We start from the raw sequence: 115,343 nt of genomic DNA, 5'->3' as shown, positions 1-115,343 counted from the left end.
CGCAGGCCGGGGATGTAGGAACAGCCAGGGAGGGTGTTCGATACTTTATTGTTGACGAAGTCGGCCATTCTTTGGGCGGGGGCTACGAATTTGCCGCCTCCGGCGTTGAAGGACTCTTTTTCTACGTGTTGTTGGTAGTACATGGCGCGGAGTTCACCGTGGTGTTGGAAGGGGGCGAAGTCTTCTTCGTCTACGGTTACGACCATGCCTGAGTTGGCGTATGGGTTGTTTCTTTTTGAGGGGCTCCAGCCATTTACGACTAGTTCGCCAGGGTCGGTGGCGGCGGGGGCGATGATACCGCCGGGACACATACAGAAAGAGAATACGCCGCGGCCGTTTACTTGTTCTACTAGGCTGTAGCTCGCGGGTGGTAAGTAATCGGGGCGGATGAGGCAGTGGAATTGAGCGCTGTCGATCAATGCTTGGGGGTGTTCTATACGAACGCCTAGGGCAAAGGGCTTGGCTTCAATTAATATGTTTTGTGCGTGTAATAATTTGAAGATGTCGCGGGCAGAGTGGCCGGTGGCTAATATGACGTGTTTGGCTTCGAATAGATCGCCGGTTGCCGTTTTTACACCTTCGATGGTGTTGTTTCGTATAGCCAGTGCCGTTACTTTCTGTTCGAAGTGCACTTCGCCGCCGCAGGCGATGATATGATCGCGCATGGCGGTGATGATGTGCGGTAACTTGTTGGTACCTATATGTGGATGGGCTTCGAAAAGGATGTTTTCTTCTGCGCCAAAATGTCGGAATAATTGGAGGATGCGGTTAATATCGCCGCGTTTGTTGGAGCGGGTATATAACTTACCGTCGGAATAGGTGCCGGCTCCGCCTTCGCCGAAGCAATAGTTGGAGTCGGGGTTTACTTCGCCGGTTTTGTTGAGGGCGGCGAGGTCGCGCCTGCGGGCGCGTACGTCTTTACCTCTTTCGAGTACAATGGGTTGGATACCTTGTTCAATGAGGCGGAGTGCTGCAAATAGTCCTGCTGGGCCTGCGCCTATCACGATAGCTTTAGGTGCATTCTTTGGTATTACATCAAATTCAAACTGGATGGATTCTCTTTCAACGAAAGGTTCGTTCACGTACACTTTGAGGGTGAGCATGAAGTAGATTTGCTTGGAGCGGGCGTCGATAGATCGTTTAATGATGTGGAAACCAGTGATATCACTGAGTTTGACGCCGAGTTCGGCAGCAGCTTGTTGTTGAATGCTGATTTGAGAAGCGGCCTGTAGGGGCTTAAGTTTGAGCGATATTTGTTGGATCATAATTGTAGCTGTTAGGTATTTATCCTAAAACGGGGTACAAATATACGTTAATCGCTGAAACTGGGGAAGTTAGTAAAAACAAGAAATCCCGGCATGGCCGGGATTTCATCATTTTCTCGTTGTAATATCTTAACTAATATAAAATATTAGAATGGTAAGTCGTCACCAGACTCTTGCTGAGTAGGGTTGTACACTTCTTGTGAACCACCGTAGTTCGGTTGAGCGTCGGCTCCTGGAGCGCCTTGCATCATGGATTCCATTCTCCACGCGTCCAAGTTGGTGATATAATTCACGCGGCCATCTTTTTCCCAACGTGTTCCTTTAATATTAAAATAAACTTTTACTGTCTCTCCCTCGTTAAATCTATCTACAATCGCAGTCCTGTCTTGAACGGCTTGAAATTTAATATAGTTGGTGATGATACGACCGTTGATGTCTTCAGACTTTTCTATAACAAATTCTCTTGTTTTAAAGGTTTCACTACGCTGCATGGTGTTGTACTTCACGATCAGCTTACCAGTAATTTCAAAGCTCATGACAAAAAATTATTTAAAAAATTCAGTTGCGCCAAAGATAAGTTTTCCCAGGAAAGAACCAACAATAACTTTTACACAACTTATTCTCAAAAATCAAATAACCTTTCATACATTTGCGTCCGCTTTCGAAAATGCGGGAAACATATTTTAATATGACATGCATTCATGGGTAGGTGAAAACAATAGGAACCAACCGCTGTATTTGGCATTTAATTTTAACCGGCAATAGTATTTTACCGACATTCTGTTTTTATTTAAATAAACGGGACAACAAGTTTTGAAATCAGTTGTTAATCATGCAACTACAAACAACAAAAAAAACGGTAGAATCTAGGAGGAACAAGGGTTTTAGGCGATCGACTAGAAGGCACAACAAAGGACAGACATATTGTAATTATCTGAAAAAAAACAAGGCCAGATAAATTTTTTTTTTCAACATTTTCTACAGATATTCGTCATCCTGTCTAAAAAATTTTTCAACATTCTTCGTTGAGAAGTTTGAATTCGAGAACACCCTAATTAATAAACGACAAATTATTTTTTCTAAATGAATAAAACTTGCGAACAAGTTTGGGATAGGTGTCTGAATATAATCAGGGATATAGTGGAATGGCAGCCGTTCAAGACATGGTTTGAACCTATTAAACCCATAAAGCTTGAAAACAATGTTTTAACGATTCAAGTCCCCAGTCAATTTTTTTACGAATACCTCGAGGAACATTATGTAGGTTTACTTGGTAAGACTATTAAACGTGAGTTAGGGAAAGAGGCCAGGTTGGAGTACAGGATTGTCGTTGAAAACAGTACCCCGCACCAGCATGCGAAAACCGTAAACATGCCTACGCAGTTTACCAAACCACAGAAAGAGAGCGAAGTAGATTTCCCGCTTACTATTCACAACCCAGTGAAGAACCCGTTTGTAATACCGGGTATTAAGCGTGTGCAAATTGATTCGCAATTAAATCATAATTACACCTTTGACTCGTACATCGAGGGTGATTGTAACCGTGTTGCCCGCAGGGCAGGGAAAACCGTGAGCGATAAGCCGGGCGGTACTTCCTTTAACCCGCTGGTAATTTACGGCGGCGTGGGATTAGGTAAAACGCACCTTGCACAAGCCATTGGCAACGAGGTGAAACGTCAAAACCCTAATAAAGCCGTATTGTACGTGAGTGCCGAGAAATTCATCAACCAATTTATCGATCACTCTAAAAACAATATTATTAACGACTTTATTCACTTCTATCAATTAATAGATGTATTAATCGTTGATGATATCCAATTCTTTGCCCGTGCAGAGAAATCACAAGATGCGTTCTTCGCCATCTTTAACCACTTACACCAATCGGGTAAGCAATTGATCTTAACGTCGGATAAACCGCCGAAAGATTTAGATGGCGTGCAAGAAAGGTTGTTAAGCCGCTTCCGTTGGGGTTTGAGTGCCGATATACAAGTACCCGACTTCGAAACACGTATGGAAATCTTAGAGATGAAGATGCGTAACGACGGGTTGGAGATGCCGAAAGAAGTAGTGAAATACGTAGCGTATAATATCCAAAGTAACGTACGTGAATTGGAAGGCGCTTTGATTTCATTATTAGCACAATCATCCTTAAACCGCAAGGAGATTGATTTAGACTTAGCAAAACGTGTATTGAAATCATTTGTGAAAACATCTTCTAAAGAGATTACGATTGATAGTATCCAGAAGATGGTATGCGAATATTTTGATGTGCCTTACGATAAATTATTACAGAAAACGCGTAAACGCGAGATCGTACAAGCCCGCCAGATAACGATGTACTTGGCGAAATCATTCACAAAGAACTCACTGAAAACAATCGGCGAACACTTTGGTGGTAGAGACCACACAACGGTGATTCACTCTTGCCAAACCGTAAAAGATTTAATGGATACGGATAACACATTTCGAGACAGCGTGATTGAATTACAACAGAAAGTGCAACTAGCAGCGATGTAATTTAATCAAATAAAAATATTGCAAAACGGCCTTGGTACTACATCCTAGGCCGTTTTTATTTTAATAAAGAAAAAATATTTTAAAAAAATCTCAAAAGACTTTTGGAGAATTAAAATCTTTACTTACTTTTGCAACCCCGACCGGGGAATGGTGAGGTGCCTGAGTGGCCGAAAGGAACGGTTTGCTAAACCGTCGTACGGGTTAAACTGTACCGAGGGTTCGAATCCCTCCCTCACCGCAAGAGAAACCGGAAGTATGAAAATGCTTCCGGTTTTTTGTTTGTATATCTTAATTGGACAATCTATTATACACTTCGCTCCAATATTTTTTCCGTTCGTTAAAAGCTGCTTCATACTTCTTCACCAATACAGCATGTTTATCTTTAAAAGATTGATCAATTGTATTGTTTGTAGTATTTGTAATAAATGCGATGACATTATTGATGTTCCCTAGTATCTTTTGAAAATCTTCTTTACTAAGCGTCGTTTTCTCATCAACATAGATCTTCATGGCAATATCATTCGTAGCAAGCCCATTTGGTATATTTTGTGTTCCCATACTATAATTCATAAAGTCGCCCGTCATCACATTCGGGAACCAAGCAGGTATATCTAATGTCCGGGGATTTGCATCATTTACATTGTTGTAAACCTTAAACCCGTTGAATGAATTGAACAAGTACCACTCCGAATCAATAAACGTATACATGGCTTCGGGGCAATTTAAAGCATTCAACCATTGCTTATAAGGTACTGGACCGGTTGACAATAACGAAGGATCAATTACAAGCGTATCGTTTTTATCGCTTATGATGATTGGAGCAACGTGATAAGTCCAGTTAACCGTATCAGTAATCTGTAAGGGATCTTTCACAAAAAGTTGTTTCTTCGATAAGAAAGTATACCGCGCGGGAGCAAAGCACCAAATCTTTTGCGTTTGAATACCCTTCTTTTGCAGTGCAGTTGACATGAAATGCGCACGGTTTTCGCAAGCACCATGAATATAGCGATATTCAAATTTCAAAGTATCTAAAAGATACCTATATGCCCCATCGATTTGAGCAGTAGTATAACGAGCGATAGGAGTATTTGTTGGATTACAACAGTTCAACAAATGATTTTCTTCGATAGGTAGATAGAATTGCCCTGTTACCTTCGACATCATAAGAAGGCAAGAGAAAAGCATCAGTAACTTTTTCATGTTTTTACGTTGTATTTTTTGGGATTATAATGTTGACGTTAAACCGGGGTATCACATCATCTCTTTAAATCTACAATAAATTCTTTCTTATTAATAAAAAACCCCAACATGCTATTACCACATGTTGGGGTTTTGTTTTTCCAGTATGCAATGATCCTATTCGATCACTGCTACTTGTAAGTTCATGTTCACCGCGAGGTGTTGTTGCCAAGGTTGAGGACAATTAATCGTAGTGGTTGGCTCGATTACATACATGACTGCTACCATGCAATTTTCTACACAATAGAAAACGGGTTTGCAGTTTGCATTGGCCCAATTCTGTGCAGCAATGCCAGATGGAGACGTGCGCCAAGCATTCCATTTATTCGTGATATCGGCCCATAATTGGGAATACGTTTTACCGTCGCAAATAATGGGGTCCCATGGTTCTACGGGGCCTACAGGGCCGGTTCCTGTGCCGGGTACGGTTTGATAGAAATCGTTGCCGTTGGCTACGATTTGGGAAGAACGGGCTGTGATAAGTTGGTTGTAACCAACTTCGTTTACAAATACATTGATAGTACGTACTGCTTTTTTAGTAGTAGTTGTTTTAGCAGTTTTAACGGGCGTATGTTTTACAGCATAGCTGCTTAATACTACGCATACTAACAAAGCTGAAAGCCAAGTTGCGATGTGTTTCATAAATGGGAATATTGAGGGTTTGTGAAAAATGTATTGCTCATGCTAAGTGCGCGGGTAATAGGGTTAACCGGGTTACTTGTACAATTGAATCCGGGTTTGAAAATATGTTAGGGAACTAATACGGCTTCTAATGATCCTCTTTTGGCTACCTCTCCATACCATTGCGCGATGTTACATTTCCAGTTAGTGGGTTCGATGGCGTACAAAACTGCTAGGCCACAATTGGCGAAACAAATCATGTAAGGTTGACAAGTTTGGTTAGCCCATTGTTGCGCAGCGGCGCCGGCTGCCGAGTTACGCCAATTGTTGTAGCGCGTTGAAATATCGGCCCATAATTGGGAGTGGGTCATACCATCACAAATAATAGGATCCCATGGTTCTACAGGACCAACAGGGCCGGTACCAGGAATGGTAACAAAGTAATTCTTGCTCACTTCTTGCACGGCAGATAGTTTGGCGCTTTTTAATTGTTCAATGCCAATAGCATCTACTTTAACGGTTACTTTACTTTCTGCGATAGTAAGCGTGGGTTTGTTCGTGTCGGCGCTGCGGAATGCGTAACTACTGAAAATAACGCATGCAAGTAGAGCAGCGCACCAGGTGGCGAAGTGCTTCATAATGGGAATGATTTAGGGTTGTTAAAAAATAAAATCGACATGCTCCCGGGAAAGCAAGACTGTTTAGTGCTCAGATTCAATTAAGTAATTCAAAAGTAGAATAGACACATGCAGTGATGTTGCAGTTGATGCATCGATTGACCTATCAATAAAAAAGACGTTCCACTAATAGTAGAACGTCTTTACAGGTTATATGCTTAATAAAGGTTTTACATATCGCCTTCTTCCAAGGAGAAGATTTCTTCCAAAGGCACTTCGAAAACCTTGGCTAATTTTAATGCGAGCACGGTAGAAGGTACGTACTTATTGGATTCAATGGTATTGATGGTTTGACGTGAAACGCCTACCAACTTAGCTACATCATCCTGCGTGAGATTTTTCTTTGCGCGCTGCACCTTTATCGTGTTTTTCATGCAGATACTCTTTTGTTGTTTCGATAAACGATAAAATTAAAACGGATGATAAAAATTACCAAAACGGTAAACATGTTATAGATCATCACGCTTAAGAAATCGAAGCCGTAAAATACGAATGCACATATGATTAACAAGGCATAATTGATGACGACGGCCCATTGTAAAGATTCTAGCCGAACAAGCGCGATGTACTCATCTTCGTTCTTCTCTTTCGAGAAAGAAATCATCATTAAAGAAACAATTAAACCGAGGAAAACAAATTCATCATCTAAGTACGGGCTGGCGAAATTCTTAAAACCGACATCAAACTTGATGAAGCCGGTATCAAAATGTTCAATATAGAAATAATAGAGTAAGAAAATGGGGAATAGCATTAAGCCAATTTTCTTGTACTTGTTGGGTAAAAGGAGTCGAGATTTCATATGGGATCAATTTTCAACCAAGTTAAGCATATTTTACTATTTGTCAAGTTTATTTTACTTTTAGTATAATATTTTTTACTTATTAAGGTATATTTTATTGATACATAGTGGGAATGTTTTATTCGTATAAAGAATAATTTATTTTTTTCTATATGAACCTTGGTAGGTGAATCCTGTTAAAATATCTTTACAGTGTTTACAAAGATCAAATCGAGCCGCACCTATGAGTCATGCTATTTTTTGTTACAAGTCCCTCGTGGGCAAACCCATCAAGGAAGAAGCGCTGCTATTGATCAAATTGCATTTGGAAACTTTGGGACATTGCGAGAAGAATGTGCCCATGCAGCACCGGATTGTGCGCGCCTTGGAAACGATTAACCCTTCCCTTGAAACTATTCAATTGAACCATGAAGCCATTGCTGTTCAGCAAAGCATTACGTTGGAGGAAGCGGAGTATTTGTACGATCATATCGATTTGAATACCCCACCCCATGAAACACCGGTGAGTTTATCCATTTTACACCATATGGTGAGTATCCGTGTAGGGAATTGGCCGAAGGGGGCTGCTTCGGATAAGCTAATTATCGATTTAGGGCGCTATATTAAGGCGATCCGGGAGGTGGCCGGGTATTTTGTGTACGACCCGCAATTAGACACCGTTTTCGACCCCGCAGAGAATAATTTCCAACGTTTAAAGCTATACATGGCAGAGGAAGACCCGCTAACCCGGTTGATAGATGCACCGAAGGATAAAAAGCCTTGGTATAAATTCTGGTAGCTTTTCTTCATACAGCACTTGCTTAACAACTTATTGGCTAGAAAATTTTGTGGGTTTTACGTGTTAAAACACGGGCAATCAATTGTTCTTGCTATTTCCTTTCGCTACATGCCAATTTGAAGATTCTCTTCTCAATAACATATGTTTAACATCTAGCGACCGCTTTTTTCATTTATTTACTAGACGATTTTCCTGCTTGAAAATCGATCAAGAAGTGATAAAATGGTTTGTAGCATTGCCCCATGTGCGCCCTGGAAAAACCGCGTTATAGTCGACGTATCCCATCAACCAACGTAAATGAAAAGTATGATTTCGTTACAACTGAAGACTAACCAACATAATTCACAACGATGATCTTTCTAATCAAAGGAGCAGGCTCCACTACACCATTCCTAAATGTGACACGTGTACCGGAACACTTCGAGAAACTGCTGATTGTTGGTCGAGCACGCACCGGTTATGTTAAGCACGGCGTAAACGAATGGTTTATGCAAGAATTTGATAAGCCACAATACACGGTGATTGTGACTTACTTTTTCATCAATGAATTTGTTACCCTTTTACCGAAGGTAACAACGCCTGTGCAAGCGCATATCTATGTTGAGGAAGGCCCCATTACATTATCTCAACGTCGTTGCAACAAAGCACTACACCTCGTAGAAAACGAGTACTACGAATTCCTCATCCCATGCAGTGGCACTGATATGCCGCTAGATGTAGGTACGTATTGTACCAAGCACATCGAGATTCCCCGTGGAAGTACGTTCACGCTCACACCACAAGAGGTGAAAAGCATTTTGCGTATTCACACGCCGCACGATTAATTTACAGTTGTGCTGTGATATTCTGCCTTGTTATGCGAATCATGTTCGTGTAACCAAGATGGTATTGTTATGGAAGAAAAAAGGGATTTAGACCGGGCTATTGAGTTGAATGTACAGTTGGCTTCGCTATTGCACATGTTTGCGGAACGGGAAAGGAGGCGGAAGCGATCGTGGTGGAGGAGATTTTGGGGGTAGGTTTCTTAATTGCTATGATTGTACGAATGATGGTTGACATATCAATTAGATGTTCATCACTATTTGCTACCCGCTTTGTGTACAATCCACACACTTGTTATCATTGCGATCGTCATTGTATATCAATGTGGTACTAAAAAATACTTTGGGCCACTGTGGCATGTATCAAAGGTTGTTTTTACAAAAACTTATACATCACCGCTATTACTGTTGTTGTTATGAGTGGCAAGTGTTAACACTGCGCCTTGTTATGATAACCACCATTTTTGTTCTACCTCCCCACTTTCCTGCCCAGCTGCCCGAAGGGGTAGCTGAGGTGGGTATAGTTGAGGTGTTGTTCGATTGTGTATATATGATTTTTCTTTTTTCTTTCAGCTTACCGGGATTATAGTATATGTAGATCAAGCGTTTCCCCGGGATTTTTTCAAGTTTAACCTGTTATATAAATTTCATGAGTAGTAAAAAGTACCCGTCACTCCTTAGCTTTTTCGTGACGGCAAATGAGGCCTAGTAAGGGCAACCACCATTATTTTTTATCTACCGGTATTAACCAGCCGGTTTCTCCGCCATTTCTGCATTCTCACAAATGGTTTTCGAATGGTTCTAATTCACTCATCACTAGGGAGCCGCTGACCGATTGGGTTGGCGGCTGGTGGTGGGGGTTGTGGAGCATCGAAAGGTGATAATCATGTCTATTTTGAAACGCTGAAAATCTGATACAGTGTACTTAGTTAATTTTAAACTAAATCACTTATCATGAGATCACATATTTTACTGTCTATTGTATCAATAATTTCTAGTAGTTTCGCTGTAAACCAAGAAAGTAACTTTGTAGCTGATTGTAGTACCTCACTTATCGTACCTACTGCCGACATCACTCCATATTCCAAAATAACTACACCATTAACACGATTTATCACAACCTACTCAACTGCAAGAATGAACATAGATAAAATTGCTCGCCCCCCAGTAAGTAATACGTTTATTGATCCAATTGGATGTGAAGGAATTGGACAATTTTGTTGTGCACGAGGTTCGCAAGTAAATATTCTCGGTGTCACGTATTTCCGAATTGAACAAGTGTTCCAGGAGCTTTAACCAACCGGTTTGAGTGATTATAAAAGCACGTTACATATTTAGTAATAAAATATTCAATGTTAACAAACAAATGCCGCTCAATTGCAGGGACACTTCTTAGTTTTGATCTGTAACACCAAGAAACATACTATATCGACAATTGAATACGCGGAAAAACCGAATGTTTATTAACTATTAAACCACGGATATATTATGAAGCCGACAAACCTGTTGAGTAAATTAAGTATGCCAATTTTCTTGAAGAAGATCAATTATAAAGAGATCATTATTGAGTTGATTGCTGCGATATTTATTGTATTGTGGTTTTATACTGGGATAACTAAAATAATGGATTTCGACGAAACAAAAGTGCAAATGTCTCGCTCTCCATTTATACATGACTTCTCAACATTTCTAGCATATACAGTACCTCCATTTGAAGTATTAGTGGGGATATTGTTCATCTTCAAAAAGACTAAGCACCTGGCCTTCTTAATTTCATTCATATTGATGTTTGCATTCACAGGTTACATATATCTCATGCTTACTTATGCATATGATTTGCCTTGTAGCTGTGGTGGGATTATCAATAAATTGAATTGGGAGCAACATTTATATTTAAATGCAGTATTGACAGTGCTAGCTACTTTGGGGTATTTTTTGACCGCTAAAAGAAAATCATAACTTCTTTATACGTTTTTTCCTTAATGGCCATAAGGCAGGGTTCTGTATTGATAACAATATAGGACAAACCACTCCCTGTAAGTTAAGTGGTACCACAATTAATTCATAACCTTAAAAAATTTTAAAATGAAACTTTTAAAATCTTTCTTCGCTGCAGCTATCGCAGTTTTAGCTATTTCTGCTACTGTAGCAGCTCATGCTGGTGCTTTTGAAGTTAAACGCGTAGCTGATTGCTATACTTTGTTAAACATTCCTTCTACTCCAGCTCCAACTGGCTACACCAACATTAATCCTAAATTGGAAGGTCAAGTTACAAACTGGACAGCTATCAATGCTCCAGTGGGCAAATTAGCAGTTCCTGTTGTTGATGCAACTCACCCGCTAATTGATTTAGAAGTAGAATGCTTTGGTACTGGTAAATTCTGCTGTGCTAAAGTAGAATTCGTTGCTGCTATTTCTCAATACAGAGTAACTCAAGTAGCTCAAAGATTATAATACAAAGTGCAGGTAGTGTAAACACTACCTGCATTCATTTTTTTAAAATATTAGAATGAAACAAAAAGTTATCACAATAATACTACTTGGGAGCACTTGTTCACTACTTTTAGCAATAATGCTACATTTTAGTAATTTGCCTAATAAAAAAAATAATGGATTTATAAGAATATTTTCTAAGAATGAGTTAAAAATTCAAAGTACTGAAATTATAACTAATGATATAAATAGGATTTGCGGTGTTTCAAAATCACAGTATTATTTTGCGGGAACAGATCCTAGGATTATTCTATCTTGTAACGACTCGCTGAAAAAATGGTCGTATTTGAGTGTCGCAAGAACTATAAGTCCAACATTTTATGCAACTAATTCTATTACTATTGATTCTCCATATATTTATCTATATAGTAATAACGAGAAAATTATATTAATAAATAAAATTGGCAACTCCACAGATAGTATAAATATTCAATCAACCATATTTACGAAATCATTACCACTTGATTCAAACCATTCCATAGTCAGGGCATTTGATCCAACTTATCAGAAACAAACGTTTCAATTAATAAATAATAAAACAGGGATAGTTGAAAAGGAAAATGAAATTATAAATCAGAATAATGATGGAGGTTTTTTAAGTGATGGAAATTTAATCTTTGATAAACAATCAAAATCATTCTTTTACATTACAAGCTACTTTAATAAAGTATATAAGTTTAATGAAAACTTAGAAATTCTAAACAAGTTCAACACAATAGATACAGTAGAAGGCAAAGATCTTGGATTAAGCATTGTAAATAAAAGCAATAGTAATGAACAGAAGATCGCACCAAGCAAAGCACGAATTGAAGTGAATAAACATGCTTCTTATAGTAATAATTTACTGTACGTGTATTCAGGATTAAGAGCAGATAACGAATCCCTTTCAATTTTTAATTCAAGAAACATTATTGATATTTATGAAGCGAATACTGGGAAATATTTGAATAGTATTGTAATTCCGAATTACAAAAATGAACGATTAAAACAATTTCTAGTAAATGAAAATAAACTTATAGCGCTATATAAAAATGCAATAATAGTTTTCACAATGTAAAATTAATTACAATGAAAATACAACTATATTTAATTGCTACCTTAGTTGGTATCACAATTCAAAATCAGAATGATGAAAAAATCCTCGAAGATTGCTATACACTGATACAAATACCAACTATACCACCACCAACTGGCTATTCAAATATCTCACAGACATTAGAATATGACATTACACATTTCCCATATGGGAGCCCAATCAATAAAATAGGGAATTTTACAAGTTCCTCTCAATATCCAATTCTAGATTCAGAATATTGTATTGGACAGGGAGTCTTTTGCTGTGCACAAAAAACATATATCCCAAGCATAAATGCATTTATTGTAACAACAGTATATCAAAAAGTCTATCTCTAAAGGTTGCTCTTTAAGTATCTTTCTATTTCCACAAAAGTAGCATCAGCTAGAATAATTTTGCCATTATTATCCACTAGATATGATGTGGGCAATTTATATATATTGAATAATTTAGCAATAGTACCCCTATTGCCTTGCAAGTCGGAAACATTCAGCCAAGGAAGCTTATCTTTAGTAATAGCATTCACCCAAGAAATATAATGATCATCTTGAGAAATGCCAACCACGTTAAATCCTTTATCTTTATATTTAAAATATAATTCCTTTAGTTCGGGCATAATCTCGCGACAGGGTGCACACCAAGATGCCCAGAAGTCAAGCATGGTAATTTTAGTTTTTCGTATTTCGACTCCTATATCAATGGCTCTTCTATTAACATCAAACGCAACAATTTCTGGCAAATAACCTGCGATAATTAAGCTATTCTTTTTCTTTATTTCAATAGCAGTTAACAATAAATCAAATTGTTCGCTCTCGCGTACTTGACCATTTAACAACCCTAAATAATTATCAATCGAATCAACTTTCATGATTGGAATCATCTTCAATAACAAAAATGCTGAAAAATAAGAACTCGGATTTTCTTTTATATACGATTTCCATGGAAGGAAACGCACATTCTCTAAAGAATCTACTGTTCTCATTGCGTTCAAGGAATTAGAAATTACTCTGGATGTGTCCGAACTTTTTGTGTCTCGCAAATATCGTAGTTCTCCTAGAATTTGATTTAAGTTCAAAATTGCATTTTTCAAAATACTCGCATTAGTATTATCTTTCTCCATAAATGTTGTAAGTTCATTATTCAGCTTATTCTCTTTTATAGTTGCGTTAGGCCAATGTTTAAGAGAAGCTTCAATAGTAAAACTTCCTCTCTCAGCAAAAACTATTAATTCGCGTTTACTAAATGAAGAATCAAGAAAAACATGCAAAAATGTACCATTTTTCTTTAAAAATACCTTTGTTTCAAATTTCCCGTTCTTCGTAACAGTAGTTCCAATTGTATCAACTGAAACTCCATTTTGACAAATATAAATTCTTGTTTCTGAGGGTAAATCTTCAATAATTCCTTTAATAGTTACTATATTTTTCTGTTGAGCAAAAGAATTTAACGATAAAAACAATAATGCTACTATAATGATATAATTTTTCATTTAAAAGTATTTATTTCATTTTTAAAACCACTGCCTTGATATTTCTTTTTTCAAAAAATATTCCTAAACCAAGTTTATTCAACTCCTGATTTAGATCAATATAATTTCCTATAGGATTTAGAAGAATTGAAAATCTTATATTATCGAATCCCGACTCATCTATAACTGAATAATTTGTATGAGTTTTTCTCTGCAATTCGCTAATTATAAAATTAATACAGCCCATATTACAATTGTTCATATAATACTTCCCTTCAGCCGTTTTCTCATAGATTGAAGCTCCGCTAGCATCTTTGATTATCTTTGAATCAATTCTCTTAATTATGAGACATGTATCAAAAAATTCCTCTCTGAAAGATTTTATATTAAAATATATATCCAAATCACTTTGTGCTTTATTGTACATAATTGAATCATAATCATTTGAACTATATTTTGAATAAAGCGAAGGTAATTTCAACTCATAACAATAAGTATTCAAATAATTCCATTTTGTTAAAGAATCTTCATTTTGAGGTGGATAAAATAAACTAGAATCCTTCTCTTCTTTTACAATAACCTTTACCATGTCATATTTAACATGAGACATTATACTACTATATAGACCAACTATTGTTTCATTATAAATAGATATCCCACTGATATTATTGCTTACTGAGTCCCAAATTGCCGCTACAGGAGATTGTGCAGTTAAAATTGATCTGGGTGTTATTATCGAATATGCTGGTAGACTTTTAAGTCTATTAGTGTAGGCTTCTTGTTCTATTAATCGTTTCTTATAGACAGAAAAACTGTTCTCATCAAATCTAAATGGAAAATCAACTATTTTATCCTCCAAATATTTGGCGATATTCCCTTCCGTTGTGCTAGTAGGGTCTGTTCCTGCTAAAAAACGTCCATCCTCATCTAACCAAACATGAAAAGGCACTGCTTTGTACGGAAAAAGTTTAGACAGAATAGTGTCATTAATTATCAATGGTAGTTTATTCTCTTTAATTATTCTTGATTTTTCAAATAAAGATTTTAGATCACTCTTTGAATCCTTTGTTACTAAAAATATTTTAACTCTATCTCCAAACTTTTCTTGAATCTTTTCCATTTTAGGAAATAAAGCAATACAAGAAGCACAATATCTATTCCAAAAATCAAAAATAATTAACTTCCCTTTTAAAGAATCAATGCTAATGTTTGTTTCTTTTCCGTCTTTTAACCTAATATTAAGATTAATATTAGGTACACTCTCTCCAATACTCATTTGCTTTAATTGGGAAAATGAGATATCAAAAAAGCCCAAAATAATACTAATTAAAAGTGCAATGAATTTAATCTTCATAATCAATATATTTACCAACCATTATTTTGTTTAATACCAGATTTACTTATAACATCATCCGGAATTGGAAAAACATACTTAAAAGATTTTGGTTGCAATAAATACTGAGAACCTCCAATATTTCTCAATAAAGTCTTAGCAATTGCTGGATCATTATTGAACCTTTTCAAGTCAAGCCACCTTCTCCCTCTAAGAATAAGTTCTTTTCGTCTTTCTAATAAAATTATTGGAAGCAATTCAGTTGAGCTAAGATTCAAATCGTATGGAATATATTTGTTGAGCTCAAAACGTTGAACTAACAATGAATTTAAAACTTCAACAGCATTCTTAGTCTTATTTAATCGACATAATGCTTCACTTTTAACTAAATAAACTTCATCTAAAGCAATCCCGTAAAATGGTATATTTCTGCTATTTGAATAGGCCCCTTTATAAATTATCCTAGTAATAGTTGAATCAAAATAAACAGACTTTCGTAGGTCCCCTTTCTTATAAGTAGAGTACAAAAATGTGTCAATGTTACAACCTATACTTAATAATGGATAACGCGCACCTGTTGTATGAAGAATGACCTCATCGTTAAATCTGCCCAAATTTTTTATCCCCGCTACCACATCATTAAAATTAATTAGTCTAAACTTGGCATTAAATACTGAATCGCAATAAATACTTGCCTTTTCATATTCACCTATACTTAGATTTATAATTGCTAATAGTGCAAAAGCTGAGACCTTCGAAGCTCTAATTTTATATTCTCCGTATTCGGGGAGCAACTTTGTTGCCGTTTCTAAATCTTTAATTATTTGATCATAAACTTCCGAATTTATCGCTCTTGATGATGATACCGAAATATCAGGATCAAGTCGCAAAGGGACACCCATGTCCAATGAGTTTCTTTGTGATGAAACGTACAAGGGTGCATAAATTTGTGACAATTCAAAATATAGTCTAGCCCTATGAAATAATGCATTTCCAAGTATGCTGTTTTTTCTAATTGCATCAGAAGCATTTCTGAGAATAACTTTCTCAATTCCATCAATCACTACATTACACTTAAGGACACCACTATAAGATGAGTTCCAATCAGCAATTTCAATATTCGGATAATCCTTAGACCATGTATACGCATTTCTTTCTTGATTTGTTATACCTGCTGCCCAAATTGTTTCACTAGTAAAATGATCATCAGAAGCGATCTCACCAATTCCAAGTGGACTTAAATAAGTTCTATTTTCATCTAATAATGCTTCAAAATCTGTTAAGGTGCTAGGTGTAGACATTGAGCCATCTGGCTTTTGATCAAGCCAATCTTTTGAACAACTAGACAATACTAGATATGAAATCATAATCAAGAAAAAGGAAAATATTCTTTTCATATGAAAATTTTTATCAATTAAAAATTAAGGTTTACCCCAAGACTATATGATCTAGAAGGAGGTATGGAAGAAATGTTGGGATACTCTGGATCTAATTTTCTTTTATTTGCTTTCCATAATAGGCCCACATTGTTTACGTTAACAAATAATGATAGTGAGTTAACTTGTAAACGCTGTAATAATTGAGGATTTAGATTATATTGTAATTTTATATCTTGAAGTCTGATATAATCTCCTTTTTCTATTAACACGTTTGATTTTAAGTATGCGTAGTCACGGCTAGGGTCATCAAAATTAGATGGAATACTAGGAATTTTCGTAGTTAATTCATCTCCTTTCTTCTTCCATCGATTTAAATAATCATTATGTCCCCCCCAAGAGAAAAATAATTCATTATAATTGATGGAGCCAGCTCTAAAAAAATAGGAAAACTTATATGTTAAATTTAATGATAGACTAAGTCCGTTTGAGAATTCTATGGTATTCATTAAAGATCCAAAATATTTAGGTATAGTAGCTCCACCATAAACTAAATCACTTTCCTTTGCATTTATATATTTATCATAAGAGTCAATCTTTCCATCAATAAAAATCTGTGGATCTCCACTTTCATTTAAATTGGCGTATTTAAGACTATAAATTCTATCTAAGGGTTTATTTATAACTGGTTGGTTATTATCAATATAATCAAAAACTGTTTTAGGTTGTTGTTCATAGGAAGTAACTTTATTTGAGTTTATACTAAATAAAAGATTAGTATAAAAGTTTACTTTATCTGATTTGATATTAATTGTGTTTAATATAATGTCAAATCCGTGCCCCTTCATTGTTGCATTGTTCCCTAAATATTGCGTCACGCCTACAGTAGGATCTGTAGTAATAAAACTTATTAAATCTTTGGAATTTTTATTGTAGTATTCTAAGGAGCCTGAAATTCTATTCTTAAAAATAGAAAAATCAACCCCTATGTTTAGCATACCAACCTTTTCCCATCTCAATGATGGATTAGGAGGATTATTTAATGTAGCAGAAATTATATTTAAATCTGAGTTAATACCATATTTTATGGTAACCAAAGAGGAAGCAACATTATTTGTATTCCCGCTATACCCATAAGTTGTTCGCAATTTTAATAAATTAAAAAAATCAGACGATTTAATAAGTGGGGAATTTAATAAATCAAAATTTGCTCCGAAAGACCATAATGGTAATTGTTTTTGATTAGTTTTTACACCAAAAAAATTAGACTGATCTAAACGGCCACTTCCTGTTAATGTTAAATAATTATTATAAGTATAATTAAATGCAAAAAAATAGCTTCTAAATCGATTAATATTTTTTATTATGAACTCATCGTAAGTTATTTTACTATAAATATTAAGAGGTCGAACAGGGTAGTCATTTATATAATCAACAGGAAGAGATGTATTAGTTTCAAAATTTACACCGTATTTTTTATCAGTTAGAATATTATTTTTATTTTCCCTTACTTCGTAACCTAAAATAGAGTTAAGAAAGTGTTTTTTAATTTTTTTTGTAAAATTCAATTGGGCTCTAATATTATTTGAAGTTTGGCTTCCTGAGGTACTGTTGATTATTCCTCCCATAGGTATTGGGTAAGAGACATTATTAAACATATCAACATTCATATACTTGTTAATTAGATCTCGAGCATAATAGGAACTCTCATAGTAAACTTGATCCAATTCATTTACTTGATTCTGATACTGATATTTCACATCTATATTAAGCTCTTCTAAAATTTTATATGTTACCCCAATTGCAATTCTTAAATCTTTTTGTGAAACTATGTTTTTACTATTATTAACTTCATCTAATGGAACGTAATGCCAATCCAAAAGCTTGGGATATGTAGCACTATCAATATAGTTTGAGTTGAATTGATAAGGTATTGCAATATTATTCCCATTCTTTTTCAATTGGGTGTATGGTGTTACATTGTGACCAATGGGAATTAAATTAGAATAAGATGCACCTCTAGAATTCTGCTGCGTATTTCCGTAAGAAATGGTCGAAGACACACTAAACTTCTTCAATTCAAATTGATTTTCGATTAATGCTGTATATCGTGTCAAATTATTGCCAATAGCACTAAAGTTATTCTTATCATATCCTAAGGATACATAATATCTATTTAGGTCAGTTGAACCTGCAATATTTATATTATACTGTTGATTTATTCCATTTCTTACCATGTATTTCTTTAAATCAGATATTATACTTCCGTTTTGAAGATCTCCCAACATTTTTTCAGCCTCAACTTTAGATATCTCGCCATTTCTTGCTTTATTCATTATATTTACTCCATCTGAAATTACTGGGTAGCTAAAGGTATTACTCAATATATTATCATAATACCCCATATCAAACATTTGTTTTTCAAAACTAATATAGTCCGATGTTCCTATAGCGTTTATATAGCCAAAATTGGGCTTTTCAGAAAAAGTGCTATTTGCAGTAAAGCTCACTTTGGGTTTCCTCCCACTGATTCCTTTCTTGGTAGTAATTACTATTACGCCATTCCCTGCACGCACTCCCCATATAGAAGCAGCTGCTGCATCTTTCAATACAGTTACAGATTCAATATCATTTGGATTAATACTATTTATAGATCCGTCATATGGAAAGTTGTCAACAACAATTAATGGATCTTTATTTGCATTAATTGTGCTTACACCTCTAACTGAGATAATGTTTCCTGACTTCTCCGGAGTATAATTTAAACTACTAGTTACATATAATAACCTATCAATAATATTAGTTGATGGCGTTCTATTGAGGGTCTTATTATTCACTTTATAGTATGAACCTGAAGCCTGTACTTTATTAATTTTAGTATATCCATCGGAATAAACTTCAACTTCCTTTATTTCTGTTACACTGGGCTCTAGAACAGCAAAAATTATCTTACTATCTTTTGCTAAAAAGTATTGCGGTATATAGCCTATCAAGGACACAACTATATTAGAGTTTTGTGGAACTTTTTCTAAAGCAAACGTACCATCTTGCTTAGAAATTGTACCAATAGCAAATCCTTTTATAGATATAGACACCCCTTCCAATGGTGTCCCTTTGTTATCTTTTATTTGGCCCGTTAATGTGATTAAAGTATCTACGAAAATATTATTAGAACCCCAAGCTGTACCTGCTGCCCTTTCTCTCTCAAATATCAAAATCTGGTCCCCTGCATACTTATACCCCAAACCATGCGGATATAACAAGGTTTGTAATACTTTATCCAATCGTTCGTTCTTAAAATCTACGGTCACTTTCTGGTTGCGATTCACCTGGGTGTGACTGTAAAAGAACGTATACTTCGATTGCTTCTCGATAAGGGATAAGGCGCTTTTAAGCGTTACTTCCGATTTGGGGATATTGATTAATACTTCGCTACGGTTCGCCTGTGCTTGTATGAAAATGACGCTCAGGATGTAAATACTAAAAACCGTGAATAGCTTCAGGGACAGTCTACGCATTCTACATGATTTTGGTGATTACTAATTTGTTGTTGTCATCGCAAGCAGCTAAGTCAATACCTGCTGCTTCATGGGTGCCAAAACTTTGGAGAAATGTGCGCTCCTTCGTAATAGGTCTTAATACTATCTCCTTGTCCATGTAGGACCAAGTGACGCCTTTTTCATGTAGCAATCTCCTCAATACAATATCCAGCTTTTCATTACTACACGAGAACCGTATTATTTCGTCTACGTTCACCAACCGGTTGTTGTAAAAAAACGTCATACCGGTTTGTTGTTCTATGTCATGGAAGAGTGTTTTCAAAGTCACTTTGCATGCGGGGATGTTTACCATGATTTCACCCTGCCTATTATTACTGTTTACTTGGGCAAAAACAGTCGACATCAGCGTAAATGAGATAACAAGAACACTTACGAGTATCAACTTGATAGCTGGATTCATGTTTCGTATACATTGTTTGGGTTGATGAAATGGTTCATTCTCTTGTAGAATGAAAGTTCGTTTTTGGGGCTTCAACATGGCGAAAGTGGAAATTAATTGCTAACAAATAGCCAGTTTAATATTCAGTTACTAGTTAAATATGCTTGCATTCTGAGAATATAATAATCAAGTTGGCCGGGAAGTGTTATTTGTCGTATCAAACGTCCAGCACTCCCGTTTTACACCCTTATTTGTTATTTGTTTGTTAATACAAACTTTTCTATCATATGAGCGTAAATGACAATTACATTCTACACTTCTAACAACATCATGTATGCTGGTGCTGTATTATTTTTTAATAATTTTTGTGTTAACAAAGTGAGAAAATATTGTTTTGAAGAAAGACGTGTATGTATGGTAATTTTTAACCGAAAGGATTGATTTTGCAGAAGATAAGCGTGTGGGAATTGATACGAAAATTTGCAAAATGAAAATGAAAAATTTTTCCTGTTGCTGTAAAAAATTATCATTTTTTTCAAGTCGCAATTTTTATTCTTTTTCAAAATATAAGGGTATTTATACCCTCATTTTAGCAGCATCACAATAGTTGCTGCTTCTCCACTTAAAACCGTAGGCCTATCTTTTACGTTAATATGACTGAAAAAGCTATTTTTTAATAATAAGGATCAGCTATTTTCTAATAACATCAAGGGCTTATCGTTCTACCAGTAAGAATATGCGGTATTTCTAGGCACAACAGTATCCATATTCCGAATAATACCTTGCAACCAAGGTCTAATCAACTATCTGTATGACTGCAAAACATGATAGTTATGAGTGTAATATTGTTTTTGATGAATTAACCTGTTTTATACGCCGCTGTTTGTTAACGCTGGAACATCATACCTCCTGTGATGCCTATCCCTTGTGTATAGATAATAGGTTCGCGTCCTCGTGAATGTATTTATTAAATATGCAATCATACGATCATATCCAACTTTTACAAAGGTTGCACAACGGCGAGTTGGGCGCCTTTGAACAAGTGTACCAGGCATACAGGGCCTGGCTTGTTGTTACCGCCATTACCATCTTGGAAGACGAAGTATTGTCTGAAGAAGTTGTTAACGATTTTTTTGTCAAAGCATGGCAAAAGCAATCATTTACCCAAGTGCCCCGGTTCAGGAACGCGGAAGCCTTGAAAGGCTACCTATATACCTGTGTTAAAAATATTTGCCTGACCAAATTAAAACGGGAGTCGGTCCGTAAACGCCGCTTACAAGAAATCATGGTCCCACCCGGCCATGTAGTTCCCCCCAACATGCTCGAAAACCAGGATCTCGCGATCCACATCTCCCGCGCGCTGGATCACCTGTCGCCGCGCGAGCACCTATCCTTTGTTTTGGCCTACATGCACCACAAATCCCGTAAGGAAATTGCCGCCGAATTATCGATTAGTGAGAACACCGTAAAGGTGCAATTAGGGATCGCGGTAAAAAAAATGAGGGAAATTTTAAAAAAAGTAAAAAATATCTAATACGGCCGAAATAAAATAGTTGTTGTTAGATGTAGTAATGTGATTATGTACAAGAACAAAGACGATATCCACCGTTTAATGACGGAAAAGATCACGCGGCAGATCTCTGCGGCGAACGAGCAATATCTCGATGAGCTTATTGCCGAAGATCCTACCGTACGCGAGAAATGGGAGCACATCCAGGCCTTATTTAGGTCTAGCGATGTGGATGTCCAATTTGAACGATTCAGCGGTAAAAACAACCCGCTGCCATTCGAAGCATTGAAGGTGGAGCACGAATCGAAGGTTAAAGTAATGTGGAAACGGGGCATCGCCATCTCTGCCGTTGCGGCGGCACTCCTGGCGGGCATTGTATATGTCTATAATCCTTTTGGTCCACCATCCTTTGAGCAACAGCTTGCCCAGCAAGAGCCAGTGGTGAAAGAAGAAACCGGTACCCAGTTAACGCTTGCCAACGGCCAAGTGATCAACTTGTCGAGCACAACCGGCAGCATTAACGTAGGTGGTGCGCAAATGAGTAATCTCAATAAAACATTGAATTACGCCAATGCCGACGACCTGCCTAGTGGCATGAATACGCTCACCGTTCCCATCGGGATGAATTATAAACTCAACCTTCCAGACGGTACTGAAATCTGGATGAACTCGCAAACGATCTTGGAATTCCCCTTCGCTTTCACGGGTAAATCCCGTGATATTAGCGTAGATGGTGAAGCCTATATCAAAGTTGCACCCAACCCCAATAAGCCTTTCTTCGTGCACATGGGCGGTAAAACCGTGCAGGTGTTAGGTACAGAGTTCAACGTGAACTCGTACAAACCAAGCGAAGTAAGTGTTGCCCTTGTAAGCGGCTCTGTGAGAATGCAAATAAATGGGCAAACAGAAATAATAAAACCCGGCATGCAAGCCATTGCCATCGACGATGCTTATATCCGCACCGAAGAATTTGATGCGAAAAAAGTACTCGGCTGGCGAGATGGTATTTACTATTTCGACCGTGCCACGTTGAAAGATATTAGCGTTGTATTACCAAGATGGTTCGGCGTTAAAGTAGTAATCGATAGTAGGCACGCCAGTATTGAAGAATTTAGCGGTAAAGTAGATAGGAATAAATCCCTAGAAACATTCTTAGAAAATTTGAAGGCAACTTCTTCAGTTGAATATTATTTTGATAATGATGGCACTGTCCATTTCAAGTAATGATTCATCCTTTGGATCTGAGGCCCCATGTAGTTTTCAAATTAATCTTTTGTTTTTGGTTAGTGGGAGGGAGCTCAACACTCCCTTCTTTTTTAACAGTTCTAATTTCCCGAGCGGCTATACAACACTAGAAGAACCAATCCTCTGAAGAACATTATCAACCATTCCTTATGATCTTGTTTAACCAACAATTACCAAAGGTTGACTTACACAAGCTCTGCAACCGCGTGGCCCAGAACGTAAAAGTGCCAGAAGCCCTCGTATGCTTCCTACTCTTTGAACGCCTCTATGCCATCAAACAGCACGAAGCCATCATCTTCCTCTTCGAAAGCGAACTAGCAAAACTCGTTCACAAACTAAAAGGAAGGTTCGAAATGATCCCAGCGGGCGATCAATTACAGTTAAAATTCAGCGATGGTTCCATCCTTGCGCACAAAAATGCTACTATCACCTGGTTCAAATTATTCGAACTTGCATACATTGATTGTAGCCCCAAACAAATTACCCGCGCAAACGATGAGCTGTCGAACTTATTATACGAAAACCATACACCTGCTGAGCAATCGGCGTGCATCCCGGTTTAGTTAATCCTTACATCATTTCATTAGAACGATTTAGATCTTGGCTAGTAACTCTCGGCCTTATTTAAGGCTGGGACTGATTTTTTCTAACGCAAAGATTTTATTGTTGATTTGTTCACTCATTTATTAAAGCGAATCACGCCCTACCAAAAGCGTATTCGCTTTTTTTGTTCGTCACCGGTTGATCGCTTCCTATCATCCTTGCTACGCTCAGTTCATCTATATAATCTACTAGCAACTCTTGTCTAATTATTGACATATCAACATTCCTTACCAATTTTTTACACCTATATTAATTTCCTTATTCAATAAATAGTCAATATTTTTGCCACCCTTTGTAACCGAAGTGATGCCAACGACATGAACTATAAGAACGGATGTAAATGGCCGATGTTACTTGTTTTATTGACTGCATTTTTTTTTACCGCTTGCGTAAATAAAAATAACCAGTCACAAAAACAAGAACAGGCTCCAACAACAGCAAGTGCTCCACCTGTAGCCCAAACCACAACAAGCAAAAATTCCAATAAAAACGAACTTCTCCTACAAGAGAATTTCGAGGAAGCTTCCAAACCTGCCTATGCCGCAAACACCATCGAAACACCCAGTGGAAAATGGCGCTTCGATGATGCTATGATCGGTACGCTCGATGATGATCATAAATCAGGCACCCGCGCAATTCGACTGCGCAATAATGGCAAAGTAGCCATGACATTCGATGTTACAGTGAAAGGCACTGTTACTATTGCTATGCAACACGCCAAATATGGCAACGATGGCCCCAGTAGTTGGGAATTATGGGTATCGATTAACCAAGGTGCATCCTTTACACAAATCGGTAAAACCATTAAAACCACCAACAAACAACTACAACCCGCCAGCTTCACAGCTAATACCAATAAAACAATCCGTTTCGAAATCCGGAAAGTCGGCAGCGACAACCATCGCCTCAACATCGACAATATCCGCATTTCCCTCGGCGGCGGTACTATTACCCCAACAGAACCTAGCAAGCCTGTTACGGATAATACCAACACCACCGCAAGTAATGATGACGACGATGATGATCATCTTTTACTCGGCAACCCATCCAACGCTAGTACTTCTTTAACCATGCCAGATAACTACCTGATGGATAAAGGCTTTTATAAGCTGTCGTACAGTAGTACAAATAGCACCCCGAACTGGGTGAGCTGGCATATCTCGAAACGCGACTTTGGAAAGTCGCCCCGCGTAAACGATTTCAGACCCGATGAAAGCTTACCACACGACTGGTACCGCGTAACGCATTCCAGCTACTCGAGCAGCGGTTTTGATCGTGGCCATAACTGCCCTTCTGCCGATAGAACATCCAGCAAAGACGCCAATGAATCTACATTCCTTATGACTAACATGATTCCACAAGCACCTAACCACAACCAGCATTTATGGTCGGGCCTCGAGGAATATACCCGTGAATTGGTGAAACAAGGCAACGAAGTATACGTACTTATGGGTAGCTACGGTACCGGCGGTGTTGGCAACCGGGGTAAAATCATGAAAATCGATAAGAAGAATGTAAATGTGCCGGCTAACATCTGGAAAATAATCGTAGTGATCCCTGAAGGCAAGAACGACTTACAACGGATCGATAAAAATACGCGTGTAATTGCCGTAAACACCCCAAATTCGAACGATGTGAACTTCGATTGGCAAACTTACCTTACATCCGTAGAATCCATCGAAAAAGCAACGAAATACAAATTGCTGAGTAACGTCCCGGAAAATGTGCGTAAAGAATTGATTAAGAAAGTAGATAAAGGAAAATAAAAAGAGCTATAAGGCAACGTTTTAATACGTTGCCTTATTTTTTAACAACCGTTAACCATTTGTTTGTTACCAAAATTCCCCTTGGCGCAGTATATTTAAGTCGCAATTATCCATCCTTCCTTATTTCCCATTTTTAAACCTTATCGTAATGTATCGTACTATTTCTAGCCTGCTATGCTGGATATTGCTGTCATTGAATGCAACAGCCCAAACTTTTGTTCAGCACGACCCTATTTCGTTACCCGTGCACAAAGCCCATGTTGGCGAAATCAAATTTCTATCGCAACAACTTGATGCTGCGCAAGTAAAAGAAAGCGATTTCTTACAACAGTTTACCGTGCAAGGCACTATTCCCTTGGAAGCCAAAGTATTTCTGCCCACTTCACTTACGAATGCATTACATGTGTTAGCGCCCAACGACGACACTACAAAGCTGGTGAAGAACGGCTCGTACCAGTTCTCGTTCTATGTAGATGGGAAGCTCGTATACAAAGAAAACCTGAATGCCGGGGCCAGTACACCGGAGATCAAAAACAGGCGTACTATTATCCGCATTCCCCTCATTTCGTACCCATTTGAAGATCATTGGGGTAACTACCTCTGGAACCGCTTTATTGCAAGAGGTGGTGGAGATGCCCTTTATGAAACTGCGCACAAACTCCGCGTAGAAATGCGTCCTTTGATTTACGGTAAAGTAGGTGATATAATTGCCAGTGGCGACCTTACCTTTAGCTGGCCCTACCCAACCGTAAGTGCCGACCAAAAAGCCGTGCAAAAAATTGCCCCTTATAGCGATATTCCCCTTTCTAAGGAGAAGATAGATACGGGTCTTATTATAGAAATGAATAAAAGAATTCAGCAAGGGTTCTATAAAAATATTCGGAGTATAGTCGTTATAAAAAATGGCAAAGTATTATTAGAAGAGTATTTTAACAACACCCACCGCGCTAGCTTACTCGATACCCGGTCTGTAGGTAAAACATTCGCTGCCGCTTTGCTCGGTATAGCCATCGATAAAAAGTACATAAAAAATGAACATGCCCGCATCGGCGACTTCTACTCGATCAGTGATCCTAACAAAGCCAATGTTACCTTAGAAAACCTTATGACCATGACGGCCGGTTTCGCCGGTGACGATAATAACCAGGATTCGCCGGGTAACGAAGAAAACATGTACCCTACAAGCAACTGGGTAAAGTTCACCCTCGATCTCCCCATGGATTCCAGCATGCAAAGAGGAAAAGACTGGCAATATTTCACCGCGGGCGTGCTTTTAACCGGCGATATCATCAACCAAAAAGTGCCGAATGGCCTAGAGAAATTCGCCCAAGAAAACTTATTCAAACCCTTGCATATTCAGCAATCTAAGTGGGTATATACGCCGCAAAAAGTGCCTAGCACCGCGGGTGGTTTAGAATTAAGCGCCTTGGATTTTGCGAAATTCGGGATGCTATACCTGCAAAACGGGCAATGGAAAAACAAACAGGTGATGAGTGCTGAATGGGTGAAGAAAAGTATGCAACACCATGCACAGCTTCCCGGCACGGAAGATGAATTCTATGGTTATTGGTTATGGAATAAAACCTATACTGTAAAAGGAAAACCTTACGAAACATATTACTGTAGCGGGAATGGCGGTAACAAGATATTCATCTTTAAGGAACAAAACATGGTAGTGGTAGTAGCATCGAACGCTTATAACATGCCGTATGCACATCCACAGGTTGATAAAATAATGTCTAATTATCTTTTACCGGCAGTACTCTAGTGATAAAATATTATTAATAAGTAAAATGGTAAATAATTGACATGATAATTATTGTACATTTCGTAACATAATTATCAGCTAGCCAGTGAAGATCATTCTCAAATCGTTCAAGTTTGTTATTGCCTACCTATTTATTTCAGGTGGCACCGTTGTTTTATTAAGCATTATTCTCCAATATGTTCCATTCCGTGACGATGTGGGTATTTTTCTGCAGCATAACAGCTATACAGATTTACCGCTTTGGAAATCGGCCTTTTATATACACGTATTTACGGCCATTTTTGCTGTGTTGGCAGGGTTTACCCAGTTTTCCCAGTATATCATAAATAACCATAGGTTTATACACAAAGTGATGGGCAAGCTATATGCGTATAATATCTTGTTGATTAATGTGCCAGCCGGATTTATTATTGCCATATTTGCCAGTGGCGGTTGGCAAATCCGCGCAGCGTTTATTATACTAGATTTATTGTGGTGCTATTGTACGTATGAAGGTGTGAAGCATATTAAAGATGGAGATATTGCGGGTCATCGGCGGTTTATGATGCGTAGCTACGCTTTAACCTGCTCCGCGATCACTTTCCGTATTTGGAAATACTTGCTAACCACCTTTACTCACTTAGATCCTGTAGTTATACACACTATTGATGCATGGATGGCTTTTGTGCCGAATTTACTTTTTGTAGAGTGGGTGATTTGGCAGAAGAAGCAGCGGAGTTATAGTGAAGTGTAATAATTTTATAAAGAATAAGCATGCCCGTTTTGCAAGGTAGTATTTGCGAAACGGGCATGTACATTTAGCAAGGTATTTGCGTCATCCAATACAAAAACATAACCACCATACTAACTAGTATAGCAATTACACCAGGCACTATAAATGCTTGAAGATACTTGACTTCATACCGGTTTATCCAATAGAACAGAGCACTGCCAAACAAGGTTGTAAACAATATATACAACAACACCCCGGGTAACTCCTTGCAAAGTGTAGTGAATGATTCCCCTATCATCAATAAATATGCTCCCAAACCCATCATTCCCAAGCATAATGCAATCGCAAAACCAATTGTAAAACCTAGTTCTTCATTCCACTTACTACGCTTTAACAATAAAGCTCTGCGAATGGGTAAATGAATAAAATACCCTAGCCATAAAGAGAACAACAAAATTATACTGAGAATTAACACGCATTATTGATTTACTGTAAAAGAAACAAGCGCTTTAAAGATTAATAGACACAGTGGCAGCATCCAAGAAATGGCCACATGCTTACAGGGTGGAAAACTTCTTTGCCCTCGCCTTTTCAATTAACACTATCGTTATCACACCTAATGTATATGCTACTATATCACCCCATTCGAAACTCGTTCCGATAATGATACGTAGTGCACGGTTTTTTATGCCCAATACATCAACAATTCTTACATACTGGAGAAATTCTATACAATAAGCAAATAGTAATACGGCGATGGCTGCCGTTTTTACGGGTAAGTTAACAATACTCTTCAATGCACAATATACTAGCATTACTACTAAGAAATCGCCACCATAGGGGCGAATAATCTCGTCTTTTACATACAATGCTATCAATACTTCTACTAAGAATATTATAATTGCTGCGATACAATACTTGTAATTAAACTTTATCATAAATAGTTAGGTAATACAAACGAAGGTGTATAAAATTTCTCAATTGTACAAGTACCTACTACAGTTACAGCAATATAAAAAGGCACCTAGTGATAGGTGCCTTTCTCGAATCAACAAAAACAATTGTCATTAGAAAACATTGTTTACTATGGCATGTACATTAATAGGGCGGGTAATTTTTCTTACGGTTCCGCCTATCGTTATTTTCTTCGTTGCCATAGAGGTTACGGCGGTTGGGGTCTTTCTCGTGCCATTCACCGTTGGCTCCAAATGCCCTACGGCTTAATTCTGGCGGACCGCCGCCATTGCCTACGTGTATAATATCTTCATCGCGTATAGTACGCCTATTATTACGGTGCTGGTGAACATTATTACCATAACGTTCGTCGCGTGCATGACGATCTTCCGGCCAGCTATTACGCTCGCGGCGTTTTTGATAATCGCCTAAATCGTTTTCATTATAGCGGTTGCCCATGCGGCTCTCTTGGTAATTATCGCGGTTTGAAAAATCGTCTTCTGCAGAACGATTACGCGTACGACGCCGATCGCCATTGCGGTCAGTTACCTCTTCATCGTTCATATAGCCATCCCGTTCATCTAATTCATTATACTGGTCGTGTGATCTTCTTTTTTGATGCATGCGATCGTCGTAATCATCTTCGAACTGGGTGGTCATATGTTCGTTGTACTGGTTGGGTGAATCGTCGATGAACTCATCGTAAAACTGGGAGCTACGGGTGTAGTTGTTGAAATCCCGGTCGCTCCTGCGTGTATCGTTGTAAGTGCTTAACGGGTAATTCCTGTTGTCGTCATATCCCCGTTTCATACTGTTTCTTTTCATAACCATTTATTTTCCGGGTGAAACAATACTATGAAAAGTGAAAATTATATGCCAGCTACCTTTAGAGAAATGTTAAGTTAATAATTAACTATTTATCAATCATTTATATCAAAACAACATACAATAGAATGGTATATATTTTTTTGTTTGAGTATGATTTTCCGCAATGCGGGTATTTAAATTTCCTGCATAAATGGTAACACTTGCATCAGTGCAATGTTAGCACGGGCCGGTTGTTGAAGGGCAAATTCGATTGTTCTAGCAATGTCTTCAGCCATTAGCATCTCACCTTTCTCTTGCTTATTTATCTTTTCCTCGCGAGGCATGTCGTCTTGAAAATCAGAGCCTACATACCCAGGTTCTATCAATGATACACGGATATGTTTATCATTTAACTCCTTCGATAAAGCAATGGAAAATCCCCTAATTGCTTCCTTGGTGGCAACATAGGCGGTTCCTTCAGGATTGCGCGCTGTAGCACTCATACTACCAACGTTGATGATCTGTCCTCCTTTTTGCATACGATCTATTGCGAAACGAGCGAAAGTCATATACCCCAATACGTTTACATTCACGAGGTATTGTAAAGTATCGTAATCACCACTTTCCAATGTTTCGAATTTGATGGCTGCATTGTTAATGAGGATATCCAACTTTCTATCAAAATATTTATCCACTGCTTCGAACACCTCCATCACATTATCCTCTACTCCCACATCGGCATTCATGCCATATATTTTTCCCGTGGGTGCTACTTCTTTCAATGCTTTTAACGCGTCTTGTAAAGCATCTTCTTCTCGCCCGAATATCATCACGTTTGCACCGGCTTTAGCCGCACGAATAGCAAAGGCCCGGCCAATACCCGTTGTGCCGCCCGTAACTAATATATTCTTTTCTTTTAGTGAGATTAACTCTTCCATGTGGTTACTTTTTATTGGATGAAATTTCTTTTTCAACTATATCAATTAACAAGCTGCGCAAATCGGTTGTACTTGGCGTATTCATCACCAACCCATCGAAATTATACCGGGTACCATGGCAACTACAATCCCACGACCGTTCCGCACTATTCCAAGTAAGCTCACATCCAAGGTGCTTACAATTACCTTCCAATGCATGCAACTTCCCTACATCATTCTTATACAGCGCCAACTTTACACCTTCATACATCACTATCTTTGCCTCACCCGGTGCCAATTCCGCCAATTGCTCCAAGTGTTCGGGTGGTAATATTTTAGACAATAAGTTTTTCACAGCATCCACATTGTGCTTCACGAACGTTTTAAAGCCTGCCATAGGTTTTACCCTTGATGGATCGTAAATTGTTGCATATGGAGTGGGTACATTTAAAATCCAATTTGTTAACAATTGTGCAGCCACGTGGCTATAAGTCATACCATTACCACCGAAACCCGTGGCCACGTATATATGCGATTCAAAACCGGGTAATGGACCTATATATGGCAAACCATCGGTTGTTTCATAATATTGCGAGCTCCACATTTGCTCTATACTAGCCACGTCAAAATCTTGCCGCACAAATGCTTCTAATAGTTTAAAAGGATGATCCGTATTTACTTCCTGCCCTGTTTTGTGATCGAACCCGCCGGCAATAAAATGTGGCTCACCATCGATGATTTGCGTGCGGTAATAGTGATAGGGGTCTTTCATATCATAAAAAAGATCGAGGGGATAATGACCATTTTGTAAATGGCAGGATAAAGCATAACTCCTATAAGGCACTAAACGCAGATGCAGCAAATTCACGCCGGGAGGGCTATGTGTTGCATAAACAAGATCCTTGCCCCGGTACATATCTCCGTTGGTTAGTACGGCAACAATATCATCTGTTACATCTACATCTGTTACACGGCAACTATGAACAATTGTACCTCCCAACTCTTCGAATGCTTGGGCTAAAGCAAATACATATGCTGTGGGGTTAAATTTAGCCTGGCCTCCAGCGCGCATAGATTGTATACACGAGATCGGGATATCTAATTGATGTTCTGTAGATACATCCATCCCAACCTGCGCACAAGCTGTTTGAATGGCGTTCAATTCTTCAACTTCTTCACCTGTTTGCGCAAATAGATGGGCGTTTACTTCCTCGAAACCACAATCAATCCCATAATCCGATACATTCTTCTTAATCAAATCGACAGCATTTACACAAGAATGATATACATGTTGCGCTGTTTCTTCATTAAAATCTTTGATAATATCCTTGTAAGAAGTGTCTAACAACGTATTGATATGGGCCGTTGTACCGCCCGTAGTACCAAAGCACAAATGTTGTGCTTCTAAGATAATACAGCGTTTCCCTTTCTGTTGTAATGATAAAGCGGTGGCTACACCTGTAATACCCCCTCCTACAATTATTACATCGTACAGCACGTTGGTATCTGCTTTCCTTTGCGGAAAGAATTGAACGGATTTTGTTTGCCATAAACTGTTCTTGGCACCATCTCTTGCTATCATGATCAACGGGTTTTGTTCTATGCTTGTCACCCGAAATTTAATGCCATAGATATAGATGCTTGAAGAGCGGGGATTAATAATTTGTAAACAATATCCCTATTGGGTATTTGCCTACTCAACAGGAAAAAATTTGCCTAATATGATGATTGTTTTCTACGGGTTAAAAATCTCTCAATTCTAAAAGTCCTTTATAACAAAGGTTTTCAAGCTCTTATAGAAGCTGGCCTATTTTTTGTCACCTTACAATAAACCATATCTTTCATCTATGTCTTAAAAAACGAGATCATGGATTTTAGCACCGGCACACCTACTCGTTATGCACTCGTTACTGGGGCTACTAGCGGTATTGGGTATGAATTAACACAATTACTGGCTAAGGATGGCTACAATTTGATTATTGTGGCTAGAAACGAGAATCGTTTGTACACGCTGGCCGATGATATAAAACTTGCTTACGGTGTAGAAGTAACTCCTTTGGTATTTGATCTATTTTCTCCTGCTGCGCCACAAGCTATTTATGATGCAGTACAAGCGATGGCTGTTCCGATTGATATCTTAGTGAATGATGCTGGACAAGGAGAATGGGGGCCATTCTCCGAATCACCTTTACAACGCGATTTAGATATTATACAGTTGAATATTACTTCGATGATTGCCCTTACCAAGTTATTCCTTCGGAATATGATAGGGCAAAAGAAAGGTAAAATCTTGTTACTAGGTTCAGAAGCAGCTTCTGGCCCCATGCCATTACTAGCTGTGTATGCAGCCACAAAAGCATTTGTTGTATCGTTTGGGATGGCTTTGGCCAATGAGTTAAAGGATACGGAACTTTCTGTTACGGTTCTATTACCCGGCGCTACAGATACTGACTTCTTTCACAAAGCCCACCAAGAAAATACAGTTACTTACCGTGAAACAGCATTAGCTGATCCTGTACAGGTGGCGAAAGATGGGTATGATGCTTTGATGAAAGGAGAATCGAAAGTAGTATCCGGGATGAAAACGAAATGGCATGTTTTCATGAATAATATCATGAGCGATGAAATGTCGGCCGATGCCATGCGTAAACAGAATGAACCCAGTACGAAAGATGAAGGCCGTGCTTCGGCTACACACCCTGCATCGCGCGAAGAAAGAAGAGAGATTGATGCATTGAAGGGTGGTTTTGATGGAGATTTATAAATTGATTCTACATATACTGTCGTTTAAATTGTACATAGCGTTCAAAGTGCCAGTCCACCTCTGTGGACTGGAATTTTTTTATATAACAGGTTGTGGGTTTCTTTGAACAACTTGTAACAATAATTGTAGTATTTGATTCGTAAAATCAATTCTTGCCGACACCGGGTTCCCTGCATCTGTTCTCAATTTCTCGTGTAAGCAAACTTTTCCTTTATAAGCAACTGCACAATACGCAAACAACTCCAATACACCTTCTTCGGGCACCGGCGAAGCATACCCCGTAATAGATACGCCATAATCAGCATTAAACATAGTACTTACCCCTAATGCCATTTGTTCGGCTACTTGTCGTGATACACAATTATCCTTCTCTGCATGAATGGGATCGATACCGAGATGCTTGGTTTTCTGTCCTCCATTATAGGCCGTAATGCCGCCTTGGAAATAATCCATGGCGTTATCGGCGAGTGATAAAGCAACTTGTAAATGTCCGGCTGTAACGCTTTCTGCGCATGCAATTGTTTCGGCATTCCTAATAAGGCTGTCTTTTACGAGGTTAATTGTAGTAATGGCTAATTGGGATTCCATGGCTATGTATTTTATCAATAATGCACATATCAAATATGCAACCAAAATATGCGCTTGTTATTCTCCTTTCAATAATTCAATCATTTCTATTCACAAAAAAGGTGCTTAAATAAGCACCTACAATTGATAGGAAGCGTAAGTAACCTTTAAGTTATTAACGCAAGAAATGCTAGAATGTATAAAGGTATGTTTGTAGAAAGTTTATGCCGGCAAAGGAACCTTGAGCCATACAACTAGCGTATAGCCCAAGGTTGATTGATATTTAATATTAAATCGCACTAACTATGCATGTTTTAGCGTGAACTACGACCTCTTCCTCTCGAAGAACCTCCTCGGCTGGATGTAAAACGTCCTTGATCATCACGACGCGGGGTGTTACTACCACGACCGCGAGAAGAAGAACTGCCATCACGTGAAGAGCCACCGCGAGATGAGTTACTACGTGATGAACCACCGCGAGATGAACCGCCTCGTGAGGATGAAGAGCCTCCACGGCCACCACCATGAGAAGCATGACCTCCCATAGCTGCAATACGTCTTACTTCTTCTGGGTCCATACTAGCGAATCCACGACGGCTGGTACCTGAAGATGAACGTCCACCACGGCTGCTACTGCTGCTACCTCCGCGACTACCACCTCGGTTGCTGCTACTACCGCGACCATTACTGCTACTACCACGGCTATTTCCTCCGCGTCCATCGCCACCACGGCTACTACCACCGCCACGGCCACCACTTGTACTACGGCGACCACCACCGCCACCGCGATCATCTTCTCTTTCATAATCTCTACCACGGCTTCCGTGCGAAGCGCGACCGCCCATACTGGCAATACGCCTTACTTCTTCACGATCCATGCTGGCAAAACCTCTGCCATCACCATCGCTTCGGCGACTTCTACGACCGTCGTACTCATCCTCATCTTCATCATCCTCGTAATCATCGTCTTCGTCGTCATAATCTTCATCGTAATCATCGTCATAATCATCGTCATCATCTTCATACTCATTGTATGCATCATAATTTTCATCTTCATCCTCATCGTCATCATAATCCTCATCATAATCTTCATCGTATTCATCTTCTTCGTAACGGGAACGACCGCCATGTGAATTTCGTCCACCTTTGCTTGCGATACGACGTTGTTGTTCTGGATCCATGGACGCAAAGCCACGGTTTGAAGTACCTCTTCTCATAACAAAATTTTTTTTGGTTAAAAATGGATACGGTAAGAAATGTATAAAAAGATGTGCCATGAAAAAGTGGGCATCGAAGGAGGGAATGGGGGAACACCAGCAAAGTAAATACTATATTCATTTTCCACCGATCTAATATTTCGTAGCAAGCGCGTTTTCGGAAAATAATTCTACGGGTACAAAGCTACTCACTATGTATAAAGCATAATGAATTAACATCTATATAGGGCAAACTGCGGAATTTAATACGCGTAAAATCCTCTTCCAATAAGCGTTACAACGCTTATAAGCATGCATACTTAATAAGGAGTACTACCTTTCTTTCTGGGCTATTGATTAATTGGGGTAGTTGATAATATATCCTTTACTGTTTCGCCTGGTAATAATCGATATACCGGGATATCGATTTTATAACGATCGCATAATTGTATAATTGAACGATCAATTTGTTCGGCGCTATAGCGTGAAGAGAAATGACCGAGAATGAGTTGTTCTATCTTGATCTCTTTTATGGCACGTAATACTTGTTCTAAAGTGCTGTGTTTGTTTTTATGGGTATTCACATTCATATCGCCTGCACTTTCAATAAACGTGGCTTCATGAATAAGTATTTGTGTACCATCCCAATGCTCGAAACTTTCCACCGGGGTATCACCAGAATACCCAATTAGCTTAGTACTCACTTCCATCGTAGTACTCGCTTTGCCTTGCTCCATGATGATGCGCTTAATCTCTTGTGGTGGCAAAGCGGCTATTTTCGGTTTTACTTTTTGTTTCACTTGAAATACTTGGTAGCTCAAGCTCTTTACTACACCGGGTAGAGCCGGTACATGTTCATTTCGAAATACCTCTACGCGGATATCGTCTTTTACTTGAATAATATCTCCGGGCACAACGGGCTGCCACACAGTTTGAGAAACGTGTGCATCAAATTGTTTACTGAACTGTTCGAGGGCGGGGAACGACTGGCTATCGCGGGGATAATACATGACGGGATATCCCGGCCGCGCGTTCAATTGGTTTAATTGCAATAAGCCTGTAAGATGATCCCGGTCGGGATGCGATAGCAACACATGCTGAATCTTCCGGCTCTTTTGCATCAAATTAGGCATTACACCATCTCCTGCATCGAATAAAATACCTAGTTCTTCAATGAAATACCAAGTGGCAAATAGTGCCGTAGAATAGCCTGTGATCGTCAGTTGCATAGCAACAGCAAATTAGCGCTTTTTCTCTTTATGCTGCTCATACGCCACGCTCAATTTATCACACTCGTCTTGCAAGATCCCTTTTATAATCCCGGGAGGCTCGTTCCAACGAGGATGTTCGCGGTCGTGTAATAAGTTGTAATTCGACGTATCGCCGCCTGCAAAAGGTACAGGTTTGCCGTATACAACGGTACCAATGCCATAATGACGAATAGCATAAGCACACATTACACAAGGTTCATGTGTTGAATATAATACGGCACTTTGCAGCTGTTGGGGTGTTAAAAACGATAATCCTTTCCGGATGGCAATAATTTCGGCATGATCGGTTACATCACCTGTTGTTCTCGATGCCTCTGTAGCACTACTAATAATATGATCTTCGTATACTAAAATTGATCCCACCGGCGCATTACCCAATAACATAGCTTCGTATCCAAGGCGGATACACTCTCTCATATATTTCTCGTGCATATACTCAAAGATAATTAATAATTAAGCCCTTAAACCTGGAACTTTATAGTTATAAATAACTAAAATTTCATAGCTGGGCACCACTTTGCTTCTAGTTTGGTTACTGTAACTTACTTGTTTGAATGACTAACAACATGCCAATTTTTTAAATGTTCTGCCTATTAGCGAAGCTCTTGATAAGTTTATGCATTTTTTATGCCATTTGAAGTATAGGGAACGGAATTTATGTGTCCATTACAACTACTTCTACTGCAAAGCAATAGCACATGTACCTGCTACACACTGCTACCTTATGTCTGGCCATCGGCACTAACTTCAAAGTAGTAATCATCCAAAACATCAACGGGAAAAACTGCTATGGAAAACAATAACAATGAAATTGTATTCAACCCCCAGTGGTATAATAACTTGGTGAGTCGCTCTAATGAAAAAACGCTCATCATCAATGCCATTCAAAAATTGGCCGCTATGCACAAAGCATCCAGCTGCTTGGAAATCGGTATGGGAACCGGCAAACAATTCTCCGACGCATTAGCGCCATTATTCGACCACTACACCATTATCGAGAAATACGAACATGCCCTCACCTTTCATCCCAATGTAGCGTTCATCCAAAGCGATTGGGAGAACGTAGCATTAACCCAACAGTACGATATCATCATCGCCTCGCATGTATTCTATTACTTCTCTGATAAAGCAGCGGCTATTCATAAAATGCTCAATGCTTTAACAGGAAAGGGAATACTTGTTCTAGTCTTAAACGGCACCGGCGCAGATTACGGCAAAATCAAACAATTCTTTACCGACCTAACAGGTTACCCGCACACATTCGCACACGACGAATTCTTGGCTATTCCCGGTATCAAAGAACAATGTCTTACGTTCACCTTACCTTCCGTGTTACACTTCAATGAACCGGCCGATTTGTACCAATCTTTGCAACTAAGCTTCGATCACCATGCTGAAGCGTATGCTGCTCATCAAGCCCATATCACGTCGTTTATTGCGGATAACTTCCCCGGTCAATTTCACATTCATCAAAAACTCTGCTTATTATCAAATGCTACCAAGCCTTGGGAATACCTCACCCAGCACCCCGATTACCTCGTACAACTGGGTAATATCACGCTACAAGTAAACGACGGTGTATTCACACCCGACCCACAAATCACGTATTCTACCAGTTGGCTATTAGAAAATATGCCCCCTGTAAAAGGCAAAGATATTCTCGACATTGGCTGCGGCCCCGGTATTATTGCGCTCCATTGTGTTTTACAAGGTGCCAACAAAGTAATTGCGACTGATATAGACGAAATGGCGGTACGTAATGCCATTCACAACATGCGCGCACTCCGTGCCGAAGAACGGATGGAAGTGCTTGAATCGGACCTATTCCAAGCGGTAAAAGGTCGCTACCATTACATTTTTGGCAACTTACCTATTCTCGACGAAGCATGGGATTTGGGCATCTCTGCACAGGATATCCTATCGGAATTCTTAAAAGGGTGTAAAAACTATTTATTACCGGGCGGACAGGTGTTTTTCACGTGGGCTTCGTTCGCCGATATGGCCCCTGTGATTGAAGTGTTGGAAGAACTGGGATACGGTTATCAAATACACTCCACGTTTAAGCATGGCTACGATTGGCATTTTTTTGCTGTACGCTGTGCTTAACGGACTATTTCTCCATCAATATATAAAACGGGATGTAGTTTGGGCTGCATCCCGTTTGCCTTTAGGGGTATCCACTTCATCGGCCTATATACCACCTCGTCGGTTTTTCCTTGCTATACGCACATAAAACTTGTCATTTTGCTATCAATAAAACTTGGTAACACTATGCACACGTTTCATACTGTCAACATCGTCATTCACGTAGTAAGCGGTACTTTATGTTTACTTATCGGCTCTATAGCTATCTTTCTCCGCAATAATAGGCCTGCGCATCGCAACATTGGTTGGCTATACACTTGGTTAATGGTAGTGGTAATTACCACGGCATTACTGGGCGTATTTGTATTTAAAGTGAATTCGCTTTTGCTTGTGGTTACATTACTAGCCGCCTATAATACGTTTTCTGGGTTACGGGCTATTCGCTTAAAAGGTGCACGTCCGAAGGTATTGGATTTTATTGTAGCCTCGCTGGTGCTTAGTTCAGCGGTTTTTTACGTGTATTATATCAAAAGTATTGCTGTGTTTTGGTCGCCATCCGTGGTATTTGCTACCGTGGGGTCTGTAGCAATGAATACTTCGTATGATTTTGGAAAGTATTTTATGTCGGCACGTTGGTTACAAAGAACGTTTTTGTATGAACATGTATACAAGATGGTCAGCTCTTTAAGCGCATCTTTCGCAGCGTTTAGTGGTACCGTGTTTTACATGTACCATCCTTACAGCCAGCTATTACCTTCTATATTGGGCTTCACGGTGATAATGATTATCTTTAAACAAATTGCTCAACAACGTGGAAAACGTACAGCAAAACAACTACAAAAAGTGGGTTAATATGCGGCTTGTAATTACAACATTCTTACAATGTGTATTGATTGGTTTGGCTTTCGGCACCTTTCTATATTTCACGTATGACCCGCGGCCGGTACGTATTTTTATCAACATTGTATCGAGTGTTTGTATTGGTAGCTTGATGTGCTTCGTGGTATACCAAAGGCGCTATTTCACCTTCTTTACGCAACATCTTGTGCTACGCATGATTATCATTATCCTACTACTTGTGGCCTCTGCATTGGTAGGGCAAGAATTAGCTTTTATACTGCGTGCTACGATAGTGGGAGATATGGCATACAAATTTGCGAACGGCGGCAATGTATACGCATTGGATATTTTGATTGCTTTGGTTGTAGGTATTCCCATGTATGTACATGAAGAAGGAAAAAGTTCTCTCAACAACCGCATCACGCAACAGCAATTCCGCCTATTACAACTCGAGCAACAAAAAACGGCCTTCGAGCTTGAGCTACTCCGTGCGAAAATCAATCCACACTTCTTATACAATGTGCATAACACCATTGCAGGACTCATTTCTATCGACCCTGCCAAAGCCGAACAGCTCGTATTATTATTGTCGAAATTCTTCCGCTTTTCATTGAACAACAACAGTAGCACCTTTCACGAAGTAGCAACGGAAATAGATATTATTTCCACCTACCTCGCTATGCAGAAATTCCGGTTCGACAACCGCCTTACCTATCACATTGCAGTAGATCCCAACCTGCAACATCAACAAGTACCCTCGTTTATCTTACAACCGCTTGTAGAGAACGCCATTAAACATGGCATAGAACCCAATGCTGGCCCTGGTACAATAGAAGTGAAGGTACAAGCAGAAAACGGGCAAATAGTGATGATAATAGCCGATAATGGTCCTCATTTCCCGGTTGTACCAAACGGGGGTATGGGATTACACATGGTGATGAATAAATTACAATTATTATATTCGAATAACTTTTCTTTCGAGTTGAGCAATGAACCATTCAAACATGTTCGCATCAGCGTTGCCCAGCAACATCACCACGATTATCGTGGATGACGAACCAGTGGCTATCCACCGGTTGCGGCAAGCATTACAAGTTTATCCACAAGTACACATCATCGGCGAAGCATACGATGGTATTACAGCGGCACAATTAATCAATAAGTTGAAACCGCAGCTTGTTTTCCTGGATATACGCATCCCGGGTAGCCATGGCTTCGAGGTATTGCAGGCATTAACACACCAGCCTGCCATTGTTTTCGTTACCGCCTACGAAGAATACGCTGTTAAAGCCTTCGAGAAAAACTCGCTCGATTACCTGCTTAAGCCCTTCGACGATGCACGCTTGGCGCTTACTATGAAAAGGGTAGAACTACATCGGAACAATCAAAACAACTGGTTCTCTGCTTTACAACAGCTTTTACAAGCACCTGCCGCTCCTGGAGTCATTAGCACCATTCCCGTTAAAACCGGTGAGAAAATCCAGTTAATCCATATTAACGATGTTATCTTCTTCGAAGCAAAAGAGAAGTATGTAGCCTTGCATACCCACGAGGCAGAACGCCTCATAGAATATTCTTTAACCTACTTGGAAGCACGGCTACCCGCCCAATTTGTTCGGGTACACCGTGGCTTTATTATCAATAAACTGAAAATCCAAGAGATGCAGAAATACTTCAAAGGCACATTCATTATCACGATGCAAGACAACCGGCATACGAAAATCAAAACTGCCTATTCTTACGCCGATGCCGTGAAGGCTAAGCTGCTGTTGATTTAAGCATGGGCTGCCGCTTCCAATATGTTAAACTGCGCCATGCCCATTCAAAAGGACCAAATTTGAATTTCCTCAACCACAATACGCTGAATATAATTTGAAACACCCAAATACCCATGGCAACCAAGTAAATATCCGTACGTGGTAAGGCGCCAAACCAACGTAATCCATATCCAAAGAAGATGAAATTCCCAATAATGGCTTGCATTAAGTAATTCGTAAACGCCATCTGCCCCACTGCCGCCAAAGCCGACAATAACCATTTGAACCAACCCAGTTTGTACACAATTTGAATCAAGGCCAAATGTCCACCCGCTAGTAATATGCGTTTCAATTGGTACAGGTTAACAGGCATACGACTAAAGTATTGTGTAAAGTCAAACTTCGTGTCAATATGCATTTTAAGAATGAAGTAGCTAATGGTAAGTCCTATCGCATAACAACCTAGTAACATGGCTACATAAAAGCGCATCGATTTCTCGCCTTGGAGGATCCCGCTTTTGAATAAGATCATTCCTATGAAGAAGCACAAAATAGTATCCCAAAACATATGAACGTACAATACAAATGACTGTATATTCTGGTTCATCCGTACTTGGTTACGCATAATTTTGAAATATCCTTCGCGTGCTTTCTTGATCTCTTTATCTGCCTTCTCTTTAATTTTAGCAGGTTCGTGTGATTCCTTGAAGTTTGTCCAGTCCTTCTTATGTTTTTCCTGTTCTTCGGTTAGTTTCACTTTCTGCTTTTCCAGTAGCAATGCTTTTTCACCATTTACCCGCATTTGCTGCATCTCGTATTGGCGATTTGTTTCCTTGTAAGTAATAATGATAAAAACGCCTGTTGTATACAACAACAAGGTTTTTACAGGCAACTTCCGGAAAGGGAACAAAAACAAGCCTGTAACAGCATAAGCGTACAATACGTCGCCCACCCATATTAATAGGTAAGCATCTATCAACCCAAAAATTAATAACCATATTAACCTACGGTAATAAAAATCTGCCGGGGTTAAGGTAGGCGATAGTTGTTTCTCTAAACGGGAAGTGAGCAATACCATGCCTGCCCCGAATAACATGCCGAACAAGGCACGCATAGAACCTTCAAAGAAGAAATTCACAATGTAATAGATGATTACATCTGTAGAAGACTCCTTTTGCAAGGTGTAATTTTCGATATAATCGTTGGGCATTGCCATAAACGGGATATTCATTAATAGTATCCCCAATAAAGCCACACCCCTAATTGTATCGATCACTGAAATACGTTCATTCTGCTGTAAAGGCACGCCCACAGCAGCATTGGTTGAAAGAGATTGCATAGGTTTAAGATTCTGTAGTTAACAAGTTCTAACGATTCGATATTGGTCAACTGAAAATAAGAAAGGTAAAATTGACGGCCATGATTGTTATGACCAATGGTGACGAACGGGGTTAATGTTCGATTATGAACATGCTGGCTGCTTGTAAATCAATTATTGATATGCAACTTATCTACTGGGCAAAATGTTAAGCGGACAAAAAAAGCCGCCTCTTCAGTGAAAGAGACGGCCCTCTGCATTAGGATATTTATTACCAAAACTCTTCCTACGGAAGAATGATCTTTTTCGTAGAAGTCATTTTACCATCCCTACAAATAACGAAGTACACACCCGCTGCTTGCGCTTGCAGGTTGATATTCGCTGTTTGTTGAATAACGCCTGTATACACACGCACGCCGTTTAAGCTATAAATCTCAACTGATAAACGTTGCTGTTTAGCTGGCCCTGCAATACGAACGATTTTATCGCTCGATGGATTCGGCCATACGCGGATACTATTATCGAAGGCTTGTTGCTCGGCGCTAACGATTGCTTTCTGTTGACTAGCATCATTCGCGGCTTTTGCCATGGCTTCTACATTTGCCAACAAGTTATCGTTGTAAGTAAATGGAAAATCGATACGAGCTTGGTTGAATTGCGCTTCGTATTCGCTTGTCCAACCGAAGGCGGTGGTAGCTTGCGCTTTTAGGTTTACACCGGCTGCACCACTCCAGAAATGTACAAACTCGCCCCAATTCAAGTTACGGGCATACACCTGGTTCTGTTGTGGGAAGTATTGCGATAGTAAGTTGTAGTAGTTGGCAAGTACTGCCCCATGCCCATAGTTATTCCAAATCGGGTAAAACCAATCTCTAAACCAATATGTATTGGCACGCGGGTAACTATCTACTGTAGCCATGCTGGAGTTGTACCAACGGGTAGCTTCTGCCGTCCAACCCAATGCTTGGTATACATCATACTGGTAAATCACGCACCATTTGCTATCGCCCCATAATGGGAAGGCCGGCGATTCTTTTACACCTCTTGAAGCGCCTTCTACGATATGACCAATTTCGTGGATGGTAGCATCCAAATTCCAGCCGGTAGCAGAATTCCAGTTGCCGCTAGAGCCTAGGCAAATAGCATTACGGTAATCGCGGTCGCCTACAAAATAGGTAGCGGGGGAACCACCACCGTATTTATCCTGGTGGAATACAGCATATAACCTTGGATCGCTAAAGCCACCATACAAGCTTTTGGTATAAGCCCATGCTTGCGATACCACGCTATTCATCCATGTAATAGACGTGCTCATATCATTATCGAAATAAATTGCCACATGCTGATCGGAGTATACCTTGTTCACTATTTGATTGTGCTCAAACCAGTGCTCTTGCCATGTTTGAGGGAAATCATTCGCCACAGTAGTTGTATTCACGGTGTTGCTATAGGCCGATGATGCAGTGGCATTCTCTGCACGTACACGGTAGTAGAAAGTATTGCCGCCCGTTAAGCCTGTATCTCTTATTTGGAAGGTATTGGCAGGTGCATTCCGTAACAAGTTCCAAGTAGATCCATTGCTGGAACGCTCTACACGGAATTGAGTTTCCGACGTGGCATTATCTGTCCAAGTAAGGATGTTCTGGTTGCCGGAAACATTTTGTACACTTAAGCTAGTAGGGGCAGCGGGTGCTGGAATTGTACCGGTGCCTACGCCGTAAATTTCCCATTCTGCTAATTGGGTAATGGTGGCACCTGCGTTGGCTGTAATGTTTAAGCGGTAGCGCGTGTAAGAAGTTGTGTTGCTAAACGAAAATTTGCTCTTTTGAAAACGGTTGAGGAACGCATGGTTGGTAACAGTATGCAAGGTTGTCCAGTTGGTTCCGTCGTTCGACCCTTGGAAGGTCCAGTTTTTGGGATCGCGGGTGGGAGCGTCATTAGCCGAAGTAATGGCGTATGAAGTTACAACAGCACTATTAGCGGCTTGGAACTGTACCCAAGTTGTAGCATTAAAGGTGAGGTATTTCGAGAAGATACTATTATCAATCAATTTCGCATTGCCTTCTGCACCTGTTACGTTGTATTGATCCGAGGTAGTACCGCCCGAGTAATCGGTGATATCAACAATGGAGGAAGAGCCGGCGGTGAAAATCTCCCATTCTGCCAGTTGCAAAATGGTACCGCTATTATTGCTCATTTGCAGGCGGTAGTACTGGTACGCCGTGCTATTACTGAAAGTAAATTCCCGGAGCTGTAAACGGGAAGGGAAGTCTTCGTTACTACGTGTGTCGAGTGTGGTCCATGTAGTACCATCATTCGAGCCTGAAAAGGTCCACGATAAGGGATCGCGGGTGTCGGCATCATTGGCAGAAGTAATGGTGTACTTGTTCACCACTACGGCACTCGGTGTTTGGAAGCCAATCCAAGCGGAGCTATGAAACGTAAGGTACTTGGTAGAAGCAAGGTTATCGATCACTTTGCTAATGTCTTCCCCGGTTGGAGAATCATTGTACTGCGCCGTTAGTGTACCACTACTATTGGTGATATCCGTTTGCGCAAGGAGTTGCAGGCTATTGCATAGTGCAATACCCCACAGGGCTAATTTTACAATTGTACGCATGATAAATGGATTTTGGTTATGAAAATGTGGATAGAGATATTGACGTGGATGTTCGTTCCCAGCATTTTCTATTCTGCGCATACATCCCGGGCATGGGAGCTCTTACAAGAGCCCCCGCCGGCATGCAATACTTGTTTGGTAGAGCGAATAAATTACCAACCAGTATTCTGTATCATTTCTTTATCGATGTCGATTTCCGACTGTGGTATCGGGAACAAATAATGTTTCTTGGTGAACACACGGTTTTCAAAGATGGTTCTTTCATAGAAGGCAGCACCATCTGCATTGATGTTTAAGCCATATGCTGCACCATTATCCGTTGTTTCACCAATCTTCCAACGACGTACATCGAAGTAACGCGCGTTTTCAAAGGCTAATTCTACACGGCGCTCCTTACGAATGGCTTCACGCATGGCAGCTTGACCAACCGGTGCAGGCAAGCCAGCAGAGCCATATGTTGGAATACCCGCGCGGTCGCGAATTTCGTTGAGGTATTTAAGAATGTCGGCGTTTGCCGGTTCTGCTTCGTTCAATGCTTCGATGTAATCTAAATACACTTCCGCCAAACGTAACAATACCAAGGTGCGGTTACCTGCGTTTACGTTACCTACAAACACATTCTTCCTAACAATGTACCCGGTTGGTGAATAGTCATTACCACCCACTTTCTTACCCGAGTTGCCAGAATACTCTGTAATCGTTTTTATATTACCGTATTTCGTATACTGCCAAATGCTACCGTTGAAGGTAATACCCACGTAAAAGCGGGGCTCACGGTTTACCCATTGGTTATACGTACCCGCTTCTGCAAATGGCGTAGCTACTGTTGAGAAGCCTGTTTTTACATAGTTCGCTAATGGATCGTCGATACTACGACCATTTGAAGTGAAATAAGCATCTACGATAGCTTGTGTTGCCCCCAAACCACCAGAACCACGGGCCTCACCATTGCTACCGCTATGGTAGGGTGTACGCTCGTATTGTAGCCAGGTTACGTTACCCGGTACACGGGCATAAATCACTTCCGGGTTCCAATCATCTAACATTACATCGCGGCACGATAAGTACGGGCTATAGTTACCCAAGGCATCGTTCTTACGGTATAATTTGAATTTACCGGTGGTAACAAATTCATCTATGAAGGCTTTACCGGCTTCTGCTGAACGTTTCCACTTGTTAACATCCGCAGCTTGACTAATTAATTGTTTACCGTCGCGGTTCTTTAACGCAGCGTAATCAGGATTACCATTGTACAAAGGACTAGCGCCTAATAACAATACTTTTTGTTTGATCGCCAATACAATGCCGCGGTTAATTCTACCTAAATCGTCGGTAGCAGAAGTTGGTGGAAGGTCTGCTGCCGCTTTATCCAATTCAGTCACGACGAAATCAACACATTCATCGAAGGAATTACGTGGCAATTGCACTTGCGGGAAACCTGCATCTGGTGGAATTACTTTATCACCCAATACTACTACCGGACCAAACATGCGCATCAAGTAATAGTAATAAATAGCGCGTAAAGCCCTTGCTTCGCCAGTGTATTGTTTGGTGATATTAGGACCACAATCCGCGCACTGGTTAATGTTATCGAGGAAATACGTGGCAGCGCTAATACCTTGGTAGTAGCTCGACCAGAAGTTTTTCACCCAACCAGAAGTTGGATCATAACCACCAATATTCATCGAGTTTGAGGTAACGAAACCCCATGTGAAATCAGCCTCATCACTCGCACCCGTCCAAGGGCCGGCGTTGTTGTTACCTACATAACGTTGGCTATATTCATCTGGAATTTTAGAATACACATTCGCCAAGTACTTGTCGACGGTGCTTTTGCGAGAAAACGTTTCTTTCAACGTTAACCGGTCATCCGGTACTTGGTCGAGGAAACCCTTTTGACAGGAGGCATTGAGCATCATAGCAAATAATGCCACCGTGCCTATTTTTAAATATTTCATGTTAGTTGTAGTCTTGGATTAGAATTGAATGTTGATACCTGCAGAGAACGTAGTGATGTTTGGATATACCCCGCCGTTAGACGTGCTAAGTTCCACATCCCATAATTTGAATTTGCTGAACGTAAGCAAATTGTAGCCCATCAAGTAGATTCTGCTAGACGCAATACCGGCACGTTTTGTCCAGCGCTTAGGTAAAGTGTAACCCAATTCCGCCGATTTCAAACGTAAGAAGCTCATATCCTTTACCCACCAAGAGCTTGGCAAAGTATTGTTATAGTTCTCGGCCTGTCCGAATGCTAAACGTGGATAGAATACATTTTGGCTTGGGTTTTCCGGTGTCCAACGATCTGTAGCAACCGCGTACACGTTACTTACACCTCCATCACCATTGAATGGCATAATACCACGACCGCTTAACATTACATCTGCATCAGATTGACCTTGGAAGAAGGTACCCAAGTTGAAGTTTTTATAAGAGAGATTAATACCAAAACCGTACACGATCTTCGGTAAGTCGCCACGACCAATTCTTGTTTGATCGAAGGCATCAATTTTACCATCACCATTCAAATCCCTGTACTTAATATCACCCGGTTTCAAGCCTGCACCTTCTGGTTTAGGGCTTTTCGCGATTTCTTCATCAGAAGTAAATAAACCTTCAGCTACGTAACCGTAACGAGATAAGATGTTGGTACCACGACGATCCATCCAAGGATATTTCGGGATCGGTTGATCGTTCTCAATCACTTTATCTTTATTGTAAGTGATGTTACCCATTAAGCCGATATTCACTTCACCGATCTTCGTATTGTACTCGATGCTTGCATCGATACCTTGGTTATCCACAACACCTAGGTTACCCCAAGGGTTGTTCGTTAATCCCACGAAGCTAGGTACCGCTGCACGTTGCATGAAGATACCTGTACGGTGTTCTTTAAAGTAATCGAACGTAATCGCTAACTGGTCGTTGAACATGCGTAAGTCCACACCGAAATCCATTTTGCGGGCAGTCGACCAGGTAACGTCTACTGCGTAATCGCTTACGTTAATACCTGCGAAACCAGTACGACCAGAACCGAAGGTGTAGCCTGTAGCATTGTCATTCAACAAGGTAACATAGGCGAAACGACGAGCATTATCACCAGACCCCAGTAAACCGCTACCTACTTTACCATCGGAGAAACGGAATTTAAGTAAGGACACCACTGGTTTGAAGTTCACGAAGAAGTTTTCATTCGACACAACCCAACCAATACCCCATGCAGGGAATAAACCGTAACGTTTGTTCGGCGCAAAGTTTTCAGAACCGTTATAACCGGCGTTGATTTCCGCGAAATAACGATCTTTCCAAGAGTAGGTAGCACGACCGGCCACACCGCGTGTTCTGTAAGGAATACTACGGGTGAAATCGCCAGCAAATGGGTTTAAATAATCGGTTTGGTTATACAAGATCAAAGCCGTTACGTGGTGCTTCCCGAAGGTAGAATCGTAGTTCAAAGAAGACTCGGTATAGAAACGGCGGTTACCGCTCCTGTTGGCATTGTAGCCCAAGAAGTTATTACCTTGGAAAGTACGCACGAGGTTCAAAGAACCATCGGGTTTGTACGGTGTAACAGGATCTGGTACGTAAGTATCTTCACGTTTTGTACGGGCTAAGGTGTTGGCATTGAACGCATCGAAAGAGAACATCGATGTGAAGCTTAAACCTGGCACGAGCATCTTAAGATCTTGGGTAAGACGTACGTTGGAATATAGTTGGTTTTTGAATTCGTTGGCATAACCACGGCGTGTAACGTCGGCATACGGGTTGCGTTGATCACCGTTCGGGTTACGACCTGGTACGAAGTTACTGGGGTACATAATTGGGTACTCAACCGGCGGAATCCAAAGCGCTTGCTCGAAAATGTAAGTAGAGCTGAGGTTAATGTTACCGTTACCATCGATGTTTACAGCACCACCCGGGTAGTTACCATTGGAAATATACCCTTGGATACCCAAATCCATCGTAGTACTTGGCGTTACTTTCACATTCAAGTTACTCGTAAAGTTGTAACGGCGGTACTTGATCGCTTGGTTGTACTTCGCGAGATCGTCGGTTTTAAACATCCCTTTCTCGTCGTAGAAACCTAACGACACGTAATAGTTAGCCGTGTTACCACCACCTGTTACGTTCATATTTGCACGGCGGTTGTTACCGAAGCTGTTGAAGATCGCATCCATCCAGTCAACATTCGGGTATAGGTATTTATCCGTGTTATTCGCCGTATTGTTAATGTATTCTTGGGAGTATTTTGGTGTATGACCACGTGTTTCTAAAGCTTCGTTGGCGAGCTTCATGTACGTAAGACCATCGGCCATTTTAGGGATTTTGGTGAATTGGGTTAAGCCCTCGTTGTATTCTACGTTGATACGAGGTTTACCTGATCTACCGGTTTTCGTTTTCACAATAATTACACCATTCGCACCGCGAACACCATATACAGCCGTAGCAGAGGCGTCTTTTAAGATGGTGAATGATTCCACATCTTGCGCGTCAATATTGGCAATGCTTCTTTCCACACCATCTACCAATACTAAAGGACGGGTAGGACCGTTGGTGAAAGAAGAGATACCACGTACCCAGAAGTCGCCGTCATCGTGACCAGGTTCGCCGCTACGTTGTACTGCTACGATACCTGCAATTCTACCGGCCAATACGGTGGTTAAATTCGCTACGGGTTGCTTTAACTCGCTTACTTTGATCGTAGATTGTGCCCCTACAAGGCTAATTTTCCTTTGGCGACCGAAACCTACCACTACCACCTCGTTCATATTACCCTCTTCTGCTTCCAGTGTAATATCGAGGAGTACAGAGTTGTTAATAGTAACGATTTGTGTTTTAAAACCGATGTAGGAGATTTCAAGCGAGCCTTTTGGATCGGCTTCTACGGAGAAGGAACCATCGATGCCGGAGGTAGTACCGCGGTTGGTACCTACTACTTTAATGGTGGCACCGGGCACTGGCTTACCCGACTTGTCTTTAATAACACCGGAGATCTTAACATCTTGGCGGTTGGCAGATGTTACAGTAACCCCGGGCGCGCTTGCGTACCGTGGAACAGCGCCATATACATCTTGTCCCATTGCTGCTAGGCACAACGAGGATAGGCATAAGGCTACCGTACGGGCAGTGGGAATACTCCGCCCGCGAGATAATTTCTTACTCATGGAAATTTGTTTAGACTGTAATTGTTTCCCCTTGCGAGGGAGAATTATTTTGGTTGAATAATTAAATGTGTAAAATGTACTCTTTATATTATCTAAATCGATTTAGCAACATATTTTTAAAAAAGCATTAACTTGTTATTTTTATACCGTCAACCGAAATCTTAATAGTTAATGTTTGTGCCGTAGGAAAGGATTGTACTGATTGTATTCGAAAACGTGGCGAGGTTACAGGATACTCGCTAGAATAGTTTATCACTTATTACAAGACCTAATCATTGATATACAATACAATTTTTTCTATGCCTTTGCTAAATCGATTTTTCACTACATCAAAAAAATATCTCGATGCTAAAATAGAGAAGGAATATGAATAATGTTGTCAATAAAAATCAAACAAATCGTAAACAATATTAAAGCAATTGTAAATGAATTGTAAAGTTACAATTGTAACTGGGTAATCCACGAATACACATCCGTCCTTATTTGCCAACCGATTGTTATGCAACGTCAATTTAGAATATATATCAGCGTTACTATCTTCTGTTTCATCGCGTTAATTGCTGTGCAGTTATTCTTATTGTACAATACGTACGAACTGCTCAATGAACGCTTCTACTATGATAAAAAGGATAAGCTCAACCAATTATATGGCAAGGCCATCGCCAACGACGTGGTGTACCCCGGTACGCATGCCATTGTCGACTCTATCCTACACCCCCAATTCGAAAAGTTATCCCATCTATATTACCACAACCCGCAACAATACAGGGTCTTTTCTAACCAACTCATCCGGATAATATTCGAAGAAGTCAACGCACATAATACCGGGCATGCCCTTATTGCCGAACTCCTACAAGAAGCCGGTATACCCGATAGCCTCCGCTTCTCGTTCCTTATTCGCCGTATCGATCTCACGTTCGATGGCAAATCGTACGTGCCTTTTTACAACGCCTCCTTGAAAATCCCAGGTATACCCCAAGCTGTGCAACACGAAAAAGGACTCCTTTTCCATCCCGATAATTTCGAACTCACCAATAGCAACAAAATTTCAGGGGTAGGTATCAGCAGGCCCGCACCTAATTCCTACGCGATGAATTTTCAATTACATGCCCAACCATATAACAAGCGCTTCGCTATTCTTGAACAAATGCGCGGAACGTTTACTTCTACTGTGGTGACATTATTAGCGCTGATCGTGATCTTTATTCTCACCATCCGAAACTGGATGCGACAAATCCGTTTATCGAATATGAAATCCGATTTCATTAATAACGTTACCCACGAACTTAACACACCTATTACTTCCATTATTATGGCATCGTTACATATCCAACATGCCAACAATGAAGAATGTCCTCCTAAAACGGTACGGATGGCACAGATTATAGAAAGGCAGTCGGAACGCCTACGGCACTTGGTGACGCGCGTTTTGGAGTTTACGAATGTGCGGCTATTACCGGTAAAAAAAGAGCAGTTGTTCTTACATACAACAGTGGAAGAGATCATAGAAACCTACCGTTTGCAATTACAAGCATCGCAACAAATCATTTTTCAACCTTCAGCGGAGGTGATTTTAGTTGAAGCCGATCCTTTTCATTTCACCACCTTATTACAGAACTTAATCGATAACGCGTTTAAGTACAACGAGCGCGAACATAAAATAGTCACTATCAGCATAGGTATTTCCACGAACAACATTCAATTAACAGTAACCGATAACGGTATTGGTATGCACAAGCATACCATACAGCATGTATTCGATAAATATTACCGTTATCAAGATCACAAAAGCTCGCCTGTAAAGGGCTTGGGCATAGGCTTATATTTCGTGAAGCAGTGTATACTCGCCCACCACTGGCAGATCGAGGTAAAGAGTGTGCTCGACAAAGGCAGCAGGTTCATCATCACGATTCCTATAAAAGCATAGCAAAACATGTCGTACCACGTATTACTTGTAGAAGATGAAGCCGATTTAGGCAATTTAGTTAAACAGTATTTAGAGCTCCAGCAGTTTAGCGTTTCCTGGGTATCGGACGCTCATAAAGTTACGTCCACCATTGCTGCCAGCGAAACTCCTTTCCACATCGTATTGTTGGATGTTAACTTACCCGGTAAAAGCGGCTTCGATCTCTCGAAAGATATCAGGCAACTTTATCCACAACTACCCTTCTTGTTCCTTACCGCTAGGAATGAAAAAGAAGACCGTTTAGCGGGCCTTCGCCTCGGGGCCGACGATTATATCGTTAAACCCTTCGATGCGGAAGAATTGGTGCTTAGAATGTCGAATATCATTAAACGCAATCAAGCCAGCCAACACAAAAAGCGCGACTCGTTCTTACAGATCGGGCAAATGCGGTACCAACCCGATAGTCTTACGTTTACCGATGCTACCGGCAAGGAAATCATTTTCACCCAGAAGGAAAGCGATTTACTGCTCTATCTTTTCCACAATGCCAACAAGGTATTGAAACGGGAAGAGATACTGTCGCAAGTATGGGGTACCGACGATTACATTGTAGGTCGTAGCCTGGATGTATTCGTTAGCCGCTTCCGTAAATACTTCCGGCAGGATCAGCAGGTGAACATTAGGAATGTATACGGCATTGGGTTTATGTTTTCGGTTCGCTAAGGGTATTTCATGCAGGCGCATACAAAAGGTATGTGCTTGCATGGGATTTAATAGTATTTTTACGCCCTATGAAAAAATTAACATTCGAAACCGGGTTGTTCAGTCGTTCTCTTTTGGTGTACATTGTACTGATGTTAATATGGACATTTGTTAATTACACGGTGCCCAACATGAACGGTATTGTGAACGTAGTGGTGTACATGTTAATTTTTGCAGTTTCCGTATTAATGGCCCAAAAGGAAATTTGGGGCATCTTCAGTTTCCTCTACATCTTTGCGATATCTGCCTTTATTATTTGTGTTGATTTTATTGTGATTATGATGACGGTTAGTATAGAGAACATCATCATCGCGAATGTTATCCACGCCTTATACCTCTCGGCCGCTGTTACGTTTTTCATCAACCGTATTTACGGTATTTACTTCAACAAGGTATTGTTAGTCGTACTTTTCTTTGGACTACTGGCTGCTTTTGAATTCATTACCCAATTTGCACACAATATCCAAACGGTATATAATATTCACCCGTCGGTTACCATGCTAAGTATAATTATAACCACTATTTTTATTCCCGTGCTGGTTGGGATGAAGTTGAAACCCGCGGCTTCGGTGGAATAATGGATGTTCGTTTCTTTCCTTTTGCTTTTCTGTTCCAACAAGGGGGTGGTGGCGTTAGTGCGCCCTTTTCATTCACCCGCATGGCAGCTGCTCGTTGACTTAACAGCATTTGAACAGCCGGTATAATTACAGCCCGTGTTTCCTTCTTTTCCTGTACCGATGGCATAACCGCTTGCTTTTCCGATACTGCAATAATGCTCATGGCATTGCAGTGCTTACCACGGATGTCGTATGCTCGCCCTTGTAACATTTCAATAAATATTACGCCCAGCGATACGAAAATATGCCGGTGTTCCTGTTGCTGGAACTTAGCTGTTAGTGTAATTCCTTCGTTAGTTTGCTTGGCAATTGCCATAGTAGTGGTGGTAGTACTTACACTGTCCATTTCATTTGTATCAAAATTGATGGCGTGTACCGTTAGCATTAGCTTGTAATGGGTAGCGTGTTTGTGTGCTCGCAAGCGATTGGCGGGTGAGAAGGCTGGGATATCTACAGTAGCCGTGCCTTTTGTTCTATCTATAGCTACTTGGTATGGCGTATTGAAGGTGCGTTTGAAATGAACGTCCTTGTTAAACTCGAAGCCCATTAACATATCAATACGACCATCTTCCACGGTGCGTTCGCCCCGTATATGCGTGGTATCGCTTTTAATCACTTTCAATAATTCGGTTGATAGCCTCCTGTACATGGTACTATCAGGAAACAATTCCATTGTTTCTTTGAAACCAAAGCGAATATCGGCCGCTACCTGCGCGGCACGCCCGAACTCTTTGCGATGTGACCGTATTTTCTCGTATTGCTCCGCGTCCCAGTTAGTGGGTTTACGGTAAGGGGTGGTGGTAATGAACCCATTTTTAGTGGGGTAGAATGATACCCGTTCCAGCTGTTTGAACGGCATGTGTACAAGTTTGCCCATTTGGATGAAATTTATGGATGAACGATAGCATATTTCCCTATTACATGAGCAAAAATTAAGCCTAACTATTGCCTCAAACCCCTTGTCAGTAGCCGATTTAGGCACTGATTATCAACTATATAAAAACAAGCTTTTAGTTGTTAATGCCTTAGAATGAAGGCAATAACATTTTGCCTATCTCTCGAAGTAAACACGACAAAATTACGGGTGTACCCCAAGGAAATGACACCCTTACAAAGGCATGAAAATGAGTGATATAGCCATCAATTACATGGACATTACATGGGTGCTACATGTCATTTACTTGGGCATTACTTAGTTATTACATGGGAAATACATGCCAGCTGGCTGGTAGTGTAAGTGTTACAATTGTAACCCGAACTCCATTTTACGATAAACACTGCGGCGGATCATGGCTATTTGTCCACAATGCCACATGGTGTGATGGATATTCCAATCGATGGCTTCTAGCTTGTTATGGGCAATGGGATGGGTGGGCGTAATGGGTTCCAAGGGGGCTGTAAGTGCTTGTTCGGTTAGCTGTGCGATGATGTTGAGGGATGTTTGCTCCATGGTGTGGAGATCAGCGAGGAGTTGTGGTATATCTATTTGGTTCACAGCTTCCTTGGGTGGATTGGCGGTGAAGAGTTGGGCGTACTGCTGTAACGGGATGCTTTGCAGGATATTCATTTGATGGCCTTGGATTGCCCAAATAGCGTGGTAATAATGGCTTACGACCAAATGACCTACTTGCCAAGTAATATTGGATTGCATGTTGTTTGGGATGATGTGCCACTTATCAATGGGTATGTCATCAATTAACTTGTGCGTCCAAGAGTGTGTATGGCGGGTTTGTTGTAGTAAGTGTGAAAGGGCGTCCATTTTTGGTATAAAGGTACGGTGTGGGGCTGCGGGGAGTGGTTGACTTTGGTCAAGAAACACTACCGGCTTGCCAATTTCTTACGGATGCGGCTAAGGGTTTCAGGGGCTACAGCTACATAGGAAGCCAGTAAGTATTGTGGAATACGGTTGGCAAGATCTTGTCTTTCTGCGATTAGTTGTTCGTATCGTTCGGTGGAGGTATGAAGGAGTTGGGATTTGAGGCGATCGTGCATTTTGAGGAATAGGAATTCATTCATCTTCCTATTCATGTCTTCAACAAAGGGCATATCTTCTGCAAGGGCACGTAAGGTCTCGCGATCAATTACATATACAATGGCATCTTCTAGGCACACGATTTCTTTTTCGGAGGGCTGTTGTGTAACAAAGCTATAGTAATCGGCTATGAATTGGTTTTCGTAGGCGAACTCGAATACAACTTCTTCGCCATCTTTGTGGAATACGCATTTCATGAGCCCGCTTTCTATGAGGCCAATGCTATGACATGTTTTACCGGCGGCTTGGAAAACAGTACCGCGTAGTAATTCCACCTTGGAGAACTTCGACAGGAAATGTGTTGCCGACGAAATTGGGATGTTGAATTGTTGCGCGATATGTTGTATGGTATACTGCATGTTCGTATATCTATTCTCCCTAAAATAAACCTAGCACTACATCTTGCGGATAACTTGCATGCAAAGCTGCTTGTAATGCTTGGAACGTGTCGATTGAGAAAGCTGCTTTTCTATCTTCTGCATATACCTCGTTCGTCATTAAATGGGCAATTTTCTTGAGTTGGTAATACAATGTAAGTAAGAACTGTTTTTGCTCGACTTCAAATTGAAAAATAGTAGAAAAGGGTTCTCTAGAACCAGACTCTTTACTTTCTATTATCAACAGCTCAGGCTGATGAGGCTTTCTTTTGATATAAATATGATTCCATTCATCATAATTGCAGAAAGACCATACAAAATCATCTTTGCCCTCTAACAAACTATGCATGGTGCCCATCAGAAGAGGCATTGTATCGTCGATCGATACCAAGCTTCTTATTTCGTAGATATTATCTGCAATATGGAATAATAGCGTAACGGAATCGTTTCGGTTAAGGCGGATAAGGATATCAGTATTGTCGTTTATAGGGTAGTTCATTGTGTTATAAATTTAGTAAAACACTTCAATCTTCAACGTCATTGGGATAAAAAAATCGGTGTGTTATATCTTTGGGGTACCGCTCTTGCAAGGCTATTTGTAGTGCTGGCTGTTACCTCACTAGGTAAGGGCTTCTACCTGGTATAAGTTCCTTTAAAGTAGTCCACCCACCACTTACCAATTGATAGCTTTCATGATGTTTTACCAAAGTAGCGTTCTTCCAACCACCTGTTGCTTGCAATGCTCCATAAGCTTGTAGTTTTAGGGTATCGCTTTTTTCTTCATAATACCCAATTACTTTATAACCCTCTTGTAAATGGTTGTCTTTCCGCTTCTCAAAAACCAAGGCAAAACTACCTGTTGCATTAAGGGCGATTTCTATATCCCAAATGGTGTTATACGATACACTACAGTGTTCTTTGTGGCTATGAAAATATTTAGTAGCATCATATTGTTGATGTGGCAATAGCATCAAAAGGATTACTGGTAGCATAGTTAGGCTATTTATCGTGGTTCAATGTACATCAATTCCCCGCATAAAAAAAGCAAAGCTGTAGAACACAGCTTTGCTTGCTTATTAGAAAATCAATCGCAATTATGAACGTTGTAATAGGCGGTATAATTCGCTACCTGTTAGTAAAAAGGCTCCTACGCCGTATACTTCGGTGCTATTATAATCCACTACGCCGGGTTTCTCGCCAATCTTTTGCACGAAGCCTAGCTTACCATTTGGGTGAACGGCGCTTACCAATGCATACCATGCTTTTTGCACAACGGGGAAGTATTCTTTCTTCGGTAATATACCATGGCGAATACCCCAGGTGAGGGCATAAGCATAGAAACCGGTGCCGCTAGTTTCTTTTGATGGGTAGCTGGCTTGGTCTAGCAGGGCGGTGTGCCAGGTACCGTCTTCGTGTTGGATAGCTGCAATTTTCTTTGCCATCTTTTTAAAGAGGGCTTCGAATGTTGGGCGGTTAGGATAGTTTTTCGGCATGTTTTCCAGCATTCTTACTAAACCTCCCATTACCCAGCCATTACCTCTTGCCCAGAACATTTTCGCGCCGTTGGCTTCTTTTTGAAGGAAGTATTTACTGTCGCGGAAATAGAGGTTCTCGGTGCTGTCGAATAAGTAGGCGGTTGTTTTCCACCATAGTTCGTCGGCAGTTTGGAGGTACTTCGGGTTGCCCGTGGCTGTAGATAGGTATGCTAATGCGGGCGGGCCCATAAACAAGGCATCACACCATGCCCATTCGCGTAATTGGATGCTATTTTTCCATTCTAGCGATTCGGTATGTGGCTTGTTGACAATGCTGTCGGCGAGTGCTTGGAATTTGGCAATCATGACAGGTTGCTTGTATTGCATGTAAAGTTGTGCATACAATTGACCTACGCAATAATCATCGGCGAAGAACCTGCGATGGCCTGTATTCCAATCATTCTTGTTGCCTACTTCTTGTAAGAACTGGTTGTATACCGGCTTTTTGCTGAGCTTGCCTAGTTCTACAATGCCAGTGTACAAGGCGCCATTTGTCCAATCCCACCAAGGCCATTTAATATGATCTTGTCGAAATTCGTTGATCTGCCAATCGCCTACGCGTTCCATGATGGCTAGAATTTTCTTCGGTGCCAGTAAGGAATCTTTTGGTGCAAAGGCAAAGGTTTGTAGGCAGAGCAATGCAATAACAACTGTGCTAATTATTTTCTTCATCTTCATTCATTAATAATCAACTGCATAATCCTTTTGGAAAGGTTTTCCACTCCATGCTTTCCGCTGTGTCCACTCGGCGAAATCGCCGCTCCAGAATTCATGTGAAGCAGGGAGGCCAAGGGCTAAGAACACGAGCGATGTAATATACATGCTGCCGGTATTCGAGTAATAATCGGAAAGATCGGCTTGTTGATCTCCCACTAAACCCAATGTTAGCCAATCGCCTTTGCGGAAGGTTTTCGGTACAAACATATTCTTCATCACGGCAGTTAATGCACTTCTTACTTGTTGCGGGGAAATACCTTTGGGCAATTTATTTTCCAATGCTACTTTTACGAGTGGTTGGAAAGCGCCTACACGGTACGTGGATGAACGGCCGACTACGAGGAAGGTACCTTCCGGTGAAATATATCGTTCTTGGAAGGATGCATACCGTTGCATACGCTTATAGGCTTGATCGTAGGCTGCTTGCGGGCGGCGTCCTTTCTCCACGTTCACTCTTAACACATCTACCAACATAGGGTGAATAACGTACCCGTTGTAATGATCGAAGTGGAAAAGATCGCCATCACTGTACCAACCATCACCCACATACCAACTCGTAATTTGGTCGATGGCATGATCGATTCTTTCTGCATTAAAATCTTCCCCGATACTCAATAAAAACGTTTCTACCATGGCAGCGAATAACAACCAATTGCTGTTAAACGGTTTAATAACGCGCATGGCTTTGAACTCGTTGATATATTGATCCTTTGTTTTTTGAGAAAGCGGTTCCCACAATGCTTTCGGTGCATATAGAAATGCTTGCGCGATATAGGCTGCATCTACAATAGGTTGACGTGTTTTCTCGTCGCCCCAATACAGGTAATCTGCACTGGCCATATTTACAGCATGCGCTAAGCTTTGCTGTGTTTGTAAGAGCAAGCGCTTGCGAATTTTTCCTTCTTCGGAATCATCTACGGGCAGGGCCAAGAATGGAGCAATACCCGCGATGAGTCGACCAAAGGCTTCCATATATCCCACTTCTTTATTCCTACCATCCCAAGTAGGACTATATTCCATGGGCATATTCTCACGCAATTTATCTTGGCTCATATTGCTCAATACCGGCGTGGACATCTTATCTAATAAATGCACCCAATAAGCGCGGTCGTCTCCCTTAGCGGGTGTTTTACTTTGTACATCGATGATGTTAGCGGCGCTTTCTTTCGCAGGCACAAAACCCATGATGCCTAGTAGCGACGACCAGCGTATAAAATTTCTTCTTTGCATATGCGGGAACTATGTTTTTGCTTTTTGCTCTGTTTCAACTTGGCTTTGCTGCTTCGTATCGATCACTATTACGAATGGCGATGTAGGTTTCATGCCCTTTGGTAATTGGATATAGGAAGCATTGTAATCTAACTGCTCGGTACTTAGTACTGTACTAGGTGCTTGTAATAAGCTGGCTTTACCGATGCTTGTGTTCTTTGGCAATTTCACTTTCAAGCTACCGTTGATAGGCACGTTGAATACGACCATATAGATTTTATCATCGTTTTGTTTCTTAGTGAAATAGCCCCAATCTTGTTTTTCACAGTTAGCGTATTCACAATCATAGATCGCCGCGTTGTTTACTTTCATCCAATCGCCCATTTCTTTGGCAACAGTGATTTCTTCTGGGCGGAAAGTACCATCGGCTTTAGGGCCGAAGTTTAAGACGAAGTTGCCACCGAGGGATACACATTGGGTCGTCATTTCTATACATTCGTACGAGGTTTTCCAATGGCCAAGCCATTTTTCTGCATAGCCCCATCCGTTTTCGGGGATGGTCATTACACAATCCCAGTCGTTACCATGTACATCGGCGTATGTTTTCGGGATTTTACGTTCCCAGCCTTGTTCATAGTCGCCCATTAATACCCCGTTGGCATCGTTGTGGCGGTTACCGAATTCATCGGCCCGTAAGCGGGATCCAATGATTAAACCAGGGATGAGGGATTTAAGATGTTGTTCCAACGAATCGCTGAAGGCACCGCTTTTCTTCCAACTTGTATCCCAGGTACCGTCGAACCATAAACCTTTTGTTTGTGGGTACATTTTCAGTAGCTCGGTGAGTTGGTTTTTAGTGAATAGTTTGAAGCGATCGAAAGCTACACTGTCCTCTTTTGTTTTGAGGTCGGTACGCCAATCGGGGTGGCTCCAATCCATTACCGAGAAGTATAAATACACGTCGATACCTTCTTTCGTGTAGGCATCTACCACTTGCTTCACAATGTCTTTTTTGTAAGGCGAGTTAGCAACGGTGTATTGGGTGTATTGACTAGGCCATAGGCAGAAACCGTCGTGGTGTTTTGTTGTAAACGTCACGTATTTCACGCCCATTTGTTTGGCCATCTTTGCCCATTGGGTGGGGTTAAAGTTTTCCGGGTTGAATTGTTTGTATAATGAATCGTATTCGGCGTGTGGCACTTCTTTCCAAGAGCGAATCCATTCGGCGGCGCCGTTATAATATTTGCCATTATACTTTCCTTCGAGTATAGAATATAAGCCCCAGTGAATAAACTGGCCGAGGCCGTAGCTGCGCCACTTGGCCATGTCGGCATCGGTACGTTTACCTACGCGGTGTGCACCGTGTTTGAGGGCTACAGGTTGTTTTGTAGTTTGACTGTTGGCATTTCCAAACATCGTCACACAGAGCAACAGCAGCAAGCCTATCCTTCGCAAGTCATACTTTCTCATAAACATGTTGATTTTGATTGAAATATTAAGGTTGTTCCCAACCTGGGTTTTGGCCTAAATTTTTATTGAGTACAATATCCGCGATAGGAATAGGGAAAAGATACTGTTTATTTTCGTCGAATGTTCTACCTGTAGGTAATGTTTTATAATACGGTAACAGGAATCCTTCGCTACTTAGATACACATCTTTGTTAATCACTACTTTCGGGAATTGTGCTTGTACAAACTTGATACCTTCTACAGGCACTTCTAACAAGCGGCCGGCTTTCCAGCGCATTAAATCGTGCCAGCGTGTATTTTCGAAAGCCATTTCTACGCGGCGTTCGCGGCGAATTTCACGAAGTAAAGGCGCAACTGGGTAGCTAAGATATTGATGGTAGATATTATCTAAACGGGTATCGGCAGGTTCTTGCCCGATGGTTAAACCTGGCATGCCTACCCTTGCACGTAAAGCGTTGATGGTTTTATCGATAATCGTTTGGGTGATGGCACCTTGTTCGTACTTCGCTTCGGCGTATGTTAAGAGTATTTCAGCATAGCGGAAAACGGGCGCGGCTTGCATACCGTTCGTAATACGATCCCAATCAACCGGGTTATTATAGAACCATTTGGCTACGCGGTAACCCGTAGGGCATTTATTACCTGAAAGGCCCGGAATATTGGGTTTGGGTGCATTATCGGCGCCACTGGTTACACCTACAGCGAGGTTGTAGGTACCGAAATTGGCGATTGTTTGTGTAAGGCGTGGATCGCGGTTGGTAAACTCGGCTTGAATAGAGTCTTTGCCTTTGAATAATGGGCTAGTAGAAATGGTTAAACCATCTGTACACAAATATTCATCTACCAAGCTACGCGTTGCACCGAATTGGTGGCGTAGGTTCTGTGCGAAATAGCGACTGAACGCAGCACCATAATTGAGCGTTGCGCTGTATTCTTTTGCGAGAATAATTTCGGTGTTGCCTTTATAGGATTCTGTAGCGAATAGATCGAAGTAAACGCTGCTTGTGGTGCCTTGTTTCAAAGCGTAGCGACCACTATTAATCAACTCTTCCGATGCATCGGCGGCAGCCTTTAAGTAGGCCGTTGGGTCGAGTTTTAAATCGGTATGGTATTTACGGTATGTACCTTCGTGTAAACCTACACGGGCTTTTAAGAACAGGGCCATATCCTTATTCAAACGGCCCGATTTTTCGGCCCCTTTTATTGGCAGCATCGCAATTGCTTTATCCAATAATGCCATTACGGAGTCCATAACTTCTCCGCGTGGTGTGCGGGCTGCGTATAGTTCGGGAGAATTGGTTTGCAAGGAATGTGATAGCCAAGATACATCACCGAATAGTTTTACTTTTTCGAAATAGTCCCATGCTTTGAAGCAATATACTTCACCGAGGTACACATTTTTTTCAGCCGGCGTAATAGGTGCTTTTTCGTAGTTATCGATAAAGTAATTGAGTGCGCGAATATTGGCGTAATTCCATCCACCAGAACCGGCGGCGCCGCTAAGGTGTGCGTTATATTGATTGGCGCTAACACGTGCATAGCTATTAGGCGCAGCGTTATCGCTAATTACATCACCATAAGGTAAAATGGCGGCGTTCACACCATAAGGAGCCACTGTGCCGTCGGCCCAGGCATCGCTGAAACCGATGATATATTTTGGGTAGAAACTGTTGACATAGATTTCTAAATCGTTCCCCGATTTCCAGAAGGTATTATCTGTTATTTTATCGAGCGGGTACCTGTCGAGAAACTCTTTATTACAAGCGGGCAATGCCATCACAGACAGCATCGTTACCAGGCATATATAGAATGATCTTTTCATGGCTGTGCGAATTTGAATTGGTTAAAATGACACTTGGATACCTGCGGCAAGTGATTTCAGGATCGGGTAGTTAGAGCTTAATAATTCTGGATCGAAGGTGCTAGGCAGTTTCGAGATTTGGAATAAGTTGTAGGCAGCAGCGTATACTCTAACGCGGCTTAACTTAATTCTTTCCGTGATGTTTTTGGGAACGGTATAGCCTAACGAAATATTCTTCATTCTTAAGTAAGCACCATTTTCCAAGTAGCGCGTTTGTACTTGCCTGTTGCCGGCCTTGTTTTTATAAGCTGGGTAGTATGCACCTGTTCTATCCGGCGTCCAAGAATTGTTATATACTTCCCAAGTGCCTGTAGAACCAGCGCCCCAGTATAAGCTGTTACCGATCCATACATCACGTTTACCAATACCTTGCAGGAACATGTTAAAGTCGAACCCTTTGTATTGCAAATCGATATTTACGCCGAATTGGAAACGAGGGGTACTGTTACCAATAATTCTACGATCGCCGGGGTTATCTACCGTGTTAGCACCATTGGTAATGGCTGTATCGCCGTTTAGGTTTTTGTAACGAATATCGCCCGGGAACCACAAACCGCTTTGGATAGCACTTTGGATAGGTGCTTCGTCAATTTCTTTTTGTGTTTGGAAGATACCTTCTGTTACATAGCCCCAGATTTCGCCCAGTTTTTGGCCGGCATATAGCGTGGATAATTGCTTATTGGGGTTGCCTTCGAACTTCACTACTTCGCTTTGGTAATCGCCTAGGGTAAAGGCTACATTGTAGTTTAAGCCAAAGGAAGTAGTGTTATGGTACTTGGTGGTTAATTCCCAACCGGTGGTTAATAACTCACCTACGTTTTGCGTGGGTGCAGATGTACCTAGTACGGAAGGGTATGCTGTACCGGGTGTTAAGATATCTTTCGTTCTACGTTTGTAGTAATCGAAATTTACTTCCCAGTTTTTAAACGCTACCATATCAAAACCAAAGTCGATGGTGGTGGCTGTTTCCCATGTAAGGTTTGCATCTACTAAGCCGGGTGGTGTAATACCTGGCGGGCGAATACCGTTCAGCAAGTAACTAATTTGAGAAGTAGTACCGTAGGTAGGAATGTAAATGTAATTCGCTACGTTTTGGTTACCAAGGCTACCATAAGAACCCCTGATTTTGAAATCGTTGATAACGTTTTTAATGCCTTCGGCGAAACCTTCTTCGGTAATTCTCCAACCGGCAGATACGGATGGGAATAGTTTGTATCTACGATCGGAAGGGAAGCGCGAGGTACCATCGTAACGACCGTTAGATTGTACGAAGTACTTGTTTTTGTAGTTGTACATTAAACGGTAGAATATACCGCGTACGGCCCAGTGCGATTCGGAATCGTCGGCATATTGGTTACCGAGGGATTGGTCGATTACCGGGATGCCGGGACTTAATAAATTCTCGCGTTTACCGTAGAGCGATTCATCCGTGTACCATTCTTGGTTGAAACCTACCAAGCCGTAGAGATTGTGGTTTTGGTTGATGGTGCGGGTGTAATCGGTATAAAGGTTGATCGTGTATTGGTTCGAGTGGCTCGTGTAACGATCTACGTAATCGGGATTGGTATGCGCGGTGGTAGGATTCGTCCAGTTATTTTCTATACGTCGCAACTGTGGTACCACGGTTTTGTAGCCGTTGTTATACGATTTATAGGAAAGATCACTTTTAATGTTCCAGCCTTTTACTGGTGTAAGGGTTGGGGAAACAGTGATCAACGTGGTTTCATCCTTGGTTTTATTAGTAGAACCGTAATCCATGAAAGCGAGGATATTATCGGTGTACATAACGCCTACCGGGGAATTAGCCGGGGTTTTAATAGGCATGTTTACATTACGACCGGGTTCTTGCGCCATGGCCGTCCACCATCCGCCTTTGCCTGATGGCGAAACGGGTTCGGTGTAGGTGCTGTTGTTGTAGGAATTGCGGAAGTCGATTTTGAACCAATCATTTACTGCCGTGGTAAGGTTAAGCATTACGTTATAGCGGTTTTGCTTTTCGGTGTTCATCGTGAACAAACCTTCTTGACCTTGGTAACCTAAAGAAGCGTAGAAACTAGTTTTTGCGTTACCACCCGAGAAGGATAAGTTATGCTTCTGCATGGGGGCATAGTCGCGCAGCGCTTCTTTGTAAGGATTGACGTTACCGATCCAAACGATATTGTTGCCGTTCATGAACCATGGGTTCTTATGGAGTGGGTCGGCCATGTATGCTTTAATGGAATCGAGCTTTGCCAACATATCTGTTGAGGGCGAGCGGTTCTCCAGGGTTTCGGCATCTACGAGCGCTTGTTGAATAGTGGCAGCGTCTAGTAAGTTGGGGACGGCAGCGGCGTGACTCCATTGGAAGGAATTGGAGTAATCTACGCGCACGCGGTCGTCGCGCTTACCGGATTTTGTTTTCACCAATAAAACGCCGAAGGCACCACGGGCGCCGTAGATAGCGGCGGCGGATGCATCTTTCAACATCGTGACAGATTCAATGTCTTCGGGATTCAATTGGTTGATATCCATGGGAACGCCATCGACCAAGATTAACGGCGAGCCTGTGGTTACTTCCCACTGGTTATCGCTATTTAAGCCAATAGAAGTACCACCCCGAATATTGTAAGATGGTTTTGTATTTAGCTTACCGTTTCCTACGGTAATGTTTAAGTTGGGCATCACCCCTTGTAAAGCTTGACCAACGTTTGCAATAGGGCGGTTTTGCAAGCGTTCGGCACCAATTTGCGCAACAGCCCCCGTTAAGTCGGCTTTCTTTTGCGTACCGAAACCAACAATCATCACTTCATTTAAAGCGGCCACATCGCTTTCCATTGTAATGGTAAGATTCGTATCGTTGCCTACGGTTACACGCACAACTTTATACCCCATCAAAGAGAACTCGAGTATATCGCCTTTCGTAGCATTGAGTGAGAAATTACCATTGGCATCGGTGATAGTTCCTTTCCCGGTTCCTTTAATAGCAATAGAAACGGCAGGCATTGGATGACCTTCTTTATCCTTTACGGCACCTTTGATCGTTAGCGCGACTTGGTTTTGTTGAACGAAATGGTTGGTATTTTGATTTTTCGAAAACGCGGTTCCCGGTAAATAAATACAACTAGTAGCAAAAGCTAGCAGGAGGATATTTTTATGCTTTGGCAAATCCCGGTATTGCCAAAGCTTCCTCTTTTTGCCTTGAATTTTGGTTGATCTCATAAAGGTAGTTTTAGTAGATAAAGCCGTGTTAAGTGAAATAGTGCTTTAAATTCACAATCTTTTCAATTAGTTTGGGGGCACGATTTTATCTAAAAGGGGGTAAAATCTTATTCGGTAGGACAAACAAGCATCGCAAGTCACATTAATTTGAAAAACAGCCACTTAAGAATACATTAATTCAACCATTTTAGTCGAGAAAGCAGATTTTTTCCTACATTTTACATCTAGTTCCTGGTTACAAAAACGTATTTCCTGTTGTGTTGAAACTGAAATATTGCCACTTAGTATATATACTGTTGTTCCTTTTTTTGGCGGAAGAAAAATTGGGCGCACAAGAAAAAATATTCAACCATCTTACAGTTGAACAATCGTTATCGCAGAACACTGTTTTATGTGTTGCGCAAGATAAACGTGGCTTCATGTGGTTAGGTACCCGTTATGGATTGAACAGGTTTGATGGTTACCAAATCGCTGTGTACAAAACGATTCCCAGCGATTCTACATCTATCTCCAGCAACTACATTAATACTATTTTGTGCGATCGTGATGGTAAATTATGGATAGGCACAACAGAAGGATTGAGTTGGTTTGATGCGGAGCGAAATACTTTTCACCGCGCAAAAATGGATACAGTAGAAAAAGTAAATATTAGTGCTATTGAAGAAGATGAAAAAGGAAGATTGTGGGTAGGTACTGCACGCGGTGTATTTGTAAAACAAGGTAATTCAACATTCATTCCTGCGAAAAAAATATCAAACATAGAAAGCTTCAAAGTGGCCAATATATTGCGTTTGAAAGCAAATGGAAAGGGACAGCTATGGGTAGCAACTAGTCAAAAGTTGTATGTTGTATCTAATAATAAGGGAGAACAATTTTCTGAAACGACATTTATTAACAATCCTACCCAACCTACTACGTTGAGTGATCAATATGTGCAAGCAATATTACATGATCGACAGGGCAATACTTGGGTGGGTACAGTGAATGGATTGAATAAATTCGATCCTGCTACGCAAACATTTCAGCGTTACTATGCATCGCCTGGCCGTTTGTTAAGTAATAATATTCGTGCGCTGATGCAAGACCAAACTGGGAAACTATGGATTGGGTCGCAGGATGGCGTGAACGTGATGGATGTAGAGAATGGTAGCATGACGGCGTATGCGAATGATGTAACGAATGAGAAAAGTTTGAGTGGCAACTCGGTGCATAGTGTATTTGAAGACCGGGATGGCTCGGTATGGGTAGGTACATTTTATGGTGGTGTGAATATTACCCATCGATCTAATACACCGTTTACGATTTGGCAGCACAACCCGCAGAACGGGTTAAGTAGTGGTGTTATTAGTTCTATTGTATCGGATGATCGCTTTATTTGGGTAGGTACAGAAGGAGGTGGGTTGAATAGTTACAATAAAGCCACTGGGAAATTTACGGTCTATAAATACAATGCAAACATACCGGGGAGCTTACGATCTAACTTGGTGAAGAACGTGTATATCGATACTGATCATCACCTGTGGGTAGGTACACATGGCGGAGGATTAAATCTCTTCGATCCTGCCACGCAAACCTTCTCTTACCTCTTTTTTAATGAGAAACACAAGCATGCCGAGATTGTGGCTTTCTTGGAAGATAGTCAAGGCCGGTTTTGGATTGGCGGGCATCCCGGCTTAAAAGTGTATAAACGCACCGGCACGGATTTACAAAGTCTTGGGTACGAGGAAGCCTTGAAAACGTTGGCGTATAAGAATATTAGTTATTTATTGGAAGATACGCAGCATAACATTTGGATAGGTGCGTTGGAGGGCTTGTATAGATTCGATCATGCTACGCAGCAATTGCAAGCAGTACCCGTTAATGGTAGAACGAATGCTAATATTAACTGTGTTTTCCAAGACGAGCAGGGACAAATTTACATAGGATTGTATAATGAGGGTTTGGCTTTGTACCAGCCGAAAGAGGAGAAATTTATTATTTATACAACTAAGCATGGGCTTCCGAATAACAACGTATTGGGGATTTTAGAGGATGAGGCGCATACTTTATGGATCAGCACGAGTAATGGGTTAACACGCTTCACACCGGCAACTGCATCATTTCAAACATATACAAAGAGTGACAGGTTAGCCGGTAATGAATTCAACTACAATGCCTTTTACAAAGCGCCTAATGGCGAAATGTTCTTCGGTGGTACGAAGGGACTAACAAGTTTTTTCCCGGGTAAAATTGAGCGAAATACCAAAGCATCTGCATTGGTATTTACAGGATTGAAGGTATTTAATACCCCCGTAAATGTGGATAACGAGCCTTCTATTCTTAGTAAAGACATTGGCTTTACTGATGCCATGGAACTGAAGGCGAACCAGAATACATTTACTATTGAATTCGCTTTACTCAACTTCATTCACCCCGATAAAAACAAATACGTTTATAAACTGGAGGGTATTCATAAGGATTGGACGGAATTACAGAACCCATCTGTAACGTTCATCAATTTACCGGCAGGCGATTACAAATTGCTGGTGAAAAGTGCTAATAATGATGGCATTTGGAGTAAGCCGGTGACTATGCGCATTACCATTCTGCCACCTTTTTATAAAACCTGGTATGCTTACGTGCTATATGCCTTGCTACTTGCAGCCATCTTATTTTTCGTTACCCGGTTCTTTTACATGCGTGCCTTATTGCAACGCGACAAAGAACTACACGAAGCGAAGTTGAACTTCTTCACCAACATCTCCCACGAAATTAGAACGCATTTAACATTGATTATGGCGCCGATTGAGAAGTTGAAGAAAGAACATCGGCAAAACAACATTTTGCAATATCACTTGGATCATGTGAGTAATAATGTGCACCGCTTATTGAAATTGGTGACGGAGTTGATGGATTTTAGGAAAGTGGAAACGAGTCATTTAAAACTCCAAATAGGCAAGCATGCGCTCATTCGTTTCTTGGAAAACATTTACCAATCGTTCGAAGATCTTTCTTTAGCAAAGCATATCCGTTTATCGTTCACGTACGACCAGGCGACGGATGTATACTTCGATGCAGGCCAGTTGGAAAAAGTGATGTATAATTTACTGAGCAATGCCTTTAAGTTTACGCCTAGCGGGGGAAGTATTGCCTTGCAGGTGGAGCATAAGGAGGATTGTGTTTGTATTCACGTGACGGATAACGGGAAGGGGATTTCGGCGCGTGATTTAGAGAAGTTGTTTACGAATTACTTCCAAGCGGGGGATCAGCCTATGCAGCAGCAGGGTTACGGGCTTGGGTTAGCATTATCCAAGTCGATCGTAGAACAGCACAAAGGTAAGCTAACGGCTGTAAGTACACTTGCCACGGATACACAAGAAGGTTATACAAGATTCACCATTACCTTGCAAAAAGGTACCCAGCACTTAGAAGGAGAGGCTATTCATACAGGGCAGGAGGAACAAGGATTACAGCAGTTGTTTGAAGCCGATATTACCATTGATACGGCACAAGCTGCCAAGTATACCATACTTATTACAGAAGACAATACCGAGGTAAGGGAATTGATTGCCCAAACCTTGTCGCACTACACGCTTATTATTACAACAGATGGGCAAGAAGGCTGGCAAGCTGCTATTGAACAAATCCCTGATCTTATCATCAGCGATGTAATGATGCCAGGCATGGATGGTTTTACGCTCTGTAACCAGCTTAAATCCGACGAGCGGACTAATCATATCCCTGTTGTATTACTAACCGCTAAAAGCTCTCAAAACGATCAAATCGTTGGTTTGAATAAAGGGGCGGATGTTTATTTAACGAAACCTTTTAGTACGGATGTATTGGCGCTTACGGTGAAGAACCAATTAACTACGCGGGAGGTTATGCGGGAGAAGTTTAGTAAAGAATTTGTGGTGGGGCCACAGCATATTGTAATCGATCATTCAGATGAACAGTTTCTCAACAAGTTAATATCGCTTATTGAAGAGCATATGTGCGATGTGGAGTTTGGGGTTGGGCTACTTGCGGAGAAAATGGCGATGAGTCAATCCGTATTGTATAAAAAACTGAAAGCCGTGACGGATATGTCGGTGAATGATTTTGCGAAAACGATACGATTGAAGAAAGCGGCGCAATTGTTGGCATTGAAGACATATTCTGTATTTGAGGTGAGCGTGATGGTGGGATTTAATGATCGGAAATATTTCAGCAAGGAGTTTAAGAAGCAATTTGGATATGCGCCTAGCGGGATGAAGGGGGAATAATGGTGTAGGCCAAGCTTCCTAATAAGAAAAGCGTTCGAATAAGATAGAAAGCTTTTTTGTTATGAGTTGAAAGCTGCTTCTAATAGCTTTTCAAATTCCTCTGCTTGTTCCGGCGTTCTAATTGGCTGCTCCAAAGAAGAACGATCTCTCCATCTAATTCGTCCTTGTTTATGAACGTTCCTAGTACTTTTGCTTTCGCGATTATATCGTCAACTTTTTTCTCAATGTGTTTGTCGTCCATTTTAGTAGCTTTTTAGAAATTCTAATAAATGGTTACAACTATTTTTATTTTAGAATAAAGTAGTTGTAGATATGTTCAAAAATTGCTATTTTCTGTGATTTTTATACAGCTTTTTTACTGCGATAGCTATATTTAAAAGTTGGTTTAAGTTCGCAATATATACGTTGGTAGTTTTTATGAAAGATGCTAAATAGTTGTTAATCAAACAGCGGAGTTCTCAAGTAGAACTTGAGAATGTTAGCATAACTTGGGATTCAATTCATCTAACAGTTCATACATACTGCATAGTTGTTGCAGTCATAGTCTTCACACGTAATTCAATTATAATTTGCGAAGGAAAATGTTTATTTTAATTATCTAAACCCCTATACATATGTCCCCAAAATCCAAACAGGCTTCTACTCATAACGAGCCTCCACGACCCGACCCTAGGGAATACATAAAGTTCATGCTCGATCATTTCAAGTTTGAACGTTTCTTTTATCTCGGAGCAACTGTTATTTCGCTAGGCTTATTAGTTTATTGTGCTGCTATTTTACTTAAAGATGGAAAAGAAGACAAGCCGGCTTTTAAATCTGCTTTAGCATTGTTAGCGCCAACAGGTTTAATAACAGGCGCATGCTTCCGTATATTAAAGATTTGGAATGATTGTTTCAAAGTGATTGCAGGCTATTTAAATCAACATCAAAACCCCCAAGAAGATGATGAAGCAAATGAACAATAAAGAAATGGCTGAGCTGTTGGATAAATCGATTAAAAAAAATGCTGCTAGGAATAGGGTGTTAATTATGCTTACAACGTTCTCTTTACTAGTAGGAGTATATGCATTATTAAGCAGGCAAGATAGTTTAATTGAGAAGAACCAGGTATTGGCGGCACAAAATGATTCACTTGTTGTTAAAACCGATTCTTTAGAAAAAGTAACTGCTTATACGTTCTCAGAAGATTCGTTAAGAATGGTTATTGCAGCGATTTTAAACACGCAAAAATCAGAAGACACCATTAGGAAGTATTATGCGGCCGTTATGGAGCGATATTATCTAGATTCTAACGTTTCAGTAGATCAAACAGTAGCAACATGGAAAAGTATAAAGGGAACAGTTAATACAAGCCACCAAGCCGTTACCTTTAGCCCACAGGATATCGATATCTCGTTTACCGGATTAACCGGCGAAAAACCAACCGCTGTAATTTATGTGAAGGCACAATATTCAAAAGACATCACAAAATTTCCGGCAACAGAATTAAGTTACCAACTTAAAGTTGATACAGATTACAAGGTGATATCTATTCGAAATTTAGTTCCTAAAAAAGAAGTGCAGTAGATGGGAATGTATATAAACGAAAAAAGGAGATCAATTACTTGATCTCCTTTTTCTTAGTCGGGATGGCAAGATTCGAACTTGCGACCTCCTGGTCCCAAACCAGGCGCGATAACCGGACTACGCTACATCCCGAACTGTGGTTATCTCCTTTGTTTTGAATCACTTAAACCGTGTGTGTTTTCGTAATTCGGTTTGCAAAGATAGCAGATTTTATTTCTCAAAAACAAATTTTTCTTCAAGAAAATCGAAAAAAAGTTCAAAAAACAGTGAAAACTATATTCCAAATATTCAACCAAACCCAATACCACAAAGCATTACAGCCGATTAAAAAAAACTTTAAAAAAAATGAACAATTCGATAAAATCGAACAATATCAACGAGTTATAAATACAATTTAGGCACTTTTACTTTCCATTTAATGTTAAATAACTGGGCTGCGATCAACTTGCATATACCCTGCTATAATTTGTAAATGCAGATATTTTTTTTATTCCTGTTACCCGGTTTGTAATTATTCATTAGCAATTTTGTATATTTATTTTACACGTAATGATACACCGGCGCTGAAAAACTAATACGCATGACCCAAACACTCCAAACATCTAACTCGTACGTCAACGTTTCGAATGAAGCGTTGTTCAAAGCCACTGAAAAAGACTGGTACCAGTGGATTGCTTTACTCAACCAGCAAAAAGCACAATCAAAATCGCACAAAGAAATTGTAGAAGTCTTACAACACCTGGGGGTCGACAGTAATTGGTGGCGACAGAAAATCACCCTTGGTTATTTAACGGCCATGGGTATACGAAAAGAAGGACAAGCCGGGCAAGGGTTCCAAATCGGCGTTAGGAAGGTCTTTCCCCTCACAGTTGAAAAAGCATGGGCATTAATTACCTCCGACGCTGGCATGCATATTTGGTTGAATGAAACCGCTACAAACACCGATGAAGTTTACAGCGAATTAAAAGTGTTTAACCCTCACTCTCATTTACGTCTTCGCTGGAAATTACCTGCTTGGCAACAAGTTTCCACTATTCAAATTCGTGTTATTCCAACGGGCGACCGTGCTACTATCAGTATTCTCCACGAACATCTTGATACAGAATCACACCGCGATGAAATGCGTAAGCACTGGAAGAAAGTAATGAGCGAGCTACTTGATCTCGCAACGGCATAAAAAAACCGCCTAGTGAGTCACCAGGCGGCTAAGGGTATTAATTTGTATATGGTTAAACGCGTTTATTGGGTTTGGCGCTCATATAGAACACCAATTTGCCACCATTCACAATCTCTTCGTGGGTAATATAGCGCCTGTTCAACACTTTACCATTCAATTCCACTTTTTGCACATATACGTTCGCATCGCTTTGGTTTTTGGCTTCTACAACGAATTCTTTGCCGTTTTCCAGCTTTAATTTCGCGTCTTTTACCGCTGGGCTACCTAATTGGTATTCTTGCGATCCAGGGCAAATTGGGTAGAATCCAAGGCTGCTGAAGATATACCATGCACTCATTTGTCCACAATCATCATTACCACCTAAACCATCTGGAGTTGGACGGTACATTTTCTTCAAAATCATACGTACGCGAGATTGCGCTTGCCATGGTTCTGTTGTGAAGTTGTACAAGTACACAGTGTGGTGCGATGGTTCGTTACCATGTACATAGTTGCCGATAATACCATCACGCGTAATATCTTCTGTTTCCGCGAAAAATTCATCCGGCAAATGCATAGTGAACAATGAATCTAAATGTTGCGCAAACTGTTTTTTGCCACCCATCATCTCGATCATTTCCGCTGGATAATGTGGTACATACAAGCTGTAGTTCCATGCATTTCCTTCAATAAATCCTTGGCCATCCGTTTTCAATGGGTCGAATTTCTGGCGGAAGGTACCATCGCTTAAGCGGGGACGCATAAAACCGATACTTGCATCCCAAACGTTCTTGTAGTTCTGTGAACGTTTGATGAATTCCTCGTAAATATCGTTTTTACCGAGCTTTTTAGCGACTTGTGCAATACACCAGTCATCGTAAGCATATTCGAGCGTTTTGGATACAGAAGAACCGTTTTTGTCTTCCGGTACATACCCCATATCCATGTAGTAACCGATACCATCGTATGTTCTATGACGGGCAGTGGTTACACATGCTTCTAAAGCTTTTTCCGCGTTAAACGGTGCGTTGCCTTTCATGATAGCATCGGCAATTACCGGTACCGCGTGGTAACCAATCATGCACCAGTTTTCGTTCGCGTAATGCGACCATACCGGCAACATTTTCTGCGCGCTTTGGTCGAAATGTGCTAACATCGATTTTACCATATCCGCGTTGCGTGTAGGTTGAACGAGGTTTAAGAACGGGTGTTGTGCTCGGTAAGTATCCCATAATGAGAAGGTGGTGTAGTTGGTAAAGTCTTTCGCTGTGTGGATATTCATATCCAAACCACGGTACTGTCCATCCACATCCATGTATGTAGTTGGGTTGATGAAGCTGTGGTACATAGCAGTGTAGAAGTTCGTTTTCTCGTCTTCACTCACCATGTTCACATCAATTTTATGCAACTCTTTCGCCCATGATGCACGTGCTTCTTCTTTGATTTGATCGAAATCGAATCCTGGGGCTTCTGCCACCAAGTTTTTCATCGCACCTTCTGTGCTAACAGGGGAAATTGCGAATTTTATTTTGATTTTTTCACCTGCTTTTGCATCGAAATCGAAGTAAGCACGGATGTTATGTCCTGCCATTTCTGGGAAATTTTTCGATTGGTCGAACTTTCTCCAGAAGCCTTGGTACACTTGTCGATCCTGTTTCTCGTGGCCATATTGTTTAAATGGTTTTGAGAACACCATAGCGAAATACACCGTGCGTGTTCTAGCCCAACCATTGGTTTGACGGAAACCGGTTATTAATGTATCGTTTTCTACACGTACGAACGTCCAAGTATTCTTCTCCTTGTAGTTGTAAATGCCACTCATCAAATCCAAGATAATGTGGGCATCGCCGGCATTGTTGAAGGTATATTGGTGTACACCCACGCGATTGGTGGCCGTTAATTCAGCAATAATGTCGTTTTCATCGAGCTTCACTTTATAGTAGCCGGCTTCGGATACTTCATTAGCATGCGAGAATTTACTTCTATAGCCGGTTTCGGGGTTGGCGGCTGTTCCGGGGTTCAGCTGCAATTTGCCTTGCGTTGGCATAATGAGGAAATCACCCAAATCGGAGTGCCCTGTACCGGAAAAATGTGTATGACTGAAACCTACGATTGTTTGATCTTCATATTGGTAGCCCGCGCAGTATTTGTACACGTCGCCATTATAACGACCATTCATTTCGTAAGGGATGGTATCTGTTTCCGGGCTTAATTGCACTGAACCAAAGGGAACAGTAGCACCGGGGTACGTATGGCCCATCCTAGCCGTACCAATTAAAGGTTTCACGTACTTCAACACTTCTTTGCTAGGCGCTTGCGCCATGGCAGAAAGTGTACTGCAACAAAGTACTGAAAAGAGAATTTTCTTCATGTTGTTTGTTTATACAGGTTCAAAATCTTGGTAGATTCGGTCGATAAATTTAAAAAAAATTCATCCCGGTGAGCCGGGATGACACTCATACAGTGAACAATAAATAGCATGTCAACTATTTAGATTCTTGCATTATTTCTCCCTCGAATATGAATACGGGAATGATTTTTCACTCACACCTCTCGTTTTATTCGGTGCTGCACCCATTTCTACTTGCAGCGTACCGCCTTTTTGTAGGTCGAAGTGATTAATATAATTCTTATCGTACGTAGCACCGTTCAATTTCATGCTTTGTACATAGATGTTCTTGTTGGAATTGCTTGGTGCATTGATCACCATTTTCTTACCATTCTCGAACGTAATAGTCGTTTTCTTGAAAAGTGGCGCGCCGAAAACGTATTCCGGCGTACCTGGACATACGGGGTAGAAGCCCATTGCAGAGAATACATACCATGCACTGGTTTGCCCATTATCTTCATCACCACAATACCCATCAGGCGTAGCCTTATACATACGATCCATTACTTGGCGTACCCAATACTGCGATTTCCACGGTTCACCTGCATAGTTATACAAGTAAGTCATATGCTGAATAGGTTGGTTACCATGTGCATATTGCCCCATATTAGCAATTTGCATTTCACGGATCTCGTGGATCACGGTTCTGTAATAGCTTTCGTCGAACACTGGAGGCATAATAAACACAGAGTCCAACATCTTCACAAATTCTTTCTTACCACCCATTAAGCTAGATAAACCTTCGATATCTTGGAACACGCTCCATGTGTAATGCCAACTGTTACCCTCTGTAAAAGCATCACCCCATTTGAAAGGGTTGAAAGGTGCTTGGAAGTTACCATCCTTGTTTTTACCGCGCATCAGTTTGTGCGATGGGTCGAATAAATTCCGGTAATTCTGGCTTCTTTTCGCAAAGCGCGCAATTTCTTCTTGCGGGCGGTTCAAGGCTTGCGCTAATTTATAGATAGTGAAATCGTCGTACGCATATTCCAATGTGCGGGCAGCATTTTCGTTAATATCCACATCATACGGTACATAACCTAGCTCGTTGTAATACTTCACACCTTTTCTTCCTACGGAAGTTAATGGTCCTTCATTTTCACTATTCTTCATCAAAGCTTCCCATAAGGTATTTATATCAAAACCTCGGATACCTTTGATGTACGCGTCGGAAATTAAAGAAGCAGAGTTTGAACCGATCATACAGTTACGATGACCGGGGCTCGCCCATTCTGGCAACCAGCCACTTTCTTTGTAAGTGTTAGCTAAACCTTCCATAATGTGGCTGTCCATTTCTGGGTACATCAATGTGAAGAATGGGAAAACTGCGCGGAAAGTGTCCCAGAAACCGTTATCGGTAAACATGTAACCTGGTAATACTTCGCCATTATACGGGCTATAGTGAACAATTTTGTTGTTAGCATCGTATTCGTAAAACTTACGCGGGAACAACATCGTACGGTATAAGCAAGAGTAGAAAGTACGTACTTGGTCGATCGTACCACCTTCTACCATAATTCTTGACAACTCTTTATTCCAAGCAGCCTTTGCTTTTGCTTGGGTGGTATTAAAATCGTCTTTCCCGATTTCACGTTGCAGGTTTAAATCGGCTTGTGCTGCGCTGATGAAAGAAGAAGCCACCTTTACATTCACCTGTTCGCCGCGGTTTGTAGCGAAGCCCACAATGGCACCTACGTGATCGGCTTGGTATTCGAGCGTATCCTTTGCTAACACGTTACCGTGCCAAGCATTGGCTACTTTAAAAGGCTTATCGAATACTAAAACAAAATAATTTTTGAAGTTCTTCGGTACACCACCGCTGTTGCGGGTTGTATAACCGATAATCTTTTTCTCGGAAGGGATAATCTTAACATAGGAACCTTTCTCGAAAGCATCTACCACCACGAAGGCGCTATCTGTTTTAGGGAAAGTGAAGCGGAATTGGGCCGCTCTTTCGGTAGGGGTAATTTCAGTCGTAACATCGGCATCTGCCACGTACACGCTATAATAATAAGGTTTAGATACCTCTGCTTTGTGAGAGAACCAGCTGGCACGGTCGTCTTGTGTAAACTTCGTAGATCCTGTAACCGGCATTAAAGAGAACTGGCCGTAATCGTTAATCCAAGGCGAAGGTTGATGGGTTTGTTTGAAGCCGCGAATTTTATCGGCGCTGTATTGGTAAGCCCAACCGTGGCCGTTTGTATTCGTTTGTGGCATCCAAAAGTTCATACCCCAAGGCGTGGCAATAGCGGGATAAGTATTCCCATTCGACAAAGTGATTTTGGAATCAGTGCCCATCAGCGGGTTTACCCATTCGACGGGGTCGCTTACTTGGTTGACTTCCTGTGCTTTGGCGAAGGTGACAGTGCACATGGCAGCTGCTAAAAATCCAAAACGTTTCATGTTCATTTATTTGCATTTACAAAATCCAACCCGCGAAAACGACGAGCTGCATCTAAAGTTTTAAAAAAGAGAAAAGCCGGCCCTAAACAAGGCCAGCCGTATTATGCTACTCTTTATGTAAAAAGTTTATAACCAAGGTGTGTGTTGTTTGATGTTCTTATTGTTTTTGATCTCACGTGTTGGGATCGGGAACAATAAGTTCTTCTCTTGTAAAGTTGGTCCGTAAGTGAACTTGTGCCCTACGAAATTGTCGAATGTATTCGTTGTAGGCACGTATACTTTGCGTGTTCTTACCATATCGAACCAAATAACGTTTTCGTAACAAAGTTCGTGGTAACGTTCGCGCCATACAGCTTCGCGGAATTGGGTTTGATTTAACCCGCTTACAGGAGCTAACTTGGCACGCTTACGGATGGCATTTAATGCATCGTAGGCATCTTGTGTGGCGGCGCCCGCTTCATTCGCCGCTTCCGCGTGAATAAGTAATACTTCAGCGTAGCGCATGATTCTCCAGTTTAAATCGCTCTGTGCAGTGGCATTCCCTACACGATCAAACCATTTAAACACATAATTACCACCAAAGTTCACCGTTTTCGATGTATCAGCGAACAATTTGTACTTCGTGAAGAAGAACTGTTGCTCTTGCTTCCTTAAGTCATTCGCATCATACGATGCTACAAATTCATTCGTAGCTGAAATAGAACCGAATTCATCCGCGAACGCCGAAATTCTACGGAAGTTCGGGATGAAATATTGGTGAAGTGCATTCGTAGCAATACCTGTTTTGTATTGTACCATGAAAATCTCTTCTCCCGTGTTATTCTTAGCTTTTGTATGTAAATCCTCGTAAGTAGGGAAGGTATCGTACGCTTTAGAACGAATTACTTCCAAACTTTTCGCAGCTGCTAATTGGTAATATTCAGCACCTTTCTTCATTGGTTCGCCGGCCATTGTGAGATAAACCAACGACAGTAAAGATTTTACGGCACCTTGGGAGGCATAACCTCTTGTATCGGTAGGTGTTAATCCTGCTGCTTCAGCCGCTTTCAAATCCGAGATAATCAATTCGTACACGGCATTTGGATCAGCTTGGGTTGGATACAAATCGGGGGAGGTGAAGGTAATAGGCTCCTTGATTAACGGGATGTTACCGAAAATACGGATAAGGTAGAAGTATTGGAGAGCACGTAAATAGTATGCTTCGCCCAAATATTGCTTTTTCAATGTTTCATCCATCGTAATCCCAGGAATGCGGGCAATTGCGAGGTTCGCGTTGGCAATGCCTTTATAGCATTGGTTCCACCAGCGTTCCAAGTATTGGTTATCAGCATTGTAGGTAAGGTTACGCAAGCTGGTGTTATCCTGGTTCTGACCAACATCTGTATTACATAAGCCGGTTGGGAATTCCAACATCATAAAAGGAGAACCACCGAAAGTACCAAAACCATCGGACATGAAACGTAAACCCGCATAGATAGCGTTTACCGCTGCTCTTGCGTGTTCTGGCTTCGTGTAGTAGTTATCTTGTGTAAAATTCGACGGGTCTTGTTCTTCCAAGAATCCTTTTGTACAACCCGCAAGAAGACCCGCGGAGAGGGCAAGGATGCCGAGTTTTTTAATATATCGATTCATTGTTGTTTTCTTTTAGTTTGAACATGGTTATTAGAATCCTACGTTTACGCCCAACATAAATGTGCGTGGCTTCGGATAATCAAAGAATTGGATACCCTGTGCAAAGTTCTCTGTGTACGTAGATACTTCCGGATCATAGCCCGTGTACTTCGTAATTAAGAAAACGTTCTGTGCAGCAAAGTATACCCTCAAACGGGAAAGCTTGATTTTATTCAATGTTTCCGGTGAGAAAGAATAACCGAGTACAATGTTCTTACCACGAATGAAAGAACCATCTTCTACCCAACGTGTATCAATGTTAGTGGAATAACCCGCTGGAATAGGACGCAATTGCGCGATGTTTGTGTTCTGGTTCGTTGGCGTCCATGCATTTAAAACGGTGGCATAACTGTTCGCTTGACCCGTACGATCTTCCGCAGAGTGGCGCGTCATGTTCAACACATCGTTACCATACATGTATTGCAATTCAATTAAGAAATCAAAATTTTTGAATTTAATCGTGTTCGTGAAAGAACCGTAACCGTCTGGAATACCTTTACCAATGATCTTGCGATCTGCATCTGTATAAGCATGATCACCGTTCACATCCAAATATTTCACATCACCCGGTAAAGCATGACCGGCAGAAGAACCAATTGTAGGATATTTCGCTGCTTCATCACGTTCTGCTTCAGACCATGTGCCAAGGCGAACTAAACCATAGAAAGAACCCACTGATTCACCTACACGCAATACGTTTGTTTGCGTTAAGAAACCTGGTCCAGGGAACACATCGTCGCCGGCAGCGCCAAGGGCTAGGATTTTGTTCTTATTGATCGACAAGTTAAACGTAGTAGACCATGTGAAGTTTTCTTTCTGGATATTCACTGTGTTTAAAGCAAACTCGAAACCACGGTTACGCACGGCACCAATGTTACGTACGATAGTTGTGTAACCGCTAGACCCTGGAACAGGGGCGTTCAACAACATATCGGTTGTTTTCTTATTGTAGTAATCTACTTCGATCATTACACGGTCTTTAAACAAACCTAACTCGAAACCGGCGTCATACTGCGTAGTACGTTCCCAGCTCAATGCAGGATTGGCCAACTGGCTGTTACCGATACCCGTTTCGCGGATACCGCCGAAAATGGAAGTGTAGTTACCTAAGCGGGCAAGGGAGCTGTATGGATTAATTTCAGAGTTACCGATTTGGCCCAAGCTCGTTCTTAACTTCAAGTTGGATAACCAGCTAACATCCTTCAAGAAGTTCTCTTGGTTCACTCTCCAACCCAAAGCTGCTGATGGGAAGAAAGCGAATTTATTGTTGTTACCCATTTTTGAAGTGCCATCTTCCCTACCCGTTAATGTTACCAAGTAACGGTTTTTGTAGGTATAGTTAATACGACCAAAGAATGAGGTAAATGCAAACTTACTTAAACCCGAGGCAGGCGCCTGTGGATTGGAACCTGCGCCCAGGTTATTAAACTTGAAATAATCATCAGAGAAATTCCAAGAAGATGCTGTATTGCTATAGCTATCTGTATGTTGCCAAGCAACACCACCCATAGCCGTTAGTTTATGATCTTTATTGAAAGTTGTATTGTATGTTAAGTAGTTTTCAAACTGCCAGAAGTTATCGCGGCGGTTTACTACTGAAGAAGTACCTTTTTGATCGGCAGAAATCTGGCGTAAATCACGAGAAGCGTATTGATCGTTTCTTTGGTTGAAGATATTTACACCAATAACACTGCGCAATTCCAAACCCTTTGCTAACGTAATATTAGAATAAACGTTACTGAGCAAGGTTTGTGTTTTCAATTGGTAAATCCTGTTTTGCTCGATATTAACTGGGTTTTCACCACCTTCCATACCTGGATAATCCGCGTTGGATCCCCATTTACCACTTGGGTATTTTACAGGAATAATCGGTAACGATTCTACCATCATCCTTGTAACATTCAAGCCTCCGGTACCAATATCAACCAGGTTTTCATCTTGCCAGTTGAAGCTCATAGAACCACCTACTTTCAACCAGTCTTTGATTTGGCTATCGAATACGAAACGACCAGAGTAGCGTTCCATATAAGAGTTACGTAAAATACCATCTTCGTTACGGTAGCCTAAGAATACACCATAATTATCTTGCGCATTACCACCAGTGAATGACACTTGGTGATTTTGAGCGAATGCCGTTTGAGTAGCTTCTTTTTGCCAATCGGTGTCGTACAAAGGATTACCGCTTGCATCGAAGAGTAAAGGGTTGTTACGTTTTAATTTAGGATCGGTGTACTTACCTGCAGCCCAACCTGTTGGGTCGTACTTTTGTGCATTTAAGTAAGCTTGGTCTTCAACAGCCAAGAATTCTTTTGCATTGAGTACTTTTAATTTGCGCGCCATTTGGCTTAAACCGAAATCTGCATCATAGGTAACACGCCCGCCAGCGCTGCTACCTCTTTTTGTAGTAATTAATACTACACCATTTGCACCACGTACACCATAAATAGCAGTGGCAGAAGCATCTTTCAATACTTCAATTGAGGCAATGTCATTTGGGTTGATGTAATCGATCGCTGTAGTACCTTGATCGAAGTTACCGGCTGGTAAGATGACGCCATCTACTACGTAGAGTGGGTTTAAGGTAGTGTTGATAGAAGTATACCCACGGATACGCAAGTTTGTTCTACCACCTGGGCGACCGGAGTTCGTGGAAACGTTTACACCGGTTACGCGGCCACTTAATTCTTGGTTAACAGAAGCAGCAGGGCGTTGATTTAATACATCGCCTTTGATATTACCAACAGACCCTGTTAAATCGGATTTTTTTACAGTACCGTAACCGATCACCACAACATCTTGCAACGCTTTCACAGCAACTTTAAGTTGCACATTCAGCGTGTTCAGATTACCGGGTGCAATTTCTTGTGGGTCGTACCCAACAAACGTGAAAACAAGAATCCCGTTGTTGCCTTCCGGGATGGTGATGGAATACGTTCCATCGGCCGTGGTTTGTGTACCTGTGGATGTGTTCTTAACTTGTACGGTTACCCCGGGCAAAGGCGTATTATCCTTGGCGTCGGTTACCCTACCTTTAATTACTTTACCTTGGGCAAATGCAGCGAATGCAGAAAGCATGCAAATACCGCAAAGCAAAATAACCTGCGTCAGAAACGTGGATCTTTTCTTCATGTGCAGTTTTTTGTTTTGGTTAATAAAAATTTGATCAATACACGGTTAGTGCGTGTAACAAATAGGATATTAACAGCAGGAGAAAGCTGAATTAGGCTGTTAATACATGCTACCATAATTATACGTTTACGTGTTTTTTCTTGATGATTAATTGTTAAATGAAAAATACCGCAATGATTGAGTGGAATAAATTCCACCAAACTCAATGCTAAATCGATTTTGCATATAACACCAAAACTTTTCTCATGCACAATTCCACAATAAATTGTCACCGTGGCGACTAGTCGCTCAATTCATTTTCCAACTTGTAAATAATTTACTGCCTTAGGTCAAACAACAACTTGGCGATCGGTTCACTGCAAACATGTAAAGGCAATAATAGTTCGTGAAAAGCTACCTTCTTTGGTTTTTCAAATAGTTAATGGTGTTCTTAGATCAGTTTCTATGCTTTTTCATAACGCAGTGTAAGCTAATTTCACGGCTTTCTTGCATCCCCATACTGCGTGGTATTTCTCTCGTATGCTTAATTTGTAGAAGTGGAAACATAAAACGTTTTAGCAATATCTCAAAAAAATAAGATTCCCAGAATCTCATGACATGCTACCTGTATTTGTCGTTCACTTCATACAAGCTCATCTTTGTGATTTCCCCCTAAAATACTATTGCTAAATGCAAAATCGTTTTAGCAAAGTGTTCTAAAAAAAAGAAATTGCTTGATCCATTTCTTTCATTCACGGGTTAAACACAATAATGTGCCCGGTAAAAATAAAGTTATTTTTACGAATCAATAAATTTTTTTTAGAAAATAATACTTTTTAAACCGAACCCCGAACTATGAACTTACCGGGCAATGTCACTTGGGATTTCTTCGTTACACCCTTTGTTTGATTTAACTGCTGCATTAACAAGCGAATGGCTGTTTTAGCAATCTCTTCAACAGGTTGTTCTATAACGGTTATACCAGGAGGGTAGAGGCGGAATAAATCATGGTCGTCGAAGCAAATAACGGCCATATCTTGCGGAATACGAATACCCAATTTTGCAAAGGTTTCCAGTCCCCATATTCCCAAATAGTTTGTCGTAAAAAACACCGCGTCCATTTGGGGGTTGCTTTTTACAAAATCGGCTATATGCTGTACGGCCTCTTCACGGGTAATATTATATGGAAGTTTTAATTGGTACTTCTTTTTATTGGCGATGCCATTATCGCGCAACGTATCGGTATAACCTTTATACCTTTCTTTGATTTGTACTAAGTCCATATCCACCGTTACCAACCCAATTTGCTTATACCCCTTGTTAATAAGATGCTGCATGCCCTTCACCATACCATCATAATTATCAATTAACACATAAGGCACTTGCGATAACGTAGGGAAGAAGCTATCCATTAATACTACAGGTCTCTTATAATCAACCAATTGTTGAATATCCTTCTCCATACCCGCTGTAGGTGTAATTAAATAGCCATCTACCTGTTGGCGAGAAAGCATTCGTATTAATTCACCGCCTTTTTGTGCATTGTTTTCCGTACTACAATACACTACACGGTAACCGTATTTTTCAGCTTCCGTTTCAATTATTTTTGCTAAGGATGCGAAAAAACTACCAGAAATGCTCTCAACAATCAATCCCAAGGTCTTAGATTGACCCGTGCGTAAGTTCACTGCTACTTGGTGCGGTGTATAGCCACTCTTCCGAACAACAGCTTCAATTTTAGCCGCTAGCTCGTCGCTAATACGCATTTGCTTTGCCTTTCCATTCAATACAAACGAGACAGTAGAAGGTGCCACACCGGCCAATTTTGCTACATCTTTGAGGGATAATCGCTTCATTTTTAAACATTTCTTGTTTTACCCGCCGAAAGATGGTTGATGCCAATACTACATACAGAAGGTAAATACTATGACCACAAGCTATTTAGCAACAGTGCTTGTAGTAGGTAAATAAATTAGAATGTTGGTTGCTCTAACATCCACGTTCCAGGGTTACACGGCAGGGCAAATTTATAATTATTTTCCCGCCAATATTGTACGAATATTACCCAATCTGCCCCAATATCGACCTGGTAACGTTTTTTAACATAACTTTTATACGCCGCAAATCATTACTACACACACTTCTTTTCATAATCACCCACCTTTCTTCCACAATACGCAACTTTATTGCGCGTTTTATGTTTGTATAGTTTGACGCTTTTCTATGCCAAATCTTTCAACCCACACGCATGAAACAATTCAGTACTATTTCCATCACCGATCCAACGTACACGCCAAATCTTGCACCCACGCGCCTCGATCGCTTCTTGTTGCAATTTATTCGCGACCCTAGAGATCTTCCGTTTGTATATCTTACACTCAAGATATCACTCACTTTACCAGTGTTGGCCATTCTGCTGTATGTGCCATGGATACCCAATTGGGCTTGGGGTACAGCCGCCGCGCTATACTTGGTGCTCAATAATTTCATTTTCAAAGGCCCCTTCGGCCTCATGCTTCATTGCACCAGTCACCGCACATTCTTCAAGAAAGATTTCCAAATACTTAACCACTACCTCCCATGGGTATTAGGCCCACTATTTGGACAAACGCCTGAAACCTACTATAGTCACCATATTGGCATGCATCACCCGGAAAATAATTTACCCGACGACGAAAGCTCTACCATGGGCTATCAACGCGATTCCATTAAAAGCTTCGGGGTATATCTTGGTCTTTTCTTTTTTACAGGTGTGTACAACTTAGCGCGTTACTTCGTGAGAAAAAACCGCAAGAAGCTGTTAATCCGTTCCGTACGCGGAGAATTAATATTCATCTTCATGTGCATAGGACTCAGTTTTGTTAATTTCTGGGCCACCTTCGTAGTATTCATTTTGCCCTTTGTGATATCTAGGATAATTATGATGGTAGGCAATTTTGCACAACATGCCTTTATCGACGCAGAAGACCCTGGGAATGAATACCGTAACAGCATTACTTGTATTAATACAAAGTATAACCATAAATGCTGGAATGATGGGTATCACATCTCACACCACATTAAGCCTAATATGCACTGGACGGAACATCCTACCTACTTCTTGAAAACTATACATGAATACCACTCCAACGATGCTATTATTTTCGCGAATATTCACTTCTTACATGTATTCGCTTACTTAATGACTAAGCGGTACGACCTACTAGCAAAGCATTTCGTTGATACCGGTAATCGTTTTGCGAATGATGAAGAGGTAATTATCTTCCTAAAATCGCGCACACAACGCATCCCGGAAGCGGCAATGCAAGCTGCTGCAGCTTAATTTTATTAGCGTAAATACAAGTTAAAACGTATTTTAGTGCGATTAACTCAACATTACGTTAAACTAATTAACCGTGCCATTTCTTTCATTACACCACATCACTGTTCGTTACCTGGATAAAACCCTGTTCGAAAACCTCAGCTGGAATATTGAAAAAGGTCAACAATGGGCCATCGTTGGACCCAGCGGTGCAGGAAAAACTACTTTGCTGAACACCATCGCAGGGAAATACAACGTGATTAATGGTCATATCGACCATCACTATTACAACGATTATAAACAAACACATACCGTTACCGATCCTTACTTTACGTACCGCGATTTAATCGCCCAAGTAGGCCATCACCACGACTTTAAGAATCGTTCTAATGTAGTTGATTTCTACTATCAACAACGTTTCAATAGTTCCGATTCAGAAGATGCTCTAACGGTATCGGAATACTTGTACGACCAATCACCAGGAGCCGCCGATAACCCAACGTTGCAAGCACTCATCGCACCTTTGAACGTTACGCCTTTGCTAAAAAAGGCAGTGATAAAATTATCGAACGGCGAAACCCGTAGAACTTTAATTGCCAAGGCGCTGTTGAAAAACCCAGCTTTGCTATTACTCGACAATCCCTTCATTGGCCTCGATGTACAAGCTCGTCAACACCTGCATAATATTATCGATCACGTAGTAGCCGCAGGTACGACCGTAATTGTTACCACCACGCCCGGCGAAATTCCCCCAAGCATTACGCACGTACTCACTTTAGAAAATGCAACGGTAAGCGGCGAATATACACGCGATGCTTACATATATGCATTCGCCCATGAAACCGAGCACAAAACACTTACCTTAACAAGTGCAGAAGAAAATGTGCTCCAAAAATTGATTACACAAGCACCTACATATAACTTTCAGCAAATTGTACACATGGAAAACGTGCATGTACAATACGGCTCTAATGTTATTTTAGACGATATTAACTGGACGATCTTACCAAACGAAAAATGGGCGCTACTGGGTCCTAATGGCGCAGGAAAATCCACTTTGCTCAGCTTAATCAATGGCGACAATCCACAAGCCTACGCCAATAACATCGTTTTATTCGATCGCAAACGTGGTACAGGTGAAAGTATTTGGGATATTAAACGCAACATTGGTTTCGTATCGCCAGAATTACACCAGTATTTCAGCGGGCAAGCAAAATGCGCAGCCGTAGTAGCCTCCGGGTTTTATGATACCATTGGTGTAAGGAACAATATCCAACCGGCGCAATTAGATACAGCACTCGACTGGATGCTTTTACTAGGTATTCATACTTACGCCGATCAATTGTTTAAGAATGTACCGGGTAGTATTCAGCGCTTAACCTTATTGGCTCGCGCATTGGTGAAACAACCGCCATTGCTTATTTTCGATGAACCTTGCCAAGGCTTAGATCATCAACAAAAAGAGCATTTTAAGCAAGTGATTGATATGCTATGCGCACATCTTCCTATGACTTTAATATTCGTTACACACTACAGTGAAGAGATTCCCAATGCCGTTGATAAAGTGTTGCAACTCAAACGGAAAGAGTCCTAACTTTTTGTTCATTCGATGATTATCAATAACTTTAAATAATATCGTTACTCCTTAGTATCTAAAATTAGTCCCATGCACCCTAACAAGCGTTACCTTGTATTCGCATTCATGGTATGTTTGGCTATTGCATGCATTACAGCATGTAAGCAAACGAAGAAAGCAATCAACCCGGCCTTTGCAAAGTATATCGAAGCCTATACTACAGGCGTTATCTCTAAGCAAAGCGCCATCCGTGTACAGTTATCGGGCGACGTAAATGTTACCCACACCGTGAACGAACCGGTGACGGATAATGTATTTGACTTCTCGCCTTCCATTAAAGGAAAGGCTTATTGGGTTGATGCCACCACCATCGAGTTCCGCCCCGAAGAAAATCTCCAACCCGGCAAAGCCTACAGTGCTACCTTTAAGCTTGGTAAAGTAATGGAAGTACCGGGCGACATGAAATCATTCGACTTCGACTTCCAAGTTATTAAACCGGCTTTTTCGATGGAAGAATACGGGCTGGAAGCGGCCGGTGGTACTTCTTTGGATAAGATGACGTTGCAAGGTGTGATATACACGGCCGATATTGAAGATCCTACTGCTATTGAAAAAGTTTTAACAGCGGAAGGCAATGGTAAGAAGTTGCCAATTACTTGGCAACACAATGAAGCCAACCGCGAACACAAATACACGATCAATAATATTCCTCGCAGCAGCGTAAAAAGCAACCTCGTTCTCAACTATACCGGCACACCGATCAATAGCAAGAAAGAAGGTTCTCAAACGCTCGAAATCCCAGCTATCGGCGATTTCAAAGTACTCGATATTCGTGCACAATATGAGCCCGATCCTTGCTTGCTTGTGTTATTCAGCGATCCTTTAAGTCCTTCTCAAAACCTAGAAGGTTTAATCGGTATGAGTGGCTTGGGCGATTTACGTTACACCATCGAAGGCAGTAAAGTGCGTGTATTCGCACCATCAAAATTAGATGGCAACTATAGTGTAAGTGTTACAGAAGGTATTTTGAACTTGAACGATAAACGTTTGAATAATAGCTTCGCGGGGAACGTTACTTTCGAGAATCGCTTGCCTAGCGTAAGTATCCCAGGCAAAGGTGTTATTCTACCTCAATCCGAAAAGCTAGTTATGCCTTTCGATGCGGTAAACTTAAACGCAGTAGATGTAACGATTATCAAAATCTACGAAAACAATATCCCGCAATATTTACAACGCAACGACTTAAACGGTAACCAGGAACTACGTCGTGTAGCAGCCCCGGTGATGCGTAAAACCGTGCGTTTAGACCAAGACAAATCTATCAACCTTCACCACAAAAATCGCTTTAACCTCGACTTAGAGAAGTTACTGAAAAGCGAGCCCGGTGCGATCTATAGAGTAACGATCGGTTTCAGAAAAGAATATGCTACGCTGGCTTGTAATACACAAACTTCGAATAACAATGCTGAGGGTGAAGATGATGAAGACGAAAGTTACGATTACGGCTCCTACGGCGATAAAATAGATGAAGATGATGAGTTCTGGAGCGCGTACGATAATTATTATCCATTTGGTTACAACTGGAATCAACGCGAAAACCCTTGTCATAACTCATACTACAATGCCGATAAATGGGCAAGTCGTAATATCATTTCCTCCAACCTTGGTTTAATTGCTAAGCGCGGCAACGATAAAAGCATGGTGGTTGCAGTAACGGATATCCGCGATGCGAAACCGTTATCGGGTGTTGATGTAGAATTACTCGACTATCAAAACCAAGTGGTGCACAAAGGTAAAAGCGATGGCGATGGCTTTGCTACGTTCGAATTAAAACGTACACCGTACTTACTTATTGCCAAAAAAGGCGATGAAAGAGGCTACTTGAAACTAGATGATGGAAGCTCTTTACCCCTCAGTCGTTTCGACTTGAAAGGTGAAGAAATCCAAAGCGGGATGAAAGGTTTCTTATACGGGGAAAGAGGCGTATGGCGCCCTGGCGACTCGTTGTACTTAACCTTCGTACTCGAAGATAAAGACAAGAAGTTACCAGCCAACCATCCTGTAACCATGGAATTGTATAACCCGAAAGGCCAGTTATACAAACGTATTAACCAGCACGTTTCGCTAAATGGGTTCTATAACTTCAACACTTTCACCGATGCCGATGCGCCTACAGGTAGCTGGTTGGCCAAAGTAAAAGTGGGCGGTGCTACATTCACCAAGAACATCCGCATCGAAACCGTGAAACCCAATAGGCTTAAAATCAATTTGGATTTCGGTGGTAAAACATCCCTTTCACGCAGCACCAATAGTGGTACTCTATCTGCGATGTGGTTATTCGGGGCGCCTGCGAAAGATTTAAAAGCTAAAGTAGATGTATCCTTAACGGCTTCTCGAACAGGATTTAAACAATTCCCGAATTACACATTCGACGACCCTACCACGCATTTCGAAACAGAGAATAAAACCATCTTCGAAGGAAGCTTAGGCGAATCGGGTAGCACTGCTTTACGTTCCGATTTGAATGTAGGCGAGAAAGCACCCGGCATTTTGAAGGCTAATTACGAAGTGAAAGTATTCGAACCTGGTGGTGATTTCAGTATCGATTACACAAGTATGCCGTACCATGTGTATAACAGCTACGTGGGTATTCAAATGCCAATGGGTGAACGCTTAACAGGTATGTTGGTAACCGATAAACCACATGCTGTAAGCATCGTTAACGTCGACGATAACGGCAACCTATTAAGTGGCAGCCGCGAAGTGGAAGTGGAAGTATATAAAATTCGTTGGAGTTGGTGGTGGGACCAAAGTGAAAGCGACCTTACCAACTTCACCCAAGATAATTACAACCAGCTCGTAAGCCGCGAACGCATTTACTTACAAGCCGGTAAAGGCACCTATAATTTACGGGTGAACTACCCAGAATGGGGCCGTTACCTCGTACGTGTAAAAGATGCACAAAGTGGCCATGTAAGCGGAGCCACGGCTTATATCGACTGGCCTAATGCCTTCGAAAGGATGCAAAAAGAAAACCCAGCCGAAGCTGCTATGCTAGTTTTCACTGCTAACAAAGAAAAATACACGGTAGGAGAAGAAGCTACACTCACCATCCCAAGTAGCGAAGGTGGCCGTGGTTTAATCAGTATCGAGTCGGGTAGTAAAGTACTTAGCACTAAATGGATCAATACCAAGAAAGGTCAAACGACCTATTCCTTCAAAATTACGAAGGACATGGCGCCGAATATCTACGTAAACGTAAGCCTATTACAGCCTCACGCTCAAACAGCAAACGATTTACCAATTCGCATGTACGGTACCATTCCTGTGTTGGTAGAAGATCCGAATACCATCTTACAACCTGTTGTAAGCCTGCCAGAAAAACTTCGTCCAGAGGATAATGTTACCATCCAAGTAGCAGAAGCGAAAGGCAAGGAAATGACGTATACGGTAGCGATTGTAGATGAAGGCTTGTTGGACTTAACCCGCTTTAAAACGCCAGATATCCACAGCATTTTCTATGCACGCGAAGCATTGGGTGTTAAAACTTGGGACTTGTTCGATTACGTGATTGGTGCATGGGGTAGTGATTTAGAACGCGTATTAAGTATTGGTGGTGATGAAGGTTTGAATAAAAATGCAGGTGCAGCACGTGCCAATAGGTTTAAACCTGTGGTAAAATATATGGGTCCTTTCTACTTGAAAAAAGGCCAGAAAGCGAGCCACCAGTTTAAATTACCACCATACATTGGCTCCGTAAAAGCCATGGTAGTGGCTGGTCAAAATGGGGCTTACGGTTCTGCCGATAAAGTAGCGGCGGTAAAGAAACCATTGATGATTTTAGCCACAGTACCACGCGTACTTGGCCCTGGCGAAACCATCCAATTACCAGTAACTGTATTCGGTTTAGAAAAGAATATCCGTAGCGCCAATGTTACACTCGCACCTAACAACTTGTTCGAAGTAGTAGGCGAACGCACAAAATCTGTTAGCTTCCCGCAACCGGGTGAGCAATTGGTGTACTTCGACGTGAAGGTGAGAGAAAGCGTAGGTATTGGTAAGATTAAAATCACCGCAACAAGTGGTAGCGAACGAGCAGAAGAAAATATAGAGTTAGATGTGCGTAACCCGAACCCAGTTATTACTAATGTAATCGAAGCAACCTTAGATGGTAATAAAGCTTGGAGTTCAGCCTTCACACCGGTAGGTATGAGTGGTACAAACAAAGCTGTATTAGAAGTAAGTACAATTCCTGCATTGAACTTGGGTAAACGTTTGAATTACTTGATTCAATATCCACATGGATGCGTGGAACAAACCACATCAGGCGTATTCCCACAATTGTACCTCGGTACACTTATGAACCTGACCGACAAACAAAAAGCAGATCTCGATTTCAATATCAAAGCAGGTATCAACCGTTTGAAAGGTTTCCAAACAACTGACGGCGGATTATCATACTGGCCAGGTATTGGTCACGGCGACGAATGGGGCACCAACTACGCCGGTCATTTCATGTTAGAAGCCCAAGCAAAAGGCTACACTTTACCAAGTGGCTTCTTAGAACAATGGCGTAAATACCAACGTAATAAAGCTGTAACATGGGCGCCTAGTACCAATAACTTCTACGGTGGCGATCTTACACAAGCTTACCGCTTGTACTTGTTAGCATTAGGTAAAACACCTGAAATGGGTGCGATGAACCGTTTGAAAGAATTCAAATACCTTTCAAACACGGCGAAATGGCAATTGGCAGCGGCTTATAAATTAGCTGGGCAGGCCGAAGTAGCCAATGCACTTGTGAAAGGTTTACCAACAGATGTGAAACCTTATACACAATTGGGTTATACCTATGGTAGCGATTTACGCGATAGGGCCATTATCTTGGAAAGCTTAACGATTTTAGGTCAACGTACTGCTGCCCTTACTTTATTGCGCCAAGTAGCGGCCGAGTTATCGCAAGATACTTGGTACAGTACGCAAACAACGGCTTACTCATTGATAGCGATTGGTCGTTATTGTGGTGATAATAAGAATGGTAGTAAAGTGAATTTCTCTTACAATGCCAACGGCACAAGTGCTACTGTGAATAGCGATGCGTATGTAACGCAAATCCCGGTAACCATCAACGGTGCAAACGGCGGTAATGTGAGTATTCAAAATAAAGGCACCAACGTGTTGTATGTAAGATTGATCTTACAAGGTCAACCTGCTGCAGGTACAAATCCTTATGCAGAGAATAACCCGGATGTATTAAGTATGGATATTCAATACAACGCCCGTAGCGGTCGTGCTGTAGATCCGGCCATGTTACGTCAAGGTGAAGACTTTGTAGCCACTGTAACTATCCGCAACCCGGGCCGCCGCGGTTATTACGAGCAAATGGCTTTAACGCAAGTGTTCCCATCGGGTTGGGAAATTATTAACACCAGGTTAATGGGTAATGATAGTGCTGTACATACATCGCCATATACTTACCGTGACATTCGTGATGATAGGGTGTACACTTACTTCAACTTGGAAGAGAACAAAACGGTTACTTACCAGGTATTGTTAAATGCTGCGTATTTGGGTAAATACTATTTACCGGCAACAGCAGTTGAAGCCATGTACGACAATACCATTCACGCCTATGTGCCTGGTAAATGGGTAGAAGTAGTGAAATAATAAAATCGTTTTTTTAAAGAAATGCGCATGCCATTTCTTATTGCGATAAAGGTGTTAATTTACCTGCAATAAGAAATGGCATGTTGCTATATATAGAAGTATGAAAATTTGGGAACGCTTTAAACATTGGGTAGTAAGAAGAAAGAAATTATTGATTGTAGTAGGCATACTGCTTATTGGATACTATTTCATTCTACCGAAAAAACTATTCAACACGCCAACCTCCTATGTGATTGAAGACAGCAACGGCAACTTATTATCCGCAACCATTGCAAACGACGGACAATGGCGCTTCCCAGCCATTAAGAAAGTACCGGAGAAGTTTGAGGCATGTATTTTAGCGTATGAAGACAAACGTTTTAGGTACCATTGGGGCGTAGACCCGGTAGCTATGTCGCGTGCTTTAAAGCAGAATATTAGTGGGAAGAAAGTAGTGAGTGGTGGCAGTACCATTACCATGCAAGTTATTCGTTTGTACCGCGACCAGCCGCGTACTTTGTGGCAGAAGTGTATTGAAATGGTGATGGCTACCCGTTTAGAATTCCGCTATTCAAAAAACACCATCCTCGCCTTATACGCCAGCAACGCGCCCTTCGGTGGTAACGTGGTAGGCTTAGAAGCAGCAGCTTGGCGCTACTACGGTCGCCGCCCCGAACAACTATCCTGGGGTGAAATGGCTGCCTTAGCTGTATTACCCAATTCCCCGGCACTCGTACATCCTGGTAGGAACAGGCAAACACTTACGAATAAACGAAACCAATTGCTCGATAAACTCCGCGACAACGGTACCCTCGATGCCGCGGCCTGCAACTTGGCGAAGCTAGAACCGATACCCGATCAGCCGTATGCATTGCCCCAATTAGCACCCCACTTATTAGATAAATTCAAGAAAGATTTAGCCAAGCAAAAGATAGCTGTAGAAACCCGTTTGCAAAGTACGCTTGATGGGGATTTACAGTTGAATGTTACCCGCATCTTAGACCGCCATCACGTAGGACTAAAAGCGAACAATATCAACAACGCAGCTGCCCTTGTGCTAGATCTTGAAACGGGGAACACATTAGCTTATGTGGGGAATATTTATCACCCCGAAAATCCAGAACTGCAAAGTCATGTCGATATTATCCAAGCACCCCGCAGCCCGGGTAGTACGTTAAAACCATTATTATACAGCGCCATGTTAACCGATGGTTTGATCTTACCGAATTCATTGATTGCCGATGTGCCTACACAAATTGCAGGTTATACACCGCAAAACTTTGATCTTGGATTTGATGGTGCCGTAGCGGCTTCGCGGGCATTATCGCGGTCGTTGAATATTCCATCGGTGGGCATGTTACGCCAGTATAGAACTGAACGTTTTCATGCATTGCTAAAACGTATGGGGATCACTACTTTGAACAGGCCGTCTGGGCACTATGGTTTATCGATGATTTTGGGCGGTGGAGAAACTACTTTGTGGGAATTAACAGGTATGTATGCCAGCATGGGCCGCTTATTATTGCATTACCAGGATTTGAATGGTAAGTATGATGAAGATGACGTGCATGCACCACAATATATCGCGAACAATCAACTCGCTTCTAAGCACTCTCCTTCTACGAATGGGCCGGTAAATGCGGGCGCTATTTGGTATACATTGCAAGCGATGGAAGAAGTGATGCGCCCCGGTGAAGAATTACTTTGGCAACAGTTTTCCAGCACACAACGCGTAGCTTGGAAAACAGGTACAAGCTTTGGCTTTAGAGATGGTTGGGCCATTGGTATTACACCGAAGTACGTAGTAGGTGTGTGGGTAGGTAATGCCGATGGTGAAGGAAGGCCAGGCTTAGTGGGTGTGCAAACAGCAGCCCCCATTATGTTCGAGATATTTAGGCAATTATCCAACACCGCTTGGTTCAACGAACCGCAAGCGGGCATGTCGAAAATAGCTGTATGCAGGCAAAGTGGCTATAGGGTAGGCGAGCATTGCGTAGATGTTGATACGATGTTATTACCGGTATCTTGTCAACGTGCACCGGTATGCCCTTATCACCAATTAGTACACCTCGATCCCACGGGGCAATACCGTGTAACGGAAAGCTGCGAATCGCCGTATAATATGCAGCACAAATCGTGGTTTGTACTGCCGCCCGCTATGGAGTTTTATTACCGCACCAAACATGTATACGCGCCATTGCCTCCCTACAAACCAGGTTGTGAACCGAATGCAGAACAAGGGCATAGTATGGAGTTAATTTACCCAAGGCAAGGGGCTAAAATCTATATCCCAATAGAAATTGATGGTACACAAGGACAAACAGTTTTCAAAGCCACGCATCGCAATAGCCAAGCAAAAGTATTCTGGCATTTAGACAACGAATACATTGGCACCACGGAAACTTATCACCAGTTAGCTTTCAAACCTAAAGCAGGCAAACATACCTTGACCATCGTGGATGAAGACGGCGAACAAATCCAACAAACTTTCGAAATCCTAGAGAAAGATAACAAGCGTAAACTCTAATACAATCAAGCACCTCAGCTTGATTGTATTGATTTTCAATCACGTACAACCAGGCTGGGTATTGACTAAAAACGCCATTTCCTAAAGGCTATTTTTAGGCGATTTTAGACCTTATTGTTTTATTCCAATCAATTATCACTCTCCAAGAATAATGGCAAAAATGAGCCTTATTACACGCTTAAATCGCAATTTAAAAAAACGGATCTACGTCGTCAAAACGAGCTATCCAAAACGACTGAAATATAGTCGCAATAAGGCACCTATTTTCCGCTGAAACCTTTTATAGCACAGCACTACTTCCAGCAAACCTGCTACCAGTAAATCTCTTAGAAAAAAAGCTAGTGTTTTCGGGCATCTAACATATTTTACCGACTCCAACCCTATGCTGGCGCGGGTCGCACCGATCTCTACACGTATAGATAAGCTTTTTGTCGACAAAAACTTGGTAACTACCATATGTTGGATATATGGAAATAACATCCCAGGTATATGGGAAATATATGGGTAATATATCTCGACATAGCAAAGACGCGGTTTTACCATTGAAATAACATTAGAAGAACATTGGGAGATATTATAAAAGCACCAATTAATACCTCAAGCGGTCTATTTGCGACAATAACTTTTGGCAACTACTGCCAACTACCGGTTAAAGTCTTTCAAAGGCAAGTCAAAGGGTCGTTGACTACAGTCAAAGGGTGGTCAAAGGCTTTTCAAAGGGTTTTTAAAGGCTCGTCAAAGGGAAGTCAAAGGCTTTGGTATATTTAAGCACCTTGTAAGTAGCTTTGCGACATACTAAGGATAAGCACAAAAAAAGGCTGCATTTTCATACAGCCTTTTGTCGAATATTAGTAGTTATATTTTTCTTTCCACATCGCTTTCAAGTAGCGTCTCAATTCATCTTCACGGGCATTCTTACCGGGGTCGTAAAGCTTTGTGTTCTTGATGGCATCGGGTAAGAATTCTTGGTGTACAAAGTTGTTCGTGTAATCGTGGGCGTATTGGTAATTTTTACCATAACCTTGATCTTTCATCAACTTTGTAGGCGCATTGCGAATGTGCAAAGGAACAGGTAAATCGCCGGTTTGTGTAACCAAACTTTGTGCTTTATTGATGGCCATGTACGAGGCGTTACTTTTCGGTGATGAAGCCAAATAGGTAACACATTGCGAGAGGATAATCCGCGATTCGGGATACCCAATCATAGACACGGCTTGAAAGGTATTTGTTGCGAGTAATAGCGCGTTGGGATTGGCATTCCCGATATCTTCCGAGGCTAAGATCACCAATCGGCGTGCAATGAATTTTACATCTTCTCCACCTGCAATCATGCGTGCCAAGTAATATACAGCGGCATTAGGATCGCTTCCCCGGATGGATTTGATAAAGGCGGAAATAATATCGTAGTGTTGCTCACCCGTTTTATCATAAATGGCTACACGCTGTTGGGCAATGTCCATTACTTTTTGATTGGTGATAACGATCGGGTCTTCTTGCAAAGTATCTACCACTAATTCGAATAAGTTCAACAGCTTACGGGCGTCGCCACCGGCAATGTTGTAAAGGGCTTCTGTTTCTTTTAATTCGATGTTCTTCGTAGCTAACCAGGCATCTTTTTGCATGGCTTGCGTAAGCAATTGCAAGAAATCGGGCGGGCCGAGTGGTTTTAATACATATACTTGGGAGCGTGACAGCAATGCTGCGTTTACTTCGAACGATGGGTTTTCCGTGGTGGCGCCTATCAATGTAATAGTACCTTTCTCCACGGCACCGAGCAATGCATCTTGTTGGGATTTATTGAAACGGTGAATCTCGTCGATGAACAATACGGCTTGTTGTTGGTGCTTCGCGATTTCAATTACTTCACGTACTTCTTTCACACCGGCGGCGATAGCGCTTAAGGTGTAAAAAGGTACATTTAAGGTATGTGCTATAATGTTGGCAATCGTTGTTTTTCCCACCCCTGGAGGGCCCCATAGTATCATGGAGGGAATTTTTCCTTGTGCCAAGGCTTTACGTAAAATACTTCCCTCGCCGGTTAAATGCTCCTGCCCTACTAAATCTTCTAGGGTAGCGGGTCTTAACCTTTCTGCCAAGGGAATGGAAGAATGTGTTGTCATTTGCTTTGCTTTTACCGGTGATGGTTTGGGTTAGTGTAGCAAAGGGGCTCGTAATTCGTTTGCCTATTCTTCTATATCGAAGGTAATGTTTTCATCATCGTGGCGACGGTGTTGCCAAACTTTCAAATAGCGTAATGCTAGGCTACAGTTTGTTAGAATTATAGCGCCGTACACGATCATGATACCAGCTAATACACGTAGTGTTTTGATATAAATATCGCGATCTTTCAGTACATCCGGGTTTTGCTTACGCACAGCAGGATCATTTAAAATAACGTCGATAATAGCCTCCGGGTTGAAAAGTAAAGTAGTGAAACTCCATACCATTAATGCGCCAATTACAATGGCAATAATACTCATTACACGCAATCCACCCGGGGTACTTTGCTTAACGGGGTAACCTCCGTGAATTAAGCTACGTTGGATCGCTTGCGAAAGTATTGCTTGTATCAAAGGCGCACCCACCATCATGGCACTTAATAGCGCTTGAATACTTGGTGAAATAATAATACCCAGAACAGCGATCATGCTAAAAAGACCGGAAACGATTAAAATAAAGCCCGTTAAAAACCTGTACAGTGTAAATGAAAATGGCATGCGATTAATTTATTATCCAACGCAAACCTACTAAATAATTCCCAGCCCTGCCACCGCTTGCCGAGTTTTAACATGACCATGTATGGCTGAACTTTAGTTTTTCCCTACCTTTAAACCCTAAAATCTGTTTATAATGAGAGATATAAAATCCACTGCAGGGATGTGGATGCGCGCAAGTGCAGTAGTAGCCGTATTGGCTGCTGGGCAAGTGAACGCTCAAAACAAACCGGTTCCTGCATTCGACAAATCCTCTATCGACAATAGTTTCAAACCTTGCCAGGATTTTGATAACTATGCTAATGGCGGTTGGAAGAAGCATAACCCTATCCCAGGCACTGAAAGTCGCTGGGGAGCCTTCAACGTACTAGATAAAGAAAACAAAGAAGTCCGTTTAAAAGGTATCATCAACACCATCACAACAAAGAAAAACTTGGTAAAAGGCAGCGAAGAACAACAAATCGCCGACTTCTACAAATCTTACCTCGATGTAGCTACGATCGAAAAATTAGGTTTAACCCCTATTCAACCGTACTTACTTCAAATCGACGCCATCAACAACGTACAAGAATGGTGGAAAACTGCTGCTGAATTGTCTAAAATCGGCATCACCAATATCTTCGGTGTATATGTAGATGCCGATGCACTCGATTCTAAAATGAACGCCGTTTATGGTGGTCAAGATGGTTTGAGCTTAGGTGAAAGAAGCTACTACGAACGCCAGGACGAAAGCACCCAAAACGTGCGTAAAGAGTTCGAACAACACGTTAATAAAATGTTCTCGTTGGCCAACTGGAAAGATGCCAACCCAGGTAAAACCGTGCTCGATTTCGAAACGAAATTAGCCTTGTTGCAATTAACGAACGTGGAGCTGCGCGACCCCGTTAAAACATACAACAAAGTAGGTGTAGGTGAATTAAAAACATTAGCACCGGATTTAGACTGGTTGAGCTATTTAAGCATCAACGGTATCAAAACTGATTCTGTTATCTTGCAAGACAAACCTTACCTCGGTAAAGTAAACAACCTCTTAACAAGTTCTGATATCAACACACTCAAAACCTATTTACGTTGGCAAGTATTAACGCACTTCGCGGGTGCATTGCCAGCAAAATTCGATACCGAGAACTTCCATTTCTTCGCAACAGTAATGCGTGGCACAAAAGCGCAAAAACCGCGTTTAGAAAGAGCCATCCGCGCTACTGATGCTAACCTCGGTATGCCATTGGGTAAATTATTCGCAGAGAAATATTTCCCAAGCTCTTCTAAAGCGAAAGTTTCTGAAATGATCGAGAACGTACGTACCGTATACGGCGAACGTATCGACCAATTAACTTGGATGAGCGATGCTACGAAGAAAGAGGCGCATAAAAAATTAGCCGCGTTTACGTACAAAATTGGTTACCCTGATAAATGGAAAGATTATTCTTCTATCAACATCAGTGCTAACAACTTAGTACAAAACTTGGTAAACACAGCATTGTACAACCACAACGAAGCGATTGCTAAAGTGGGCAAACCTGTTGATAAATCTGAATGGTTAATGACACCGCAAACAGTAAATGCTTATTACAACCCGTTGAACAACGAAGTAGTATTCCCTGCCGGTATTTTGCAACCGCCATTCTTCAACCCGAACGCCGATGATGCTATTAACTATGGTGGTATTATCGCTGTAATTGGTCACGAATTCACACACGGTTTCGACGACCAAGGTTCTCAATACGATGCAAACGGTAACTTACAAAACTGGTGGACTGAAAGCGATCGTAAAAACTTCGATGCTTTAGCGAACCGTTATATCGAGTACTTCAATGGTATTGAAGCTTTACCGGGCTTCAAAATCAATGGTGCCCTTACTATTGGTGAAAACATTGCCGATTTAGGTGGTTTAACATTGGCTTATTACGCGTTGGAAAAATCGTTGAAAGGCAAGCCTGCCCCGGCGTTAATCGACGGTCATAACTGGCAACAACGCTTCTTCTTAGGTTGGGCACAAGTATGGCATGCAAACATTACGGATGCTGCTTTACGTAACCAAATCCAAACTGATCCGCATGCTCCAGCACGTGATCGTATTAACGGACCATTACCTCACTTAGTAGAATTCGAACATGCGTGGAAATGTGGCCCGAGCGACAAAATGGTATTACCGGCTGCACAGCGTGTAGTAATTTGGTAATAGCTGTTCCGGGAAAATTTACCGCAAACTATTATACTTGCACCGTGGGATAACTTCTCACGGTGCATTTTTTTTAAACTATATGTCGCATGAAAATTACTTGGTTTGTTAAGAAGTTTGAAGACTTAGGCGTACACGAGTTATACGACCTGCTCCGTTTGCGTTCGGAAGTGTTTGTAGTGGAGCAAAACTGCGTGTATTTAGACCTCGACAATAGTGATCAAAAAGCCTTGCATGTACTTGGTTATACCGACGATAACCAGTTGGTAGCCGTTACCCGGTTATTTGATTCGGGCATTAAATTCAAGGAGGCGAGCATAGGCAGGGTAGCGACGGCTTTTAGTGTGCGAAAATTGGGGATTGGTAAGGAGTTGATGCGTGTATCGATAGCGTCTGTGGAAGAACATTTCGAGGCGAAGGAAATCCGTATTGGGGCGCAGGAATACTTGCAGCGGTTTTACGAGGAATTGGGGTTTGTAAAAGCGAGTGATATGTATTTGGAAGACAACATCCCGCATATCGAAATGGTACGTGTTGCGCCGTAAAACGCAACACGCATCAGTGTATTATTTTTTCTTCTTAGGCACCGCGATTGGGGCAGAAGGAGCTTTTAGTTTGTATAATGGAATGAGGTAAGAAAGGGTATAATTGAAGTCGAACACCGCTTTCTTATCGCCGGCACCATAACCAGGAATAACCAAAGGCGCATAGTCGCCATCAATAATCTTGCTATTTAACAAGGTACGTACCCGTAAACTCCATCCCATGTAGAAGTTCTTCAATACTTCTGTACGTAAACCTACGGCAAACTCTAACCAATGGGCCATTTCGTTTGTTTTTGGTACGCTGCCTGTTACGTTGCCGTAATAGTTATCGTAGATCGTATAAGTAGGGAATTCGTAGTTGAACATAGCTACACCATAGCGGGCACCTACGAAGAACATGTTATTTTCGTGGATACTTTGTTTCTTTAACAAGTTATAATCAACGCCCAGCGCTATGAAAGCACCGCCGCCTTTATAGGTATAATTTGTATCGGAATGTTTTGTTCTGTTCACACCAAAATCCGCCACAGCATACAAGTCTTTGTTAATACGTGCATCTGCCGTAAAGTTAACATCCGTACGGTATGGTTGGAAAAACATCATCGCGAAACGACTAATATCTATTCCAATACGCAAACCCGCCGGGTAAGTTTGATGAATCTTTAAGGTATCGTTCTTCAAGTGCACGGTAGCCGAATCTGTTTTAACAGCAGACGGTTTCTTGGCCGATGCCGAGTCGGTTTTCTGTTGCGCCTGAGCTACACCTGCGCAAAGCAACAAACTAATAAAACAGGTAAAGATGAATGTCTTCATTATTGGTCACTTCCTTGTTGATAATCTGGATAGAATCGATCGCGTGGCGCGTGGTTATTACTGTATCGAGGTGGTAATACGTGGCAAATCCACATCCTGGTGAGATAAACTGTTGATGACGTTTATATCTAAATAGGATTGTATCGCCGAGTACTGTAGAATCCGCTTTAAAGTAGTACCATGTGCTGTCGATTACCCCGTTAAGCGGCAAGGCTACGCCGGTTAAACCGGTTTGGTTCTTTGCCACCGTATCGCCCATCATAGATTTAATGGTTACGTAAGGTAATGTTGTATCTACCACGCGACCATCGATTGGGCGCGGGTACTTAAAGCGCATACGCACGCTGGCGCGGAACGCTTTATCGCATGTTTCGGTTTGATCGTCGCACGCGTAGAAAGTCGTGGCCAACAACAATAAGCCGGCGCATAGTTTAAACATCGAATTCATCGCTGCAATATTAGTAAAAAGCTGGCAGTATCGAGAATGCTAGTATTATGATATGTGTAATTCTTGCTTTAAGAAACGGGCGGTATGGCTTTCTTTGCACTTCACCACTTCTTCCGGGGTACCGGTTGCAAGAATTGTTCCACCACCTTCACCACCTTCAGGACCCAAATCCACGATATAATCGGCCATTTTAATGACGTCCAAGTTATGTTCAATCACCAGCACCGTGTTACCACGTTCCACCAACTTATTCAATACCTTCAACAACAACTGGATATCTTGGAAGTGTAAGCCGGTTGTAGGCTCGTCGAGGATGTAAATGGTTTTACCCGTATCCTTCTTAGACAATTCCGTGGCCAATTTCACACGTTGTGCTTCACCACCAGAAAGGGTTACAGCAGATTGACCCAAGGTAATGTACCCTAGCCCTACATCTTGTAACGTTTTTACTTTACGGTAAATGAATGGAACGGGTTGGAAGAACTCAACAGCTTCATCCACCGTCATATCTAACACATCGGAAATAGATTTGCCTTTATAGCGAATCTCCAAGGTTTCGCGGTTATACCGGCGACCGTTACACTTTTCGCAATGCACGAATACATCGGGTAAGAAGTTCATTTCGATTACACGAACACCTGCACCTTCACAAACATCGCAACGACCACCTTTCACGTTGAAAGAGAAGCGGCCCGCGTTGTACCCACGGATTTTTGCCTCTGGTACTTGTGCAAAGAGTGTACGAATGTCGGTAAAGAAGCCACAATAAGTAGCTGGGTTACTTCTTGGCGTGCGGCCAATCGGCGATTGGTCGATTTCAATTACTTTATCGAGATGCTCTAAACCTTTCACGCTCTTGTAAGGCATGGGTTCGAACTTGGAGTTATAAGCGTGCTTGGAAAGAATAGGGTAAAGAGTTTCGTTGATAAGCGTGGATTTACCGCTACCAGATACACCTGTTACGCAAATGAAGGTACCTAATGGGAACTTCACGGATACGTTTTTCAGGTTATTCCCTGTTACACCTTTCAGTTCTAGGAACTTACCGTTGCCTTTTCGACGTTCAGCCGGGATTGGGCTTTCCGTTTTCCCGCTTAAATAGCCGGCCGTGGCGGTGTTCATCTTCAACATTTCCTTTGGTGTGCCTTGTGCTACCACTTGGCCACCATGTTTGCCTGCCCCGGGGCCAATATCTACGAGGTGATCGGCGTGTAGCATGATATCTTTATCGTGTTCTACTACGATTACCGTGTTACCCATCTCTTTTAAGTTACGGAGGGCGTCGATCAGCTGCATATTATCGCGTTGGTGTAGCCCAATACTTGGTTCATCCAAGATATAGGTGATACCCATGAGTTGCGAGCCAATTTGTGTAGCCAAGCGAATTCGTTGCGATTCGCCACCGGAAAGAGTGCGCGTAGCACGGTTGAGGGTAAGATATGTTAAGCCCACATTCAATAAGAAACCTAGGCGTTCGCGGATTTCTTTGAGAATGTCTTTGGCAATGGCATTTTGTTTATTGTCGAGGCGTTCTTCGATACCGGTGAACCATTCGCGTAAGCGGAGTAAGTCCATATTGCTGAGTTCGCTGATATTGCGTTCATCCACTTTGAAGAACAGGCTTTCTTTGCGTAAGCGTGTGCCGTTACATTCCGGGCAGGCTTGGAGCTTCATGAAACCTTCGGCCCAAGTGCGTACGTGGTCGCTGGAAGTATCGTTGAAATACCGGCGAACCATGTTTACGACCCCTTCGTATTCGGCGTTTACGTCGATAGGTGCTGCTTCTTCATCTACCGTTACATCCATATTCGTTGCGCCATTGGTATTGCCGTATAGCAATAGGTTGAGGGCAGAAGGGGGAATATCGGCGATGGGTGCCTTGAGGGAGAATTTATATTTCCGTGCAAGGGTTTGCACTTGTTTGTACGTGAACGTGTCGCGGGCTTCCCCGAGTGGTACTAGGCCACCTTCCTCGATGGATTTGCTATAGTCGGGAATTACCTCGTTGAGGTCGATTTGGTAAATTGTACCTAAACCTTTGCAACGCGGGCAGGCGCCGTACGGCGAGTTAAAGGAGAAGGTGTTGGGTGAAGGTTCTTCGTAGGAAATACCTGTGTCTTCACACATGAGCTGTTTGCTGTATTGCGCGAGCTTATTGGTATCGCTATCGAGAATGAACATGAGTCCTTTCCCCATTTGCAATGCCTTCTGTACGCTTTGACTTATTCTCACGCGGGATTCACTATTCACCACGATCCTATCAATTACCAGTTCAATATCGTGGATCTTATAGCGATCTACTTGTAAACGCTCTTTAAGGTCTACGATTTCGCCATCGATGCGCACTTTCAGGTAACCCTGTTTGCGTACTTGTTCGAATAATTCGCGGTAATGTCCTTTCCTACCTCTTACGAGGGGGGCAAGGATCACGAGTTTCTTCTTGTCTTTGTTCTTGTAGATATGTTCTAGGATTTCCTCTTCCGAGAAGCGTGTCATGCGTTTACCCGTTTCGTAGGAATAGGCCACCCCTACGCGGGCGTATAACAAGCGAAGGAAATCGTAAATTTCTGTGATGGTACCTACGGTAGAGCGTGGGTTCTTGTTGGTCGTTTTTTGTTCGATGGAGATAACGGGAGAGAGCCCAGTAATTTTATCCACATCTGGGCGTTCCATATCGCCGATAAACTGGCGCGCGTAGGCCCCGAAGCTTTCCATGTAGCGACGTTGTCCTTCGGCATAAATGGTATCGAAGGCGAGGGAAGATTTTCCGCTGCCGCTGATGCCCGTTATAACGACTAACTTGTTTTTGGGAAGATTAATATCTATGTTTTTGAGGTTGTGTTCCCGTGCGCCATATACCTCTATTTGATCGTCAGCACTGATCGCTGGAGCGGGTTCCCCCGTTACGTTTTTCTTTAATTTTGCCATAACATTCTCGAAACGTAGTTCGAACATCTAAGCTACGAAAAAATTAGGAGAAAGCCCGTAATGCCGCGCATTACGAAAATATGACACAATCCCCTAAAACCTTTATGTACAAAGGGTTTTAAAAGAAGGCTAAAAGAGTGTTAATAATAAAAATTTATCAACAGGGTTATTCAACGGGGTTATCAATACATAGTCGTTAATTGATATAACAATGATTTGTTTACTGGTGATTAAATTTGTTGCTTTCTTTGGGTTGTTCTTTTTTGAATTGCTGGTATTCCAATTCAATTTTCTCTCTTTTGGAAGAGCCGGATTTGCCATATAGTTCGGTCAACAGTTCATCTAGGGTTTTTACACGGCGCTCCACTTCTTGTTTTAATTTCAAAGTGTCTTGCTTGTTCATAATTGTAGGTTGATATGCTAAGATCAATATTCGGAGATTCAGCAAAATTGGATTTTATTTTCCACAAATAAAAACCCCGGTAAGCGAGCTTACCGGGGCAATAGTGTATTTTTTCGTAGTAGTTGTAGGTATTAACCTTTAAACTTCTTGAACACAGCAATAGCGTTGTGTCCACCGAAGCCGAAAGTATTACTCATAGCAACGTTGATAGTGCGTTTTTGTGCTTGGCCTAATGTAAGGTTCAATCCTTCTGGCAAACCTTCACCAAGTGTTGTAGTGCTGATTGTTGGCGGAACAACATCATCTTGGATTGCTTTGATACAAGCGATCGCTTCTACGGCGCCTGCAGCACCTAGTAGGTGACCAGTCATTGATTTCGTAGCAGAGATGTTGATATCTTTCAAACGGTCGCCGAATACAGCCGCAATAGCTTTAATTTCGGAAACGTCGCCTAAAGGAGTAGAAGTAGCGTGTGCATTGATGTAATCAACATCGTCGATTGTCAATTCTGCATCTTCTAAAGCTTGTTTCATACCATATTGAGCACCTAAACCTTCTGGGTGGGTAGCTGTTAAGTGGTATGCATCGGCTGTCATTGCACCACCTACCATTTCGCCGTAGATAGTAGCACCACGAGCGATAGCGTGATCATAATCTTCTAAGATGATGGCACCAGCGCCTTCACCCATTACGAAACCGTCGCGTTCAGCATCCCAAGGGCGAGAAGCGGTTGTAGGATCGTCGTTACGGGTAGATAAAGCCTTTAATGCATTGAAACCGGCGATACCTGCACGTGTGATGGGGGATTCAGAACCACCCGCCAAGATCATATTTGCTTTACCCATGCGTACATAGTTGAAAGCATCTACCAAGGCACTGTTTGAAGAAGCACAAGCAGAAACGGTACAATAGTTAATACCCATTAAGCCATACTTCATAGCAATTTGGCCGGCAGCAATATCAGAAATCAGTCTTACGATAAAGAAAGGACTGAATTTAGGAACGAAATTATTGTTTTGGAATTCGATGATCTGGTCTTCGAAGGTTTGCATACCACCGTTACCAGAAGCCCAAATCACACCAAATTTTGTTCTATCGATTTTCTCGAGATCAAAATTTGCACTTTTCATTGCTTCGTCGGCAGCGATCATGGCATATTGTGTAAACAAATCCATTTTCTTTGCTTCCTTCTTATCGATAAAATCATCAATATTCAATCCCTTCAATTCACAAGCAAACTTGGTCTTGAATTCGGTAGGATCAAATCTTGTGATCGGTCCGGCACCACTTTTACCGGCCTTCATATTATTCCAGAATGTATTCACATCATTACCGATCGGTGTTAATGCTCCCAAGCCGGTGATCACTACTCTTCTCAGTGTAACAGTACGCATAAGATTGACTTTAAAAACAAAAGTTAGAGCGCAAATTTACTCACTTATTGTTAGGAATATGCATATATATTAACAAAATGCATAATACTTTCTATTTTCATGAATAAAATAGTGTTAGAGTCGCCACCATGGCCGACCTATTACCTGCGCATATTTTAGAAACGGAAATAAATAGGAATCATTGGTTCCGTGGTTTTCACCTGGATAATGCACCAAATAAAGGCCACCATTACCACGATACTCGCCCAAACCGGCAGTTTTTCTAAGTACTTCTCGAGCTTAAACTCTACTTTATATGGTAAAAAATGTGCAATATAACCTATTGCCATCAGTATAAACACTGCTGTATACCCAGTAAGCAAGTCTTTCCATAAATTACCTTGGAAATCAAATGCCACCTGGTGAATAAGGGTCCATGAATCGCCAAATGTTTTCGACTCGAAAAATATCCAGCAGAAACATACGAAATGGAAGGTAAAGAGGATGCCGCCCAGCTTCCATAGTTTTGCAGCCACGGTATTTGTTTTCAAGAATGTACGGGCCTTTTGCCATTTAATCCACACTTTGTCAACCGCCAAAGCGCCACCGTGCATACCACCCCAGAAAATGAAGTTCCAGTTAGCACCATGCCAGAAACCACCAATTAGCATGGTTAACATCAGGTTTACCTGTTGCCTGAATTTACCTTTGCGGTTACCGCCTAATGGGATGTAGATATAATCTTTCAACCAGGAAGACAATGAAATATGCCACCTTCTCCAAAACTCCGTAATGCTAGAACTACGGTAAGGTTTATCGAAGTTCGGCGGCACAACGAATCCCATCCACCGCGCAATACCAATAGCCATGTCGGAATAACCTGAGAAATCACAGTATATCACCAAGGCATATCCATATACACCCATCAAACACTCGATACCCGTATGGCGAGAAGGATCATCAAAAATATATTGTACAAAGTTTTGGTAGATAAAGTCCGATATCACCACCTTCTTAAACAAACCGCCCATAATCAAGAACAAACCACGGCCCACGTCTTCTTTCGTTAAATGGTAAGGCTTGTAAATCTGCGGCAAGAAATCGGCAGCACGTACAATAGGGCCCATCATCAATTTCGGGAAGAACGATAAGAAGAAAAGATAATCCATGAAGTTGGTTACCGGCTTAATCTCCTTCCTGTACACATCAATGGTGTAACTAAGGTTTTCGAAGGTGTAAAACGAAATACCAATCGGCAATAACACGTGGATCGGGGTAAAATGCCCCACGCTTAAATCGTTCATAATACCGATGAAGAAGTTCGTGTACTTGAAATAAAATAATACACCTACGTTAATCACGATACTAAAGGCCAATAACCACTTCCGTTTCCAAGGCGTTTTCAAGTCGTTAATCCACCGCGACAGGTTAAAATCGACGATGGCTGAAAGAATGACGAGGAGCACGTACTCGTTACAGGCTTTGTAAAACAAGTACAATGAAAAGATGGTAAATACCCATACACGCCCACGCTGGTTATGTGCTACCAATTGGTAACACAGCAAAAAGAAGGCAAAGAAATAAAGGAAAAACGCACTGTTAAAAAGCACTGGATCTTTTGGATCATACAAGACGTGCGATAAAATTTTCTCTATGTCGAACATAAGTATAGTCACTTTTCAACGCGAAGCACTGGAAACGCGGGTATTGGTTTAGTTTTTCTGTTGTGATAAGTAAGCTTTGCGAATGGCTTCGTATAAAAGCTGTCCTTGTAAATTATAACCGGCTACATTAAAGTGAATATGATCCGCGCCCCAACCTGTATTGAAACGTTTATCGCCCCGCATGATGTGGTAGAAATCCCACAAAGCATAGCCATTTTCGCGGCAGTACTTTACGATTTCTTGTTGCACTTTTACCACGTTGGGATTCGGAATCGAACTCACCGTTTTCACCGTTTTATATTTCTTACCAACCTTCTTACGTACGGAACTCGTTCTACGAATGCGCATCCCGTAAGGCGGTGTTGTGAATAATAATTTTGCATTCGGTGCATATTGTTTCGCCACCGACACCACGTTCTCTATCTCTGCACGCACGGCTTCTCCAGATGTAAAGCCATATGCTTCATTTGTACCTAAAGAATAAATAATCAATTGAGGTTGAAAGCAAATCAATTGCTCGATGAGCGAGTTTTTGTTGGCGTTATAATGTAAGAACTGTGCGCCGTTGATACCTACTGTATTATATAAAATCCCGTTGCGCCCACTTTTAATAGAAGCGCCGTAAAACCTAAATTGTCCCACCCCGGTATTGGCAAAGTTCAAGTTCAACCTATCCTGGCTAACAGGGTAACTGAATGTTGTTTGTTGCCATGTACCTGTAGCACCTTCGAACTCGATGGGCTTAGTAGTAGTAACTGCCCCGCTGGAAAACACGGTGGTATTCGCACCGTTTGCTCCTGCATCGTAATACACGGTAGCTTCGCGGATATTACTATTCACGTTATTGCCTTTCGGGATGTATGTTAAACTGAAGTTTTGTTGTGGAGAGCTAATGGCAATGCCACCTGGCCCAACATCAAACGACACATTACGATCTACAATGCGTGCCGATGAGAAAGAAGTACTGGAGCTCCATGTATAATCGTGTGGCCCGTTGGTACCGGCTAAGTTATAAGGGAATACAAAACCACGACCGGCATCACCGAACATTTGTTGTAGGTTTTGCGCGATTGTACCGGGGTAATTGCCTGCTTGTAAATGCGAATCTCCAATATGAAGGATAGACACGACGTTACTATCAGCCGATTGCAACGCTTTTAAGAATGGTAACAGGTAAGCAGTGTTTTCAATTGAATTATCAGCGGGATCATAGAGTTCGTCTATGCCCGGTGCTGCGTTTACAGTTTTGGTATTCGCTGCTTTGTGGTATGTTTTCTTTTTTGAAGAGGTGGTTTTCTTCTTGGTGCTTGTTTTCTTTGCCGATGATGTTGTTTTGCTTTTTGTAGTTTTTGTTTGAGCTGGGCGTGTTTGCTTTTTGGGCTTTGTGTTTGCGCTGAGATCAAAACAAGAAAAACAAATGAACAAGAACAAGCACCAACTAATGCTTCTCTGCCATTTTAAATTCATTCATGATTGCTTTATATAGAAGCCCCGCGATTTTGCTGGCACCTCTTGCGTTAAAGTGTGTGTAATCTTTATTCGCTAAAACCGTTTCACCTTCTACCCAATTCACCATCGAACCTTCACCACCCATTGCACGGAACAAGTTATAGAAAGCAAAACCATTCTCTTCTGCGATGTTGTTTTGCACATCCAATAATGCTTGTACGCCTGGTGCGGTTACGTATTCTCCATCTTTCTTGTAAGCTTTATCGGCTGTACCAATAATCAAGAAAGATGTATTCGGGAAAATATGATGTAATGAATCTATTACTTTTTTCATGGGGCGTTCGAACCAGGAGTAATCCGTTAAATCGGGTTTCCATAATACGTTCGCACCGTAATGCAATACAATCAAATCGTAAGGTCGTTCTGCTTGCAAGCTTTTCAGCATGTTGCTTTTCAACTTGCCTAACTCGATACCACTAATACCGCGGAACGAGAAGTTATCGAGCACAACACCTTCTTTTCCTTCAATCGATACGCCGTAGAATACACTACTGCGCGCATTGCCGAATTTCAAAGTGAATGGTGCATTACCACTTACGGGTAATGGCAACATATTTACCGGTTCGTTACCGGTTAATGCGACGGTTGTATTTTCTACTTGCACTTCTGCTGCCGGCTTAGGTGCAGCGTACAATAAACTTACTTCTTCGAAATTATCCAAATGGCGCCTTTTCACCGGTGCATATTTCGCCCAACTTTGAGGAGTAGGGGTGAATGTATGTCCAGATACACCAATCATGCCGTCTTTTGAATTATCGGATTTGAAATGTAGATCTGTCCAGTCTTTGGAAGCTGTTTGGGTGATAGACGTTCTGAAGGAGGCCGTGATCGACATCATGGGAACAAAGCCTACACCGCTACCGCCAAAGAAGGTTTGTAAACTATCTCTCAAATCTTGGGTGATTAAATCGCCTTCAATCATCGAATCGCCGAAATAAGCGATCCGAACTTTTTTGCGGTTACCACTTTGTAAACCATGCAATGCCGAAATGAAATGGGTTAAACCATTTGTTGGGTTGCCGGGTACGTAATATTCTATAATGCCGTTATGCACGGTATAATCTTCAGGGGTTGGGAAAGAACCGTTATCGCCGGGCTGTTGTTGATCGCCATCTGTATCGATACTATCAACGGGGGTATCTTCGGGATGATCGCCCGGGATTTGAACTTTCGTAGCAAGGGATTTTTTCGAGGGGTGATGGGCGTTATTCTTCGGGGTTTCGGCATGACGGAGTTCTGCCAATACGTCAACTTTTCTAAAAGTTAACCCGCTGAAAGAGAAGCTCGTTTGTACGAACGACAATAAGATGAGGCAGCCCAATGTGCCAGCAACTATTAAAAATGGATAGGGATGCTTATTTCCAGGACCCATAAAGCAACATCAATTACAAAACTTATAATCCTAATTTCTCTACAACTTGAAGCATAGGTGCGTTATACCCACTCTTTTAAGTAAGCATACGTTTCCCTGCCAGCAAAATGTACACGAAATTAGGATAAATAATTAATGTATGGCAACGTCGATAGGTTGATCCAGCGCTTCTAGGTTATATTTTTTGATAATGCTGGAAACCCTTTTCACCCAGGTAAGACCTGCAGATGAATAGCCGGATTTATTAAGGTGTGTTAACCATGGCAAATGCTCGTCGGTTCCTTTTAACTGTTGGAACCAAGCGCGTTTTTGCACGATTTTAACGAAATGATGAAAGGAAGCTTCGTCCGAAGCGTATTCTCTATACTTTGAACGATAGGAGATGCCTCGCTTAGCGAGTTTATTTTTGCCCACTATACCGAAGTGGTTCTTTAATAATTGTACATTCTTGCTAGTACCCATTCCTGATTCAAGCATTGCCACGCCCAATATTATACTGGCAGGAACGCCTGTCTCATCACTCAACTTCATAGAAAGCTGTTTGTATTTAGCGATGTAGGTCTTTGGTGTCACCTTCGGAGCCGCCGCTTGCGCGCCTACCGCCGAAAATGAACTGGCCACGAACAACCCGCCCACTAATAACTTCCTTCTAAAAAATTTACGTATTTGCATGAAATTACTGTTTTTCAACGCTTTACAGAGCGTTATTATGATCCAATCTGCACCTTTTCAACCACACACTAAATGAGTCACCATCACAAAATCCCACTTAGTTGTATTATATATTAGTTTAATAATTCTCGAATAATATCGGCATATTTTGGCAAACATTGTGCCAAGAACGTCCCAAAATGAAAACGGGCCCCTTTTCAAAGGCCCGTCTATATTGAACTTGGTAATTTTAAGCTGGTTTCACTAGGGAAATAAACAACTCATCTAATTGAGTTTGATCAATTTCCGCAGGAGCATCCAACATCACATCGCGACCCGAATTATTTTTCGGGAAGGCGATAAAGTCGCGGATACTTTCACTGCCACCGAGCAATGAACAAAGACGGTCGAAACCAAAGGCAATACCACCATGTGGCGGCGCGCCGTACTCGAAGGCGCCCAATAAGAAACCGAATTTGTGATGGGCCTCTTCTTGGCTCATACCCAATGCAGCAAACATTTTCTCTTGTAGGTCGCGTTGGAAAATACGGATAGAACCACCACCTATTTCAGTACCATTCAACACGATATCATACGCATTCGCTTTAATTTTGCCATATTGACTTACGTCGTCCATTAACGCGATATGTTCTGGTTTCGGAGATGTGAATGGATGGTGACGGGCGAACCAACGGTCATCATCTTCAGAATATTCGAATAATGGGAAATCAATTACCCATAATGGAGCAAATACATTTTTATCTCTCAAGCCCAAACGCTCACCCATTTCCAAACGTAATTCGCTCATGGCTTTGCGGGTACGCTCTTCGCGGCCTGCCAAAATCAAGATCAAATCACCTGGTTGTGCATTACATTGTTCGGCAAATCCTTTCAATGCAGCTTCGTCGAAGAACTTATCCACAGAAGATTTCAATGTGCCATCGGTATTGTACTTGATGTGAATCAAGCCTGTCATACCAATTTGCGGACGTTTCACCCAATCTGTCAGTTCATCTAACTGTTTACGGGTATATTCACTGCAACCTTTAGCAGCAATAGCGACAACTAATTCAGCATCATCAAATACTTTGAATCCTTTACCACGACCACTTTCAGTTAAGTCTACCAGTTTCATTTCGAAACGGATATCTGGTTTATCGTTACCGTAGTACTTCATCGCGTCATCCCATGTCATGCGTGGGAAGGCGTCTGTCATGTCGATGCCTTTGATTTCTTTGAAGATGAACTTTGTCATTGCTTCAAAGTTTTGCAAAATATCTTCTTGATCTACGAAGCTCATTTCACAATCGATCTGCGTAAACTCGGGTTGGCGATCAGCTCTTAAATCTTCATCTCTAAAGCATTTCACGATTTGATAGTAACGATCGTAACCACTCATCATCAACAACTGTTTGAAAGTTTGCGGCGATTGTGGTAAGGCGTAGAACTCGTTCGGGTTCATACGGCTAGGCACCACGAAATCGCGTGCACCTTCAGGAGTAGATTTAATGAGGAATGGTGTTTCGATATCCATGAAACCTTTACTGTCGAGGAAATTACGAGCAGCGCGGTTTACTTTATAACGAAGGATTAAATTTTCTTTTACAGCGTTACGACGAAGATCGAGGTAACGGTATTTCATACGCAACTCATCACCACCATCGGTATCATCTGCGATTGTGAATGGAGGCGTTTTCGAAGCGTTTAAAATGGTGAACTCGCTAATAGTGATTTCTACATCACCGGTAGGAATATTTTTATTTTTATTGGAACGTTCAGTAACGGTACCTTTTGCTTGAATAACGAATTCGCGACCGAGTGGATTTGCATCCAATTGGTCGTTCAAAGTTTCTCCGATCAACAATTGTGTAATGCCGTAGCGATCGCGTAGATCGACAAACGTGATACTGCCAAATTTTCTAACAGTTTGTACCCAGCCGCTTAATGTTACGGCTTGGCCAACGTGCTCCATGCGTAACTCGCCGCAGGTGTGCGTTCTATACATAGTCCAATTTTCTTTAAGATTCAATTCCAGTAAGGGTTCTACCAGGTTTTGGTTCTTACTGTCCGTTTGTGGCGGGCTTCAAAGATACGGTTTGCGTTTTTTATTTTTATACCTGGCGGGATGTAAAATATCTGTTAATATCAATTTCCGGGGAAATAGCCGTCTTTTTTCCTGTCAATAAATCTACCAAACCCAATGCTGCAAAGGGTCCAATAGAACAGCCCTTTGTTCCGAAGCCGTTACAAAATGCCAATTGTGGAAAAGTAGGGTGTAGCCCCACTAATGGTCGACGATCCGCCGTGGCTGGCCTTATAGCCGCCCAATGGTCCACCACCTCGTAAGGAACTGCCAAGATTTCATGCAAATTTTTCTCCAGCCACTCGCGCGTAGCGCTTGTTGGCAAGGCATTTTCGAATTGATTTGTAAGCGAAGCGCCAGCCCAGTAAGCATTTTCCCATAATGGAACGAGTGAAATGCGCTTCTTGATGAGCTTATCAGTATCTAATCCCGGTACACGTACTACCAAAGCTTCCCCTTTCGTGGGAATTAAAGCCCCTTCCGGCAGGTAAGGATTATTAGCAGCGCCATTACAAAAGATTACTTTTTGTGCGGATATATCATTGTACCGAACTCCTTCAGCCAATAATTCCAACTTCGCTATATTAAATAGCTCTTTCCGTAATAACTGTTTACTTTCTAAAAAAGCAGTATAGGCGGGTAATAATGCGTGTAGTAAAACTTGTGCACCTTTTATGATACCGGCACCTTGTGGTTGTATAATTTGTTGACTAAATAATTGTTCTGTTGTTGCGAGGTAGGGCGAGGTATTTAAGGCTTTTTCAAATGCATCATGCATTTGCTTGGAAGGCCATACTGTGTATATATCCCGGTGTTTAAATATCTCTATTTGTAGTGTTTCAGATAATGATTGATATATCAACTTTGCTACATCAACCATTTCATCATATCGCCAAGCAGTTTCGAAAAGTCGTCCAGAAACTGGGTTAATAATACCGGCGGCTGTATTGGAGGCGTTACGGGGATTTCCTTCATTGTACACCAATACACTACAACCACGCTGCTGTAATAGCCAGCTTGTTAATGTACCGGCAATCCCTTGGCCTACTATGATATAATCGTACGACATGGCCGCAAAGCTACAAATAAAAAAGGCGACCACTAGGAGTGATCGCCTTTCT

Annotated in this window: 84 protein-coding genes, 2 tRNA genes and 1 pseudogene (1 of these 87 only partly in view); 32 read left to right on the top strand and 55 right to left on the bottom strand. The window is 41.4% G+C overall.

Translation table 11 applies throughout. From position 1 onward, the window contains the following. A protein-coding gene (locus tag LX64_RS01660) for an NAD(P)/FAD-dependent oxidoreductase (protein ID WP_111595862.1) crosses the window boundary here: on the bottom strand, positions 1–1,265 show its 5' portion. It extends 298 nt beyond the left edge of the window; only the first 1,265 of its 1,563 coding nucleotides appear in the window; it begins with the start codon at positions 1,263–1,265; the stop codon falls past the left edge of the window. 146 nt (positions 1,266–1,411) lie between these two features. Beyond that, the gene (locus LX64_RS01655) at positions 1,412–1,801 is read right to left on the bottom strand and encodes a DUF3127 domain-containing protein (protein ID WP_111595861.1); all 390 of its coding nucleotides are present in this window, start codon (positions 1,799–1,801) and stop codon (positions 1,412–1,414) included. A gap of 547 nt (positions 1,802–2,348) precedes the next feature. Here LX64_RS01655 and dnaA point away from each other — a divergent pair. Together dnaA and LX64_RS01645 are read left to right on the top strand one after the other, a co-directional pair. Then, entirely contained in the window at positions 2,349–3,782 is a 1,434-nt protein-coding gene (gene dnaA, locus LX64_RS01650) for a chromosomal replication initiator protein DnaA (protein WP_111595860.1), read from the top strand. 149 nt (positions 3,783–3,931) lie between these two features. Further along, positions 3,932–4,020, top strand: a tRNA-Ser gene (locus LX64_RS01645). Between the two features lie 50 nt (positions 4,021–4,070). Here LX64_RS01645 and LX64_RS01640 read toward each other — a convergent pair. The 5 genes from LX64_RS01640 to LX64_RS01620 form a co-directional block, all read right to left on the bottom strand. Next, entirely contained in the window at positions 4,071–4,982 is a 912-nt protein-coding gene (locus LX64_RS01640; RefSeq protein ID WP_148707159.1) for a protein-glutamine glutaminase family protein, read from the bottom strand. Between the two features lie 156 nt (positions 4,983–5,138). After that, positions 5,139–5,663 carry a hypothetical protein gene (locus tag LX64_RS01635; protein ID WP_111595858.1) on the bottom strand — a complete coding sequence of 175 codons (525 nt, stop codon included), beginning with the start codon at positions 5,661–5,663 and terminating at the stop codon, positions 5,139–5,141. 107 nt (positions 5,664–5,770) lie between these two features. After that, positions 5,771–6,280, bottom strand: coding sequence for a hypothetical protein (locus LX64_RS01630; protein WP_111595857.1), 510 nt, complete (start codon positions 6,278–6,280; stop codon positions 5,771–5,773). A 209-nt stretch (positions 6,281–6,489) separates the two neighbouring features. Further along, positions 6,490–6,693 (bottom strand): helix-turn-helix transcriptional regulator, encoded by a 204-nt coding sequence (locus tag LX64_RS01625; protein ID WP_111595856.1) that lies wholly within the window; start codon positions 6,691–6,693, stop codon positions 6,490–6,492. Then, positions 6,690–7,118, bottom strand: coding sequence for a hypothetical protein (locus LX64_RS01620; protein ID WP_148707158.1), 429 nt, complete (start codon positions 7,116–7,118; stop codon positions 6,690–6,692). The genes LX64_RS01625 and LX64_RS01620 overlap by 4 nt, the downstream gene beginning before the upstream one ends. 223 nt (positions 7,119–7,341) lie before the next feature. Here LX64_RS01620 and LX64_RS01615 point away from each other — a divergent pair, with 223 nt between their 5' ends. From LX64_RS01615 to LX64_RS01590, 6 genes are all read left to right on the top strand, one after another. After that, a complete protein-coding gene (locus LX64_RS01615) occupies positions 7,342–7,896 on the top strand; it encodes a hypothetical protein (protein WP_111595854.1) in 555 nt (184 codons plus the stop codon). A gap of 350 nt (positions 7,897–8,246) precedes the next feature. Continuing rightward, complete coding sequence (locus LX64_RS01610) at positions 8,247–8,720, top strand: hypothetical protein (protein WP_111595853.1); 474 nt, start codon at positions 8,247–8,249, stop codon at positions 8,718–8,720. 1,485 nt (positions 8,721–10,205) lie between these two features. Beyond that, positions 10,206–10,676 carry a MauE/DoxX family redox-associated membrane protein gene (locus LX64_RS01605; protein ID WP_111595852.1) on the top strand — a complete coding sequence of 157 codons (471 nt, stop codon included), beginning with the start codon at positions 10,206–10,208 and terminating at the stop codon, positions 10,674–10,676. Positions 10,677–10,802: 126 nt separating this feature from the next. Beyond that, entirely contained in the window at positions 10,803–11,171 is a 369-nt protein-coding gene (locus LX64_RS01600) for a hypothetical protein (protein ID WP_111595851.1), read from the top strand. 55 nt (positions 11,172–11,226) lie between these two features. Continuing rightward, entirely contained in the window at positions 11,227–12,267 is a 1,041-nt protein-coding gene (locus LX64_RS01595; protein ID WP_111595850.1) for a hypothetical protein, read from the top strand. An 11-nt stretch (positions 12,268–12,278) separates the two neighbouring features. Further along, positions 12,279–12,623, top strand: coding sequence for a hypothetical protein (locus tag LX64_RS01590; protein ID WP_111595849.1), 345 nt, complete (start codon positions 12,279–12,281; stop codon positions 12,621–12,623). Here the strand turns inward: LX64_RS01590 and LX64_RS01585 are convergent. Genes LX64_RS01585 through LX64_RS01565 form a run of 5 tightly spaced genes read right to left on the bottom strand, consistent with a single transcriptional unit; the run spans position 12,620 to position 20,422 of the window. Continuing rightward, complete coding sequence (locus LX64_RS01585; RefSeq protein ID WP_111595848.1) at positions 12,620–13,774, bottom strand: TlpA disulfide reductase family protein; 1,155 nt, start codon at positions 13,772–13,774, stop codon at positions 12,620–12,622. The two genes, LX64_RS01590 and LX64_RS01585, sit on opposite strands and share 4 nt — an antisense overlap. 10 nt (positions 13,775–13,784) lie before the next feature. Next, positions 13,785–15,107 carry a TlpA family protein disulfide reductase gene (locus LX64_RS01580; RefSeq protein ID WP_111595847.1) on the bottom strand — a complete coding sequence of 441 codons (1,323 nt, stop codon included), beginning with the start codon at positions 15,105–15,107 and terminating at the stop codon, positions 13,785–13,787. A gap of 11 nt (positions 15,108–15,118) precedes the next feature. Next, positions 15,119–16,483: a RagB/SusD family nutrient uptake outer membrane protein gene (locus LX64_RS01575; RefSeq protein ID WP_111595846.1), complete on the bottom strand. Its 1,365-nt coding sequence runs from the start codon at positions 16,481–16,483 to the stop codon at positions 15,119–15,121. A gap of 17 nt (positions 16,484–16,500) precedes the next feature. Further along, positions 16,501–19,980, bottom strand: a complete 3,480-nt coding sequence (locus LX64_RS01570) for a SusC/RagA family TonB-linked outer membrane protein (protein WP_111595845.1) — start codon at positions 19,978–19,980, stop codon at positions 16,501–16,503. 1 nt (position 19,981) lies between these two features. Beyond that, complete coding sequence (locus LX64_RS01565) at positions 19,982–20,422, bottom strand: STN domain-containing protein (RefSeq protein ID WP_148707157.1); 441 nt, start codon at positions 20,420–20,422, stop codon at positions 19,982–19,984. A 952-nt stretch (positions 20,423–21,374) separates the two neighbouring features. On the opposite strand from LX64_RS01565, the gene LX64_RS01560 reads away from it, so the two are divergent. The 6 genes from LX64_RS01560 to LX64_RS01535 all read left to right on the top strand — a co-directional run bounded on the left by LX64_RS01560 (position 21,375) and on the right by LX64_RS01535 (position 28,026). After that, a complete protein-coding gene (locus tag LX64_RS01560) occupies positions 21,375–21,935 on the top strand; it encodes an RNA polymerase sigma factor (RefSeq protein ID WP_158538499.1) in 561 nt (186 codons plus the stop codon). Between the two features lie 45 nt (positions 21,936–21,980). Further along, on the top strand, positions 21,981–23,135 hold the full coding sequence (locus LX64_RS01555) for a FecR family protein (RefSeq protein WP_111595842.1): 1,155 nt from the start codon (positions 21,981–21,983) through the stop codon (positions 23,133–23,135). 170 nt (positions 23,136–23,305) lie between these two features. Beyond that, positions 23,306–23,719 carry a hypothetical protein gene (locus tag LX64_RS01550; RefSeq protein WP_111595841.1) on the top strand — a complete coding sequence of 138 codons (414 nt, stop codon included), beginning with the start codon at positions 23,306–23,308 and terminating at the stop codon, positions 23,717–23,719. Positions 23,720–24,076: 357 nt separating this feature from the next. After that, positions 24,077–25,525, top strand: a complete 1,449-nt coding sequence (locus LX64_RS01545; protein ID WP_111595840.1) for a DNA/RNA non-specific endonuclease — start codon at positions 24,077–24,079, stop codon at positions 25,523–25,525. Positions 25,526–25,673: 148 nt separating this feature from the next. Then, positions 25,674–27,293 (top strand): serine hydrolase domain-containing protein, encoded by a 1,620-nt coding sequence (locus tag LX64_RS01540; RefSeq protein ID WP_111595839.1) that lies wholly within the window; start codon positions 25,674–25,676, stop codon positions 27,291–27,293. Positions 27,294–27,378: 85 nt separating this feature from the next. Next, a complete protein-coding gene (locus LX64_RS01535; protein WP_111595838.1) occupies positions 27,379–28,026 on the top strand; it encodes a DUF2306 domain-containing protein in 648 nt (215 codons plus the stop codon). 536 nt (positions 28,027–28,562) lie between these two features. Here the strand turns inward: LX64_RS01535 and LX64_RS01525 are convergent. From LX64_RS01525 to LX64_RS01510, 4 genes are all read right to left on the bottom strand, one after another. Continuing rightward, positions 28,563–28,943, bottom strand: coding sequence for a ribosomal maturation YjgA family protein (locus tag LX64_RS01525; protein WP_111595836.1), 381 nt, complete (start codon positions 28,941–28,943; stop codon positions 28,563–28,565). Positions 28,944–29,103: 160 nt separating this feature from the next. Continuing rightward, a complete protein-coding gene (locus tag LX64_RS01520) occupies positions 29,104–29,784 on the bottom strand; it encodes a hypothetical protein (protein ID WP_148707156.1) in 681 nt (226 codons plus the stop codon). A 176-nt stretch (positions 29,785–29,960) separates the two neighbouring features. Further along, on the bottom strand, positions 29,961–30,704 hold the full coding sequence (locus LX64_RS01515; RefSeq protein WP_111595834.1) for an SDR family oxidoreductase: 744 nt from the start codon (positions 30,702–30,704) through the stop codon (positions 29,961–29,963). 4 nt (positions 30,705–30,708) lie between these two features. After that, positions 30,709–32,265 carry an FAD-dependent oxidoreductase gene (locus tag LX64_RS01510; protein WP_111595833.1) on the bottom strand — a complete coding sequence of 519 codons (1,557 nt, stop codon included), beginning with the start codon at positions 32,263–32,265 and terminating at the stop codon, positions 30,709–30,711. A gap of 285 nt (positions 32,266–32,550) precedes the next feature. Here LX64_RS01510 and LX64_RS01505 point away from each other — a divergent pair, with 285 nt between their 5' ends. Next, complete coding sequence (locus LX64_RS01505; protein ID WP_111595832.1) at positions 32,551–33,447, top strand: SDR family NAD(P)-dependent oxidoreductase; 897 nt, start codon at positions 32,551–32,553, stop codon at positions 33,445–33,447. Positions 33,448–33,525: 78 nt separating this feature from the next. On the opposite strand, the gene LX64_RS01500 is transcribed toward LX64_RS01505, so the two are convergent. From LX64_RS01500 to LX64_RS01485, 4 genes are all read right to left on the bottom strand, one after another. Continuing rightward, positions 33,526–34,035, bottom strand: a complete 510-nt coding sequence (locus LX64_RS01500) for a CinA family protein (RefSeq protein ID WP_111595831.1) — start codon at positions 34,033–34,035, stop codon at positions 33,526–33,528. Positions 34,036–34,328: 293 nt separating this feature from the next. After that, entirely contained in the window at positions 34,329–35,231 is a 903-nt protein-coding gene (locus tag LX64_RS01495) for a KGG domain-containing protein (RefSeq protein WP_158538498.1), read from the bottom strand. Positions 35,232–35,560: 329 nt separating this feature from the next. Further along, on the bottom strand, positions 35,561–36,439 hold the full coding sequence (locus tag LX64_RS01490; protein WP_111595829.1) for an MBL fold metallo-hydrolase: 879 nt from the start codon (positions 36,437–36,439) through the stop codon (positions 35,561–35,563). Positions 36,440–36,451: 12 nt separating this feature from the next. After that, on the bottom strand, positions 36,452–36,913 hold the full coding sequence (locus LX64_RS01485) for a nucleoside deaminase (protein ID WP_111595828.1): 462 nt from the start codon (positions 36,911–36,913) through the stop codon (positions 36,452–36,454). A gap of 357 nt (positions 36,914–37,270) precedes the next feature. On the opposite strand from LX64_RS01485, the gene LX64_RS01480 reads away from it, so the two are divergent. The 4 genes from LX64_RS01480 to LX64_RS01465 all read left to right on the top strand — a co-directional run bounded on the left by LX64_RS01480 (position 37,271) and on the right by LX64_RS01465 (position 41,184). Beyond that, the gene (locus LX64_RS01480; protein WP_111595827.1) at positions 37,271–38,587 is read left to right on the top strand and encodes a class I SAM-dependent methyltransferase; all 1,317 of its coding nucleotides are present in this window, start codon (positions 37,271–37,273) and stop codon (positions 38,585–38,587) included. A 165-nt stretch (positions 38,588–38,752) separates the two neighbouring features. Continuing rightward, on the top strand, positions 38,753–39,418 hold the full coding sequence (locus LX64_RS01475) for a DUF2306 domain-containing protein (protein ID WP_111595826.1): 666 nt from the start codon (positions 38,753–38,755) through the stop codon (positions 39,416–39,418). Position 39,419: 1 nt separating this feature from the next. Further along, positions 39,420–40,460, top strand: coding sequence for a sensor histidine kinase (locus tag LX64_RS01470; RefSeq protein ID WP_148707155.1), 1,041 nt, complete (start codon positions 39,420–39,422; stop codon positions 40,458–40,460). After that, on the top strand, positions 40,411–41,184 hold the full coding sequence (locus LX64_RS01465; protein WP_158538497.1) for a LytR/AlgR family response regulator transcription factor: 774 nt from the start codon (positions 40,411–40,413) through the stop codon (positions 41,182–41,184). Before LX64_RS01470 ends, LX64_RS01465 begins: the two co-directional genes overlap by 50 nt. Here the strand turns inward: LX64_RS01465 and LX64_RS01460 are convergent. The 4 genes from LX64_RS01460 to LX64_RS01445 form a co-directional block, all read right to left on the bottom strand. After that, on the bottom strand, positions 41,165–42,502 hold the full coding sequence (locus LX64_RS01460; protein ID WP_111595823.1) for a DUF418 domain-containing protein: 1,338 nt from the start codon (positions 42,500–42,502) through the stop codon (positions 41,165–41,167). The genes LX64_RS01465 and LX64_RS01460 overlap by 20 nt on opposite strands. A 265-nt stretch (positions 42,503–42,767) precedes the next feature. Continuing rightward, positions 42,768–45,101 (bottom strand): discoidin domain-containing protein, encoded by a 2,334-nt coding sequence (locus LX64_RS01455; RefSeq protein ID WP_111595822.1) that lies wholly within the window; start codon positions 45,099–45,101, stop codon positions 42,768–42,770. A 152-nt stretch (positions 45,102–45,253) separates the two neighbouring features. Then, the gene (locus LX64_RS01450) at positions 45,254–47,059 is read right to left on the bottom strand and encodes a RagB/SusD family nutrient uptake outer membrane protein (protein WP_111595821.1); all 1,806 of its coding nucleotides are present in this window, start codon (positions 47,057–47,059) and stop codon (positions 45,254–45,256) included. Positions 47,060–47,077: 18 nt separating this feature from the next. Continuing rightward, positions 47,078–50,266: a SusC/RagA family TonB-linked outer membrane protein gene (locus LX64_RS01445; protein ID WP_111595820.1), complete on the bottom strand. Its 3,189-nt coding sequence runs from the start codon at positions 50,264–50,266 to the stop codon at positions 47,078–47,080. Between the two features lie 499 nt (positions 50,267–50,765). On the opposite strand from LX64_RS01445, the gene LX64_RS01440 reads away from it, so the two are divergent. The 3 genes from LX64_RS01440 to LX64_RS01430 all read left to right on the top strand — a co-directional run bounded on the left by LX64_RS01440 (position 50,766) and on the right by LX64_RS01430 (position 53,512). Beyond that, complete coding sequence (locus LX64_RS01440; RefSeq protein ID WP_111595819.1) at positions 50,766–52,193, top strand: sensor histidine kinase; 1,428 nt, start codon at positions 50,766–50,768, stop codon at positions 52,191–52,193. Positions 52,194–52,199: 6 nt separating this feature from the next. Then, positions 52,200–52,895: a response regulator transcription factor gene (locus LX64_RS01435; protein WP_111595818.1), complete on the top strand. Its 696-nt coding sequence runs from the start codon at positions 52,200–52,202 to the stop codon at positions 52,893–52,895. Between the two features lie 68 nt (positions 52,896–52,963). Next, positions 52,964–53,512: a hypothetical protein gene (locus LX64_RS01430; protein WP_111595817.1), complete on the top strand. Its 549-nt coding sequence runs from the start codon at positions 52,964–52,966 to the stop codon at positions 53,510–53,512. Here LX64_RS01430 and LX64_RS01425 read toward each other — a convergent pair. From LX64_RS01425 to LX64_RS01380, 10 genes are all read right to left on the bottom strand, one after another. Beyond that, positions 53,460–54,428 carry a hypothetical protein gene (locus tag LX64_RS01425; protein ID WP_111595816.1) on the bottom strand — a complete coding sequence of 323 codons (969 nt, stop codon included), beginning with the start codon at positions 54,426–54,428 and terminating at the stop codon, positions 53,460–53,462. The genes LX64_RS01430 and LX64_RS01425 overlap by 53 nt on opposite strands. 363 nt (positions 54,429–54,791) lie before the next feature. Continuing rightward, complete coding sequence (locus LX64_RS01420; RefSeq protein WP_111595815.1) at positions 54,792–55,310, bottom strand: DinB family protein; 519 nt, start codon at positions 55,308–55,310, stop codon at positions 54,792–54,794. 59 nt (positions 55,311–55,369) lie between these two features. Next, positions 55,370–55,942 (bottom strand): Crp/Fnr family transcriptional regulator, encoded by a 573-nt coding sequence (locus LX64_RS01415; protein WP_111595814.1) that lies wholly within the window; start codon positions 55,940–55,942, stop codon positions 55,370–55,372. A 19-nt stretch (positions 55,943–55,961) separates the two neighbouring features. Beyond that, positions 55,962–56,459, bottom strand: coding sequence for a hypothetical protein (locus tag LX64_RS01410; RefSeq protein ID WP_111595813.1), 498 nt, complete (start codon positions 56,457–56,459; stop codon positions 55,962–55,964). Positions 56,460–56,571: 112 nt separating this feature from the next. Beyond that, the gene (locus tag LX64_RS01405; RefSeq protein WP_111595812.1) at positions 56,572–56,952 is read right to left on the bottom strand and encodes a hypothetical protein; all 381 of its coding nucleotides are present in this window, start codon (positions 56,950–56,952) and stop codon (positions 56,572–56,574) included. Positions 56,953–57,054: 102 nt separating this feature from the next. Then, entirely contained in the window at positions 57,055–58,167 is a 1,113-nt protein-coding gene (locus tag LX64_RS01400; protein ID WP_111596323.1) for a glycoside hydrolase family 88/105 protein, read from the bottom strand. A 9-nt stretch (positions 58,168–58,176) separates the two neighbouring features. Beyond that, positions 58,177–59,442 (bottom strand): DUF2264 domain-containing protein, encoded by a 1,266-nt coding sequence (locus tag LX64_RS01395; RefSeq protein ID WP_111595811.1) that lies wholly within the window; start codon positions 59,440–59,442, stop codon positions 58,177–58,179. Positions 59,443–59,451: 9 nt separating this feature from the next. Next, positions 59,452–60,891 carry an alpha-L-fucosidase gene (locus LX64_RS01390; protein ID WP_170132804.1) on the bottom strand — a complete coding sequence of 480 codons (1,440 nt, stop codon included), beginning with the start codon at positions 60,889–60,891 and terminating at the stop codon, positions 59,452–59,454. Positions 60,892–60,916: 25 nt separating this feature from the next. Then, positions 60,917–62,713 carry a RagB/SusD family nutrient uptake outer membrane protein gene (locus LX64_RS01385; protein ID WP_111595809.1) on the bottom strand — a complete coding sequence of 599 codons (1,797 nt, stop codon included), beginning with the start codon at positions 62,711–62,713 and terminating at the stop codon, positions 60,917–60,919. A gap of 21 nt (positions 62,714–62,734) precedes the next feature. Next, positions 62,735–65,950: a SusC/RagA family TonB-linked outer membrane protein gene (locus LX64_RS01380; protein ID WP_111595808.1), complete on the bottom strand. Its 3,216-nt coding sequence runs from the start codon at positions 65,948–65,950 to the stop codon at positions 62,735–62,737. A 257-nt stretch (positions 65,951–66,207) separates the two neighbouring features. Between LX64_RS01380 and LX64_RS01375 the strand changes: the two genes are divergently transcribed. Then, complete coding sequence (locus tag LX64_RS01375; protein WP_111595807.1) at positions 66,208–70,194, top strand: hybrid sensor histidine kinase/response regulator transcription factor; 3,987 nt, start codon at positions 66,208–66,210, stop codon at positions 70,192–70,194. Between the two features lie 79 nt (positions 70,195–70,273). Here LX64_RS01375 and LX64_RS25910 read toward each other — a convergent pair whose 3' ends face one another. Beyond that, entirely contained in the window at positions 70,274–70,435 is a 162-nt protein-coding gene (locus tag LX64_RS25910; RefSeq protein WP_158538496.1) for a hypothetical protein, read from the bottom strand. Positions 70,436–70,808: 373 nt separating this feature from the next. On the opposite strand from LX64_RS25910, the gene LX64_RS01370 reads away from it, so the two are divergent. Both LX64_RS01370 and LX64_RS01365 read left to right on the top strand, forming a co-directional pair. Then, on the top strand, positions 70,809–71,159 hold the full coding sequence (locus LX64_RS01370; RefSeq protein WP_111595806.1) for a hypothetical protein: 351 nt from the start codon (positions 70,809–70,811) through the stop codon (positions 71,157–71,159). Next, on the top strand, positions 71,137–71,760 hold the full coding sequence (locus LX64_RS01365; protein ID WP_111595805.1) for a hypothetical protein: 624 nt from the start codon (positions 71,137–71,139) through the stop codon (positions 71,758–71,760). The genes LX64_RS01370 and LX64_RS01365 overlap by 23 nt, the downstream gene beginning before the upstream one ends. A gap of 57 nt (positions 71,761–71,817) precedes the next feature. On the opposite strand, the gene LX64_RS01360 is transcribed toward LX64_RS01365, so the two are convergent. Then, a tRNA-Pro gene (locus LX64_RS01360) sits at positions 71,818–71,892 on the bottom strand. 448 nt (positions 71,893–72,340) lie between these two features. On the opposite strand from LX64_RS01360, the gene LX64_RS01350 reads away from it, so the two are divergent. Then, complete coding sequence (locus LX64_RS01350; protein ID WP_111595803.1) at positions 72,341–72,937, top strand: SRPBCC family protein; 597 nt, start codon at positions 72,341–72,343, stop codon at positions 72,935–72,937. Positions 72,938–72,989: 52 nt separating this feature from the next. On the opposite strand, the gene LX64_RS01345 is transcribed toward LX64_RS01350, so the two are convergent. The 6 genes and pseudogenes from LX64_RS01345 to LX64_RS26330 all read right to left on the bottom strand — a co-directional run. Further along, positions 72,990–75,287: a GH92 family glycosyl hydrolase gene (locus LX64_RS01345; RefSeq protein WP_111595802.1), complete on the bottom strand. Its 2,298-nt coding sequence runs from the start codon at positions 75,285–75,287 to the stop codon at positions 72,990–72,992. A 132-nt stretch (positions 75,288–75,419) separates the two neighbouring features. Continuing rightward, on the bottom strand, positions 75,420–77,708 hold the full coding sequence (locus LX64_RS01340) for a GH92 family glycosyl hydrolase (RefSeq protein ID WP_111596322.1): 2,289 nt from the start codon (positions 77,706–77,708) through the stop codon (positions 75,420–75,422). 126 nt (positions 77,709–77,834) lie between these two features. Then, positions 77,835–79,340, bottom strand: coding sequence for a RagB/SusD family nutrient uptake outer membrane protein (locus LX64_RS01335; protein ID WP_111595801.1), 1,506 nt, complete (start codon positions 79,338–79,340; stop codon positions 77,835–77,837). A 30-nt stretch (positions 79,341–79,370) separates the two neighbouring features. After that, the gene (locus tag LX64_RS01330) at positions 79,371–82,508 is read right to left on the bottom strand and encodes a SusC/RagA family TonB-linked outer membrane protein (protein ID WP_111595800.1); all 3,138 of its coding nucleotides are present in this window, start codon (positions 82,506–82,508) and stop codon (positions 79,371–79,373) included. A gap of 815 nt (positions 82,509–83,323) precedes the next feature. After that, positions 83,324–84,175 carry a substrate-binding domain-containing protein gene (locus LX64_RS01320; RefSeq protein WP_262511787.1) on the bottom strand — a complete coding sequence of 284 codons (852 nt, stop codon included), beginning with the start codon at positions 84,173–84,175 and terminating at the stop codon, positions 83,324–83,326. A 24-nt stretch (positions 84,176–84,199) separates the two neighbouring features. Continuing rightward, positions 84,200–84,346: pseudogene (locus LX64_RS26330) on the bottom strand (LacI family DNA-binding transcriptional regulator); the annotation flags it as partial. Between the two features lie 389 nt (positions 84,347–84,735). Here LX64_RS26330 and LX64_RS01315 point away from each other — a divergent pair. The 4 genes from LX64_RS01315 to pbpC all read left to right on the top strand — a co-directional run bounded on the left by LX64_RS01315 (position 84,736) and on the right by pbpC (position 95,537). After that, complete coding sequence (locus LX64_RS01315) at positions 84,736–85,809, top strand: fatty acid desaturase family protein (RefSeq protein WP_111595797.1); 1,074 nt, start codon at positions 84,736–84,738, stop codon at positions 85,807–85,809. A gap of 73 nt (positions 85,810–85,882) precedes the next feature. After that, entirely contained in the window at positions 85,883–87,382 is a 1,500-nt protein-coding gene (locus tag LX64_RS01310) for an ATP-binding cassette domain-containing protein (RefSeq protein ID WP_111595796.1), read from the top strand. Positions 87,383–87,454: 72 nt separating this feature from the next. After that, the gene (locus LX64_RS01305; RefSeq protein WP_111595795.1) at positions 87,455–93,031 is read left to right on the top strand and encodes an alpha-2-macroglobulin family protein; all 5,577 of its coding nucleotides are present in this window, start codon (positions 87,455–87,457) and stop codon (positions 93,029–93,031) included. 100 nt (positions 93,032–93,131) lie between these two features. Beyond that, entirely contained in the window at positions 93,132–95,537 is a 2,406-nt protein-coding gene (pbpC, locus tag LX64_RS01300) for a penicillin-binding protein 1C (protein WP_111595794.1), read from the top strand. A gap of 848 nt (positions 95,538–96,385) precedes the next feature. Here the strand turns inward: pbpC and LX64_RS01295 are convergent. Then, the gene (locus LX64_RS01295; RefSeq protein ID WP_111595793.1) at positions 96,386–97,657 is read right to left on the bottom strand and encodes a replication-associated recombination protein A; all 1,272 of its coding nucleotides are present in this window, start codon (positions 97,655–97,657) and stop codon (positions 96,386–96,388) included. 63 nt (positions 97,658–97,720) lie between these two features. Next, the gene (locus tag LX64_RS01290; RefSeq protein ID WP_148707154.1) at positions 97,721–98,254 is read right to left on the bottom strand and encodes a hypothetical protein; all 534 of its coding nucleotides are present in this window, start codon (positions 98,252–98,254) and stop codon (positions 97,721–97,723) included. A gap of 133 nt (positions 98,255–98,387) precedes the next feature. Between LX64_RS01290 and LX64_RS01285 the strand changes: the two genes are divergently transcribed. Next, positions 98,388–100,433: a M13 family metallopeptidase gene (locus LX64_RS01285; protein ID WP_245952513.1), complete on the top strand. Its 2,046-nt coding sequence runs from the start codon at positions 98,388–98,390 to the stop codon at positions 100,431–100,433. 89 nt (positions 100,434–100,522) lie between these two features. Then, entirely contained in the window at positions 100,523–100,978 is a 456-nt protein-coding gene (locus LX64_RS01280) for a GNAT family N-acetyltransferase (RefSeq protein WP_111595790.1), read from the top strand. A gap of 21 nt (positions 100,979–100,999) precedes the next feature. Here LX64_RS01280 and LX64_RS01275 read toward each other — a convergent pair whose 3' ends face one another. The 11 genes from LX64_RS01275 to LX64_RS01225 all read right to left on the bottom strand — a co-directional run bounded on the left by LX64_RS01275 (position 101,000) and on the right by LX64_RS01225 (position 115,291). Continuing rightward, on the bottom strand, positions 101,000–101,791 hold the full coding sequence (locus LX64_RS01275; RefSeq protein WP_148707153.1) for a DUF6048 family protein: 792 nt from the start codon (positions 101,789–101,791) through the stop codon (positions 101,000–101,002). Continuing rightward, positions 101,760–102,239 (bottom strand): DUF6452 family protein, encoded by a 480-nt coding sequence (locus LX64_RS01270; protein WP_148707152.1) that lies wholly within the window; start codon positions 102,237–102,239, stop codon positions 101,760–101,762. Before LX64_RS01270 ends, LX64_RS01275 begins: the two co-directional genes overlap by 32 nt. Before the next feature lie 45 nt (positions 102,240–102,284). Further along, on the bottom strand, positions 102,285–105,167 hold the full coding sequence (gene uvrA, locus LX64_RS01265) for an excinuclease ABC subunit UvrA (protein WP_111596321.1): 2,883 nt from the start codon (positions 105,165–105,167) through the stop codon (positions 102,285–102,287). A gap of 220 nt (positions 105,168–105,387) precedes the next feature. Continuing rightward, a complete protein-coding gene (locus LX64_RS01260; protein ID WP_148707151.1) occupies positions 105,388–105,570 on the bottom strand; it encodes a hypothetical protein in 183 nt (60 codons plus the stop codon). A 131-nt stretch (positions 105,571–105,701) separates the two neighbouring features. Beyond that, positions 105,702–106,964, bottom strand: a complete 1,263-nt coding sequence (gene fabF / locus LX64_RS01255) for a beta-ketoacyl-ACP synthase II (RefSeq protein WP_111595786.1) — start codon at positions 106,962–106,964, stop codon at positions 105,702–105,704. A gap of 155 nt (positions 106,965–107,119) precedes the next feature. After that, positions 107,120–108,607, bottom strand: a complete 1,488-nt coding sequence (locus tag LX64_RS01250; RefSeq protein ID WP_111595785.1) for an MBOAT family O-acyltransferase — start codon at positions 108,605–108,607, stop codon at positions 107,120–107,122. 48 nt (positions 108,608–108,655) lie between these two features. Further along, the gene (locus LX64_RS01245; protein WP_111595784.1) at positions 108,656–110,074 is read right to left on the bottom strand and encodes a GDSL-type esterase/lipase family protein; all 1,419 of its coding nucleotides are present in this window, start codon (positions 110,072–110,074) and stop codon (positions 108,656–108,658) included. Continuing rightward, complete coding sequence (locus LX64_RS01240) at positions 110,046–111,488, bottom strand: SGNH/GDSL hydrolase family protein (protein WP_111595783.1); 1,443 nt, start codon at positions 111,486–111,488, stop codon at positions 110,046–110,048. Before LX64_RS01240 ends, LX64_RS01245 begins: the two co-directional genes overlap by 29 nt. 132 nt (positions 111,489–111,620) lie before the next feature. Next, entirely contained in the window at positions 111,621–112,160 is a 540-nt protein-coding gene (locus LX64_RS01235; protein WP_111595782.1) for a glucosaminidase domain-containing protein, read from the bottom strand. Between the two features lie 229 nt (positions 112,161–112,389). Then, the gene (gene aspS, locus LX64_RS01230; RefSeq protein WP_111595781.1) at positions 112,390–114,144 is read right to left on the bottom strand and encodes an aspartate--tRNA ligase; all 1,755 of its coding nucleotides are present in this window, start codon (positions 114,142–114,144) and stop codon (positions 112,390–112,392) included. Between the two features lie 106 nt (positions 114,145–114,250). Then, positions 114,251–115,291 (bottom strand): NAD(P)/FAD-dependent oxidoreductase, encoded by a 1,041-nt coding sequence (locus LX64_RS01225; protein ID WP_111595780.1) that lies wholly within the window; start codon positions 115,289–115,291, stop codon positions 114,251–114,253. Positions 115,292–115,343 lie beyond the last annotated feature (52 nt).

The sequence above is a fragment of the Chitinophaga skermanii genome, from assembly GCF_003259335.1.
Lineage (GTDB): Bacteria > Bacteroidota > Bacteroidia > Chitinophagales > Chitinophagaceae > Chitinophaga > Chitinophaga skermanii.
The sequence above is the reverse complement of the archived record's forward strand: the minus strand, read 5'-3'. Positions and strand labels throughout refer to the sequence as shown.

Coding starts and splice junctions, on each gene's coding strand:
- LX64_RS01655 (WP_111595861.1), bottom strand. CDS start 1,801: ATGAGCTTTGAAATTACTGGTAAGCTGATCGTGAAGTACAACACCATG.
- dnaA (WP_111595860.1), top strand. CDS start 2,349: ATGAATAAAACTTGCGAACAAGTTTGGGATAGGTGTCTGAATATAATC.
- LX64_RS01640 (WP_148707159.1), bottom strand. CDS start 4,982: ATGAAAAAGTTACTGATGCTTTTCTCTTGCCTTCTTATGATGTCGAAG.
- LX64_RS01635 (WP_111595858.1), bottom strand. CDS start 5,663: ATGAAACACATCGCAACTTGGCTTTCAGCTTTGTTAGTATGCGTAGTA.
- LX64_RS01630 (WP_111595857.1), bottom strand. CDS start 6,280: ATGAAGCACTTCGCCACCTGGTGCGCTGCTCTACTTGCATGCGTTATT.
- LX64_RS01625 (WP_111595856.1), bottom strand. CDS start 6,693: ATGAAAAACACGATAAAGGTGCAGCGCGCAAAGAAAAATCTCACGCAG.
- LX64_RS01620 (WP_148707158.1), bottom strand. CDS start 7,118: ATGAAATCTCGACTCCTTTTACCCAACAAGTACAAGAAAATTGGCTTA.
- LX64_RS01615 (WP_111595854.1), top strand. CDS start 7,342: ATGAGTCATGCTATTTTTTGTTACAAGTCCCTCGTGGGCAAACCCATC.
- LX64_RS01610 (WP_111595853.1), top strand. CDS start 8,247: ATGATCTTTCTAATCAAAGGAGCAGGCTCCACTACACCATTCCTAAAT.
- LX64_RS01605 (WP_111595852.1), top strand. CDS start 10,206: ATGAAGCCGACAAACCTGTTGAGTAAATTAAGTATGCCAATTTTCTTG.
- LX64_RS01600 (WP_111595851.1), top strand. CDS start 10,803: ATGAAACTTTTAAAATCTTTCTTCGCTGCAGCTATCGCAGTTTTAGCT.
- LX64_RS01595 (WP_111595850.1), top strand. CDS start 11,227: ATGAAACAAAAAGTTATCACAATAATACTACTTGGGAGCACTTGTTCA.
- LX64_RS01590 (WP_111595849.1), top strand. CDS start 12,279: ATGAAAATACAACTATATTTAATTGCTACCTTAGTTGGTATCACAATT.
- LX64_RS01585 (WP_111595848.1), bottom strand. CDS start 13,774: ATGAAAAATTATATCATTATAGTAGCATTATTGTTTTTATCGTTAAAT.
- LX64_RS01580 (WP_111595847.1), bottom strand. CDS start 15,107: ATGAAGATTAAATTCATTGCACTTTTAATTAGTATTATTTTGGGCTTT.
- LX64_RS01575 (WP_111595846.1), bottom strand. CDS start 16,483: ATGAAAAGAATATTTTCCTTTTTCTTGATTATGATTTCATATCTAGTA.
- LX64_RS01570 (WP_111595845.1), bottom strand. CDS start 19,980: ATGCGTAGACTGTCCCTGAAGCTATTCACGGTTTTTAGTATTTACATC.
- LX64_RS01565 (WP_148707157.1), bottom strand. CDS start 20,422: ATGAATCCAGCTATCAAGTTGATACTCGTAAGTGTTCTTGTTATCTCA.
- LX64_RS01560 (WP_158538499.1), top strand. CDS start 21,375: ATGCAATCATACGATCATATCCAACTTTTACAAAGGTTGCACAACGGC.
- LX64_RS01555 (WP_111595842.1), top strand. CDS start 21,981: ATGTACAAGAACAAAGACGATATCCACCGTTTAATGACGGAAAAGATC.
- LX64_RS01550 (WP_111595841.1), top strand. CDS start 23,306: ATGATCTTGTTTAACCAACAATTACCAAAGGTTGACTTACACAAGCTC.
- LX64_RS01545 (WP_111595840.1), top strand. CDS start 24,077: ATGAACTATAAGAACGGATGTAAATGGCCGATGTTACTTGTTTTATTG.
- LX64_RS01540 (WP_111595839.1), top strand. CDS start 25,674: ATGTATCGTACTATTTCTAGCCTGCTATGCTGGATATTGCTGTCATTG.
- LX64_RS01525 (WP_111595836.1), bottom strand. CDS start 28,943: ATGATAAAGTTTAATTACAAGTATTGTATCGCAGCAATTATAATATTC.
- LX64_RS01520 (WP_148707156.1), bottom strand. CDS start 29,784: ATGAAAAGAAACAGTATGAAACGGGGATATGACGACAACAGGAATTAC.
- LX64_RS01515 (WP_111595834.1), bottom strand. CDS start 30,704: ATGGAAGAGTTAATCTCACTAAAAGAAAAGAATATATTAGTTACGGGC.
- LX64_RS01510 (WP_111595833.1), bottom strand. CDS start 32,265: ATGATAGCAAGAGATGGTGCCAAGAACAGTTTATGGCAAACAAAATCC.
- LX64_RS01505 (WP_111595832.1), top strand. CDS start 32,551: ATGGATTTTAGCACCGGCACACCTACTCGTTATGCACTCGTTACTGGG.
- LX64_RS01500 (WP_111595831.1), bottom strand. CDS start 34,035: ATGGAATCCCAATTAGCCATTACTACAATTAACCTCGTAAAAGACAGC.
- LX64_RS01495 (WP_158538498.1), bottom strand. CDS start 35,231: ATGAGAAGAGGTACTTCAAACCGTGGCTTTGCGTCCATGGATCCAGAA.
- LX64_RS01490 (WP_111595829.1), bottom strand. CDS start 36,439: ATGCAACTGACGATCACAGGCTATTCTACGGCACTATTTGCCACTTGG.
- LX64_RS01485 (WP_111595828.1), bottom strand. CDS start 36,913: ATGCACGAGAAATATATGAGAGAGTGTATCCGCCTTGGATACGAAGCT.
- LX64_RS01480 (WP_111595827.1), top strand. CDS start 37,271: ATGGAAAACAATAACAATGAAATTGTATTCAACCCCCAGTGGTATAAT.
- LX64_RS01475 (WP_111595826.1), top strand. CDS start 38,753: ATGCACACGTTTCATACTGTCAACATCGTCATTCACGTAGTAAGCGGT.
- LX64_RS01470 (WP_148707155.1), top strand. CDS start 39,420: ATGCGGCTTGTAATTACAACATTCTTACAATGTGTATTGATTGGTTTG.
- LX64_RS01465 (WP_158538497.1), top strand. CDS start 40,411: ATGTTCGCATCAGCGTTGCCCAGCAACATCACCACGATTATCGTGGAT.
- LX64_RS01460 (WP_111595823.1), bottom strand. CDS start 42,502: ATGCAATCTCTTTCAACCAATGCTGCTGTGGGCGTGCCTTTACAGCAG.
- LX64_RS01455 (WP_111595822.1), bottom strand. CDS start 45,101: ATGCGTACAATTGTAAAATTAGCCCTGTGGGGTATTGCACTATGCAAT.
- LX64_RS01450 (WP_111595821.1), bottom strand. CDS start 47,059: ATGAAATATTTAAAAATAGGCACGGTGGCATTATTTGCTATGATGCTC.
- LX64_RS01445 (WP_111595820.1), bottom strand. CDS start 50,266: ATGAGTAAGAAATTATCTCGCGGGCGGAGTATTCCCACTGCCCGTACG.
- LX64_RS01440 (WP_111595819.1), top strand. CDS start 50,766: ATGCAACGTCAATTTAGAATATATATCAGCGTTACTATCTTCTGTTTC.
- LX64_RS01435 (WP_111595818.1), top strand. CDS start 52,200: ATGTCGTACCACGTATTACTTGTAGAAGATGAAGCCGATTTAGGCAAT.
- LX64_RS01430 (WP_111595817.1), top strand. CDS start 52,964: ATGAAAAAATTAACATTCGAAACCGGGTTGTTCAGTCGTTCTCTTTTG.
- LX64_RS01425 (WP_111595816.1), bottom strand. CDS start 54,428: ATGGGCAAACTTGTACACATGCCGTTCAAACAGCTGGAACGGGTATCA.
- LX64_RS01420 (WP_111595815.1), bottom strand. CDS start 55,310: ATGGACGCCCTTTCACACTTACTACAACAAACCCGCCATACACACTCT.
- LX64_RS01415 (WP_111595814.1), bottom strand. CDS start 55,942: ATGCAGTATACCATACAACATATCGCGCAACAATTCAACATCCCAATT.
- LX64_RS01410 (WP_111595813.1), bottom strand. CDS start 56,459: ATGAACTACCCTATAAACGACAATACTGATATCCTTATCCGCCTTAAC.
- LX64_RS01405 (WP_111595812.1), bottom strand. CDS start 56,952: ATGCTACCAGTAATCCTTTTGATGCTATTGCCACATCAACAATATGAT.
- LX64_RS01400 (WP_111596323.1), bottom strand. CDS start 58,167: ATGAAGAAAATAATTAGCACAGTTGTTATTGCATTGCTCTGCCTACAA.
- LX64_RS01395 (WP_111595811.1), bottom strand. CDS start 59,442: ATGCAAAGAAGAAATTTTATACGCTGGTCGTCGCTACTAGGCATCATG.
- LX64_RS01390 (WP_170132804.1), bottom strand. CDS start 60,891: ATGAGAAAGTATGACTTGCGAAGGATAGGCTTGCTGCTGTTGCTCTGT.
- LX64_RS01385 (WP_111595809.1), bottom strand. CDS start 62,713: ATGAAAAGATCATTCTATATATGCCTGGTAACGATGCTGTCTGTGATG.
- LX64_RS01380 (WP_111595808.1), bottom strand. CDS start 65,950: ATGAGATCAACCAAAATTCAAGGCAAAAAGAGGAAGCTTTGGCAATAC.
- LX64_RS25910 (WP_158538496.1), bottom strand. CDS start 70,435: ATGGACGACAAACACATTGAGAAAAAAGTTGACGATATAATCGCGAAA.
- LX64_RS01370 (WP_111595806.1), top strand. CDS start 70,809: ATGTCCCCAAAATCCAAACAGGCTTCTACTCATAACGAGCCTCCACGA.
- LX64_RS01365 (WP_111595805.1), top strand. CDS start 71,137: ATGATGAAGCAAATGAACAATAAAGAAATGGCTGAGCTGTTGGATAAA.
- LX64_RS01350 (WP_111595803.1), top strand. CDS start 72,341: ATGACCCAAACACTCCAAACATCTAACTCGTACGTCAACGTTTCGAAT.
- LX64_RS01345 (WP_111595802.1), bottom strand. CDS start 75,287: ATGAAGAAAATTCTCTTTTCAGTACTTTGTTGCAGTACACTTTCTGCC.
- LX64_RS01340 (WP_111596322.1), bottom strand. CDS start 77,708: ATGAAACGTTTTGGATTTTTAGCAGCTGCCATGTGCACTGTCACCTTC.
- LX64_RS01335 (WP_111595801.1), bottom strand. CDS start 79,340: ATGAATCGATATATTAAAAAACTCGGCATCCTTGCCCTCTCCGCGGGT.
- LX64_RS01330 (WP_111595800.1), bottom strand. CDS start 82,508: ATGAAGAAAAGATCCACGTTTCTGACGCAGGTTATTTTGCTTTGCGGT.
- LX64_RS01315 (WP_111595797.1), top strand. CDS start 84,736: ATGAAACAATTCAGTACTATTTCCATCACCGATCCAACGTACACGCCA.
- LX64_RS01305 (WP_111595795.1), top strand. CDS start 87,455: ATGCACCCTAACAAGCGTTACCTTGTATTCGCATTCATGGTATGTTTG.
- pbpC (WP_111595794.1), top strand. CDS start 93,132: ATGAAAATTTGGGAACGCTTTAAACATTGGGTAGTAAGAAGAAAGAAA.
- LX64_RS01295 (WP_111595793.1), bottom strand. CDS start 97,657: ATGACAACACATTCTTCCATTCCCTTGGCAGAAAGGTTAAGACCCGCT.
- LX64_RS01290 (WP_148707154.1), bottom strand. CDS start 98,254: ATGCCATTTTCATTTACACTGTACAGGTTTTTAACGGGCTTTATTTTA.
- LX64_RS01285 (WP_245952513.1), top strand. CDS start 98,388: ATGAGAGATATAAAATCCACTGCAGGGATGTGGATGCGCGCAAGTGCA.
- LX64_RS01280 (WP_111595790.1), top strand. CDS start 100,523: ATGAAAATTACTTGGTTTGTTAAGAAGTTTGAAGACTTAGGCGTACAC.
- LX64_RS01275 (WP_148707153.1), bottom strand. CDS start 101,791: ATGAAGACATTCATCTTTACCTGTTTTATTAGTTTGTTGCTTTGCGCA.
- LX64_RS01270 (WP_148707152.1), bottom strand. CDS start 102,239: ATGAATTCGATGTTTAAACTATGCGCCGGCTTATTGTTGTTGGCCACG.
- uvrA (WP_111596321.1), bottom strand. CDS start 105,167: ATGGCAAAATTAAAGAAAAACGTAACGGGGGAACCCGCTCCAGCGATC.
- LX64_RS01260 (WP_148707151.1), bottom strand. CDS start 105,570: ATGAACAAGCAAGACACTTTGAAATTAAAACAAGAAGTGGAGCGCCGT.
- fabF (WP_111595786.1), bottom strand. CDS start 106,964: ATGCGTACTGTTACACTGAGAAGAGTAGTGATCACCGGCTTGGGAGCA.
- LX64_RS01250 (WP_111595785.1), bottom strand. CDS start 108,607: ATGTTCGACATAGAGAAAATTTTATCGCACGTCTTGTATGATCCAAAA.
- LX64_RS01245 (WP_111595784.1), bottom strand. CDS start 110,074: ATGAATTTAAAATGGCAGAGAAGCATTAGTTGGTGCTTGTTCTTGTTC.
- LX64_RS01240 (WP_111595783.1), bottom strand. CDS start 111,488: ATGGGTCCTGGAAATAAGCATCCCTATCCATTTTTAATAGTTGCTGGC.
- LX64_RS01235 (WP_111595782.1), bottom strand. CDS start 112,160: ATGCAAATACGTAAATTTTTTAGAAGGAAGTTATTAGTGGGCGGGTTG.
- aspS (WP_111595781.1), bottom strand. CDS start 114,144: ATGTATAGAACGCACACCTGCGGCGAGTTACGCATGGAGCACGTTGGC.
- LX64_RS01225 (WP_111595780.1), bottom strand. CDS start 115,291: ATGTCGTACGATTATATCATAGTAGGCCAAGGGATTGCCGGTACATTA.